The 111,799-nt window shown below is 55.6% G+C and carries 113 protein-coding genes, 3 tRNA genes and 1 pseudogene (2 of these 117 only partly in view); 75 read left to right on the forward strand and 42 right to left on the reverse strand.

Going from position 1 to position 111,799, the window contains the following annotated elements:
* Positions 1-320 carry the final stretch of a GntR family transcriptional regulator gene (locus tag ACR0AH_RS00570; RefSeq protein WP_170396177.1) on the forward strand. 331 nt of this gene lie to the left of the window's left edge, so 320 of the gene's 651 nt are visible here — the last part of the coding sequence; its start codon lies off the left edge, out of view; its stop codon occupies positions 318-320.
* Here ACR0AH_RS00570 and denD read toward each other — a convergent pair.
* Positions 317-1,285, reverse strand: coding sequence for a D-erythronate dehydrogenase (denD, locus tag ACR0AH_RS00575; protein ID WP_480589850.1), 969 nt, complete (start codon positions 1,283-1,285; stop codon positions 317-319). The two genes, ACR0AH_RS00570 and denD, sit on opposite strands and share 4 nt — an antisense overlap.
* A complete protein-coding gene (locus tag ACR0AH_RS00580) occupies positions 1,282-2,166 on the reverse strand; it encodes an NAD(P)-dependent oxidoreductase (RefSeq protein ID WP_480589852.1) in 885 nt (294 codons plus the stop codon). Before ACR0AH_RS00580 ends, denD begins: the two co-directional genes overlap by 4 nt.
* A 190-nt stretch (positions 2,167-2,356) precedes the next feature.
* Here ACR0AH_RS00580 and ACR0AH_RS00585 point away from each other — a divergent pair, with 190 nt between their 5' ends.
* The 5 genes from ACR0AH_RS00585 to ACR0AH_RS00605 are packed head-to-tail and all read left to right on the forward strand — an operon-like array spanning position 2,357 to position 7,291.
* A complete protein-coding gene (locus tag ACR0AH_RS00585) occupies positions 2,357-3,115 on the forward strand; it encodes an SDR family oxidoreductase (protein WP_480589855.1) in 759 nt (252 codons plus the stop codon).
* Positions 3,112-4,908 carry an IlvD/Edd family dehydratase gene (locus tag ACR0AH_RS00590; protein ID WP_480589857.1) on the forward strand — a complete coding sequence of 599 codons (1,797 nt, stop codon included), beginning with the start codon at positions 3,112-3,114 and terminating at the stop codon, positions 4,906-4,908. The genes ACR0AH_RS00585 and ACR0AH_RS00590 overlap by 4 nt, the downstream gene beginning before the upstream one ends.
* Positions 4,909-4,919: 11 nt before the next feature.
* Positions 4,920-5,768 (forward strand): fumarylacetoacetate hydrolase family protein, encoded by an 849-nt coding sequence (locus ACR0AH_RS00595; protein WP_480589859.1) that lies wholly within the window; start codon positions 4,920-4,922, stop codon positions 5,766-5,768.
* Complete coding sequence (locus tag ACR0AH_RS00600) at positions 5,761-6,684, forward strand: 2-hydroxyacid dehydrogenase (RefSeq protein ID WP_170733450.1); 924 nt, start codon at positions 5,761-5,763, stop codon at positions 6,682-6,684. The genes ACR0AH_RS00595 and ACR0AH_RS00600 overlap by 8 nt, the downstream gene beginning before the upstream one ends.
* 16 nt (positions 6,685-6,700) lie before the next feature.
* Positions 6,701-7,291, forward strand: coding sequence for a LysE family transporter (locus tag ACR0AH_RS00605; RefSeq protein ID WP_170403474.1), 591 nt, complete (start codon positions 6,701-6,703; stop codon positions 7,289-7,291).
* A 47-nt stretch (positions 7,292-7,338) separates the two neighbouring features.
* On the opposite strand, the gene ACR0AH_RS00610 is transcribed toward ACR0AH_RS00605, so the two are convergent.
* Positions 7,339-8,106 (reverse strand): SDR family oxidoreductase, encoded by a 768-nt coding sequence (locus ACR0AH_RS00610; RefSeq protein WP_480570454.1) that lies wholly within the window; start codon positions 8,104-8,106, stop codon positions 7,339-7,341.
* Between the two features lie 69 nt (positions 8,107-8,175).
* On the opposite strand from ACR0AH_RS00610, the gene ACR0AH_RS00615 reads away from it, so the two are divergent.
* The 3 genes from ACR0AH_RS00615 to ACR0AH_RS00625 all read left to right on the forward strand — a co-directional run bounded on the left by ACR0AH_RS00615 (position 8,176) and on the right by ACR0AH_RS00625 (position 10,980).
* Entirely contained in the window at positions 8,176-9,234 is a 1,059-nt protein-coding gene (locus tag ACR0AH_RS00615) for an L-idonate 5-dehydrogenase (RefSeq protein ID WP_480589861.1), read from the forward strand.
* The gene (locus ACR0AH_RS00620; protein ID WP_480589864.1) at positions 9,227-10,045 is read left to right on the forward strand and encodes a phytanoyl-CoA dioxygenase family protein; all 819 of its coding nucleotides are present in this window, start codon (positions 9,227-9,229) and stop codon (positions 10,043-10,045) included. Before ACR0AH_RS00615 ends, ACR0AH_RS00620 begins: the two co-directional genes overlap by 8 nt.
* Positions 10,046-10,293: 248 nt before the next feature.
* On the forward strand, positions 10,294-10,980 hold the full coding sequence (locus ACR0AH_RS00625) for an IS6 family transposase (RefSeq protein WP_170733448.1): 687 nt from the start codon (positions 10,294-10,296) through the stop codon (positions 10,978-10,980).
* Positions 10,981-11,106: 126 nt separating this feature from the next.
* Here ACR0AH_RS00625 and ACR0AH_RS00630 read toward each other — a convergent pair whose 3' ends face one another.
* Positions 11,107-11,886 carry an MOSC domain-containing protein gene (locus ACR0AH_RS00630; protein ID WP_170635300.1) on the reverse strand — a complete coding sequence of 260 codons (780 nt, stop codon included), beginning with the start codon at positions 11,884-11,886 and terminating at the stop codon, positions 11,107-11,109.
* 401 nt (positions 11,887-12,287) lie between these two features.
* Here ACR0AH_RS00630 and ACR0AH_RS00635 point away from each other — a divergent pair, with 401 nt between their 5' ends.
* The 13 genes from ACR0AH_RS00635 to ACR0AH_RS00695 all read left to right on the forward strand — a co-directional run bounded on the left by ACR0AH_RS00635 (position 12,288) and on the right by ACR0AH_RS00695 (position 26,555).
* A complete protein-coding gene (locus ACR0AH_RS00635; protein ID WP_170424759.1) occupies positions 12,288-13,607 on the forward strand; it encodes an extracellular solute-binding protein in 1,320 nt (439 codons plus the stop codon).
* A gap of 79 nt (positions 13,608-13,686) precedes the next feature.
* Positions 13,687-14,634, forward strand: coding sequence for a carbohydrate ABC transporter permease (locus tag ACR0AH_RS00640; RefSeq protein WP_170567725.1), 948 nt, complete (start codon positions 13,687-13,689; stop codon positions 14,632-14,634).
* Positions 14,631-15,569, forward strand: a complete 939-nt coding sequence (locus tag ACR0AH_RS00645) for a carbohydrate ABC transporter permease (RefSeq protein ID WP_010442361.1) — start codon at positions 14,631-14,633, stop codon at positions 15,567-15,569. Before ACR0AH_RS00640 ends, ACR0AH_RS00645 begins: the two co-directional genes overlap by 4 nt.
* Positions 15,566-15,754, forward strand: a complete 189-nt coding sequence (locus ACR0AH_RS00650) for a hypothetical protein (RefSeq protein ID WP_170399676.1) — start codon at positions 15,566-15,568, stop codon at positions 15,752-15,754. The genes ACR0AH_RS00645 and ACR0AH_RS00650 overlap by 4 nt, the downstream gene beginning before the upstream one ends.
* Positions 15,755-15,756: 2 nt before the next feature.
* Complete coding sequence (locus ACR0AH_RS00655) at positions 15,757-16,854, forward strand: ABC transporter ATP-binding protein (protein ID WP_480589867.1); 1,098 nt, start codon at positions 15,757-15,759, stop codon at positions 16,852-16,854.
* The gene (locus ACR0AH_RS00660) at positions 16,847-17,839 is read left to right on the forward strand and encodes an ABC transporter ATP-binding protein (RefSeq protein ID WP_170403462.1); all 993 of its coding nucleotides are present in this window, start codon (positions 16,847-16,849) and stop codon (positions 17,837-17,839) included. Before ACR0AH_RS00655 ends, ACR0AH_RS00660 begins: the two co-directional genes overlap by 8 nt.
* Positions 17,840-17,850: 11 nt before the next feature.
* Entirely contained in the window at positions 17,851-19,473 is a 1,623-nt protein-coding gene (locus ACR0AH_RS00665; RefSeq protein WP_480589869.1) for a dihydroxyacetone kinase subunit DhaK, read from the forward strand.
* A gap of 7 nt (positions 19,474-19,480) precedes the next feature.
* Complete coding sequence (locus ACR0AH_RS00670) at positions 19,481-20,539, forward strand: LacI family DNA-binding transcriptional regulator (RefSeq protein WP_480589872.1); 1,059 nt, start codon at positions 19,481-19,483, stop codon at positions 20,537-20,539.
* 28 nt (positions 20,540-20,567) lie between these two features.
* Positions 20,568-21,623: a sugar phosphate isomerase/epimerase family protein gene (locus tag ACR0AH_RS00675; protein WP_170512759.1), complete on the forward strand. Its 1,056-nt coding sequence runs from the start codon at positions 20,568-20,570 to the stop codon at positions 21,621-21,623.
* The gene (locus ACR0AH_RS00680; RefSeq protein ID WP_170612520.1) at positions 21,623-22,777 is read left to right on the forward strand and encodes a Gfo/Idh/MocA family protein; all 1,155 of its coding nucleotides are present in this window, start codon (positions 21,623-21,625) and stop codon (positions 22,775-22,777) included. The genes ACR0AH_RS00675 and ACR0AH_RS00680 overlap by 1 nt, the downstream gene beginning before the upstream one ends.
* 76 nt (positions 22,778-22,853) lie before the next feature.
* Positions 22,854-24,311: a xylulokinase gene (xylB, locus tag ACR0AH_RS00685; RefSeq protein WP_480589874.1), complete on the forward strand. Its 1,458-nt coding sequence runs from the start codon at positions 22,854-22,856 to the stop codon at positions 24,309-24,311.
* Positions 24,312-24,319: 8 nt separating this feature from the next.
* Positions 24,320-25,267: an aldose epimerase family protein gene (locus tag ACR0AH_RS00690; RefSeq protein ID WP_170733445.1), complete on the forward strand. Its 948-nt coding sequence runs from the start codon at positions 24,320-24,322 to the stop codon at positions 25,265-25,267.
* On the forward strand, positions 25,257-26,555 hold the full coding sequence (locus ACR0AH_RS00695; RefSeq protein WP_170733444.1) for a cytochrome c peroxidase: 1,299 nt from the start codon (positions 25,257-25,259) through the stop codon (positions 26,553-26,555). Before ACR0AH_RS00690 ends, ACR0AH_RS00695 begins: the two co-directional genes overlap by 11 nt.
* Here the strand turns inward: ACR0AH_RS00695 and ACR0AH_RS00700 are convergent, their stop codons facing one another.
* Positions 26,556-28,064 (reverse strand): CRTAC1 family protein, encoded by a 1,509-nt coding sequence (locus ACR0AH_RS00700; RefSeq protein WP_480589876.1) that lies wholly within the window; start codon positions 28,062-28,064, stop codon positions 26,556-26,558.
* On the reverse strand, positions 28,054-29,271 hold the full coding sequence (locus tag ACR0AH_RS00705; RefSeq protein WP_170733442.1) for an ROK family transcriptional regulator: 1,218 nt from the start codon (positions 29,269-29,271) through the stop codon (positions 28,054-28,056). The genes ACR0AH_RS00700 and ACR0AH_RS00705 overlap by 11 nt, the downstream gene beginning before the upstream one ends.
* Before the next feature lie 151 nt (positions 29,272-29,422).
* Between ACR0AH_RS00705 and xylF the strand changes: the two genes are divergently transcribed.
* The 5 genes and pseudogenes from xylF to ACR0AH_RS00730 all read left to right on the forward strand — a co-directional run.
* The gene (gene xylF, locus ACR0AH_RS00710; RefSeq protein WP_170512769.1) at positions 29,423-30,442 is read left to right on the forward strand and encodes a D-xylose ABC transporter substrate-binding protein; all 1,020 of its coding nucleotides are present in this window, start codon (positions 29,423-29,425) and stop codon (positions 30,440-30,442) included.
* Between the two features lie 63 nt (positions 30,443-30,505).
* A complete protein-coding gene (locus ACR0AH_RS00715; RefSeq protein WP_170396208.1) occupies positions 30,506-31,804 on the forward strand; it encodes a sugar ABC transporter permease in 1,299 nt (432 codons plus the stop codon).
* The gene (locus ACR0AH_RS00720) at positions 31,804-32,607 is read left to right on the forward strand and encodes an ATP-binding cassette domain-containing protein (RefSeq protein WP_480589879.1); all 804 of its coding nucleotides are present in this window, start codon (positions 31,804-31,806) and stop codon (positions 32,605-32,607) included. Before ACR0AH_RS00715 ends, ACR0AH_RS00720 begins: the two co-directional genes overlap by 1 nt.
* A 9-nt stretch (positions 32,608-32,616) precedes the next feature.
* The gene (xylA, locus tag ACR0AH_RS00725) at positions 32,617-33,924 is read left to right on the forward strand and encodes a xylose isomerase (protein ID WP_480589881.1); all 1,308 of its coding nucleotides are present in this window, start codon (positions 32,617-32,619) and stop codon (positions 33,922-33,924) included.
* Between the two features lie 91 nt (positions 33,925-34,015).
* Positions 34,016-34,366: pseudogene (locus tag ACR0AH_RS00730) on the forward strand (DDE-type integrase/transposase/recombinase); the annotation flags it as partial.
* A 123-nt stretch (positions 34,367-34,489) separates the two neighbouring features.
* Here ACR0AH_RS00730 and ACR0AH_RS00735 read toward each other — a convergent pair.
* From ACR0AH_RS00735 to ACR0AH_RS00750, 4 genes are all read right to left on the reverse strand, one after another.
* On the reverse strand, positions 34,490-35,512 hold the full coding sequence (locus ACR0AH_RS00735) for an adenylate/guanylate cyclase domain-containing protein (RefSeq protein WP_480589884.1): 1,023 nt from the start codon (positions 35,510-35,512) through the stop codon (positions 34,490-34,492).
* Positions 35,513-35,515: 3 nt separating this feature from the next.
* Complete coding sequence (locus ACR0AH_RS00740) at positions 35,516-35,875, reverse strand: group I truncated hemoglobin (protein ID WP_170403431.1); 360 nt, start codon at positions 35,873-35,875, stop codon at positions 35,516-35,518.
* 117 nt (positions 35,876-35,992) lie between these two features.
* The gene (locus ACR0AH_RS00745; RefSeq protein ID WP_480561308.1) at positions 35,993-36,823 is read right to left on the reverse strand and encodes a class I SAM-dependent methyltransferase; all 831 of its coding nucleotides are present in this window, start codon (positions 36,821-36,823) and stop codon (positions 35,993-35,995) included.
* Positions 36,824-36,886: 63 nt separating this feature from the next.
* The gene (locus tag ACR0AH_RS00750) at positions 36,887-37,699 is read right to left on the reverse strand and encodes an alpha/beta fold hydrolase (RefSeq protein WP_480589888.1); all 813 of its coding nucleotides are present in this window, start codon (positions 37,697-37,699) and stop codon (positions 36,887-36,889) included.
* 287 nt (positions 37,700-37,986) lie between these two features.
* On the opposite strand from ACR0AH_RS00750, the gene ACR0AH_RS00755 reads away from it, so the two are divergent.
* The 4 genes from ACR0AH_RS00755 to ACR0AH_RS00770 all read left to right on the forward strand — a co-directional run bounded on the left by ACR0AH_RS00755 (position 37,987) and on the right by ACR0AH_RS00770 (position 42,230).
* Positions 37,987-40,218, forward strand: a complete 2,232-nt coding sequence (locus ACR0AH_RS00755; RefSeq protein ID WP_480589890.1) for an ATP-binding protein — start codon at positions 37,987-37,989, stop codon at positions 40,216-40,218.
* Positions 40,211-40,924 carry a response regulator gene (locus tag ACR0AH_RS00760; protein WP_480589892.1) on the forward strand — a complete coding sequence of 238 codons (714 nt, stop codon included), beginning with the start codon at positions 40,211-40,213 and terminating at the stop codon, positions 40,922-40,924. The genes ACR0AH_RS00755 and ACR0AH_RS00760 overlap by 8 nt, the downstream gene beginning before the upstream one ends.
* Positions 40,925-40,962: 38 nt before the next feature.
* A complete protein-coding gene (locus ACR0AH_RS00765) occupies positions 40,963-41,853 on the forward strand; it encodes an adenylate/guanylate cyclase domain-containing protein (RefSeq protein WP_170800219.1) in 891 nt (296 codons plus the stop codon).
* A gap of 113 nt (positions 41,854-41,966) precedes the next feature.
* Positions 41,967-42,230 carry a hypothetical protein gene (locus ACR0AH_RS00770; protein WP_480589895.1) on the forward strand — a complete coding sequence of 88 codons (264 nt, stop codon included), beginning with the start codon at positions 41,967-41,969 and terminating at the stop codon, positions 42,228-42,230.
* Positions 42,231-42,596: 366 nt separating this feature from the next.
* Here the strand turns inward: ACR0AH_RS00770 and ACR0AH_RS00775 are convergent, their stop codons facing one another.
* From ACR0AH_RS00775 to ACR0AH_RS00800, 6 genes are read right to left on the reverse strand one after another with little or no spacing between them, the layout of a single operon-like run.
* Positions 42,597-43,535, reverse strand: coding sequence for an HAD-IIA family hydrolase (locus ACR0AH_RS00775; protein WP_170733436.1), 939 nt, complete (start codon positions 43,533-43,535; stop codon positions 42,597-42,599).
* Positions 43,499-44,314: a phosphonate ABC transporter, permease protein PhnE gene (gene phnE / locus ACR0AH_RS00780; RefSeq protein ID WP_170733435.1), complete on the reverse strand. Its 816-nt coding sequence runs from the start codon at positions 44,312-44,314 to the stop codon at positions 43,499-43,501. The genes ACR0AH_RS00775 and phnE (ACR0AH_RS00780) overlap by 37 nt, the downstream gene beginning before the upstream one ends.
* Positions 44,314-45,129, reverse strand: coding sequence for a phosphonate ABC transporter, permease protein PhnE (gene phnE, locus ACR0AH_RS00785; RefSeq protein WP_480589897.1), 816 nt, complete (start codon positions 45,127-45,129; stop codon positions 44,314-44,316). Before phnE (ACR0AH_RS00785) ends, phnE (ACR0AH_RS00780) begins: the two co-directional genes overlap by 1 nt.
* Complete coding sequence (gene phnC / locus ACR0AH_RS00790) at positions 45,126-45,920, reverse strand: phosphonate ABC transporter ATP-binding protein (protein ID WP_480589899.1); 795 nt, start codon at positions 45,918-45,920, stop codon at positions 45,126-45,128. Before phnC ends, phnE (ACR0AH_RS00785) begins: the two co-directional genes overlap by 4 nt.
* Positions 45,921-45,978: 58 nt before the next feature.
* On the reverse strand, positions 45,979-46,953 hold the full coding sequence (gene phnD / locus ACR0AH_RS00795; protein WP_170396240.1) for a phosphate/phosphite/phosphonate ABC transporter substrate-binding protein: 975 nt from the start codon (positions 46,951-46,953) through the stop codon (positions 45,979-45,981).
* A gap of 13 nt (positions 46,954-46,966) precedes the next feature.
* Positions 46,967-47,821, reverse strand: coding sequence for a DeoR/GlpR family DNA-binding transcription regulator (locus ACR0AH_RS00800; RefSeq protein ID WP_170466310.1), 855 nt, complete (start codon positions 47,819-47,821; stop codon positions 46,967-46,969).
* A gap of 224 nt (positions 47,822-48,045) precedes the next feature.
* Between ACR0AH_RS00800 and ACR0AH_RS00805 the strand changes: the two genes are divergently transcribed.
* The 5 genes from ACR0AH_RS00805 to ACR0AH_RS00825 are packed head-to-tail and all read left to right on the forward strand — an operon-like array spanning position 48,046 to position 53,449.
* Entirely contained in the window at positions 48,046-48,510 is a 465-nt protein-coding gene (locus ACR0AH_RS00805; protein WP_480589901.1) for an NUDIX hydrolase, read from the forward strand.
* Between the two features lie 59 nt (positions 48,511-48,569).
* Positions 48,570-49,595: an ABC transporter substrate-binding protein gene (locus tag ACR0AH_RS00810; RefSeq protein WP_170565762.1), complete on the forward strand. Its 1,026-nt coding sequence runs from the start codon at positions 48,570-48,572 to the stop codon at positions 49,593-49,595.
* Entirely contained in the window at positions 49,596-51,809 is a 2,214-nt protein-coding gene (locus ACR0AH_RS00815; protein ID WP_480589904.1) for an ABC transporter permease, read from the forward strand.
* 11 nt (positions 51,810-51,820) lie between these two features.
* Positions 51,821-52,882: an ABC transporter ATP-binding protein gene (locus tag ACR0AH_RS00820; protein WP_480589907.1), complete on the forward strand. Its 1,062-nt coding sequence runs from the start codon at positions 51,821-51,823 to the stop codon at positions 52,880-52,882.
* A complete protein-coding gene (locus ACR0AH_RS00825) occupies positions 52,883-53,449 on the forward strand; it encodes a histidine phosphatase family protein (protein ID WP_480589909.1) in 567 nt (188 codons plus the stop codon). It abuts the gene before it with no gap.
* Positions 53,450-53,453: 4 nt separating this feature from the next.
* On the opposite strand, the gene ACR0AH_RS00830 is transcribed toward ACR0AH_RS00825, so the two are convergent.
* The 7 genes from ACR0AH_RS00830 to ACR0AH_RS00860 form a co-directional block, all read right to left on the reverse strand.
* A complete protein-coding gene (locus ACR0AH_RS00830; RefSeq protein ID WP_480589912.1) occupies positions 53,454-54,245 on the reverse strand; it encodes an inositol monophosphatase family protein in 792 nt (263 codons plus the stop codon).
* Between the two features lie 211 nt (positions 54,246-54,456).
* Positions 54,457-54,531: transfer RNA gene (locus ACR0AH_RS00835), tRNA-Glu, on the reverse strand.
* A 21-nt stretch (positions 54,532-54,552) separates the two neighbouring features.
* Positions 54,553-54,627, reverse strand: a tRNA-Glu gene (locus ACR0AH_RS00840).
* 109 nt (positions 54,628-54,736) lie between these two features.
* Positions 54,737-56,479 carry a single-stranded-DNA-specific exonuclease RecJ gene (gene recJ / locus ACR0AH_RS00845; RefSeq protein ID WP_480589915.1) on the reverse strand — a complete coding sequence of 581 codons (1,743 nt, stop codon included), beginning with the start codon at positions 56,477-56,479 and terminating at the stop codon, positions 54,737-54,739.
* A gap of 90 nt (positions 56,480-56,569) precedes the next feature.
* Entirely contained in the window at positions 56,570-57,553 is a 984-nt protein-coding gene (gene glpX / locus ACR0AH_RS00850) for a class II fructose-bisphosphatase (RefSeq protein ID WP_170422349.1), read from the reverse strand.
* 71 nt (positions 57,554-57,624) lie between these two features.
* Entirely contained in the window at positions 57,625-58,911 is a 1,287-nt protein-coding gene (locus ACR0AH_RS00855) for a homoserine dehydrogenase (RefSeq protein ID WP_480589918.1), read from the reverse strand.
* 128 nt (positions 58,912-59,039) lie between these two features.
* Positions 59,040-59,288: a hypothetical protein gene (locus tag ACR0AH_RS00860; RefSeq protein WP_170396262.1), complete on the reverse strand. Its 249-nt coding sequence runs from the start codon at positions 59,286-59,288 to the stop codon at positions 59,040-59,042.
* A gap of 100 nt (positions 59,289-59,388) precedes the next feature.
* On the opposite strand from ACR0AH_RS00860, the gene ACR0AH_RS00865 reads away from it, so the two are divergent.
* Positions 59,389-59,976, forward strand: a complete 588-nt coding sequence (locus ACR0AH_RS00865) for a TetR/AcrR family transcriptional regulator (RefSeq protein ID WP_170422345.1) — start codon at positions 59,389-59,391, stop codon at positions 59,974-59,976.
* 7 nt (positions 59,977-59,983) lie between these two features.
* On the opposite strand, the gene ACR0AH_RS00870 is transcribed toward ACR0AH_RS00865, so the two are convergent.
* A complete protein-coding gene (locus ACR0AH_RS00870; protein ID WP_170733427.1) occupies positions 59,984-60,895 on the reverse strand; it encodes a pirin family protein in 912 nt (303 codons plus the stop codon).
* A gap of 159 nt (positions 60,896-61,054) precedes the next feature.
* Between ACR0AH_RS00870 and ACR0AH_RS00875 the strand changes: the two genes are divergently transcribed.
* Positions 61,055-61,525, forward strand: coding sequence for a hypothetical protein (locus ACR0AH_RS00875; protein ID WP_480589921.1), 471 nt, complete (start codon positions 61,055-61,057; stop codon positions 61,523-61,525).
* Here ACR0AH_RS00875 and ACR0AH_RS00880 read toward each other — a convergent pair.
* The 3 genes from ACR0AH_RS00880 to ACR0AH_RS00890 are packed head-to-tail and all read right to left on the reverse strand — an operon-like array spanning position 61,522 to position 64,434.
* Positions 61,522-62,118 (reverse strand): hypothetical protein, encoded by a 597-nt coding sequence (locus tag ACR0AH_RS00880; protein ID WP_170396270.1) that lies wholly within the window; start codon positions 62,116-62,118, stop codon positions 61,522-61,524. The two genes, ACR0AH_RS00875 and ACR0AH_RS00880, sit on opposite strands and share 4 nt — an antisense overlap.
* Complete coding sequence (locus ACR0AH_RS00885; RefSeq protein WP_170396272.1) at positions 62,105-62,722, reverse strand: TadE/TadG family type IV pilus assembly protein; 618 nt, start codon at positions 62,720-62,722, stop codon at positions 62,105-62,107. Before ACR0AH_RS00885 ends, ACR0AH_RS00880 begins: the two co-directional genes overlap by 14 nt.
* On the reverse strand, positions 62,719-64,434 hold the full coding sequence (locus ACR0AH_RS00890; protein WP_480589925.1) for a Tad domain-containing protein: 1,716 nt from the start codon (positions 64,432-64,434) through the stop codon (positions 62,719-62,721). The genes ACR0AH_RS00885 and ACR0AH_RS00890 overlap by 4 nt, the downstream gene beginning before the upstream one ends.
* A 129-nt stretch (positions 64,435-64,563) precedes the next feature.
* Between ACR0AH_RS00890 and ACR0AH_RS00895 the strand changes: the two genes are divergently transcribed.
* The 9 genes from ACR0AH_RS00895 to rpoD all read left to right on the forward strand — a co-directional run bounded on the left by ACR0AH_RS00895 (position 64,564) and on the right by rpoD (position 75,994).
* Complete coding sequence (locus ACR0AH_RS00895) at positions 64,564-64,872, forward strand: hypothetical protein (protein WP_480589928.1); 309 nt, start codon at positions 64,564-64,566, stop codon at positions 64,870-64,872.
* Positions 64,859-66,289 (forward strand): Glu/Leu/Phe/Val family dehydrogenase, encoded by a 1,431-nt coding sequence (locus ACR0AH_RS00900; protein ID WP_170396277.1) that lies wholly within the window; start codon positions 64,859-64,861, stop codon positions 66,287-66,289. Before ACR0AH_RS00895 ends, ACR0AH_RS00900 begins: the two co-directional genes overlap by 14 nt.
* 196 nt (positions 66,290-66,485) lie before the next feature.
* On the forward strand, positions 66,486-67,739 hold the full coding sequence (locus ACR0AH_RS00905) for a sarcosine oxidase subunit beta family protein (protein WP_170626613.1): 1,254 nt from the start codon (positions 66,486-66,488) through the stop codon (positions 67,737-67,739).
* Positions 67,740-67,794: 55 nt separating this feature from the next.
* Complete coding sequence (locus ACR0AH_RS00910; protein WP_170396281.1) at positions 67,795-68,058, forward strand: sarcosine oxidase subunit delta; 264 nt, start codon at positions 67,795-67,797, stop codon at positions 68,056-68,058.
* Complete coding sequence (locus ACR0AH_RS00915) at positions 68,055-70,988, forward strand: sarcosine oxidase subunit alpha family protein (protein ID WP_480589931.1); 2,934 nt, start codon at positions 68,055-68,057, stop codon at positions 70,986-70,988. The genes ACR0AH_RS00910 and ACR0AH_RS00915 overlap by 4 nt, the downstream gene beginning before the upstream one ends.
* Positions 70,981-71,526 carry a sarcosine oxidase subunit gamma family protein gene (locus ACR0AH_RS00920; protein ID WP_170511881.1) on the forward strand — a complete coding sequence of 182 codons (546 nt, stop codon included), beginning with the start codon at positions 70,981-70,983 and terminating at the stop codon, positions 71,524-71,526. Before ACR0AH_RS00915 ends, ACR0AH_RS00920 begins: the two co-directional genes overlap by 8 nt.
* A 35-nt stretch (positions 71,527-71,561) precedes the next feature.
* Positions 71,562-71,858 carry a hypothetical protein gene (locus tag ACR0AH_RS00925; protein ID WP_170396287.1) on the forward strand — a complete coding sequence of 99 codons (297 nt, stop codon included), beginning with the start codon at positions 71,562-71,564 and terminating at the stop codon, positions 71,856-71,858.
* Positions 71,859-71,938: 80 nt separating this feature from the next.
* Entirely contained in the window at positions 71,939-73,891 is a 1,953-nt protein-coding gene (gene dnaG, locus ACR0AH_RS00930; RefSeq protein ID WP_480589934.1) for a DNA primase, read from the forward strand.
* 114 nt (positions 73,892-74,005) lie between these two features.
* A complete protein-coding gene (rpoD, locus tag ACR0AH_RS00935; RefSeq protein ID WP_170396291.1) occupies positions 74,006-75,994 on the forward strand; it encodes an RNA polymerase sigma factor RpoD in 1,989 nt (662 codons plus the stop codon).
* 183 nt (positions 75,995-76,177) lie between these two features.
* Here the strand turns inward: rpoD and ACR0AH_RS00940 are convergent, their stop codons facing one another.
* Together ACR0AH_RS00940 and ACR0AH_RS00945 are read right to left on the reverse strand one after the other, a co-directional pair.
* Positions 76,178-77,191 carry an AraC family transcriptional regulator gene (locus tag ACR0AH_RS00940; RefSeq protein WP_170565787.1) on the reverse strand — a complete coding sequence of 338 codons (1,014 nt, stop codon included), beginning with the start codon at positions 77,189-77,191 and terminating at the stop codon, positions 76,178-76,180.
* A gap of 148 nt (positions 77,192-77,339) precedes the next feature.
* Positions 77,340-77,462, reverse strand: coding sequence for a hypothetical protein (locus ACR0AH_RS00945; protein ID WP_255612047.1), 123 nt, complete (start codon positions 77,460-77,462; stop codon positions 77,340-77,342).
* A 68-nt stretch (positions 77,463-77,530) separates the two neighbouring features.
* On the opposite strand from ACR0AH_RS00945, the gene ACR0AH_RS00950 reads away from it, so the two are divergent.
* The 6 genes from ACR0AH_RS00950 (at position 77,531) to ribD (ending at position 81,083) form a co-directional block, all read left to right on the forward strand.
* A complete protein-coding gene (locus tag ACR0AH_RS00950) occupies positions 77,531-77,956 on the forward strand; it encodes a DCC1-like thiol-disulfide oxidoreductase family protein (RefSeq protein WP_170733418.1) in 426 nt (141 codons plus the stop codon).
* A complete protein-coding gene (locus ACR0AH_RS00955) occupies positions 77,946-78,500 on the forward strand; it encodes a DUF4166 domain-containing protein (RefSeq protein WP_480589938.1) in 555 nt (184 codons plus the stop codon). The genes ACR0AH_RS00950 and ACR0AH_RS00955 overlap by 11 nt, the downstream gene beginning before the upstream one ends.
* A 77-nt stretch (positions 78,501-78,577) precedes the next feature.
* Positions 78,578-78,979, forward strand: coding sequence for a hypothetical protein (locus tag ACR0AH_RS00960; RefSeq protein ID WP_255612048.1), 402 nt, complete (start codon positions 78,578-78,580; stop codon positions 78,977-78,979).
* A 6-nt stretch (positions 78,980-78,985) separates the two neighbouring features.
* The gene (locus tag ACR0AH_RS00965) at positions 78,986-79,396 is read left to right on the forward strand and encodes a secondary thiamine-phosphate synthase enzyme YjbQ (protein ID WP_170733417.1); all 411 of its coding nucleotides are present in this window, start codon (positions 78,986-78,988) and stop codon (positions 79,394-79,396) included.
* A 119-nt stretch (positions 79,397-79,515) separates the two neighbouring features.
* Positions 79,516-79,986 (forward strand): transcriptional regulator NrdR, encoded by a 471-nt coding sequence (gene nrdR, locus ACR0AH_RS00970; RefSeq protein WP_039534475.1) that lies wholly within the window; start codon positions 79,516-79,518, stop codon positions 79,984-79,986.
* Positions 79,983-81,083: a bifunctional diaminohydroxyphosphoribosylaminopyrimidine deaminase/5-amino-6-(5-phosphoribosylamino)uracil reductase RibD gene (ribD, locus tag ACR0AH_RS00975; protein WP_480589941.1), complete on the forward strand. Its 1,101-nt coding sequence runs from the start codon at positions 79,983-79,985 to the stop codon at positions 81,081-81,083. Before nrdR ends, ribD begins: the two co-directional genes overlap by 4 nt.
* A gap of 3 nt (positions 81,084-81,086) precedes the next feature.
* Here ribD and ACR0AH_RS00980 read toward each other — a convergent pair whose 3' ends face one another.
* The 3 genes from ACR0AH_RS00980 to ACR0AH_RS00990 form a co-directional block, all read right to left on the reverse strand.
* Positions 81,087-83,084, reverse strand: a complete 1,998-nt coding sequence (locus ACR0AH_RS00980) for a capsular polysaccharide export protein, LipB/KpsS family (RefSeq protein WP_170733416.1) — start codon at positions 83,082-83,084, stop codon at positions 81,087-81,089.
* A 3-nt stretch (positions 83,085-83,087) separates the two neighbouring features.
* Complete coding sequence (locus ACR0AH_RS00985; protein WP_170565801.1) at positions 83,088-84,221, reverse strand: polysaccharide biosynthesis/export family protein; 1,134 nt, start codon at positions 84,219-84,221, stop codon at positions 83,088-83,090.
* Between the two features lie 80 nt (positions 84,222-84,301).
* Positions 84,302-85,600: a capsular biosynthesis protein gene (locus tag ACR0AH_RS00990; protein WP_170733415.1), complete on the reverse strand. Its 1,299-nt coding sequence runs from the start codon at positions 85,598-85,600 to the stop codon at positions 84,302-84,304.
* Between the two features lie 140 nt (positions 85,601-85,740).
* On the opposite strand from ACR0AH_RS00990, the gene ACR0AH_RS00995 reads away from it, so the two are divergent.
* Entirely contained in the window at positions 85,741-86,328 is a 588-nt protein-coding gene (locus tag ACR0AH_RS00995; protein ID WP_170612455.1) for a riboflavin synthase, read from the forward strand.
* 3 nt (positions 86,329-86,331) lie between these two features.
* On the opposite strand, the gene ACR0AH_RS01000 is transcribed toward ACR0AH_RS00995, so the two are convergent.
* Entirely contained in the window at positions 86,332-87,387 is a 1,056-nt protein-coding gene (locus tag ACR0AH_RS01000; protein WP_480589945.1) for a phosphatase PAP2 family protein, read from the reverse strand.
* A gap of 319 nt (positions 87,388-87,706) precedes the next feature.
* Between ACR0AH_RS01000 and ribB the strand changes: the two genes are divergently transcribed.
* Genes ribB through ACR0AH_RS01020 form a run of 4 tightly spaced genes read left to right on the forward strand, consistent with a single transcriptional unit; the run spans position 87,707 to position 90,226 of the window.
* Positions 87,707-88,828 carry a 3,4-dihydroxy-2-butanone-4-phosphate synthase gene (gene ribB, locus ACR0AH_RS01005; protein WP_170403318.1) on the forward strand — a complete coding sequence of 374 codons (1,122 nt, stop codon included), beginning with the start codon at positions 87,707-87,709 and terminating at the stop codon, positions 88,826-88,828.
* A gap of 2 nt (positions 88,829-88,830) precedes the next feature.
* Positions 88,831-89,382: a 6,7-dimethyl-8-ribityllumazine synthase gene (locus ACR0AH_RS01010; protein WP_170403315.1), complete on the forward strand. Its 552-nt coding sequence runs from the start codon at positions 88,831-88,833 to the stop codon at positions 89,380-89,382.
* Positions 89,379-89,861: a transcription antitermination factor NusB gene (gene nusB, locus ACR0AH_RS01015; protein WP_480589947.1), complete on the forward strand. Its 483-nt coding sequence runs from the start codon at positions 89,379-89,381 to the stop codon at positions 89,859-89,861. The genes ACR0AH_RS01010 and nusB overlap by 4 nt, the downstream gene beginning before the upstream one ends.
* A 59-nt stretch (positions 89,862-89,920) precedes the next feature.
* Positions 89,921-90,226 (forward strand): hypothetical protein, encoded by a 306-nt coding sequence (locus ACR0AH_RS01020; protein WP_170512831.1) that lies wholly within the window; start codon positions 89,921-89,923, stop codon positions 90,224-90,226.
* Positions 90,227-90,441: 215 nt separating this feature from the next.
* Here ACR0AH_RS01020 and ACR0AH_RS01025 read toward each other — a convergent pair whose 3' ends face one another.
* Both ACR0AH_RS01025 and ACR0AH_RS01030 read right to left on the reverse strand, forming a co-directional pair.
* Positions 90,442-90,867 carry an SRPBCC family protein gene (locus tag ACR0AH_RS01025; protein ID WP_170396319.1) on the reverse strand — a complete coding sequence of 142 codons (426 nt, stop codon included), beginning with the start codon at positions 90,865-90,867 and terminating at the stop codon, positions 90,442-90,444.
* The gene (locus tag ACR0AH_RS01030; RefSeq protein WP_480589949.1) at positions 90,864-91,184 is read right to left on the reverse strand and encodes an ArsR/SmtB family transcription factor; all 321 of its coding nucleotides are present in this window, start codon (positions 91,182-91,184) and stop codon (positions 90,864-90,866) included. The genes ACR0AH_RS01025 and ACR0AH_RS01030 overlap by 4 nt, the downstream gene beginning before the upstream one ends.
* A 105-nt stretch (positions 91,185-91,289) precedes the next feature.
* On the opposite strand from ACR0AH_RS01030, the gene ACR0AH_RS01035 reads away from it, so the two are divergent.
* Complete coding sequence (locus ACR0AH_RS01035) at positions 91,290-91,721, forward strand: MmcB family DNA repair protein (protein ID WP_480589951.1); 432 nt, start codon at positions 91,290-91,292, stop codon at positions 91,719-91,721.
* Here ACR0AH_RS01035 and ACR0AH_RS01040 read toward each other — a convergent pair.
* Complete coding sequence (locus ACR0AH_RS01040) at positions 91,718-91,906, reverse strand: DUF6324 family protein (RefSeq protein WP_170396325.1); 189 nt, start codon at positions 91,904-91,906, stop codon at positions 91,718-91,720. The two genes, ACR0AH_RS01035 and ACR0AH_RS01040, sit on opposite strands and share 4 nt — an antisense overlap.
* A gap of 78 nt (positions 91,907-91,984) precedes the next feature.
* Here ACR0AH_RS01040 and ACR0AH_RS01045 point away from each other — a divergent pair, with 78 nt between their 5' ends.
* The 7 genes from ACR0AH_RS01045 (at position 91,985) to ACR0AH_RS01075 (ending at position 96,581) form a co-directional block, all read left to right on the forward strand.
* Entirely contained in the window at positions 91,985-92,467 is a 483-nt protein-coding gene (locus tag ACR0AH_RS01045; RefSeq protein ID WP_170597945.1) for a GNAT family N-acetyltransferase, read from the forward strand.
* Between the two features lie 47 nt (positions 92,468-92,514).
* Positions 92,515-92,591 (forward strand) — tRNA-His (locus ACR0AH_RS01050).
* Positions 92,592-92,683: 92 nt separating this feature from the next.
* Positions 92,684-93,703: a tRNA dihydrouridine(20/20a) synthase DusA gene (gene dusA / locus ACR0AH_RS01055; RefSeq protein ID WP_480589953.1), complete on the forward strand. Its 1,020-nt coding sequence runs from the start codon at positions 92,684-92,686 to the stop codon at positions 93,701-93,703.
* Positions 93,704-93,731: 28 nt separating this feature from the next.
* Positions 93,732-94,556: a sulfite exporter TauE/SafE family protein gene (locus ACR0AH_RS01060; protein WP_480589955.1), complete on the forward strand. Its 825-nt coding sequence runs from the start codon at positions 93,732-93,734 to the stop codon at positions 94,554-94,556.
* Positions 94,550-95,335, forward strand: a complete 786-nt coding sequence (locus ACR0AH_RS01065; RefSeq protein WP_480589957.1) for a hypothetical protein — start codon at positions 94,550-94,552, stop codon at positions 95,333-95,335. The genes ACR0AH_RS01060 and ACR0AH_RS01065 overlap by 7 nt, the downstream gene beginning before the upstream one ends.
* Before the next feature lie 36 nt (positions 95,336-95,371).
* On the forward strand, positions 95,372-96,100 hold the full coding sequence (locus tag ACR0AH_RS01070) for a SpoIIAA family protein (protein ID WP_170403297.1): 729 nt from the start codon (positions 95,372-95,374) through the stop codon (positions 96,098-96,100).
* A 280-nt stretch (positions 96,101-96,380) separates the two neighbouring features.
* Complete coding sequence (locus ACR0AH_RS01075; protein ID WP_170466344.1) at positions 96,381-96,581, forward strand: hypothetical protein; 201 nt, start codon at positions 96,381-96,383, stop codon at positions 96,579-96,581.
* Between the two features lie 9 nt (positions 96,582-96,590).
* On the opposite strand, the gene ACR0AH_RS01080 is transcribed toward ACR0AH_RS01075, so the two are convergent.
* Genes ACR0AH_RS01080 through ccmI form a run of 3 tightly spaced genes read right to left on the reverse strand, consistent with a single transcriptional unit; the run spans position 96,591 to position 98,523 of the window.
* A complete protein-coding gene (locus tag ACR0AH_RS01080) occupies positions 96,591-96,824 on the reverse strand; it encodes a DUF1289 domain-containing protein (RefSeq protein ID WP_170663723.1) in 234 nt (77 codons plus the stop codon).
* A 17-nt stretch (positions 96,825-96,841) separates the two neighbouring features.
* Entirely contained in the window at positions 96,842-97,306 is a 465-nt protein-coding gene (gene ruvX, locus ACR0AH_RS01085; RefSeq protein ID WP_170403288.1) for a Holliday junction resolvase RuvX, read from the reverse strand.
* Positions 97,303-98,523, reverse strand: a complete 1,221-nt coding sequence (gene ccmI, locus ACR0AH_RS01090) for a c-type cytochrome biogenesis protein CcmI (RefSeq protein ID WP_480589959.1) — start codon at positions 98,521-98,523, stop codon at positions 97,303-97,305. The genes ruvX and ccmI overlap by 4 nt, the downstream gene beginning before the upstream one ends.
* Positions 98,524-98,701: 178 nt before the next feature.
* Here ccmI and ACR0AH_RS01095 point away from each other — a divergent pair, with 178 nt between their 5' ends.
* The 4 genes from ACR0AH_RS01095 to ACR0AH_RS01110 all read left to right on the forward strand — a co-directional run bounded on the left by ACR0AH_RS01095 (position 98,702) and on the right by ACR0AH_RS01110 (position 103,981).
* Complete coding sequence (locus tag ACR0AH_RS01095) at positions 98,702-99,946, forward strand: sarcosine oxidase subunit beta family protein (protein WP_170422297.1); 1,245 nt, start codon at positions 98,702-98,704, stop codon at positions 99,944-99,946.
* Positions 99,947-100,034: 88 nt separating this feature from the next.
* A complete protein-coding gene (locus ACR0AH_RS01100) occupies positions 100,035-100,364 on the forward strand; it encodes a sarcosine oxidase subunit delta (RefSeq protein WP_170396347.1) in 330 nt (109 codons plus the stop codon).
* A 43-nt stretch (positions 100,365-100,407) separates the two neighbouring features.
* Entirely contained in the window at positions 100,408-103,422 is a 3,015-nt protein-coding gene (locus tag ACR0AH_RS01105) for a sarcosine oxidase subunit alpha family protein (protein WP_480589961.1), read from the forward strand.
* Positions 103,415-103,981 carry a sarcosine oxidase subunit gamma gene (locus ACR0AH_RS01110; protein WP_480589963.1) on the forward strand — a complete coding sequence of 189 codons (567 nt, stop codon included), beginning with the start codon at positions 103,415-103,417 and terminating at the stop codon, positions 103,979-103,981. Before ACR0AH_RS01105 ends, ACR0AH_RS01110 begins: the two co-directional genes overlap by 8 nt.
* 109 nt (positions 103,982-104,090) lie before the next feature.
* Here ACR0AH_RS01110 and ACR0AH_RS01115 read toward each other — a convergent pair whose 3' ends face one another.
* Entirely contained in the window at positions 104,091-104,858 is a 768-nt protein-coding gene (locus ACR0AH_RS01115; RefSeq protein WP_480589965.1) for an FkbM family methyltransferase, read from the reverse strand.
* 101 nt (positions 104,859-104,959) lie between these two features.
* On the opposite strand from ACR0AH_RS01115, the gene ACR0AH_RS01120 reads away from it, so the two are divergent.
* Positions 104,960-105,559: a superoxide dismutase gene (locus tag ACR0AH_RS01120; protein WP_480589967.1), complete on the forward strand. Its 600-nt coding sequence runs from the start codon at positions 104,960-104,962 to the stop codon at positions 105,557-105,559.
* 284 nt (positions 105,560-105,843) lie between these two features.
* Positions 105,844-106,296 (forward strand): baeRF12 domain-containing protein, encoded by a 453-nt coding sequence (locus ACR0AH_RS01125; protein ID WP_170396355.1) that lies wholly within the window; start codon positions 105,844-105,846, stop codon positions 106,294-106,296.
* Between the two features lie 47 nt (positions 106,297-106,343).
* Here ACR0AH_RS01125 and ACR0AH_RS01130 read toward each other — a convergent pair whose 3' ends face one another.
* On the reverse strand, positions 106,344-106,895 hold the full coding sequence (locus ACR0AH_RS01130; protein ID WP_480589969.1) for an LOG family protein: 552 nt from the start codon (positions 106,893-106,895) through the stop codon (positions 106,344-106,346).
* 126 nt (positions 106,896-107,021) lie between these two features.
* On the opposite strand from ACR0AH_RS01130, the gene ACR0AH_RS01135 reads away from it, so the two are divergent.
* The 3 genes from ACR0AH_RS01135 to ACR0AH_RS01145 all read left to right on the forward strand — a co-directional run bounded on the left by ACR0AH_RS01135 (position 107,022) and on the right by ACR0AH_RS01145 (position 110,693).
* Positions 107,022-108,362 (forward strand): LysM peptidoglycan-binding domain-containing protein, encoded by a 1,341-nt coding sequence (locus ACR0AH_RS01135; protein ID WP_480589971.1) that lies wholly within the window; start codon positions 107,022-107,024, stop codon positions 108,360-108,362.
* A gap of 59 nt (positions 108,363-108,421) precedes the next feature.
* Complete coding sequence (locus tag ACR0AH_RS01140) at positions 108,422-110,233, forward strand: ABCB family ABC transporter ATP-binding protein/permease (protein ID WP_170512862.1); 1,812 nt, start codon at positions 108,422-108,424, stop codon at positions 110,231-110,233.
* 136 nt (positions 110,234-110,369) lie between these two features.
* The gene (locus tag ACR0AH_RS01145) at positions 110,370-110,693 is read left to right on the forward strand and encodes a hypothetical protein (RefSeq protein WP_480589973.1); all 324 of its coding nucleotides are present in this window, start codon (positions 110,370-110,372) and stop codon (positions 110,691-110,693) included.
* A gap of 46 nt (positions 110,694-110,739) precedes the next feature.
* Here the strand turns inward: ACR0AH_RS01145 and ACR0AH_RS01150 are convergent, their stop codons facing one another.
* On the reverse strand, positions 110,740-111,799 hold the 3' end of the coding sequence (locus ACR0AH_RS01150; RefSeq protein ID WP_480589975.1) for an efflux RND transporter permease subunit. It continues 2,756 nt past the right edge of the window; 1,060 of the gene's 3,816 nt are visible here — the last part of the coding sequence; its start codon lies off the right edge, out of view; its stop codon occupies positions 110,740-110,742.

Raw genomic sequence — 111,799 nt, forward strand, 5'->3', positions numbered from 1 at the left:
GCCATATCGAAAAACGCATTCACGCCACAGACGACCCGAGCGGCCTTATCGAGATATGGTTTGCCTCGGAAAAGGAATTTCACCAAACACTTATTTCTGCCTGTGGCTCGGAAACTTTAAAACAAATGCATAGCCGAGTTTATGCGCAATTCAGACAGCAGTTGATGGTGGCAGACCGGAACTTTGAATTCATTTCTCAGAACATAAGACACCATGCCGATATACTTGAAGCAGCATTGTCAGGGGATGAGCAGTTAACACGAGAGAAAATACACGATCATCTGGAACGCCATCTAACTGGAAAGACGATGGGCGACTAAAGCCGAAAATCGTCTTCCAAATACACCTGAATGATTTCGTCGAAGCTTGATTCCGCCTTGAACCCCAACTCCAGAGCGCGATCTGTTTGAAAGTCTCGCGGCCAATTCTTGACTATTCGTTCGATTGTCTCGTCGGGTTCTTGCCTGATTAGGCCAACCGCTTCTTGGCCGGCCACTTTGCGCAGAGCTTCGATTTGTTCGGCGACGGTGCAACTTACGCCAGGCATGTTCAATGCGCGTCTATCATTCAAAAGCTGCGTGTCCATTGTTGCTGCGTGGGTCAAAAAAGTCGCAGCGGCGCGGGGGCTGGCGTGCCAGTGGCGAACGGTTTCGGCAACTGGCAAGACAGCCTCATCCCCATTCAATGGCTCTCGGATTATACCTGAAAAGAAGGACGAAGCGGCAGCGTTGGCTTTGCCCGGGCGCACACACAAAGTGGGCAAGCGCAAGGAAATACCGTCGACATATCCTTTCCTGCTGAAATCCGTGATCATCAATTCAGCCGCCGCTTTCTGCGCTCCGTAACTTGTCAAAGGTGCCGAGAGGAACTCATCGCTTATCTTTTCAGGGAATGGTGACCCGAAAACTGCTATGGACGAGGCAAAAACCAGACGAGGTGTGTACTCGTTTCCTGATGCCTCGTGTTCATCCTTAAGTGCGTTCAGCAGTGCCCACGTTGCCATAAGGTTTACATCCCAACCCAACGCAAAGTCTGTTTCAGCTTGGCCTGAAACGATAGCTGCAAGATGAAAAATGACGTCTGGCCGCTGCGTAGCAAAAGACTTAGCTATGCCTGACGCAGTAAAGTTCCCCACAATTTGATTACCTGCCGCACTGTCGGGCGGGAACGAGAGATCGAACAGTGAGACTTGGGCATCGGCTCCGAAGGTTTCTTGGGTCGACACGCGATGGGCCAGTTTCTGACCCAGCATTCCTCCGCCGCCTATAATCAGGATCCGCGTCACAGCATTCCGTTCCGTTTTTTGAGTTCTAGATACAAAGCTGAATGATCCAGTTCGGCCCCATCCATTTCGTCTATCAGATATTCGAAACGGTCGCGCACAGATCGGGTGCTAGGTAGCTCAACGCTAAGGCTTCGTGCTTCCTCCAGCGTGTTGTCCAAATCCTTTAGTTGAAACTTAGACAAACCACCGGGTGCGAAATTTCCATCAGACATGCGTTCGCCATGTTGTTGCAAGATAATACTATCCGCAAAGCCCCCCTTCAGTGCGGCCCTCAACGCGGTGGGGTCCGCACCACCTTGCTGAGCCAGTAGAGTCGCCTCGGCGACTGCCGATATTGTTACAGCGACAATTGTTTGATTGGCCAATTTGCACAATTGACCAGAACCACTTGGGCCAACATGTACAGGCCGGCCCATTGCTGTCAGAACCGGTCGCACGCGCTCCATAACGTCCTGATCGCCACCGACCATGATCGCAAGGGTGCCAGCTTCGGCACCTTTGGTGCCACCGGAAACCGGGGCGTCCAGATGCAGCACCCCCATCGAGGAAAGCTGCGCGGATTGCTCTCTTGCGTGTTCGGGTTTGGCGCTCGACATATCAATCCAGATCATCCCCGGTTTGAGTTGCTCGCGGAAAGCCTCGTCAGCAAGTAGCGCGCCGGTCGCGTATCCATCCGAGAGCATGGTTATTATTACGTCTGCACCCGAAACCGCCAGCGGGGCAGTTTCCACCAATGTCGCGCCTTCTGCTGTCAACGGTTTGGCCTTTTTCAAGCTGCGGTTCCATACAGTGAGCGGAAACTCGGCGCACAAAATATTCCGCGCCATAGGAGCTCCCATCAGGCCGGTTCCCAACAGAGCCACTTTGAACTGCTTGCTCATCATCTACTGTCCTTCCGAAGGTGCGCCACGCATGGTTATGGCCAAACCAAAATCTCTGTCATACGCTAACGGCTCTGTGCCCACATGCCAGAAGTCGTTGCAAATCCGCCAAGGTTTCTTTGCTTCTCGGTTGATCTGTGGGACGACGTAACACTTGTCCAGTCGCCACTTTTGAGGTCGGAATATTTATATGTCAGAAAGACTTAAGGGAAAAAGCGTCCTGGTCACAGCCGCCGCACAGGGGATCGGACTTGCAAGCGCAATTGCAATGGCAAGAGAGGGTGCAAAAGTCTATGCGACGGATATTAGCCCCAAAAAACTAAATTTGATTCGCGGTCAGAATCTCGAAAATCTCGAAATTTTCGAGATGGATGTGACGAATAATGACAGCATTCATAATGGGGTCGCGCGAGCGAAGCCGGACGTTTTGTTCAACTGCGCAGGGTTCGTGCATCACGGAACTATTCTGGATGCAACCGATGAAGAGTGGGATTTCGCCATGGACCTTAATGTGCGCTCAATGGTGCGCACGACAAAGGCTGTATTGCCGGGAATGCTAGAGCGCGGAGGAGGCTCGATAATCAATATGTCTTCCGCACTGGGTTCCATAATCGGTGCGCCAAATCGTTTTGTATATGGAACGACAAAAGCCGCTGTTGTCGGGCTGACGAAATCGGTAGCCGTGGACTTCATAACAAAAGGAATCCGGTGCAATTGCATTTGTCCGGGAACAGTCGACAGTCCCAGTTGGCGTGACCGCGTAGATGCGTTGGGCGAGCAACTGGGCAGCAGAGAAGAGGCCCTTGCACAATTTGTGGCGCGACAGCCTATGGGGCGTGTAGCGAAAGCAGAAGAGATTGCTGCATTGGTCGTCTATCTGGCGAGCGATGAAAGTGCATTCACCACAGGACACACGCACATAATTGACGGGGGTTGGTCAGGCCAATGACAAAAGTATCAAAAAACGATTTGCGATCTCGCAAGTGGTTCATGAATTCTGAGAACCTTGAGATGACTGCATTGTATCTGGAAAGATACCTGAATTACGGATTGACCCGTGAGGAACTGCAATCAGGCAAACCGATCATTGGCATTGCTCAGACCGGCAGTGATTTGAGCCCCTGTAATCGGCATCATATCGAATTGTCCAAACGTGTTCGCGATGGAATCATCGCCGCCGGGGGAACGTGCATCGAAATACCGGTCCACCCGATACAAGAGACAGGTAAACGGCCAACGGCGTCACTCGACCGCAACCTGGCTTATCTGTCCTTGGTTGAGAGTCTATTCGGGTATCCGATTGACGGCGTTGTTCTGAACATTGGTTGCGACAAGACCACGCCCGCGCTTCTTATGGCCGCTGCGACCGTCAACATCCCAGCGATCGCCCTGTCGGTCGGTCCCATGCTCAACGGCTGGTGGAAAGGTGAGCGCGCCGGATCGGGAACGGTTATTTGGAAAGCGCGCGAAGACCTTGCGGCTGACGAAATCGACACCGATGAGTTCATGGAAATCGCAGCCGCCGCAGCACCTTCGGTGGGTTATTGCAATACGATGGGAACAGCAACGACCATGAATTCGCTTGCTGAGGCCTTGGGTATGCAATTGCCCGGATCAGCAGCCATTCCAGCCCCGTATAGAGAGCGCGGTCAAATCAGTTATGAAACGGGTAAACGCATTGTGGACATGGTCTGGGAGGATCTACGCCCCAGCGATGTGATGACACGTCAGGCTTTTGAGAATGCGATTGTTATCAACTCTGCGATTGGTGGATCGACGAATGCGCCGATCCACCTGAATGCAATCGCTCGGCATCTTGGTGTTCCGTTGACCAACGATGACTGGCAGAAACTTGGCCACGACGTTCCACTGTTGGTTAACATGCAGCCTGCGGGTGAGTATCTGGGCGAAGATTACCAACAGGCCGGAGGTGTACCCGCCGTTGTCGGAGAGCTTCTTCATGCTGGATTGCTCCCGCATCCCGATGCGATAACGGTGAACGGCAAGACAATGGGCGACAATTGCTCGGCACGCCGGTCTCAGAATAGCGACGTAATCAAGCCCGTCAGTAACCCGGTTAAGCAACAGGCGGGGTTCATCAATCTCTCAGGCAACCTGTTCGAGAGTGCGATTATGAAAACATCTGTGATCTCACAGGCATTTCGAGAGACCTACCTGTCGAACCCGGATGATCCGGATGCATTTGAGGGCAGGGCGGTTGTGTTTGATGGGCCTGAGGACTTTCACCATCGGATTGATGATCCTGCAGAAAACATCGACGCAAACTGTATTCTGATTATGCGCGGAGCGGGACCAAAAGGATACCCTGGTGCTGCTGAGGTCGTGAACATGCGGCCGCCCTCATATTTGTTGAAACAGGGCATCGAAGCCCTTCCTTGCATCGGTGATGGACGGCAATCCGGTACATCAGGAAGTCCGTCTATCCTGAATGCCTCACCCGAAGCTGCAGAGGGTGGTGGATTGGCTTTGGTGCGAAATGGTGACCGACTGCGCATCGATCTTGGCAAAGGCACAGCAGATATGCTGGTTTCGCTCGAAGAACTGCATCAACGCGCCCGCGATCTGGAGGCAAAGGGTGGTTATTCAACCCCGCCCAACCAATCCCCGTGGCAGGAATTATTCCGCGAAAAAGTAGATCGGTTGGATCGCGGTATGACGCTCAAGGGTGCAGAAAACTACCGCGATATCGCGCGAGGCTTCATGCCACGCGATAACCACTAAAAGGAACAGAAATGAAACTTGTTCGTTACGGAGCCAAGGGCTCGGAAAAGCCAGCCCTGGTCGACTCTGAGGGTCAATTGCGGGATCTGTCCGCTCATATCAATGATATCACGGGGGATATGTTGGATGACGGAACGCTTGATAACCTGCGGTCATTGGATCCGAACAACCTGCCAATTGTAAAGGGTGACCCTCGTATCGCTCCGTGTGTCGGTGACATCGGCAAATTTCTTTGCATCGGTTTGAACTACTCGGACCATGCTGCAGAAACCGGCGCAGATATTCCCGAGCATCCGATACTTTTTTTCAAGGCGAACTCGGCTGTCATTGGTGCTTATGACGATGTTGTTATGCCGCGGGGGTCTACACATACCGACTGGGAATGCGAACTGGGGGTCGTCATTGGTAAGACAGCCAAATATGTTTCCAAGGCCGACGCACTCGAATATGCTGCGGGCTATTGCATTGTAAACGACGTGTCGGAAAGGCATTTTCAAACGCAACTGACAGGTCAATGGACCAAAGGAAAATCCTGCGACACTTTTGGCCCTACCGGCCCGTGGCTAGTGACCCGGGATGAGGTGCCGGATCCTCAGTGTCTTGGTATGTCTCTGGATGTAAACGGTCAGCGCATGCAAACCGGGAATACCGCCACGATGATCTTTTCCGTTGCCGAGATCATTGAGCATCTAAGCCAACTTTTTACACTGCACCCCGGTGACGTCATTTCAACTGGAACACCGCCTGGTGTTGGAATGGGAATCAAACCGGAACCAGTTTATCTGAAAAATGGCGACGTCATGGAGCTTCGTATCGATGGGCTTGGTGTTCAGCGGCAAAAGGTCGGCCAAGATGACTGACTTGTTGCAAATCGGAGGGATCACTGAACGGATGCGAGGACGCCTGTCTTCAGTGTTCAATATTCATCAATTGGACGATTTCAACGCGGAAAGTATTACGCATATCGTAACGAACGGGCATGATGGCGTTCCGCATGACCTAATGATTTCACTCAGTAATCTGAAGATGATCAGCGTCTATGGAGTCGGCTACGACGCCGTCGACGCTAATGCTGCGGCTGAGCGTGGGATTGTTGTGACGCACACGCCCAATGTGTTGAACAAAGAAGTCGCAACCACCGCCGTTCTGCTGTTGCTGTCATGTTATCGAGAGCTCATACGTGACGATGATTACGTCCGGTCCGGGCGATGGGAAGTTGAAGGTAATGCCCCTTTGACGCGATCAGCGGACAATCAAAAAATAGGCATTCTTGGTCTTGGTCGCATTGGTCAGGCGATTGTTGATAAGTTGGAGCCGTGGGCACCCGAAATCTCATATCACACCCGCAATCAAAAGGATGTCCCGTACCGATATTTCGACAATTTGGTTGAAATGGCAGAGCATGTGAACGTTCTCATATGCATCACGCCTGGCGGCCCGTCGACCAATAGGCTGGTCAACGCTGAGGTGTTGCGCGCGTTGGGGGCAGGCGGCACTCTGATAAACGTTAGTCGAGGTTCGGTTGTCGACGAAACTGCCTTAATTACTGCATTGCAAAATGGTGAGCTCGGGTGGGCAGGGCTTGATGTCTTCGAGGACGAACCGCGCGTTCCAAAAGCATTGCGCGAGTTGTCCAATGTCGTTCTGCTCCCTCACGCTGGTAGCGCGACTTTTGAGACGCGTGCAGCAATGGGTGACCTGACTGTCGACAATCTGCTGCAACACCATAAGGACGGATCGGTGATCACAGCTGTGCCGGAATGCAGAGATCTGTAATAGGCCAATCTGAAAAGTGTTTGAGTTTGCTGTCGCGGTTTTCTTTCTGCTGATTACGCCGGGCCCGGGTGTTCTAACAACTGCGGGTATCGGATCAGCATTTGGTTTTCGAGCTGGACTCGCCTTTGTGGCTGGTCTGATGCTGGGCGGGTTCATCAACATGATGTTAGTTGTCTCTGGAGTCGCTGCGGTTGCTTTGGCTGTACCGGTGCTTAGAACTTTGTTGCTATTCGCCTCTGTCGGGTATCTGGTATTTCTCGCCTGGCGTATTGCCAGCGCCGGCTCAAAGGTCGGATTTTCTCCTGCGGTTTCGCCGCTTGGTTTTGCGAACGGTCTGACACTTCAGTTCATCAATCCCAAGGCTTACGTGGTCGGCACAGCATTGTTTTCAGGGTTTGCCTTTTTGCCCGATGCGCCCGTTTGGGAGGTCGTCATAAAAATCGTAGTATTCAATATGATTTGGGTTCCAGTGCACATGATCTGGCTGGGTGCTGGCGCAAAGCTGGGTAGCCTTGATTTAAGCGAGAGATCGCATCAAAGGATCAATATTGCGATGGCCGCTTCATTAATGGTGGTTGTGGTGATTGCCTTGGGGTCGGCGCTATGAACGATATCTAAGTCGGTCTTACTTAGCAGGCGATTGGAAGCTGCAGATCAAAGTGACGCCGTTATTCCACCATCGACATAGAGAGTATGACCATTGACGAAACTGGATGCAGGGGAAGCAAGGAAAATGGCGGCGCCGACAAGTTCTTCTACATTGCCCCAGCGACCGGCCGGGGTACGTTTCTCAAGCCATGAGCTAAACTCTGGGTCGGCAACCAAGGCGGCGTTCAAAGGTGTATCGAAATATCCAGGCGCAATGGCATTGCAGTTTAGACCATACTTAGCCCAATCAGTTGCCATTCCTTTTGTAAGATTGGTCACGGCGCCTTTTGTCGCCGTGTAAGGCGCAATACCCGGTCTTGCTAATGCGGATTGAACCGACGCAATGTTAATGATCTTACCAGACTTTCTTTCAATCATGTGCCGTGCCACAGCCTGACCGACGTGAAAGACGGACGCTACATTTGTCTGTAGCAGGCGCTCGAAGGCATCAGCGGGGAAATCCTGTAACTCCGTCCTGTGTTGCATTCCGGCGTTGTTTATCAGGATGTCTATTGGGCCGACTTTTTCTTCAAAGTCGTCCACAGCAGATCGGACACCTTCATGATCGGTTGCATCGAACGAAAGTTCGCGTACCGAGGCGCCTGTTTCGCTCAGCTCGGATGCTGCTGCCGCTAGTTTAGTGGCATCGCGACCGTTCAAAACGACCTCCGCACCGGCAGCAGCCAAACCACGAGCCAACGCAAATCCAATGCCTTGGCTAGAGCCTGTTACGAGCGCGCGTGTTCCCTCTAGGCTAAACATTTCAAGCGTCATGCAAAAATCCCTTGGTTGTCAGCACCGACTATCCGTATCTTTTGGCAATCTGTATAGGGAGTCCGTGCAATGTCTTCGGCCAGTGTTGCTGTTGTTATCCATGCCGCAAAAGATCTGAGGTTGGAAAACCGGGATGTGCACGACGTGGGGCCAGACGAAGTCTTGATTGCCATGCGCGCGGGAGGGATTTGCGGCTCTGACCTGCATTATTATAACCACGGTGGTTTCGGCGCGATCAAGTTGCGTCAACCGATGGTGCTTGGACACGAAATCGCCGGGGAAATAGTGAGAGTTGGGTCAAGTGTGCAGGGGTTGCATTTAGGTCAACTGGTTGCAGTATCTCCATCCCGACCTTGCCAATCCTGCCTTTATTGTCTGAACGGGCAGCAAAACCACTGTCTTGATATGAAGTTCTATGGCAGTGCGATGCCGTTCCCGCATATCCAAGGCGCTTTTCAAAGCAAACTCGTCGCGAAAGCCAGTCAATGCGTTCCGGCAGATGGGTTAAGTCCTGCGCAGGCCGCTATGGCCGAACCTTTGGCGGTCTGTTTGCACGCGATTAAACAAGCCGGGAGCCTCTTAGGTAAAACGGTACTTATCACGGGATGCGGTCCAATCGGCTGCCTCACGATCTTGGCGGCGCGTCGTTCTGGGGCGGCCAGAATAGTGGCGACGGATATCTCGGACCAGACCCTCGCTCTGGCGCGTGAATGCGGGGCAGACGATGTCATCAACACCTACACCGATCCGCAAAAACTGGAGCAGTTTGAAAACGACAAGGGTCAGGTTGATGTACAACTTGAGTGTTCCGGGGCTCAATCGGCTCTGGCTTCTGGCGTCGCATGCTTGCGACCGGGTGGAAAATTGGTTCAGCTTGGTCTGGGCGGAGATATGACTGTGCCGATGCAGGCGTTGACTGCAAAAGAGATAGTGCTTCGCGGGTCTTTCCGTTTCCATTCCGAGTTCTCAGTCGCGGTCGAGATGATGCGAAGCGGACTAATAAACGTCGACCAGTTGGTGACGCATTCCTTCGAGGTTGGCGAGGCCATCACTGCTTTCGAGGTCGCGTCCGATCGAACCCAATCAATGAAGGTGCAGTTAACTTTTCCGGATAATGACAATGGATAAACGAACGCGTGATATTGCAAAGACTTATGAAAGAGACGGTTTCGTAGCTCCGCTGGATATCCTGACAGCTTCTGAGGTCCAAACGCTGCGCGATGATTTTGAGAAAGCTGAGCGCATTCTTAGAGACGACCCAGATAAACTCAAGCTTCTATATTCTTATCCGGACAGGCTGATACCATCATTCGATGCACTACTTCGCCATCCGAAGCTGATTGAGGCTGCTTCAACGGTGTTAGGGCCGGACCTCATGGTTTGGAGCGGTGCACTTTTCGTAAAAGAAGCGCGATCATCGAAGATAGTCTCGTGGCACCAAGACTTGACCTATTGGGGATTGGATGATGCTGAAGAGGTTACCTGTTGGGTTGCGATTTCAGAAGCGTCTGAGCAAAGCGGGTGTATGAAGTTTGTTCCTGGCAGCCACAAAAGCCGTATCGTGCCTCACGTGGACACCTTCAGCGAAAACAATCTTTTGTCACGCGGGCAGGAAATCGCAGTCGATGTGAACGAAAAAGATGCAGTTGCTGCCGAATTGCGTGCAGGGCAGGCATCCATGCATCACGGGCATCTCTTTCACGCATCAGGGCCCAATAACACAGACGATAGACGCATTGGTGCGGCGTTGCGTTTCATAAAGCCTTCAATGAAACAGCAGAATGGCGTGAAAACTTTGGTTGCGCTTGTCGCAGGGCGAGATGATTTTGGGCATTTTTTACTTGCGTCCTCCCCTCAGGGCTTTTTGCATGAGAACGATTTCGTTTTGTGTCAAAGGGATGCAGACCGCAAGAAACAAATACTCTTCGCCGGAGTGTAATGGTTCCCTTCGCAAGTTCAGAACCATTGTTATTTCGCCCCGATAGCCGACCTGAAGCGCGAAAACTGGTGGACTTACAAGTGTTATCATCGTCGCTCAGCTTTTCTTCCATCGGGCAAAAAACTGAAGAGGTCGTCTACGGCAAGCTCGAAATTAGACTATTCATCGCTAGCTCATAAGGCATTCTGTTTGGTCTTGTCAGAAGAACTTTGCTTAAGCGGGGTAGGGGTGTTGCATAGCTTTTGCCCATGACCAGACCTGCCTCTTTCAAATATTTCAAAACCAGCCCCGAGATCATCCTCCTGACCGTGATGCTGTACATCCGTTTCCCGCTCTTGCTTCGGAATGTCGAAGATTTGTTGCACGAGCGAGGCATCGACGTGAGTCACGAAACTGTCCGATATGGATGGAACAGGTTCGGTCCGATCTTCGCCTCTGAGATCAGACAAAAGCGGGTGCAACAACTGCGTGCATTCTCGAAATGGAAGTGGCAGGTGGACGAGGTTTTCGTGAAGGTGAATGGCAAGAAACATTACCTCTGGCGGGCCGTAGATCATGAGGGCGAAGTGCTGGAAGCAGTTGTCATCAAACGTCGAAACAAAGCTGCAGCATTGAAATTCCTCAAGAAATTGATGAAGCGATGCGGTAAAGCGGAAACCGTCGTCACGGATCGCTTCGCCGGATACAGAGTCGCGGTCAGAGAGCTGGGCACGCTCGAAAAACAACCGACGGGTAGGTGGCTCAACAACCGCGTCGAGAATTCGCACCTGCCGTATCAACGACGCGAGCGCGCGATGCAGGGTTTAAGGCGCATTCGAAGTTTAAAGAAATTCGCTTCTGAGCATTCCTCCGTATACAACCACTTTAATCAGGAAAGATCCCTCACCAGCCGAGCCTCCTTCAAGCTGACGCGAACCGCCGCTCTTGACGAGTAGCGTCAACTTTGTTCCGGATAGGTTCGCGGTTTCCGCGGCAAATTGAGACTGGTTAAAATTCGTCTGACAGCACTTGCATCCAAATCAATGGGTCCAGAGCCTAGCTGAGATTGGTTCATATTTGTTCTACTGCGTTATCTTTCCATGTTGGCCCACGTTTAGGGTTCCCTTCTCCTGCACCTCTGCGTACACGCCCATATCCATGTGGCCCAAGTGTTTCCGAATAAGGAACGGGATTTTCAGGTCTCGTTCGGCTGTTTGAGGGTTAACTTCGGTAGCGGCACATCTTTTTGTTCGCGAAATTATCTTTAGTTTCACATCGCCAAAGGCCAAGGTTGAGCCGACAGAGTCCAACTCGGAAAATGGAGGTGGTCCGTCCAATTCAATATTCGCACGAAACCTTGCCGGGTGTATTTCCACATTCAGCTCTCTACTAAGTGCATCAACAGACGCTAGGTTGAGAACGGAAATTGCGTTCATCATTTTTGGCGACACGACCGAAACGTCTGTGAATCGATGCGGATGGGAAGAGACAAACACTGGCGGTTCGGGGTCTCTTAAGTCGAGTGTGTTATTGAGGAAACTCGCCGCGTCCAATTGCCCGTTTGGCTCACTCATATCGAAGTGGAGAGTTTTCCTTCCGTGCTTAATTTCCAGCAATTGAGTTTGAGCGTCGAATTTAGTTTGCAGTCCAGCCAGTCTTGCTTCGTTCAAAAGTACAACAAAGCGGTCTTTTCTCAATGGTTTTGGATCTCGAGGGTCGAAACCGGAGTTGTAGCGGGCAAAGCCGAAAAGGCGGTCACCAGGAATGCCGTCACCCGCTCGCAGGTTTATGGTGCTTAGTGGTTCCGGGCTCAAACCTTTGATTGGGTAGCGGTTCATCCGGACAATGGTGAGTTTACTCATAATTGGGGTCCTGGCTTGTCGAGATATCCGTGTGGTGAGGCTAGCTAGCGCTCTCCTAGCGATCCTACATTGGATTCTTGGTTGAACGGCAAGAATTGGGCTTCGGCATAATCATGGATAAGCTCGGGTTGGAAATGCAATACCGTCGGTGCCTTGATTTGAAGAATCAGCGCGTTTGATTTCGAATTCCTTCTTCCTTTGCGCTTGATGAACCTGAGTGATCGAGAAGAAGAAATATATAGTAAAAGCATATTATTACTGGGATACGTTGATGTGTTGGCGGTGATTTTGAGGTACGAACCTCAAAATTTTCTGGACTTGAGGTGCGTACCTCAAATAGCCTTATAGACATGCCGCGATTCGCACATCCTCGAATGACGGCGCAAAAAAGGGAGGAATGGATGACTTACTCAAAACTGGCCTCGGCCAGCGCAATAGTCCTTGCCGCTACTACTCTTTCTACAAGGGCATATGCCGAAGATCTGACACTGTGTTGGGCAGCATGGGACCCGGCCAACGCTCTAGTTGAGCTTTCAAAAGAATTCGAAGCTGAGTCCGGCCATACTATGAACTTCGAGTTTGTGCCGTGGCCAAATTTTGCGGACCGGATGCTGAATGAGCTGAACTCTGGGGGTAAGCTCTGTGACCTGTTGATCGGAGATAGTCAGTGGATCGGCGGGGGCGCTGAAAATGGTCATTATGTAAAACTGAATGATTTCTTCGATGCCGAGAGCATCAGCATGGACGATTTCGCGCCGGCAACGGTTTACGCCTATTCGACATGGCCTAAAGGTACTCCGAACTACTACGCATTGCCCGCAATGGGGGATGCAAACGGCTGGTTCTATCGCAAGGACTGGTTCGAGAATCCGGACATCCAAGCTGCGTACAAGGAAGCAACAGGGCAAGATTTGCGTGAACCTCAGTCTCAGAAAGAATTGCTGCAAATCGCGCAGTTTTTCCAGGGTCGTGAGATCGATGGAAAGACGGTCTACGGTGCGGCGATCTTTACAGAGCGTGGGTCCGAAGGGATCACCATGGGTGTGACCGGAGCGCTCTATCCGTGGGGCTTCAAATATGAAAACACACCAGGATCCTACGATATGGAGGGTGCCGTAAACTCGCCCGAAGCAGTCGAAGCGCTAGAGTTTTACAAAGAATTCTACAAAACAGCGACACCCCCAGGATACACAAACTCCTACATGGGAGAGAGCTTGGACGCCTTTAAGTCCGGTCAGGTCGCCATGGCTATGAACTGGTTCGCGTTCTTCCCGGGTCTCTATGCCGATCCCAATACCGGTGGTGACAAGATCGACTTCTTCGTGAACCCACCACAAAATCAGGCAGGCTCGACACTGGGCGGACAAGGTATCTCTGTTGTCAGCTACTCTGACAAACAGGACGCCGCGCTCGAGTACATTAAGTGGTTCGCGCAGCCAGAAGTTCAGGCCAAATGGTGGGAACTAGGCGGCTACTCAGCACATAATTCGGTGCTTGAAGATCCTGGTTTCGTAGACAGCCAACCGTTCGCCGGTGACTTCCTCGAAGCAATGGCCGGGGTGCAGGATTTCTGGCAAGAGCCTGCCTACGCGGAACTGCTGCTGGCAATGCAGAAGCGCATCCACGACTACGTGGTTGCCGACCAAGGCACAGCTCAAGAAGCGCTTGATCTTCTGATCGAAGATTGGACGGAAGTCTTCGAAGACGAAGGCAAGCTTTAGTCCGGACACAGGCAGGAGCGGGTGCAAACCCGCTCTACCTTCACCCGTGAGTCCTAAACCAACAAGAACTGGCAAAGAGATGTCTGACAGGACCGTAGATCGCGTTGCGCAGGCAACGCCCGAGCGAGTTGCGCGAAAAATTCGGGGGTTATCCGACCGCGCGATCGCCTGGGTATTCATCTCCCCAACGATATTTCTACTGCTGGCGATCAATATCTTCCCTTTGATCTGGACCATCCAACTGAGCTTTACCAACTACAAGGCCAACCGGATCGGCCGTGAAGTCAAAGATGTCGGGCTCAGGAATTACGAGCGTATCCTGACGGACTCGGACACCTGGCTGAACATGCAGGCGACGGCGCATTTCCTGTTCTGGACGATTTTTTTTCAAGTCCTGATCGGATTTACTCTGGCGTGGTTGATCAACAAGAAATTCAAGGGCAATGATCTTTGGACCACGATCATCGTGCTGCCGATGATGTTGTCGCCTGCCGTCGTCGGGAACTTCTGGAAGTTTCTCTATCAGCCCCAGATCGGTCTGTTTAACTACATCGTATCGTGGTTTACCGGCAAAGACCCGTCGAGCTTTGAGATGCTCGGGTCCGTAACGCTGGCGCCCTGGTCCATCGTGATTGTCGACACCTGGATGTGGACCCCCTTCGTGATGCTCATCTGTCTGGCCGGGCTGCGCAGTATTCCCGATTACATCTACGAGGCAGCTGAGATCGACAGGGCCAGCAAGCTGCGCCAGTTCTTTACGATTACCATCCCGATGGTCCTGCCATTCCTCATGTTGGCGGTGCTGTTTAGAGGGATCGAGAACTTCAAGATGTTCGATCTGGTGGTGCAACTGACGGGCGGCGGGCCAGGGTCTGTTACGGAGCTGACCTCCATCAATTTGAAGCGCGAAGCCTTTGAGAAATGGCGCACGGGTTATGCCTCGGCCTATGCGATCATCCTTTTCGTCACCGTGTTCGGCCTTGCGTCGATCTACGTCAAAGCCCTGAACAAGGTGAAACAGAGATGAGCAGTTTTTCCGTCACCGAACCTTCGAACCGTTCAAAGTGGATCGCCGGGTTTCTGGTTATCACCTATGCGCTGATCACGATGATCCCGCTGGTTTGGATTTTGCTAACTGGCTTCAAGTCTCCAGCCGACGCGATCAGCTATCCGCCCAAGGTTGTCTTTGACCCAACACTTGAAGGCTATGTCAATCTCTTCACCACTCGCACACGGCAGACGCAGGAGTTCCTGGAAGCCAACCCGCCACAGAACTGGGCCGATGAGATCGTCCGCCAATACGACATGGTGATTGTCGGGCCATCCAAGTTTGGCGAGCGTTTTATGAATTCGGTGATCATCGGGTTTGGATCGACGTTCCTAAGCATCTTCCTTGGCACCTTGGCTGCTTATGCATTCAGCCGTTTCAAGGTGCCGCTCAAGGATGACCTTCTGTTCTTCATCCTCAGTACGAGAATGATGCCCCCGGTTGCCGTTGCGATCCCAATCTTCCTGATGTTCAGAAACCTCGGTCTAAGCGACACGCATTTGGGGATGATCCTTCTGTATACGGGTGTGAACATCTCGTTGGCTGTTTGGCTGCTGAAAGGGTTCATCGACGAAATCCCGCGAGAGTACGAGGAAGCGGCACTAATAGATGGCTACACCCGGTTTCAGGCCTTCTACAAAGTTGTACTGCCACAAGCCGCCACAGGCATCGCGTCAACTGCGATCTTCTGCCTGATCTTCGCTTGGAATGAGTACGCGTTTGCCGTGCTGCTGACATCTGCGAACGCGCAGACCGCACCGCCGTTCATCCCGACTATCATCGGCATCGGCGGTCTAGATTGGCCTGCAGTTGCGGCTGGTGCCACGATCTTCCTGATTCCGGTCATGATTTTCACCATCCTGATGCGCAAACACCTGCTGCGCGGGATCACATTCGGAGCGGTGCGCAAATGAGCGAGTTTCTATCAGGATTAATGCGTTTTCGCCGAGGCCCATGGGAGATGGTCGCGACCATCCTCATCGCGGTCGGCGTATTTATGCTGATGCAACCGTTCGTCCTTTGGGCGTTCACTTATTCCTTCATCGTTACGCTGATCGGAACTGTCATGTTCATCATCGTCAGCCATTTTCCGGAGTAGAAATGGCCCAGATCGTTGTCAAAAACGTAAAGAAGATGTTCGGCGATTTCACCGCTGTGCGGGAAAGCTCGTTCACGATTGAAGATGGTGAATTCTTCATGCTGCTTGGTCCATCGGGCTGCGGCAAAACAACGACGCTGAGGATGATCGCAGGCTTGGAGCTTCCAACATCGGGTGAGATCTATCTCGACGGCGAAGAAATCAGCCAGCGACCCCCATCAGAGCGAGACATTGCATTCGTGTTCCAGATGTTTGCGCTGTATCCCCACATGAACGTGCGCAAAAATATCAGCTACCCCCTGAAATCGCAGGGCATGCCGCGTGCTGCTGTAAAAGCCAAAGTAGAAGAAGTCGCGGGAATTCTGGGGATCAACGACATCCTCGATAGCCCGGTAGGTGGACTGTCAGGTGGCGACCGGCAGCGTGTGGCGCTGGGCCGCGCGATCGTTCGCGAACCCAAGGCATTCATGATGGACGAACCGTTGGGTGCCTTAGATGCCGAGTTTCGAGAACACATGGCCGAAGAGTTACGCGCGCTTCATGACCGTATGGGCGCAACCACTGTTTACGTGACACACGACCAGTTGGAAGCCATGCAAATGGGCGACAAGATCGTAGTGATGAACAACGCTGTGATTGAGCAATTCGGCACACCTCAGGAAATCTACGACAAACCAGCCACAATGTTCGTTGCAGATTTTATCGGGTCCCCTTCCATGAACTTCCTGCCGTTTCAAGGAAAGGTCGCGCCTGACTCGGAAATGGTTCGACTAAATGGCCATGACGAAGCCGTGCCCAAACTGATGGAGGGGGCGGAAGGTGACTTAGTTTTTGGGGTTCGCCCTGAGCATGTTTTTCTATCGGATGCGAGCGCCTACAGAGCCAAGGTTCTGGCGACAGAATATTTGGGAACCACCCAGATCGTGACGCTGCAAAGCCCGAACGGAGAGCTGAAAGCCCGGATTGATGCTCGCGAAGTCGTAAATCCCGGCGAGACGGTGGGGTTAGAGTTCCGCTCACCCTCAGTAACACTGTTTGAAAAGGCCACCGGACGCGCGTTGAGGTCCGCTCTGAACGACGAGGTACTAAGTAATGGCTGAAGTCGTTTTAGAGAATATCTCGAAGTCATTCGGCAATCTAAAGGCGGTGGATGATATCTCAATGACGATCCCCAACGGCGCCTTTGTGGTGCTATTGGGTCCAACGGGCGCGGGAAAGACAACGACGCTGAGATTGATATCCGGACTTGAGAAACTGGATTCTGGAACCGTTCGCATTGCTGGACGGGATGTTGGAATAGAAACGCCAGCCCAGCGCGATGTGGCTATGGTTTTCCAGCAATACTCACTGTACCCGCATATGACAGTGCGGGAGAACCTGTCTTTTCCTCTGAGGTCGCCGATCCTGAAGACGCCAGAGGATGAGATCAAGCGGAAGGTTAACGAAGTTGCGGACATCCTCCAGATTCCGCACAAGTTGAACAACAAAGCGACTGAACTGTCTGGCGGTGAAATGCAGCGCGTTTCAATTGGACGAGCGCTGGTGCGAGACCCCCAGATATTTCTGATGGATGAACCCCTCAGCTCTTTAGACGCCAAGCTTCGGGCGGATTTGCGGGTCGAATTAAAAAGAATTCAGGCGGATCTGGGATCGACCTTGCTATACGTGACCCATGATCAAGTCGAAGCCATGACAATGGCGACGCATATCGGCGTTTTGGAAAACGGCAGGCTGGTTCAGTACGGAACACCCCGGGACATCTATGAAAACCCCGGTAGCGTTTATGTCGCCAGCCGGTTGGGACTGCCGCGGATCAACATTCTGCCTTCCGAGCTGTTCGGAGGCAATCACAAAGGTCCGCAAATAGGTCTTCGCCCGGAAAACATCATCGAAGGAGAAGGCAGCGAAGCGCGGGTAATACGCGCAGAGCATCTGGGGGATCAAACGCGGCTACACCTGGACCTGAACGGTCACCCGGTTGTGACCTTGATTGATGTACATCAGGATTATCCATCTGGAAAACTTATAAAAATCCGCCCACACAACCCGTTGTATTTTGACGCGTCCGGCGCGCGCGTGAATTAAGGAGCAAAAGCATGGCCCAGTTCCTCAACACCAAAGAAACCCTTGTTACAGACGCGATTGACGGTCTTTTGGCCGCTTCTGGCGGCGCATTGACCCGATTGGACGGCTACCCGCATATCAAGGTGGTTTACCGCTCGGATTGGGACAAATCCAAGGTGGCATTGGTGTCTGGTGGCGGGTCTGGTCACGAACCTGCTCATGCTGGGTTTGTCGGGGCTGGCATGCTGACTGCGGCTGTGTGTGGAGAGGTGTTTGCATCGCCTTCAGTTGAGGCGGTTCTTGCGGGCATTCTGGCCGTGACCGGTGAGGCGGGGTGTTTGCTAATTGTGAAAAATTACACTGGTGATCGGTTGAACTTTGGGCTTGCGGCGGAACGCGCCCGCGCCTTGGGGCGCAAGGTTGAGATGGTGGTAGTCGATGATGACATCGCCTTGCCGGATCTGCCGCAGCCGCGTGGTGTGGCCGGGACCTTGTTCGTACACAAAATTGCAGGCGCGCTTGCGGAAGATGGCGCTGACCTGGACACAGTGACCAAGGCTGCAAAAAGCGTCATCGGTAAAGTGGTCAGTATCGGGATGAGCCTCGATACCTGCACCGTTCCGGGATCTCCGAAAGAGGACAGGATTGCACCGGGCAAAGCCGAGTTGGGCTTGGGAATCCATGGCGAACCGGGTGTTGAGCAGGTGGATTTTGCCAACGCGGTCACGGCTATGTCCACCGTCGTAGGAAAGTTAAAACAACGGATTAGCTCGGGGGAATGTGTTGCGTTGGTTAACAACCTCGGGTCTACAACCCCACTGGAAATGTCCGTGTTGACGCACGCGTTATCCGAAACAGGGATGGCGCGTCACATTATCGGTCCTTCGCCAATGATGACATCTCTGGACATGCACGGATTCTCTGTTTCTGTCTTGCCCGTGAGCGAAGGCGAACTGTCGGCGCTTGAAGCTCCGGTCGCTCTCGTGGCATGGCCAGGCGTCAATTCTATTGATCCAATTCAAGTCGCGCCTTTGCCTGATGGCTTGACACCGATTGATCCTATTCCATCCAACAATCCCGCGACGAAGGAAACGATCACGCGATTGTCCGAATTGATGATAAATGCTGAGAAGGACCTGAATGAGTTAGATGCCAAGTCCGGCGATGGAGATACCGGCAGCACATTGGCAACTGCGGCCAGGGCTCTGCAGGGTAGTCTGGACCGAATGCCACTTGCGGATCTGACGCAACTTTTTCCGGCTTTGGGCAACGAACTCAGCCAAACAATGGGTGGTTCTTCAGGGGTCATTCTTGCCATCTTTTTCAATGCAGCAGGAGACGCCTGCGCCAGTGGCGCATCGATCCCGAAGTCTTTGGCGGAAGGTTTGAACCGCGTCAGCCAGGTTGGGGGCGCGAAGGTCGGCGACAGGACAATGATCGATGCGTTGGCACCCGCTTTGGACGCTCTGCCTTTGGGATTGGTCCAAGCTGCACATGCAGCGCGCGAAGGCGCGGACAGCACTGCAAATATTCACCGTGCCAAGGCCGGTCGGGCCGCTTATGTTCCCGAGGAAAACCTGATGGGAAACAACGACCCTGGCGCTGAAGCCGTCGCCTTGCTGTTCGAGGGGTTGGCGCAGGAGATTAAAGGCTGAACGACACGTGAAAGAGCAAAAACACAAACTAGAATTGGTGAACAAACCAACTGTGAATGACATTGCGCGTGTTGCGGGTGTCAGTCTGGCAACCGTTGATCGTGTCCTGAACAGACGGCCGGGCGTTCGTGCAGTGACTGTACAAAAGGTTCAACAGGCAATTAATGAGCTTGGCTATGTCCGCGACACCGCTGCAGCCAACCTTGCGAGAAAGCGTGTCTATAACTTCTTGTTTGTGCTGCCCGATAGCGACAACGAGTTTGTCGAAGCGCTTAGCAAGCAAATCGTAGAACAGTCGCGCGATCAGTTCATCGAGCGGACGCGTATGAAAATCCAACGTGTCGCTCCATTTGATCCCCAGGAAATTGTCGAAATCCTAGACGCCTTGGACATTCGGGAAGCCGATGGCGTCGCTGTCTTCGGTCCGGAAACACCGTCGGTACGTGATGCAGTGAAACGGGTCCGGGACAAAGGCGTTCCAGTCGTCGCGTTGGTGTCTGACCTGCCCAGCTCGGAGCGCGACCACTTCGTCGGAGTTGACAACGTATCGGCTGGTCGGACTGCGGCACAGTTGATGGGGCGCTTTGTGCATCGCAAGGGAAAGTTGTTGGTCTTGACAGGCTCGCGCTTGGCACGGGATCATTTGGAACGACGGCAGGGTTTCGATCTGGTGATTGCCGAAGATTTTCCGCATCTCGAAGTTGTGGCGTCGGTCGAAGGTCGCGATGACCCTGAGCTGATTTACAAGATGATGCCCGAGATTTTTGAGACCTATCCAGATCTTGTCGGTATCTATTCTTCCGCTGCTGGCAACGCCGGTTTGATCCAGTTTCTGTCCGACAGCAAAATCAGCAAAGATCTGGTGATCATAGCCCATGAACTCACGCCGCTCAGCCGTGACGCACTGAGCCGTGGAACATTTGATGCGTTAATCTCGCAGGATTCAGGTCACTTGGTCCGATCCACGGTCCGTCTGTTGCGCGCAACATCAGACAAGGTTCCGTTCAACAAGGCACAAGAACGTATTCGCATCGATATCTATCTGAAGGAAAATTTACCGCCATAGAGGCATCGGTTTTTGGGGAGGAGACATTATGGAAACGATTAAAGGCCCGGCGTTGTTTCTGGCACAGTTCGCCGGAGATGAAGCGCCTTTCAACTCGTGGGACACCATTACCAAATGGGCGGCGGATTGTGGGTACAGAGGCGTTCAGGTGCCCAGTTGGGACGGCCGGTTGTTTGATCTTGAAACCGCTGCCTCAAGCACGGATTACTGCGATGAATTCAAGGGCAAGGCCAAAGAGAACGGCGTGGAAGTGACGGAGTTGTCCACGCATCTTCAGGGCCAACTTGTTGCCGTGCATCCCGCATACGACGCAGCATTCGACGGCTTCGCCGCCGAAAGCGTCAGGGGAAACCCAAAAGCCCGGCAGGAGTGGGCCGTTGATCAGGTTAAGAAGGCGCTGTCAGCTTCCAAAAATTTAGGGATATCAGCGCACGCGACATTCTCTGGCGCGCTCGCATGGCCTTATGTTTACCCTTGGCCGCAACGTCCTGCTGGCCTTATCGAAACAGCATTTGATGAGCTTGCCAGCCGTTGGGTCCCGATCCTGGATCACGCAGAAGATTGTGGAGTCGATGTTTGTTATGAAATCCATCCAGGCGAGGATCTGCATGATGGCGTGACCTATGAGATGTTCCTCGAACGGGCGGGCAATCATGCTCGGGCTTGTATGCTATACGACCCGTCGCATTACGTTCTGCAGTGTCTCGACTACCTGGATAATATCGACATCTACAAAGACCGAATCCGGATGTTCCATGTCAAAGACGCCGAGTTCAACCCGACCGGTCGGCAGGGCGTCTATTCTGGTTATCAAAGCTGGGTTAACCGGGCAGGGCGTTTCCGCTCGCTTGGTGATGGTCAGGTCGACTTTGGGGCCGTTTTTTCGAAAATGGCTGCAAACGATTTTGACGGCTGGGCCGTGGTCGAGTGGGAGTGCTGCTTGAAACACCCAGAAGACGGAGCGCGCGAAGGCGCGCAATTCGTTTCTGACCACATTATCCGTGTCACAGAGAAAGCATTCGACGACTTTGCGGATGGCGGCACCGATATGGCGGCCAATCGAAAAATGCTGGGGATAGACTAATGGTAACTGGACGCAGTGAAGTAAAATCAGGCCGCATTCGCCTTGGCATGGTTGGTGGCGGCACTGATGCTTTCATAGGAGGTGTGCATCGAATTGCGGCGCGCTTGGATGACAAGTTCGAGTTGGTCGCAGGTGCCTTGTCTTCAACGCCAGAAAAATCTCGAGAAAGCGGAGAAGCGTTGGGGCTCGAACGGGTCTATGACGACTTTAAGCAGATGGCGATCAGAGAAGCGCGTTTGAAATCGGGGATCGAAGCAGTCTCGATCGTCACGCCTAATCACGTTCATTACGCCGCAGCGCGAGAGTTCTTGAAACGCGGTATTCACGTGATTTGCGACAAGCCCCTCACTTCGACCCTTGCGGATGCCAAGAAGCTCGTGAAGGCGGCGGAGAGTTCAGGCGCGCTGTTCATTCTAACCCATAACTACACCGGTTATCCAATGGTCAGGCAGGCGCGTGAGATGGTCGCCAACGGCGAGATTGGCAATATCCGCGTGGTTCAGGTTGAATATCCGCAGGACTGGTTGACCGAGCAGCAAGACTTTAAGCAAGCCGAATGGCGAACCGATCCTGAGCGTTCCGGAGCAGGGGGATCGACGGGTGACATCGGAACCCACGCCTACAATATCGCCTGCTTTGTGACAGGCTTGAAGGCGGAAAGCCTTGCGGCTGACTTGCAGGCCTTTGTGCCGGGGCGTAGGGTCGACGATAACGCACATGTCCTGCTGCGGTTCGACGGTGGCGCGCGCGGGATGCTGTGGTCGTCCCAAGTTGCCCCCGGCAATGAAAACGCACTGCGATTGCGTGTCTATGGTGAAAAAGGTGGGATCGAGTGGGCGCAGGAAGATCCAAACTATCTTTGGTTTACGCCCTATGGTGAGCCGAAACGACTGATCACCCGAAATGGGGCCGGAGCCGGGGACGCCGCCAACCGTCTGAGCAGGGTGCCTCCGGGCCATCCGGAAGGGTATCTGGAAGGTTTTGCAAATGTCTATAGTGAAGCTGCGGACGCCATAACAGCGTTTCGAAGTGGCAATTCAGCTGATCCATCGGTGATCTATCCCACTGTTCAGGATGGATTGAATGGTGTCAGGTTCGTTGCAGCTTGCGTGCAAAGCTCTGAAAGAAATGCGGCTTGGGTAAAGTTGGAGTAGCGCGACAGTCGTCTTGACACTGCGTCTTCCATAATTAATTTTACTAACTAAAATAAAACTCAAAGGATGGCGCCGAATGTATCTTGGATTGGATTTGGGAACGTCGGGTCTCAGAGGCATTCTGATCGATGAATCCGGTCTCGTCGTCAGCGACGCAGAAGCTGGCATTTCTACATCGACGCCAAAACCCGGCTGGTCCGAGCAGAATCCGTCAGATTGGATTAGCGCGTGCTTAGAAGTTGTCGCGAATCTCCGTGCGGACAACGAACCGGCATTCGCAAAACTTCGCGGCATTGGTCTGAGCGGACACATGCATGGTGCCACTTTATTGGATGCCAGTGGAAGGGTTCTTAGGCCCTGCATTCTATGGAATGATACACGCTCGGCGGACGAGGCAAGTACACTCGACCAGATTCCACAGATGCGCACCATATCAGGAAACATCGTTTTTCCTGGCTTCACGGCCCCGAAACTGGAATGGGTGCGATCGCACGAGCCCGAGGTGTTCTCAAAAACAGCCAAGGTTCTATTGCCTAAAGACTATCTGCGGTTTTGGCTGACGGGTGATTACATATCGGACATGTCAGACAGTGCCGGCACATCATGGTTGGACGTAGACAATCGGCAGTGGTCGGAAACGGCTTTGGGTTTGGGGCACATGCATGCCTCACAGATGCCGCGTCTTGTCGAGGGGAACGAACCGGCTGGTGAGTTGAAAACTGAGCTGCGGCGGGCGTGGGGGCTTTCCAATCCTGTCGTTGTGGCAGGTGGCGCAGGCGACAATGCGGCCGCCGCCTGTGGCATCGGGAGCATTCGGGACGGCGCGGGTTTTGTATCTTTGGGAACGTCCGGAGTTCTTCTTGTTGCTCGGGATGCATATGCTCCGGCACCTGAAACTGCTGTACACTGCTTTTGCCACGCTGTTCCCGAAATGTGGATACAAATGGGGGTCATACTCTCGGCAACAAACAGTATGAATTGGTTGTCTCGCAATCTAAGTCAATCTGTGGAAAAACTGGCGTCGATGGTACCCGGCAGTATAACCGGACCCTCTTCGATTGCGTTCCTACCGTACCTTTCAGGCGAGCGAACGCCGCATAACAACAGCCGGATCCGAGCAGCTTTCTTAGGCATAGATGTCGCGTCGGGCCCCGCTGAACTGACACAATCTGTGATGGAAGGCGTCGCCTTTGCGATGCGGGACTGTCTTGAAGCCTTAAAAAGCACAGGAACCGTACCGACCAACTTGATGGCTGTTGGAGGAGGCGCACGATCCAGGTTCTGGTTGGAAACAATGGCGACCGTATTGCAAGTGCCGTTGGGCTTGCCAAAAGGCAGTGATTTCGGAGCGGCGATGGGCGCAGCGCGCCTCGCTATCTGCGCGGCCAACAACGCAAACCTCGGGGACATCATGACACCGCCCAAAATTCAGGAAGTTATCGATCCACGTAACGATCTGGCCGAACACTATGAAAGGGAATATGGGCGATATCGACAATATTACATGGCACTGGCGCCCTTGGCGGCAGGATGACGCCTACAATGGAATATTCTTCTCGGGTCGAGACGGTTATGCTGACCGATGGCGATATGCGGGCATCGGTACTGAACTACGGGGCAATCACTCAAAGTTGGTGGTTCAAGGATATACCGCTTATTTTGGGGTTTGATGATCCAATCAAGTACTTACTCGATACAAGTTATGTGGGCGCAGTTGTAGGTCGTGTTGCGAACCGGATCGGCGGCGCGCGGTTCGAGTTGGCAGGCACACGTTTTGGGCTTAGCGCCAATGAGGGTAAGAATACTCTGCATGGCGGGGCTGAGGGGCTTTCCAAACAATTCTGGAACCTTAGACAGACCGCACCGAACGAAGTGGTATTGCACTACCTTTCACACGACGGGGAAAGCGGTTTTCCTGCGAATGTCCGGTTCGAGGTCAGCGTCACGCTGCGGTACCCACGGTTGACCTATATATTAAAAGGTTATCCTGACCGTCCTACGCCGATCAGCCTAACGCAGCATAACTATTATTCGTTGGGCAGCTCAAAAGGTGTCGACGCACACAAGCTGGAACTGGCCTCTGTCCGCTACTTGGAACTAGACGAACAAGGAGTTCCGTCCGGTGCGGTGTGTTCGACCAAGAACGGCGAACTTGATTTCTCTGCGCCCAGATCGATCGGGCATGTTCCAAAGGCCATCGACCACTATTTCTGCTTTGACCTGAATCGCGATCCAACTGGTCCGATCGCGAAGTTCACCGCACCGTCTGGTCTTTCTCTGACTGCTTATTCTGACCAACCCGGAGTACAGGTCTATTCGGGTGCCCAATTGGCGAAGCCGCTAAGCGGTTCGGCTGGTTTGTGCATCGAACCCTCCGGATATCCGAATGCGCCCAACATACCCTCGTTTCCTTCGATCATATGCACCTACGAGAAACCGTACAGGCAGGTGCTCACGCTCGAGATTTCGGAAGATGGCAATGAGAGCTAGGTTAGTCATTTCCACCATTGGCTTTTTGATTGCCGGCAATGGCGCCAACGCTCAGGAGCTTGGGCCACCTCCAACTTTCCTAGAACCTGATTTCGACCGCGTTGAACTAGGACAGTTGCTATTCTACGACCCGATTTTGTCCGGCAACAAGAACATCAGTTGCGCGACCTGCCATCACCCGAGGTTTGGCACTTCGGACGGCCTTTCGTTAGGAATCGGGGAAGGCGGGATTGGCCTGGCTGCTGAACGCAGGCTGGATCCCCAGAATACGCCGGAGCAACGCATTCCCCGTAATTCACCGGCGCTTTGGAATCTTGGTGCGACAGAGTTTACGACGTTTTTTCATGATGGGCGCCTTGAGGCCGATCCAACACAACCCAACGGGATTAGAACACCTTTGGGGACACATATGCGGTCCGGTTTCCAATCGGCATTAGCGGCGCAGGCGATGTTCCCGGTTCTTTCACCAGACGAAATGGCCGGTCATTACTCGGAAAATGACGTCAGCAAGGCAGTTCGACTCGGGCTTTTGACACAGCAAGGCGGCGCGTGGGATCTGATTGCAGCACGTGTTGCCGCTATCCCAGAATACAAGCAGCGGTTTGAAGCCATTACGCCGGGTGGTGAGATATCTTTCACGGCCATAGCAAATGTGATCGCAGATTTCATCGCGTTCGAATGGCGCGCAGATAACAGTCCTTTTGATCGCGCGATGCGAGGCGAGGCCACACTATCCGAAGACGCCGAACTTGGCATGAACCTGTTTTATGGAGAGGCGGGGTGTAGCGCATGCCACGTGGGATGGTTCCAAACAGATCACAAGTTTCATTCGATCGCCCTTCCGCAAATCGGGCCCGGAAAGGCCGCTCGATTTGAGAACCATGTCAGAGATGATGGTCGTCTTCGCGTCACGGGTAACTCCGAGGACGCGTTTGCCTTTCGTACGCCATCGCTCCGCAATGTGACGCTAACCGCTCCTTACGGGCACAATGGAGCATTTGCACGGCTGGAGGATATCGTACGCCACCATCTGGACTCGGTTTCTTCTTTGCGAAGCTACACTACTGAAATGGCTTATTTGCCAGATTTTCCGGGTTCTGAAGACGAAACTCCGCTGCTGGATCAGCAACATCTAGATGCCATAGCCAAAAGCAACGGTTTACCGAAGGTTGTTCTAACGGATAATGAGATCGACGCGTTATTGAGCTTTCTGGCAAGCCTTGAAGACCCTGCACAGAGGTTGGGCGTTCCCGCCTATGTTCCAAGCGGTCTGCCGGTAGATCAATAGTCACCTATGCATTTCAACGATCTGGTTCGGTACGACCTCCTGCCACGCACCGACTTCTCCGTCCGGCCATATTACCCGTAACTGTACTTGAGTTTCAGCCCCCAAGCCGAAATGATGATAGCCAGCCGTGCCTCCTACATGTCCGCCGCCAATAGTTATTTCGCGGGTCTGTAAGCCCCATCTGGTTTGAACCTCGACAAATCCGCCTACCGCTGCCCAATTGAATTTGTCCTGAGTAACTTCTACCAACAGCCAATTGCCACCTGCTGAAATATTCTGGTTGACCTCAAGTTTTGATCCACGGTTTACGACCACCAGATCGAGCCGCCCATCGTTGTTCAGATCCGCAAGCGCTGCGCCGCGAGACTTCGCTATCGACGCAACACCAGCCTCTGCCGAAGCTTCGATAAACTGACCTTCCGAATCCTGAACCAAAAGGTTGTTCGGGTCGTTCAGTGCTGCATCGGGCATTTGCTCGACATTGCCTTTGGCGACGAAGATGTCGTCTCTGCCGTCATTGTTGACGTCTCCAAACTGCGCGTGCCAACCGGTCGACGGCCTTCCGTCATTGCCGACATGCGGCCTGTGGGCAGTCGTGCCTTTTTCATAAGTTGCATCGCGCCACGTCGGGCCGCCGGTATCGGGGTCAAAAATTTGGAGTTTTTGGTCACCCATCGAAGTCAAGTAAACCTCAGGAAAGCCGTCTCCGGTCAGATCGCGAGAGGCAATTCCCATGCCCCAGATCGAATAGGGCAGCCATCCGTCTTCGGGCGAATACAATCGGGGCTCTGGCTCCATGGCCCATAGTTGCTCTTGCCCACCACGAACATAATAGTGGCGGTCGTTGCTGATACGGAGGTCAGCACGTCCGGTTCGCGCCCAGTCTGAAAACAAAATGGAAAGCGAGCAATATCCCGGTTTCAGATGCTGGGGTTGGCCATAACTGTTCCCGTTCGGGCGATAGAGCAGGGTTGGCCCGCAGGATTCAAACGGACCTTCTGGATCGAAGCGATCCACGTAAGTTCCAAACGCCAGAGTCGGCATAGACTGGCCTTCTTCCCAAGTGGCTGAAAACCCTGTGGTCCAGTGATCTTCGGATTGGAACTCGATGTTATCGAAGGGACGGAACTGACAATCCGACTGCCCTTGAAGCAGCACATCTTCACCAACGCGCAAAATGGCCAGGTCAGTCAAGCCGTCGCCGTTAATGTCTAATGGGTAAGCACCGGTTACTCCCGTCAAGAACAGTGGATCCGGCGTTTCAATCCGAAAAGAAATCTCGCCCCGAGAGGTGTTTTTGAACAGCTGAGATCGATTGGATCCGCCCGCGACGAACAATTCGGGAAACGTGTCGCCGTCACAGTCGAAAACTGCTACGCCACCACCCACAAAATGCTCCCAACCGCCGTCGTAGATATGTGCAGGTACATCTATTACTTTGAATTGCGGTTGAGTGCCCGCTTCGGCAGCCGTGGCAAGAAAGAGTAATGCCGCAAGTTCAGGACGCATTCGCCGCAAGCTCCTTCACCTTCAGGATCGAGACTTGTTCGATCCCATAGGCGGCCGCACCTTTGGCCCACATCAGATCACCCCAGTGATGCACTTTGATTTCAGGCAAGGGTGCGTCGACATTCACAACACCATTTCGAATGCGCGTCATAACTTCGGCTGAGCAAAGGTGTTCAAAACTCATTTGCGCGCCCGATACAATAATGCACTGGGGATCGAACAGATTAATCAGATTGGATACTCCAAGCCCGAACATCTGTCCTGCACGCGCTAGAACCGAGGCGGCTCTATCATCACCGGAATTGGCGCGAGCGTGGATATCCGAGACCGTTTGCATATTATCGGCGTGACCTGTGACAGTCATTTCCCGGATCAGGGCGTAGTCCCCCACATAGGCTTCCAGACACCCTCGTTGTCCACATTGGCATAATGCGCCATCGAGTTGCACCTTAGTATGCCCAAATTCGGCCCCGCACCCTCTTTCCCCGCGATAAAGTCGGCCGTCCAGAACGATGCCAAGCCCAACACCATGTTCGATCGTGACGACAAGGAAATTCTTCAACCCGTTGCCTAGCCCAGAAAGCTGTTCAGCCTTTGCGACAAGGTTCGCGTCGTTTTCCACGAATGCAGGGCAGGGGAGTTCTTTCGCAAGTAAAGGGCTGAAGTCAATGTTTCTTTCAGTTACCGAGGATGACCAGTGGACAAAGTTCCTTGCCGCATCAATCTGCCCGGCCAATCCGATTGAAACGCCAGCCAAGTGTCCGATTGAAAGACCGACCCGTTGGCACGTATCTTCAAGGGCTTCGCGAATAGTTGATATAAGGTTCGTCGGCGACATTCGGGCGTCTTCAAGCGGGACGTTGTGCGACGTCACCTCGTTGCCTTCAAAATCCACCAAAATGACCGAGATCACCTGACGAGCAATCTTCAGGCCCGCAACAAGGATGGATTGGCCATCCAATTGCAGCAAAACTCTGGGCCGACCTCTTTTTCCAGACTTTGACTGAGCTTCGCCTTCGGTTTCCTTGATCAGCCCTGCCGAGATCAGATCAGCCGTCGCTGAAGTGATCGTGGCAGGACTGGTCTCCAAGGCGGATGCGATATCAATCCGCGATACGGATCCATTGCTTCTGATCTGTTCCAACACCCGCAGGCGGGTCGCGTTTCGTTGGTCCAAAGAAACTACAGACGCTTTGCTTTTCAGCATCTTGCCCTCGCGAATCTTATCTTTGGTTCAATCTATTTGAATTTTGATGTGTCTTATAGACTAAATATTTTACCGACTGAAATAAATGTGTTATTTGAAATTGTGAGAGCCGCGAATCGAGTTGAGATGGCTCTGCATATGGGAGGAAATCATGAAAAAAATTCTCAGCTTCTCAGCTGTAGCCACGCTGCTGGCCTCGACTGCGTTCGCAGAGCCGGTAGTCGGCGTAAGCTGGTCCAACTTTCAGGAAGAGCGCTGGAAGACAGACGAAGCCGCGATCAAATCGGCGTTAGAAGCCGGCGGTGCCGAGTATATCTCGGCCGATGCGCAATCATCCTCGGCCAAACAGCTTTCGGATATCGAAAGCCTAATTGCGCAAGGCGTGGACGCGCTTATCATCCTAGCGCAGGACGCGCAGGCCATTGGACCGGCGGTTCAGGCCGCGGCGGACGAAGGTATTCCTGTGATTGCCTATGACCGTCTGATCGAGGACGACCGAGCATTTTATCTGACCTTCGACAACGTGGAAGTCGGCAGAATGCAGGCTCGGGCTGTCTTTGAGGCCATGCCCAAAGGCAACTACGTGATGATCAAAGGCTCTCCTACTGATCCAAACGCAGATTTCCTGCGCGGTGGTCAGCAAGAGATCATCGGAGCAGCCGTCGACAGCGGTGACATTGTAATTGTTGGTGAAGCCTACACAGATGGTTGGTTGCCCGCGAACGCGCAGCGGAACATGGAACAAATCCTGACCGCGAACGAAAACAACGTGGATGCAGTCGTTGCGTCGAATGACGGTACTGCAGGCGGTGTTGTTGCTGCGCTGACCGCACAGGGCATGGAAGGCATTCCGGTTTCCGGTCAGGACGGCGACCACGCGGCATTGAATCGTGTCGCACTGGGAACGCAGACGGTTTCGGTTTGGAAGGATGCTCGCGAACTTGGAAAGGCGGCTGGTGAAATTGCTGTCGCATTGAGCGGTGGGACAAGCCCTGCTGATGTCGAAGGCGCAGTTAGCTGGACATCACCGGGTGGGACCGAGATGAACTCGGTTTTCCTAGCGCCTGTTCCAATCACTAAGGACAACTTGTCCGTGGTTGTTGATGCCGGATGGATCCCGCTGGAAGATCTTTGCCAAGGCGTTGAAAACGGACCTGCCCCTTGTAACTAAACCACTCAGCCCTGGGCCCTTTTGTCCGGGCCTGGGGCAAATGCTGAATATGAAAGATCGGAAATGACCGAAACTTCGTCTCAGCCGGTACCTGAAAAAGCGAAACCCAGCCTGTTCCAGCAACTGGAACTGGATATGCGGCTTTTGGGAATGATCGGCGCGTTTGTCATCCTGTGCATCGGGTTCAACATCTTCACAGATGGAAGGTTCCTGACGCCGCGCAATCTATTCAACCTGTCCATCCAGACAGTTTCGGTCGCCATTATGGCATGTGGGATGGTGTTCATTATCGTCACGCGGCACATCGACTTGTCGGTAGGAGCGCTGCTGGCAACTACCTCGGCTGTGATGGCAATGACGCAAACTGAGCTTTTGCCGCAAGTCCTTGGGATGGGTTTGAACAATCCAGCAACCTGGGCGATCACCATTGTTGTCGGGCTGTTTGTCGGCACGCTGATTGGTGCGTTTCATGGCTGGATGGTCGGATACCTGACGATACCAGCCTTCATCGTCACGCTTGGTGGATTTCTGGTTTGGAGAAACGTGGCGTGGTATTTGACTAGCGGTCAGACGATCGGTCCTCTGGATAGTACATTCCTGATGTTTGGCGGGACCAACGGGACATTGGGAACGACGACAAGCTGGCTGTTCGGCTTGTTTGCTACCGCAATCGCGATCTGGGCTTTGTGGAGCAGTCGTCGCGCAAAGGCGGCACATGGATTCCCTGTCAAACCTGTCTGGGCCGAAGCCACTCTGGCCGGGATAATCGCAATCGCCATCCTTGGGTACGTTTACATCGTAAACAGTTACGCCATACCAACGCGGCGGCTGCAACGTATGTTCGAAGCGCGCGGAGAGACAATGCCAGAGGGGCTGGTCGTCGGATACGGCATACCGATTTCTGTACTCATCCTAATCATCGTGGCTGTCACGCTGACAATTGTGGCGCGAAAAACCCGGTTTGGTCGGTACATCTTTGCCACTGGCGGCAACCCGGATGCGGCAGAGCTTTCGGGTATCAACACTCGACTGCTAACCGTGAAAATCTTTGCTTTGATGGGTTTCTTGTGCGCCGTGTCCGCGGTGGTCGCCTCGGCCCGCTTGGCGAACCATTCGAACGACATTGGTACGCTCGACGAACTTCGGGTCATAGCAGCTGCAGTGATCGGAGGAACCGCATTGTCGGGCGGCATCGGCACTATCTATGGCGCGATCCTGGGTGCATTGATCATGCAGGCGCTGCAATCGGGCATGGCAATGGTTGGCGTTGACGCGCCGTTTCAGAACATCGTCGTCGGCAGCGTCCTCGTGTTGGCCGTCTATATCGACATCGTTTACCGCAAGCGACTGGGGGCAAAGTGATGCAAGCTCAGGATACGCAGAAAAAACCTTCTGGCACTGGGCGCGGTTCAGGCGCGCCGCCATTGGTCGAGATGCGCGACATCTCGATTTCCTTCGGTGGGATCAAGGCCGTCGACCATGTGTCGGTCGATCTCTATCCGGGTGAAGTCGTTGGCCTGCTTGGCCACAACGGGGCCGGAAAGTCCACGTTGATCAAGGTATTGTCCGGCGCCTATCAGATGGACCACGGCGAGATTCTGATCGATGGCAAGCCGGTCGAGATTGGCAATCCTCGTGACGCCCGGGCGAACAATATTGAGACCATCTATCAAACGCTTGCCTTGGCCGACAATCTGGACGCGACCTCGAACCTTTTTCTTGGGCGCGAGATGACGACACCGTTTGGGTTGGTCAACGACGCAGCCATGGAGGCCGAATGCCGCAAGATCATGGCGCAGCTCAACCCGAACTTTCAGAAGTTCAGCGACCCTGTTTCCGCATTATCCGGCGGCCAAAGGCAATCGGTGGCCATCGCGCGCGCGGTCTATTTCAACGCCCGTATCCTGATCATGGATGAACCCACAGCAGCGCTTGGGCCACATGAAACTCAGATGGTGGCGGATCTGATCCACCAGCTAAAGGCGCAAGGCATCGGGATATTTCTGATCGATCACGACGTGCATGCCGTCATGGAACTGTGCGACCGCGCATCGGTCATGAAGAACGGAAAACTGGTTGGGACGGTCGATATCGCAGACGTAACTGATGACGATCTTTTGTCGATGATCATTCTCGGCAAGCAGCCAGCACAAAAAGCAGAATAGGGGGCAGAAATGCCAAGTGGATTTTTTGAAGGGATCGAGAAGATCCAGTTTGAAGGCGTGGATAGCAAGAACCCGTTGGCCTTTCGTCACTACGACCCGGATGAAATCATCATGGGCAAGCGTATGGGGGACCATCTGCGGTTTGCTGTGGCCTGGTGGCATTCATTCGCGTGGGAGGGCGGAGACCCCTTTGGTGGACCTACGTTCGAACGTCCATGGTATCCTCAGGACGATATGGGCCGGGCCCGCCAGAAGGCAGATATTGCATTCGAATTGTTTGAGCTTTTGGGGCAGCCATTTTTTTGCTGGCACGATGCTGATATCCGGCCCGAACAGGGAAATTTTGCCGATAACCTGCGCACATTGGAAGAAATCACCGATTACATCGGTGAAAAGATGCAAGTTTCTGGCAGCAAACTGCTTTGGGGTACGGCCAATATGTTCAGTCATCGTCGCTGGATGTCTGGCGCCAGTACCAATCCTGATCCCGACGTTTTTGCATTCGCTGCAGCGACCGTGAAATCCTGCATGGATGCAACTCACAAACTAGGCGGCGAAAACTATGTTCTGTGGGGTGGTCGTGAGGGCTACGAAACCCTCCTGAACACGGACCTGACAACTGAGCTGGACCACATGGGCCGTTTTCTGAATATGGTCGTAGAATACAAACACAAGATCGGGTTCAAAGGCACTATTCTTGTAGAGCCGAAACCTCAGGAGCCTTCCAAGCACCAATACGACTATGATGCAGCTACTTGCATCGGATTTCTTAGGAAGTACGGTTTGGAGAAAGAAGTGAAGCTGAATCTCGAGCAGGGCCACGCGATCCTTGCCGGGCATAGCTTTGAGCATGAAATAGCGGTCGCGGCAGCTGAAGGGATGCTGGGTTCGATTGATATGAACCGCAACGACTACCAATCTGGATGGGATACAGACCAGTTCCCGAACAACACACCAGAAGTTGCCCTGGCTTATTATTACATCCTGAAAGCTGGTGGTTTTACCACCGGCGGCACAAATTTCGACGCCAAAATTCGCCGGCAATCGATTGACGCTGTCGATCTGGTGGCGGCTCATATCGGTGGAATGGACATATGCGCACGTGGTTTGAAAGCAGCGGCTGCTATGATTGAAGATGGAGGTTTGGAAAACGCGCTTTCGCAACGGTATTCCGGTTGGAACACGCCGGAAGCAGTTTCTATGTTGGGTAGCAGTCTGGAAGAGATTTCTGCCCGGGTTCTGCAGGAAAATACCAACCCGAAACCACAATCTGGGCGTCAGGAGATTCTGGAGAATTATGTGAACAGGTTTGTGTGACCAAGGAAAACTGCAATCGGGGAACTGTCAAAAGAGTCTTGCCAGAAGAACTTTGCTAGGGCGGGGTAGGGGTGCTGCGTAGCTTTTGCCCATGACCAGACCTGCATCTTTCAAATACTATAATAACCGGTTCTGAGATCATCCGCTTGACCGTGATGCTGTACATTCGATTCCCGCTCTCGCTTCGGAATGCCGTAGATCTGTTGCACGAGCGAGGCATCGACCTGAGTCACGAAACCGACTGCTACTGTTGGAACCGGTTCGGTCCAGTGTTTGCCTCTGAGATCCGAAGATAGCGGATGCAACAACTGCGCGCACTCTCGATATGGAAGTGGCACGCCGACGAGATTTTGTGAAGGTGAATGGTAAGAGACATTGCCTCTGGCGGGTTGTTGATCACGAAGGCGAGGTGCTGGAAACCGTTGTCACCAAACGCCGAAACGAGTAGCCGCTTATTTCGGGATCAAGATCAGTGGTTTTGGGACTGGGTAAACAGCCTACTGTAGTCACTGCAGTGATCAGTCACCATTTAGTGCGAACAAAGGATTACAGCGGGCATTGACGCTTAGCTATCGTCGGACAAGCGCCAGATGTCTTGCTCTCCAAACCCACGGATTGTTCGCGCACCGACATTCTCAAGGTCAAACTGATCTTTGAGGACCTGCGCGACTTCGTCCTGGACTGAAATCTGCATCGGGTCAGAGAATTCCTGAAGTCTGGAGGCCAGATTCACAGCCGGACCAAAGATATCGTACACATACTTCTGGATGCCAACGACCGACCCGACTACCGATCCCGTGGCCAGTCCAATTCTGCACCGCCACTGATGCGGATGGCTCAGGTTTCGGCGGGTCAAATAGCGTACGAAACGAATGGCTGTGTTTGCGATTGCCTTGGCGTGATCCGGTGTCGGATCGGGCAGGCCTGCGACGGTGATATATGCGTCTCCAATCGTCTTGATCCGTTCGCAACCGAATTGCTCACCTATGCGATCGAACGCGCTGTAGATATCATTCAGTTCGGTGACCGTGACGCTCGGGTCCTGCGAGGCGACCATATCCGTGAACCCCACGAAATCGAGCATCAGGACGGAGACGGGATCATAGAGTTGTGGCGTGACCACGCCGAAAGTCTTGTACTCTTCGTAGACCGACCGGGGCATCAGATTTAGCAGCAGTTTTTCAACCTGCTCCTTTTCCCGCTTCAACTCGCGGGTGTTCCGTTCCACCATCATCGAATAGGAGTCGATCATGGACTCCAGCTCTTTGATGCGGGTGATGTTCTGACATACCAGAACCAGCACATCGTCATGCGCGACCGTGAAATCGAGTGCGATCACCAGTGTGCGGCGTTTCTTTTTGAACGTGATTTCTGATGTATGTCGCCCGGTGCCGGACAGGCTTGTTTGCACTGTGTCGATATCCAGATCAGGAAAGAGCTGCTGCAATTGGTCTGAAGGGCCATCGGCACTGAACCACTCTTCAAACGTATCATTGCGGAACCCAAACTTCAGCGATTGACGGTCCAGTAGGGCAACGCCCACACCAATCGCGCGAAGGAGCTGTTCATTGATGGCTTCGATGGTCATGATTTATCCAACAATCAAGGGGCGACGTTTACTGAATTCCGCGACAACGATATCGATATCCTCGGCATCCACGCCGTGTCTTTGCAAAGCATCACGGAGCACGACCTCCAACTCGTCGAAATGGTCATCCGTAATTGCGAGATGAGAGTGTAACTGGCGCAGTTGATTGTCGGTGTAGGAGGCCGGACCACCAAGGAGCGATGCTATGAACTTGGTCTGATGGTCGACCATGCGGCTCATATCCACGTTGTCGAAGAAGGGTCCAACCTCGTCATTGTCCAGCAGGATGTCATAGAACGAGAACACGATCTTGCTGATCTGTGAAAACCCACCGTACTTTTCATAAAGTGTGCGCTCGGCCATAACAAAATCCCCCTTAAACAAACTAATACCAAGAAAATGGTGGATCGACTACACCGGGTGATCTTCATCGTTCTTTGACGGTTGGGTCAAAGAACGATGAGCCAGTGATTCACGATCTCAGCCGCGCTGCATGACAATTTCAGCGTACTCGGATGAGATGCAAAGTGTGTCATTGCCTGAGATATCGAACTTCTCGATCAGGGCCATGATATCGCGCTGCAGCGCCTCTTGTCCCGATGCGTCCAGTGCATCGAAGGCCTTTTGCATCGGGCCATAGAAAGTCCGAAAATACTCTAGGAAGTGTTCGGCTGAACGGTAGCGGAACATGAAGTTCTTGCGTCGGAACGAAACGATGGTGCTGCGCGATCCGAAGGCTTCTTCAATCCAGTCCCGGCTGCCCCACAAAGCCGGAGAGCTTACGCCAGCAGGTGGAGGCACATGTTTACCGATCGTTTTGAACAGAAGGCCGATGAAGCTGTCCGGCGTCCAGTTGGCCAGACCAATCTTGCCGCCGCGTTTGACGACCCGTTGCAGCTCTGCTGCTGATTGTTGTTGGTTCGGTGTGAACATCACGCCGAACGTCGAAACCACCGCGTCGCAGGATTGATCATCGAAAGGCAGGTTTTCGGCGTCGGCAACCTTGTAGGTCACGAACAGACCTTCCGCTTTGGCGCGCTGGCTGCTGGCGTCCAGTAGGGCTTCTACATAGTCGGTCGATGTAACATCACAAAAGCGCCGGGCGAAGGCCAGGGTGGCATTACCATTCCCGGCGGCGACATCCAGTACCTTGGAACCAGGCATCAGATCCATGCTTTCGGCCAGTTCCTCGCCCGTGATTTGCAGCGTGACACCCACTTTGCTGTAGTCGCCGGAGCCCCAGGCGACGTTTTGCTTTGCTTTGATTGCCGCAAAGTCTGTGGTGGCGTTGATCGATGTTTGAATACCCATGATATTGCTCCTTTTGATGTAGCAGTGGTTTGATGAAGGCCGCATTGCTAAATGCGGCCCCGGTCAGGCAGCTTGACGTTCTGGCCAGCTGACAGTTTCAACGGGCCGCTCCACATTGGCCACGTGTTCGAAAATCCTTGAGTTGATCCATTCGGGCTGGAAGACCGGCGCCATATGGCCCAGCTCGGGCAGCAACGCGATCCGCGCATTGGGCAAAGCCTTCGCGATCTCAACCGAGACGTGCTGCGCAATCTCAGGTGACTCCAAACCAGTCATTACCAACGTCGGTATATCAAGCTTGGACAGGTCCTTCAGTTGCCAGGTTTCAGCAAAACCTTTTGCAAAATCAGACATGACTGATGGGATCATCCCAATGAACCGGTCTCGGGCCTGCGCGGGCAGCGAGTTCCAAAACCCCTTCTCGTTCCAGAAATCCAAAAAGTGATGCATACCAGCAGCGGCATCGCCATCCGCTGCTGCGGCGCTCACCACACCCGCGAGAAGCTGGATTTGCCCGAACAGTTTCTTGCTGACATCATTGCCAGCCTGCAGCAAATGAAAGGCTGCAGGCTCATATACCGTCAGGCTTTTGACAAGATCAGGACGCATCAACGCGACCTTGATGGCGACGCCTCCGCCGTTGGAATGCCCAACCAGATGCACGGGGCCTCCCAGCGCTTCGATTTCGCGGATTACCGGTATGGCAGAAAACGCCGCACCGTTTTGAGAGTTATCTCCAGTCAACGGGCTACGACCGTACCCGGGAAGATCAACAGCGTGAACACTAAAGCGACCTTCCAGATCCGCCGCCAGTTGGTTCCATTGCCCACTATTGGACGCCGAAGAATGCAACGCAAAAATAGGTGCGTTAATCATTTCAGTAGTTCTAAAAGAAATAGTCATCGTTCTTACCCAATCGCACTTAAGATGGGCAATAACTGACCTTTCTATGTTTCATTGTGATGTCTGGAAGCGGTGCCAAGTGTTTCAGTTGTTGCTCTGTGAAGCAGGTCACACAACTTGCTATCTGGCTCAAAAACAAACAGGTTTATCGGCCTGTACTTGGCTGAGTTGGCACCTATTGAAACAATTGAAACACGCGATGCTGATTTTGAAATGGCATTGAAACAATGGTATCCTAAAAATTCAGGATGACGATGGGCATGGCGAACGAATTTGAAGAAATCGAGAAGGCGCGGGACCTTCTTCGTGATGCGATCGAATCTCTCAAAGAAGGGTTCGCCCTCTATGATGATGATCGCCGCCTTGTCCTGTTCAATCAACGATATGCCGAGATGAACAAGGGGGTTGCCGACCTGCTGCAACCCGGACTGGATTGGGAAATCCTGATGCGTGAGACGGCGCGCCGGGGAATTTACGCCGAGGCCATCGGCAATGAACAGCAGTGGGTTTCGGACCGGTTGGCTAATGGGGTCGAGTTCATCCAAGACTTTGAGCTGATGGAAACGGATGGGCGTACCTATCTGGTTTCTGTTCATCCCACCAAGTTCGGCGGATTTGTCGTCACGCGTGAGGATATCACCGAACGCAAACAAGCCGAGGTCGAAGAGCGCGACGGCGATCTATTGATCCGAAAGGTGCTGGATGCCAGTTCGGCAATCGTAACTATGGCGCGGATTGGTGATGGTCAGATACTGTATCGCACGCCTGCTGCGCTGCAGATGTTCGGACCTTCCAAATCTGCAAAACAGCATTATCAAAAGCCGGAAGAGCGCGCGGATTTTGTAACCCAGCTTCTGGCCGATGGTCGTGTCGATGACTACAAGCTCGACTTGATTAATGCGGCTGGCAAAACCTTCCCTGCGTCGATTTCGTCTCAATTGATCGATTACAAAGGCGAAGAAGTCATCGTGACCAGCGTGATCGATCTAACCGTCCAGAAAGAGGCTGATGCCTTGATCCGTCAGGTCATGGAGGCTTATCCAGCAGCCATCAACATGACGCATGCCGACACCGGCGAGGTGCTGTTTGCTACGCCCGAGATAAAGGCGCTGTTTGGTGAAGCAGAAAGTTCGAAATCCTACTATGCGGACCCGAATGAGCGCGAACGGTACCTGAAAGACCTCCGGCAAGCGGGGGCGCTTAAGGATCGGCGTATGGAGTTCGTCGATGCAAGCGGGCGAAAGTTCTGGGGGGCGGATTCTTCACGGCTGATCGAGTTCAATGGTGAAGAAGTAATCGTTTCCAATACCCGCGATCTGACCGATGAATTGGCCATTGAGGCTGAGCTTGAAAAGCAACGAGAGCTGCTGTTCCAGAACGAAAAGATGTCTGCGCTTGGCGAACTACTCGCCGGTGTGGCGCATGAGCTTAACAATCCATTGTCGGTTGTTGTGGGTCATTCGTTGATGTTGAAGGAAGAAATTTCCGACCCCGATCTCGGTGTCAGGATTGAAAAAATCGGCAATGCTGCAGAACGCTGCGCGAAGATTGTAAAGACCTTTCTGGCGATGGCGCGTCAGCAGCCCAGCAAGATCGAGCAGGTTGATGTTCCCAGCCTGATCGAAACAGCTGCGGATGTCGCCGGGTACGGTAGCTCATCAGGCGAAATTCGCATTGAGCAAAGTGTGCCAGCAGACCTGCCTGCAGTTGCCGGGGATGCGGACCAGCTTACGCAAGTCGTCTTGAATCTTATCATCAATGCCGAGCAGGCCATGACCGCATCCGGCATCGGCGACCACATCATGCTGTCTGCCGAGGTCAAGCCTGACACCGGAATGGTTGAGATCACGGTTCAGGACAATGGCCCCGGTATCCCTAAAGCCATACGCGCACGTATCTTCGAGCCGTTCTTCACCACAAAGGAGGTGGGTGACGGCACCGGGATTGGGCTTGCTTTCTGTCACCGGATCATTCTGTCCCATGGCGGTCAGATCAGGCTTGATCAGGCCGCTATCTCCGGCACCTGCTTCCGGATAACTCTGCCCGTCGCAAAGATGCAAAATGATGTGGCTGAAGAAAAACCCGAACCCGCCGCGAATTTTGCCAAGCATCGTGCATTGGTCGTGGATGATGAGGTCGAAGTGGGTGAGATCAATGCCGAGATACTGCGGAAGGACGGCTTTCACGTTGATTTCGTTACCTCAGGAGAAGAGGCGCTCAGGCAACTGCAGTCCGCCAGCTACGATGTATTCCTAAGTGATATGAACATGCCCGGTGTTGACGGACGCAAGATTTATGAGGCGCTGGTGGCGCGTTTTCCGAAAATGCTGACCCGGACAGCATACATCACCGGGGACACCATGGGTGAAAGCTCATTGGGACTGCTGAAGGAATCAGGTCTGCCCTATCTGGAAAAACCCGTCTCGCCTTCGGAACTGAGAATACTTGTCGGAAAGCTGCTCGCCGATCAGAAGGATCAAACGGATGAATGACCAGAAAACCCATATCCTGGTTTGCGATGACGAGATCGACGTGCGCGAGATGCTTCAGGAATATCTGAGCAAACGCGGGTACGAGGTTTCTGCAGCCGCTGGCGGAGAAGAGCTCCGGTCTGTCATCTCCTCACGTGCTGTTGATGTCATGGTCATGGATATCAATATGCCAAAGGAAGACGGTCTTTCGATCCTCAGATCGCTTCGCCCTGAAAACACGACGCCCGTAATCATGTTGACTGCAGCAGGCGATGTAGTGGACCGGATCATCGGGCTTGAGATGGGGGCAGATGACTATCTTGGAAAGCCGGTTGATCTTCGGGAACTGGAAGCGCGGATCAAGGCCCTATTACGCCGAGGGGCCATAAACGAAAGTCTGCCCGCAGATGCCTCCGAAGGCAAGTTGGCCCTTTTTGGTGACTACACGCTGGATAAAGAGGCAGCCAAACTTCTTGCGCCGGATGGATCCGAGGTCCCGCTAACGGCGATGGAGTATAGTCTGCTCAAGGTGTTTGCTGAAAACAAAGGGCGTGTTTTGAACCGTGATCAGTTGCTAGAACAAGCGCATGACCGGTCCTGGGATCCGTTCGATCGCAGCATTGATATCAGAATATCCAGACTGCGCCGGAAGCTTGAAACCAACCCGGAAAAGCCGGAAATCATCAGAACCGTGCGGGGTATAGGTTATGTCTATGATCCCAAATAGGGTTTGCCGTTCCAGACAAACACATTGCGAGTAGCACCGTGGAAACCAAGCTCGTCACGACCATAATTGCTGACATTTCTGACAGCACTCCGTTCTACGAAGAAATGGGGGACGATCAGGCGCAGCAGTTGATTCAGTTTGAAATCGATCGATTGCGTGAGGTTCTACTTGGGTTTGGCGGAGTTCCTGTGGGGCAGAAAGGCGATGACGTCTTGTCCTATTTCAAGGAACCCGAGGCCGCCGTAAACGCGGTTGTAGAGATGATTCAGAAACCGCCCGGAACATTACTGTCGGTCCACGCGGGTGTTCATCAAGGTCCTGTTGTTATTGGCGATAACGGGATATTTGGCGAAACAGTAAATCTGACCGCACGTCTGGCGGCCGCGGCCAATCCGGGTGAAGCTTGTGTCAGCGAAAGCGTCGCCAAGGATCTAAGCCCCGAAAGTCTCCAGATGCTCACCCCAATCGGATCGCTTCGCCTGAAAGGTGTGAGTGACCCGGTCAAAGCCTATTCAATCGTGGCCTCAACGGACGGGTTAAGCACCGTGATGCATCTGCCGACGCAGACGGCCAGCAGATCTGAGGGCATGCAACAGAATGAAAGCTTTGCGCTCATTCTTTATCACGACGATCATACCTGGCGGTGTCGGGAAGGCGGGGAGCTAACGATCGGCAGATCCAGTCAATGCGATGTCATCCTGCCTGAGCCGTGGGTTTCGCGACTGCATGCGGTACTCAGCATGAAAGGCGGGAAGCTGATGCTGGCGGATCGCAGTTCGTCGGGAACTTACGTACAATTCGAGAATGCGCGTGAAATCCAGCTTAAGCGCGAGAACATAATGCTGGCCGATAGCGGGCTGATATCGCCTGCACTATCAATTTTGCACTCTGATGCGCGCCCATTAGAGTTTGAGGTCGTCCGCCGATAAACGACGTGGCACGCCTGAATTCTGGCTTCTGTGGTGAAAGTCTCAGAAAGAAACTCGCGATTGTGCTAAAATCGGCACCAATTGCGTATTTCAACCAAGATTGGGAGGGAATGATGTCATTGAATACTTCAGGAAACCAGCTTCGTCAGCGCGCTCTGATCCTGGGTGCAATTACACTCTTGTATGGTGCTGATGCAACTGCCCAGTCAGCGATGCCCAATGCCTGCCCTGTGGATGGGTGTGAGGTGCAGATTGTATCGGTCGCCAAAGAGGGCGACGAACTGCTTGTAAACAATGACGCAAATTTCACTCCGGACGTATCGAAGAACCATTTCCATACATGGTGGGGCGACGGATGTTGTCTTTTTGGCGGATGAGGCAACCTTGGTGGCAATCGACCGATCTGGGGAACTACATTGGTGGGATATCGCGACGCACCGTCGGCTCATGCCTGTCGAAAAGATCCATGCAGGCCCGACCTGGCGTATTGCGCTGGCACCAGACGGAAATTCTTTTGCGACAACCAGCGAAGCCGGTGTTGTTCGGGTTTGGGACAGGTTGAGCTTAGAGGTCGCATGTGCGTTGGGCAGTCCAACCTTCGATGAAGGGCGCAGGGTTCAGTATTTGGGAAGCGATGAGCCAACAACGACCTGTGATGCCTTCGCGAATTGATCACATGGCGAGTATTGAAAAGCACGGGCGGGCGCTTGGATTTGAAGCGGAACTAAGCAGGCGTGATCAGATTATGGTCGGTTCACAACGAAATCCGGCATGATCTGCGCCTGTGTGATTGCGTCATCGACGTCATGCCCTGCGAAAAAACCGTACCCCGAAATCAGGGCCGAGGCGATTCCGGCAGCATGGGCCCCCAATATGTCGGTATGCAAGCTGTCACCAACCATAAGCACGCGAGTTTTGTCGACCCGGCCAAGTCGCTTAAAAGCCAAGTCAAAAATATTCTCAAATGGTTTGCCGAAGAATTCGGGTACAACGCCGGTTCGATCGGCAAGACGATGCGCGAACAGACCGGGTTCGTTTGAAAATCCGTGCTCGCGTGGTGCGACTATGTCCGGATTTCCAACCAATACAGGACGCGGGCGTTTTAGCAGGGCTGCTTCCAGATGGACTTGACGTGCCTCGGTCCAGACGGCTGAGCCGATCATCAGAAACCCCTCAACCGAGTCATAGGGCTCGGGATCGTCATCGAGATAAGTCAGGTTCAAATCTTCCAGATCGCGAAGGCCGGTGCTGGGTGTTGCCATCAAACCCCAATGCAGCGCGCGTTGACCGCCTAGCTCAGCCAGCAGTGTTGCGCGGCTTGTGATGATATCCTCTGGCGCAAAATCATATCCCAGCCGGGCGTATTTCTCGACGAGCGCCGCATGAGGGTGACCAGCTGCATTCGAGACGACCAGAACACGTTTACCCATGGCTTTGAGCTGATCAATCCGTGCGGCTGTACCGGGAATCGCAGTCTCGCCGATATTGAGGACACCGAACGCATCCAGAAGGAATACATCGAAGCCTTCAGCAATATCCATCAAAGTGTTCGCATGCTGATAGGATTGAACAGCTGGTTCAGCAGCCGGAAGTCGATGCCGAACGGCCTCGTAGGCTTCGAAAGCCTCTTGGGTCGTGAAGCGGCTCAAATAATTGCCCCTCGTACTTTGGCAGACACCCATTCGCTGATCATGACGGCAATCAGAATGACGATCAGGATAAGGCTGACCTGCGGCCATGCCAGAACGTTCAGCGACGCCGACAATTGCAGCCCGATGCCGCCTGCGCCCACAAGGCCAAGAACCGTAGACTCGCGAATATTGATGTCCCAGCGGAATACGGCGATCCCGGCAAAGGCGGGCAATATTTGCGGGACGATTCCATATGCCATGACCTGCCAGCGGGATGCGCCGGTGGCGGTGATGGCTTCGACTTGGGTGTGATCAATTTCCTCGATGGCTTCATAGAGAAGCTTGGCGCAGAAGCCGATCGAACGAATGGCTATGGCGATAACACCTGCGAATACTCCGGGTCCAATGATTGCGATTAACAAAAGCGCCCAGATTAGCGAGTTGATCGAGCGGGTTGAGACGATGATCAGTAACGCGATGGGGCGGATGAACACGGCCGACGGCGTGGTGTTGCGGGCGGCCAGAAAGGCGACCGGTACGGCAAGGAACAGCGCAATGATCGTACCAAGTGTGGCGATGTTCAGCGTGTCCCAGATCGGGCGGCCTAACTGCGTGATGTAATCCCACTTTGGTGGTGTCGCGCGGGTCCAGATATCGTTCGCGATCCGGGGTGCGTCCCACACAAAGAACCATGTCGTCGAGGCCGAGATGATCTGCCAGCAGTAGACAAAGACCGCCACACCCAACAGCCAGCAAAACCAACGCACAAGGCTTTGACCGGTCGTGCGTCTGCGCCAGATTTGCGTACTTTCATGTTCAAGCACTGGCATTACTGGACACTCGCGCGGATGATACCCGAGAGGTATTCGAGCGCCATGACGATCCCGATGATCAGGATCAGAATGGCTGCCGCAGTGTCATACTCATAACGGTCAAACGCCGTATTCAGCGTGGCGCCAATGCCGCCGGCCCCCACAAGCCCAAGAATTGCACTTTCGCGAAAGTTGATATCGATCCTGTACATCGACAGCCCGACCAGTCGCGGCATGACCTGTGGCTGCACGCCGTAGTTGATCCATTGCATCCATCGCGCGCCCGAGGCTTTGATCGCCTCGGCCTGCACTTTGTCCATGGCCTCGATGTCTTCGGCCAAGAGCTTGGACAGGAAACCGATAGTGGCGAAGGACAGTGTCAGGAAGCCGGCCAAAGGTCCGAACCCAAAGATGGCAACCAGAAGAATGGCGACGATGATCTCTTGCAGGGCGCGGCTGATCGCAACAATGCCTCGGCAGATCACATAGACCGGGAGAGGCGCAATATTGCGTGCAGCGCCCAGTCCGATCGGGATCGATATCAGGATGCCCACCACCGACGCTGCAACCGTCATCACGATGCTCTCGAGAAGACCGCTCCAGATATCGCTCCAGCGCGAGATGAAATCCGGGCTTGTGAAAGCAAGGACAAAAGCCCAACCGCGATCCAAGCCTTCATAAACCCGGCCCCAATCCACCTCGATGGTCATAAATGCCGCAATCAGATAGGCGACGAATCCAACGATCAAGGTCCAGCGCAGTAAGGCGTTTTTGACGAAGGCCGGTTTCCGCCAGCCTTTGCCCAGCAGGTCATCAAGTTCGGGATGGCTCATTCCGCGGCCTCGATCTCTTCGTCGTCTTCAACTTTCTCTATGGTCGCTTCCCAGTCTTCTTCGCCATAGATTTCGGTCAACTTGTCAGGCGTAAGCCCAGAGGGGAGGCCGTCAAATACGATTTCACCAAAGCGTAGGCCAACGACGCGCGGTACGAACATTTGCGCAAGGGCCACGTCATGAATGTTGATTATCGCGGCTAATCCGCGTTCCTGACACAGCTCGGTAATCAAGCGCATGATCTGACGGCTGGTTTTTGGGTCCAGTGAGGCGGTCGGTTCATCGACCAGCAGAAGCTTGGGATTTTGGATTAGCGCCCGGCATATTCCAACCCGCTGACGCTGACCACCTGACAGTTCGTCCGCTCGTTTGTCGGCCATATGCAACAGACCCACGCGATCCAGCAGGCGGAATGCTTCATCCACGTCAGACTGGGGGTAACGTCGCAGGAAGCTCCGCCAAAACCCAACATATCCCAGCCGTCCCGACAGTACATTTTCCATGACGGTCAGGCGTTCAACCAGTGCGTATTCCTGAAAGATCATCCCCATTTCACGACGTGCTTTCCGCAGCGCTCCCGAGCCGAGTTTGACCAGGTCCACGTCGTCCAGCAGAACCTCGCCATTCGTGGGTTCAACCAAACGGTTAATGCAGCGGATCATGGTGGATTTGCCAGCACCAGAAGGCCCGATCAGCGCCAGAACCTGGCCCTTTGGCACATCTAGATCGATCGCCTTCAGGGCCTGATCGCCGGTTTTATAAGTTTTTGTAAGCTTTTGAAGCCGCAGCATTTACGCCCCCGGTTCGGGTGGTAACGGGCCCCGCAGGGCCCGTTGGATGTAGTATCGATTACTGGCAGGCGTAGGAAACGCCGTTGGCCGCGTCGATCTTGCGGATGACGTCCCAGAACTCCTGATAGGTCATCTCAAGGAACTGACCTTCATTCGATTTCGAGAACTCAGCCTCAAGCGTCGTTCCCTCCCAGTCGAAGCTGAAGAAGGCATTGCGGATTTTCTCCTGCAGTTCCGGCGTCAGGTTGTACACGGTTCCAAAGCCTGTCGTCGGGAAGGTCTGCGACTTGTAGATCGTGATGACGTCGTCTTCGTTGATCACATCGCGCGAGATCATCCGCGATTTGACCGAATTAGCGATCGAGGCAGCCAGATAGTCCTTATTGGCGACACCCAAGATCGAGTTGTCGTGTTTGCCCGAATAAACCGGCTCAAAATCGCGTTCGGGCAGCAGATCAAAGTCGCTTTTCAGGATCGCCGAGGGCGCTTTGAAGCCCGAGTTCGAAGTAGGGGAAGTAAAGGCCAATTGCTTGCCCTTGATATCCTCAACCTTTTCGATGCCTGAACCGGGATAGGTGATGATCTCCATCTCGTATCCGAAGTTTCCGTCTTTCGACGCCATAATCGTGAAGGGTCGGAAACCAGCACAGTTCACGGCTAACGGGTTTGAACCGGTATTGAAGCCCGCAATATGCAGACGCCCCGAACGCATGGCCTCAATCTGGGCCGCGTTGTTCTGAACTGGAAAGAAAACAACGTCTTTGCCAGTTTCCGCTTTCAGATGATCAAGAAAGTCCGACCAAGCAGTTTTGTATACGGCAGGGTCTTCAACCGGGGTGTAGGCAAAGATCAGAGTATCAGGATCAATCTGATCGGCAGGATCAGCGGGGATATCCGCGATCAGATCGCCATCGGCATCGCAGAACCGCGCATCCAGATCACCGCGCGGGCAGTCTTGCGCCGAAGCCGTGCCCGACAGTGACAAGAGCGCGATTGCGGAAGCTCCGATCAGTAGTTTGATATCAAATTTCATTTCTTCCTCCCAGTCATGCGTGGCTTTTCTGTCCACGGTTTGTCGTTCTTTGTAAGGACTGCTCAGCGACAAGAATCTTCACCCCGGCGTCGTTGATCGCGCCAAGCAAATCCCCTGTTGGTTTGGTATCAGTCACGATTGAATTCAGCCCGTCAAGGTCGCCCACACGGGTCAAACCTTTGCGGTCGAATTTATCGGACCCGATCAGAAGATGTCGCGTCGCGGCGCGTGCCAGCATCATCCGTTTGACGGTTGCGAAACCGCGCACGGTCTCTGACGGCCCTTCTTCTGACAGGCCGGACGCGCCAATCATGCAGCGATCGACGTTGAAACGAGACAGGAAATCCAGTGTATCTGTCCCGATCGTGGCGGACTCGGCGGTCAGATATTCGCCTGGGCATAGAATGACTTCAACGGGTGCGTGACCAAGGGTCATGGCCACCGGTATCGAATTCGTAATTGCCGTGCAGTGAATGCCCCGATACGCCAACATACGGGCCATCTCGATGGTGGTTGAGCCGGAATCGATCATCACCGTCTCGCCTTCCTGAATCAGGTCAGCTGCGCATTTGCCGATCTTTTCACGCTCATCAAGGCGGGCGTGGGTGCGCTCATCCAGACTTGGATAACGTCCTTGTATCGGGGCAGAGGCACCGCCATGCGCCCGCGAGATCAGCCCATCATCAGCTAGGGCATCAAAATCCCTGCGCACCGTTTCCGCCGAAACATTGAAACGCTGCGCCAATTCGCTGATCCGGACGTGTGGGCGAAGCTTCAACTCCAACAATATCTCACGGCGGCGGTCGGATTTCTTGAACCGACTCTGGCCCTTGTTGGTTTTCTTATCGCGCGTTTCCGCTTTGGGCATCTGGCAATCCGACTCGGTTTCAATCTCACTTTTGTGGCGTTTCAGTCGTTTTGCAACAATTTCTGTTGCAAAGCCCACGATTCATTGTGAGACTTCAAAGAACTGTTTCTATTTCGAGGCGTAGCAATCGAAGTGCACCGGCGTTCTGGATGTAGCCACCTTGTTCAACAGCACGTATGTGTTGCCATTGCCTTTTGCGTAGTGCCAGAGCCAAGAGCGTGCGCATGAGCAAGACCGAATTCACAGATCAGATCGGTGCGCTTCCAGTGCGATGGGACAAGTCCGACAAGCTGCGGGTTCTCATGGTCACTTCGCGTGACCGGGGGCGGTGGGTCATCCCCAAAGGTTGGATGATGGATGGTAAGAAGCCTTGGCATGCCGCTGAAATCGAAGCTTTGGAAGAGGCCGGAGCTGTTGGCTTTATCTCCAAGAAATCGATCGGGTGCTTTTACTATGACAAGCGATACGAGGGTAAAAGCAGCGTGCCTTGCCGCGTAACGCTTTATCCGTTGATTGTGGAACGGCTCAAACGCCGTTGGAAGGAACGCGACGAACGCAAGCGCCACTGGTTCTCACCTGCCAAGGCCGCAAAGCTTGTCGAAGAGAAAGAACTGGCGCGTTTGTTAAAGAGCCTGTCAGATAATCAAGAGACGTTGGCTGTTATCGAAAAATTGCGAAAGGCCGCATGAGGAAGGGCATATAAGAGCCGGGAAATCCGGACGCAGTGAACTTAAAGGGAGAGAAATCAATGAAGAAATTTACATCCACAACGTTGGGATCGCTTATTGCCCTTGCCGCATCGATGTCAGCGGCACAGGCTGACAAGTTGACACTTTATTGTTCTGCGCAAGAGGATTGGTGCCAGCTTATGGCGCGCAGTTTCGAAGATGCGACTGGCATTGACGTCAATATGACCCGTAAATCCTCAGGTGAGACATTTGCTCAGATCCGTGCAGAAAGCTCCAACCCCAAGGGTGATGTCTGGTGGGGCGGAACGGGTGATCCGCATCTGCAGGCCGCAGAAGAGGGCTTGACGATGGAATACATGTCGCCGATGCGTGACCAGCTTCATGATTGGGCGATTTCTCAGGCGGAAAGCGCTGGTAACAAGACCATCGGCATCTATTCAGGTGCGCTTGGTTACGGCTACAATGCCGATCTTGTCGCCGCGAACAACCTTCCCGAACCTGCTTGCTGGAAGGACCTTCTGAAGCCCGAGTACAAGGGGCACGTTCAGATGGCGAACCCGAACTCATCAGGTACGGCCTACACGACTCTGGCCTCGATGGTGCAAATCTTCGGCGAGGACGAAGGATTTGAGTTCATGAAGGGGCTACATTCGAACATCAACCAATACACCAAATCGGGCTCGGCACCGATCAAGGCTGCTGGTCGAGGCGAGAATACAATTGGTATCGTTTTCATGCATGACGCAGTAAAGCAGGCGGTATCGGGTTTCCCGATCAAAGTCGTCGCGCCATGTGAAGGTACTGGTTACGAAATCGGTTCGATGTCGATCATCGAAGGCGCGCGCAACGAAGAAGAGGCCAAGAAGTTCTATGACTGGGCATTGTCGCCCGAGGCGCAGAACCTCGCCCTTCAGGTAAATGCCTTCCAAGTGCCGTCAAACAAAGGTGCTGAAACTTCGGAAAGCGCGCCTGACATGAGCCAGATCAAGCTGATCGACTATGACTTCAAGAAATACGGCTCGTCGGATGAGCGCAAGCGCTTGCTGCAGAAATGGGACGAAGAGGTTTCGGTACTGCCGCAGTAAATGACTGACGACACGACAAAAACGACCCATCCGGTTCTGATCTTCTGGGTCATCGCCGGGTGGGTCGGATTCTGCCTGCTGCCGTGGTACATGGTTGACGGTGGCCTGTGGTCGTTCGAGTGGCTTTTGGACGGCTACCCGTTTGACGAAGATTATGCGCCTGCTGCCTTTCTGATCGGTCAGGGCGAAAAACTGTGGCTTGCGCCGCTTCTTATCGCTCTACTATTGCCGCTTTCGGTACTAAGGCGCGCCAAATCAGATCCGCTGTATGCGCGCATTCTGATCCTGTCAGGGGCACTGGGCTTCGGCTGGCTGATCGCACAAGGGTTCAGCATCGGAATCCGAGGCTACAATTTCGATTGGCTGGAAGCCTTGTTCGGAGAGCTCGGTGATCGGCAATTCGGCATGGGCTATGGCGCGATGATCTGCGCGTCGAGTTTTCTGTTCCTTCTGACCCAGGGTGTCGCCGCACGTGGGGCGATTAACGGAGACGTCTTCGTGGTCAGCGCCATCGGCGGTGTGATCACCATCGTCACCGCGTTTGTGTTCTTTCCCATCGCCAAGATGCTGTTCGCTGCCTTTGTGACGGAAGAGGGCGCGTACTCCATCGCAGTGTTCTTCTCGAAGTTCTTTGACGACCGGCTTTGGGGGCTGGGATGTTTCTGGGGCGCACGATGCGGGGCGGCATGGAACTCACTGTTTCTGGCCATCCTCGTCGGCTTCATCACCACTGCGCTCGGCTTGTGCTTTGCGCTTGTCGTGACCCGCTCGGGCTTTCGGTACAAGCGCGCGTTGCGCGCACTGACGGTTCTGCCGATTATCACGCCACCGTTCGTGATCGGCCTAGCGCTGATCCTGCTGTTTGGATTGTCGGGTTCAGTAACGCAGTTCTTTGCCGAATTATTCGGCACCCAACCCACTCGCTGGCTGTATGGCATGCCGGGTGTTCTGATTGCGCAGACGTTGGCATTTACACCCATCGCCTTCCTTGTGCTGATTGGCGTCGTTGAAGGGGTGTCTCCCTCGATGGAAGAAGCAGCCCAGACATTGCGCGCGAATAGATGGCAGACGTTCAAAACCGTGTCCCTACCGTTAATGCGCCCTGGCCTTGCTAATGCTTTCCTTCTGGGCTTCATCGAAAGCATGGCCGATTTCGGCAACCCACTTGTGCTAGGTGGCAATTTCGATGTGCTGTCGACCGAGATTTTCTTTGCAATTGTTGGTGCGCAATATGATCAAGGCCGCGCTGCGGTTCTGGCCATGGTGCTTCTGTTCTTCACGCTTTCAGCCTTCTACGCGCAGCGAGCCTGGCTGGGTAAGAAAAGCTACACCACAGTCACGGGCAAAGGTGACGCTGGCGTACATCCATTGATGCCAACCAGCCTTTCCATCCCGGTGCTAACCGTCGCCCTTGGCTGGGCGGTGTTTACCATCGTCGTCTACGCCATGATCGTCTACGGCAGCGTGGTTGAACTGTGGGGAGTCAATAATTCCCTGACGTTCAAGCACTACGTCACTGCCTTCTCGGTTCGGTTCGAGTCGGAAGGAATTCGCTGGACAGGGGCCGCATGGGACAGTTTCTGGACCACCATAACAATCGCCGCAATCGCCGCGCCGCTTACGGCTGCAGTTGGGCTCGTGACGGCCTATCTACTAACCCGGCAGAGTTTCGCAGGCAAAGACGCTTTTGAGTTCGGCACCATGCTGTCCTTTGCCATCCCCGGTACCGTGATCGGTGTCAGCTACATTCTCGCCTTCAACGTGCCACCGATCGAGATCACGGGCACGGGTGTCATCCTTGTTGTCAGCTTCATCTTCCGCAACATGCCGGTCGGTGTCCGGGCCGGCATCGCCAGCATGTCGCAACTGGATCGCAGCCTTGACGAGTCCTCGCTGACGCTGGGCGCAAATTCCTGGCAGACTTTCCGCCGGATCATCCTGCCTCTGCTACGCCCGGCAATTCTTGCCGCCCTTGTCTACAGTTTCGTGCGGGCCATGACGGCGATTTCGGCGGTGATTTTTCTGGTCAGCGCGGAATATGACATGGCGACCAGCTATATCATCGGGCGGGTCGAGAATAACGACTATGGTCTCGCCATCGCCTATTCCACCACACTGATCTTTGTGATGCTGTCAGTGGTTGCCCTGATGCAGTTGATCGTGGGCCGGACCAAGATCGGGCGACGAATGACGCAGTCGCGGACCAATGTTTAGGAGAGTTTGACATGAGCCTGCAGTCCAAAGCCGCGCCGGTTCGGTTCGAGTCCGTGACAAAGATGTTTGGCAAGGATGTCGTTGCCGTCGACGACATCAACCTGCATGTCGAAGCCGGAAAGCTGGTCACGCTGTTGGGCCCGTCGGGCTGCGGCAAGACGACGACGCTGAGGATGATCGCAGGGCTCGAAATGGCCACCTCGGGAAAGATCACCATCGGGGATCGCGATGTGACCAAACTGCCCGCGACGGACCGCGACGTATCCATGGTGTTCCAGTCCTACGCGCTGTTTCCTCATATGAGCGTGCTTGAGAACGTGATGTATGGCCTCACGTTCTCGGGTCTTGCTAAAGACGAGGCCCGCCGCCGCGCTTTGGACGGTTTAGAGCTGGTTGGCCTGAAAGGTTTTGACGGCCGCCTCCCGTCAGAACTGTCTGGTGGCCAACAGCAGCGTGTCGCCGTTGCCCGCGCTTTGGTTCTGGAACCGCAGGTGTTGCTGTTCGATGAACCGCTATCCAACCTTGATGCGAAGCTGCGCCGTCAGGTCCGAGAAGATATCCGGGCTATCCAACAGGACCTTGGTCTGACCGTCGTCTATGTGACGCATGATCAGGAAGAGGCTCTGGCGGTGTCGGACGAAATCGTCGTGATGCGGAACGCCGCGATTGCCCAGATTGGCACCCCCCGCCAGCTTTACGATGCCCCGAATGATCGCTTCGTTGCGGATTTTATTGGCGAGGCCAACCTGTTGGCCTGCCAGATCATCTCCGTTGAAGGCGATGAGGCGACGATCGAAATTGAGGGATACCGCCACACATTGCCATCCCGCGGCGTGCCCGAAGGATCTGCAACCGTTGCCATCCGTCCCTCTCGTCTCGTGATCGGATCCGAACAGGGAATTCCGGCCACCGTGGCCAAGGCAACTTATGTCGGTGTCCGCATGGAATACACACTGACCGGAGCGTTCGGTCAGGTCTTTGCAGTCCATGACGATGTGGATGCCCCGCTTGAACCCGGCACTGAGATCCGGATGGGCTTTGCCGACAAGGGGCCGGTCCTTTTGCCCGAATAGATGCCAAAGCTTCTGATCATCACGCACCCCGAAGTCGCCATCGACCCGAACGTCTCTGTGACGGGCTGGGGGCTTAGCGATACGGGTCGTCGCCGTGCTGCCGCTTTTGCCGCTGATGAAATCTTTGCTGAGGTCACCCAAATCTGGACTAGCACAGAACAAAAAGCGCGCGATACAGGCGAGATACTGTCGGCGCCTAGAAATCTGTCAGTAAAACAAAACGCTGCGCTTGGTGAAAATGACCGCAGCGCCACCGGTTTTCTTCCGCGGGAAGAGTTCGAAGCGGCCGCTGATGCCTTCTTTGCCCACCCCAACACCAGTTTTCGCGGCTGGGAAACTGCCGCTGCCGCCCAGCGGCGCATACACAAGGCAGTGACTTCGATTATCGAAACGCTTGATGGCAGTGACCTCGCCATCGTTACCCATGGGGCCGTCGGGACCCTTCTGTGGTGCTCCTTGTCGGGCCGTCCTATCGATCGGGGGTATGACCAGCCCGGGCAAGGCCATTATTGGCAAGCCGATCTAACGGACCTTAAACCGCTGAGTGGATGGCGCTCAATCGACTAGATTGTCAGGCCTGCCATGCGTTCTCAGAGATTTCACGCAAAGTATTAAACACATCCGGAGTACCAGCGATCACCCGACCGCCGTTGCGGATCATTACACCTGCGTCCTGATCTTCAACCACGCCGCCTGCTTCCGCGATCATCAATTGACCAGCCAGACAATCCCAGGCGTTCATATGTTCTTCGACATAGCCAAGCAGCCGGCCCGCTGCGACATAGGCCAGTGACAGCGCGCCACTGGCGTTTCTGTGAAACATGGCCCCACGCTCGATCAGGTTCGCGACGATTGGAACAATGTTACGGTTATCCACCCGGTTCGAATAACCCACTGCCACCGTTCCTTGATGCAGCGCAACACCCGAAGCGACCCTCATTGGCGCATCATTCAGTGTTGCCCCGCCTCCGCGCGAGGCTACGAAGGTCTCATTGATATTTGGGTCATGGATTACACCGATCTCGGTATTTTCCTCAGCGACGCCCGCCAGAACGATGGTCCAGGCCGGAATGCCATTGACGAAATTCGTGGTGCCATCAATTGGATCGATCACCCAGTCAAATCCGCTTGAGCCTTGTGTTTCACCATGCTCTTCGCCAAATATGCCATCGTTGGGCAAAGCCTCGGCGATCCTCTGGCGGATGAAGGTTTCGACATTCCGGTCTGCCTCGCTGACCCAATCCTGTGCGCCTTTTTGATCGACGATCAAACCGCCCCGGTCGGAGAAATATCTGGAGGCGATTGTGCCAGCTTCCTTGCAGATCGCGATCGCGAAGTCTTTGCGTTCTTTGAGGTAATCCATTGGGAATCCAAATCATATCTGTTGTTGGCCAAAACTGTGCAGGCTTGGTGATGGAATGGCAAATACCAAATGCTGGTGAACTCGGTCCGGGGCCGCCATTGACAGGCGTGCCTTCAACCGCATCTCATGTCTTCGAACAGGGTGCGGGCCTCAAACCAGATACCTTGCTGTACGAATACGTCGCCGCGAACAGATGTAGCAGTAAAGGAAATGGTAGCCCGTAGGGGAATCGAACCCCTCTTTCCAGGTTGAAAACCTGGCGTCCTAACCGATAGACGAACGGGCCATCCAGACCAGACAAGCAAAATGGTAGCCCGTAGGGGAATCGAACCCCTCTTTCCAGGTTGAAAACCTGGCGTCCTAACCGATAGACGAACGGGCCACGCTGGCTTGTGGAGGGCCTTTTACGGTTTACCTTGCCCCCCCGCAAGACGAAAAACGCAAGGCTGCGAAACTTTTTTGGCCGCTTCCAAGCGGTGTTTAATCGGCTATCAGACAGCCTCTGCGGCGTCTTCCAACCGCAACTGCACGCTCTGTCGCCCACCCCAGGTATTCACCTCAAGCCGGCCCGCGAAATGGAACCGCGCTCCACCGTGATTGGACAGGCGTTCACCCAGTGGGCCATCGAAGGCTCCGAAGGCGATGGCATCCAGCCCGCCGGACATTCCGTCCGACAGTGACAGCTTCAGATGCGTCTCGCCCACGCGTTTGGCAAAGCGCACTTGCAGATCGGGCAGGGCATAGCGTGGGGCAGGGGCTCCGGCCCCAAAAGGGCCTGCTTTTTCAACTTGTTCGATCAGATCAACCGTCGCGGCCCCGAGCATAAGTGCCCCGTCTAGTTTCAAGTCGGTGGGGCCGCCTTGGCCTGCGCCCTGTTTGGCCAGAAGTTCGGACAGCCGCGCCATCGCGGGCTCCAGCTGATCACGCATCACCGTCAGGCCAGCCGCCATCTTGTGGCCCCCACCTTTGACCAGCAGACCCTCGGCAGCCAGACGCTGGATCGATGCGCCCAGATCAACGCCCGCGACGGAACGGCCCGAGCCTTTGCCCTCATCCCCGTCGAACCCGATCACGATAGCGGGCCGGTTTGCCGACTCTTTCAGCCGCGAAGCAACGATACCTACCACGCCGGGATGCCAACCGTCGCCTGCGGCCCAGACCAGCGGCGCATCCAGCCCACGGTCCTCGGCTTGCGCCAAAGCCGCCGCGCGGACCGCGTTTTCGATTTCGCGCCGTTCCGAATTCAGGGCATCCAGCCGCTCGGATAAGGCTTCGGCCTCAGTGATCGAGTCCGTGCTCAGCAGCCGCGCGCCAAGATCAGCCTGACCAATGCGACCGCCTGCATTTACGCGCGGCCCCAATAGAAACCCCAGATGATAGCTATTGGGCGCGGTATCCATGCGCGCGACATTCGACAGGGCAACCAGACCGGGCCTTTGCCTTTGGGCCATCACTTTCAACCCTTGCCGCACCAGCGCCCGGTTGGCGTCGATCAACGGCGCAACGTCCGCCACTGTGGCCAGCGCCACCAGATCGAGCATTGCCATCAGATCCGGCCCCTTGGCCCCGGCCTCACGCAACTGACGACCCGCCTCGACCAGCATCAGGAACACCACCGCAGCAGCGCAGAGATAGCCTAGATCGCCGCTTTCGTCCTGTCGGTTCGGGTTCACCACGGCGACGCAATCCGGCAGGGTTTCTGCACCCAAATGGTGATCCAAAACGATCACATCCGCACCCTTCGCCGCCGCGATAGGTTCGTGGCTCAGCGTTCCGCAATCCACGCAGATGATCAGGTCATGGCTAGCCGCCAGTTCCTGCATTGCAGGTACATTTGGCCCATAGCCTTCATCAATCCGGTCGGGCACATAAAGCGTCGCGGCAAGCCCCATCTGGCGCAGCCACACCAACAACAACGCAGCCGAACTGCCCCCGTCCACATCATAGTCAGCAAACACTGCGATCTTTTGGCGCTTGCGCACAGCCTGTAGAAACCGGGCCGCAGCGACGTCCATATCTTTCATCGATCGCGGGTCGGGCAGCAGTTCCTTCAACTTGGGTTCCAGGAAACCGGCGGCCTCCATCACCGGTACACCGCGCCGTGCCAAAACCTGACAGACGGCGCGAGGCAGATCTGTCTGCTGCGCCATCATTTCTGCTGACCGCTCGACCTCAATCCCCGGTCCGATCCAGCGTCGCCCCGTCAGAGATTGCTCTACGCCCAGAAATGCCACATCTCACCTCATGCACTAAGGCCGGACCCCTGGGGATCCGGCCTCTTGGTCTTTTATGAATACTCTTGCTGAAGGCGCTGGCGCAAGCCGCTATGCTTCGTTGTGTGGCCACATCGGCGTGCGGTAGGACATCCGCCGCACCGAGCCCGTTTTTGATCGCATGAGCAGCGTCGTTGTTTCAACCCAACCCGGTTCCCGCTTGATGCGCGGCAGCAGTGAACCTCCGGTGACCCCAGTAGCGGCAAAGATGACATCCGCCGTTACCATCTCGTCGCGCGCATAAACACGGTCCAGATCGGTGATGCCCGCCTTGGCCGCCCGGCCACGTTCGTCGTCATTACGGAACAACAGGCGGCCAAAGATCTGACCGCCCATGCATTTCAGCGCGGCTGCGGCAAGCACACCCTCGGGCGCACCACCTTGACCCATATACATGTCGATGCCGGTCACTTCGCTTTCGGCGCAATGCATCACACCTGCGACGTCGCCATCTGTGATCAGGCGGATCGACGCACCGGTATCGCGGACTTCAGCAATCATCGCTTCGTGGCGAGGACGCTCCAATATGCATACGGTAATATCCGCAGGCTCACAGCCTTTGGCCTTGGCCAGCGCTTCAACTCGCTCGCGCGGGCTCATGTCCAAGCTTACGACACCTTCGGGAAAGCCCGGACCAATGGCCAGTTTGTCCATGTATACGTCCGGAGCGTGTAGCATTGAGCCGCGCGGGCCCATGGCAATGACGGTCAGCGCGTTGGGCATATCCTTGGCGGTCAGGGTTGTGCCTTCAAGCGGGTCCAGCGCAATGTCTACGCCCGGGCCGTTACCAGTGCCAACCTCTTCGCCGATATAGAGCATTGGCGCTTCATCACGCTCGCCCTCACCAATGACAACGACACCCTCAATGTCCAGAAGGTTCAGTTGTTCACGCATAGCGTTGACGGCAGCCTGATCGGCAGCTTTCTCATCACCCCGGCCAACCAGAGAGGCGGACGCCAGCGCGGCCTGTTCTGCCACCCGTGCAAGGCCCAGAGACAGCAGGCGGTCGTTGAAATCGATCTTGGCAGCGTTCATCTTCGCATATCCTTTGGTCAGCTAAGGCGTTTTATCCGGCATAGCCTGCGCGCAGCATAGGCCGCAAGGGGTCAGACTTGTTCGATACGCAGGGCGACGGGTTCTCCGGCCACCACATCGGTGGCGCGCAGGCCATCCAGTGCATGGTCCAGCGTCGCCCGCGTGGTTTTGTGGGTCACGATCAGCACAGGCGCTGTGCTTTCTGTGTGCCCATACTGCCGCATCCGGTCGATCGAGACTCCAGCATCGCCCAGAATCGCCGCGACCTTTGCCAGAGCACCGGGTTTGTCCAGAAGACCGAGCCGCAGATAGTAGGGTGCAGGTAAGCCAGTAACGGCGGAGGCTGCGTCTTGTAGGGTCGTCGCCGGGCGGCCAAATGTCGGTATATGCAAGCCTCGCGCCAGATCGCAAACGTCGCCCACCACCGCGCTGGCAGTGGGACCTTCACCGGCACCGGGGCCGCGCAGAACGATTTGTTCAACTGCGTCCCCATCCAGCACAACCATGTTTGTTCCGCCTTCCAACTGACCTAGCGGAGAATTGCTCGGCACTAGACAGGGTTGCATCCGCTGTTCCAGTCCGCGCGCCGTTCGCTGTGCTACACCCAACAGCTTGATGCGATACCCCATGTCGTGGGCCTGATGGATGTCATCGAGGCTAATATGCTGAATGCCCTCGATCTCGATCCCGTCGAAATTCGGCTTGGTGCCAAAGGCAATCGAAGACAGCAGCGCCAGTTTGTGCGCCGCGTCGATGCCGCCAACATCCAGATTAGGATCAGCTTCAAGATAGCCAAGCTGCGCGCATTCCTCGAACAGGGCGTTATAGCCCAACTCCTGCGATTGCATCCGGGTCAGAATATAGTTGCAGGTACCGTTCATGACGCCCATGACACGCGTGATCTCGTTACCCGCCAGTCCTTCGGTCAGAGATTTGATTACCGGGATACCACCCGCGACAGCCGCTTCGAAGCGAATTACACGCCCTGCGGCTTCGGCCAATTCCGCCAATTCCTGCCCGTGAATCGCCAGCAGCGCCTTGTTTGCGGTGACGACATCCTTGCCACTGGTCAGCGCCGCCTCGACCGAAGCTTTCGCGGGGCCGTTCTCCCCGCCCATCAGTTCGACAAAAACATCGATGTCTTCGCGTTTGGCTAATGCAACGGGATCGGTTTCCCATGCATAATCCGAGAGGTTTACGCCACGGTCCTTGCTGGCATCACGGGCCGAAACTGCGGTGATCTCGATGCGACGCCCGGTGCGGGCGTGCAACAAATCGGCATGACGACGCACAATTTTGACCACACCCACGCCAACGGTTCCCAATCCGGCAATTCCAAGCCTCAGCGCCTGTGTCATTCCCTTGGGTCCTTTCTGCTCGCAATACCGCCCGCGATGGCGAAGTGTCCTTTGCGGGCTGCCTTAGCGGGTTCGAGGCAGGGGTGCAATCCGTCTAATCTTTTGGAGCTAGTGGCGTGACCGAAATCCTAGTTAATCTCGGCATTCTGCAGCGCTTCGGCCTTTTCCGCCAACGCTTCGCTGCGTGCTGTCAGGTCTTCTTCTACCTCTTCCGCTTCGCTGATTGGATCGGTCGGAGGGCCGAGGGCGGGATCTAAAGCAATAAGCTTGGGGTAGGGTGCCTTGCGCAATGCGGCGGTTTCGCTGCCTTCCAACTCAGGGATATTTGCGCAGCCGGCGGTGGCCAGCACAAAGAGAATGGGCAGCAAAAGCTTCATCGCAGTCCTTCGGGTCGCAGCGTGTATCCCGTGATGCACGTTTTGTCGGAATGGTTCAAGCGGGGTTCTATCTGAACGTCTGTTCAGATACGATCGAAGCATGGCGCGTACACAAGGTTCTCATTCCGATATCACCGGCCCCCGCATTCGCGAGGCCGCACTGGGGCTGTTTGCCCGTCATGGCTATGCCGCGGTTTCAATGCGGCAGATCGCAGGGGAGGTGGGGGTGCAGGCTGGGGCACTCTATAATTACACGCCCGACAAGCAGAGCCTGCTGTTTCGGCTGATGCGCGATCACATGCAGGATCTGATGGCCGCCTATGACGATCTCGACCGGTTTGATAATCCACAAGATGCGTTGCGTCAGTTTGTCGGGTTCCACATCCGTTTTCACCTGCAGCGTCCCGACGAGGTGTTCATCGCTTACATGGAGCTGCGCAATCTGAACCCCGAAAATTTTGCCGAAATCGAGGCCCTGCGCCGCCGTTACGAGGACTCGTTAGAGCATATTCTGCGTAACGGGCAGCAATCGGGTCAATTTTCGGTCACCGATACCAAGATCGCCACATTAGCGGTGATTGCCATGCTGAATGGTGTGATCACTTGGTATCGCAGCGGTGGCCGCCTGTCGCTGGATGAGGTCGAGCAGGTGTATTGGGACATGGTCCGCAAAGCAGTCACCGCCTGACCCGCCCTTAGTGGGCAGGTCGGATGAAAGTGCCGTTCCGCAACTCCCGAAACGCTTGCTGCAATTCCGCCTGAGTGTTCATCACGATCGGGCCATGCCACGCCACGGGTTCATCGATCGGAGCGCCCGAGATCAAAAGAAACCGCACACCCTCGGGCCCGGCCTGAACCGTGATTTCATCTCCGGTTCCGAACCGAACCAACGTCCTGTCGCCTGACATGTCGCGGATGTTGACCTCTTGCCCGGCAACTTCTTTTTCCAAAAGAACACCGGTTGGCTGAGACGCATCAGCAAAGGCAGCACTGCCTTCAAAGATATAGGCGAAGGCCCGGCGGTATGTGTCGATCGGAATGGTTTTTTTCACCCCTGCCGGTATGCTGATATCCAGGTATTGCGGATCGGCAGCGATACCGTCCACTGGGCCCGTACGTCCCCAGAATGTACCGACAATCACACGGACCTTTGTCCCATCATCATCGATGATTTCCGGAATATCAGTGCTTTGAACGTCCTGATAGCGCGGGGTGGCCATTTTCTGATCTGATGGCAGATTGCCCCACAGCTGGAACCCATGCATCTGACCGCTGGCCGACCCCTTGGGCATTTCCTGATGTAGGATACCCGACCCGGCGGTCATCCACTGGACATCTCCGGCACCCAGCGTGCCGCTATTGCCCAGCGAGTCGCTGTGTTCGACTGTGCCGGACAGGACATAAGTGATCGTTTCGATGCCCCGATGCGGATGCCACGGAAAACCGGCCATATAGTCCAATGGGTTGTCATTCCGGAAATCATCGAACAGCAGAAACGGGTCCAGTTCCGACGGGTCCTGAAACCCGAACGCCCGGTGCAATTTGACGCCCGCGCCTTCCATTGTCGGGACCGCCTTGCGGAATTCCAAAGTTGGTCTGAGTGACATAAAAGCCTCCTGATCCTTAGACCGGAACTTATGCGTCGGCCTGAGGCAGTCAATTTGCGCAGGAACACTGAAGCTGTGCGAAGATGCTCAGACAGGTGACGCGGTGCTGTCCTTTGCGTATCAAAGCGGTTAAAGCGGGCGGACAATCAGGAGAACAATATGCAAGAAGAAGTGCTGGCTACGGTCGCGGCCTCGGCACCGCGGCGCTGGACTGGGGTAGGGATGCTGGTCACGGTCGGGGCGTTGGTCATTTACGTCGCGTTGGCATCGCCGCCTGAGTTTGGCTGGCAGGTCTTCTTACTGGTTTCCGGGGCAGCCGCGTTCTGGTTGGCCCGTCGCATGTGGTACGCGACCGAAGACAGGATCGAGCTGACCCAATCCCAATTGCGCACAGGCTCGGGGCAGGTGATCTGCAATATCGAGGATGTCGAAGGCGTAGACCGGGGCGTGTTCGCATTTAAGCCATCAAATGGCTTCTTGGTAACCACTCATGCACGAAGCTCAAACCAGTGGGCGCCCGGTCTTTGGTGGCGTGTCGGACGAAGGATTGGCATAGGCGGCATGACAGCCGCCGCCGAGACCAAATACATGTCGGAAATGCTGTCGGCGATGCTTGCTGAAAAGAGTTAGACACCCAAGCAAGCAGGGTCGGTATTGACGATCTGGTCGAAAACACGCGGGTGTGTGAAGACCAGATTATCCATTTCAAAGTCAGCAAATTTGAATGCCATCTGGAATGGCGCTTTGTATGTATTGTTGGTTTCGACCAGTATCATTGAGCCGTTATCAGGCATTACCGGAAGCCGTTGTTTGATTTTCACGATCTCTGCGTCGGTCCATTTCTGATATCCAGTGCCCCGCACGCAGGACCATAGAACATCGTGGAGATCGTTATCACCATCATAGGTCAGATAGGTCACACGCATCGAGACCGGTGCTCTGGTATCAACCATGTTTTCCAGAAGGTCGTACATGGTGTTGATATACGCGGCGTTAACATCTTCAGCTTCGCGTGAGAGCACATCCGCAACTGCGTAGGCTCCTTTGATGTTGATCGCGCTTTGGCGATAGCTGTCATAATAGGTGTAAGACGCAAACATTGACCAGAACAGCAGCGGCAATATCAGCATTGCCTCGACCGATAAGGCGCCGTCTTCTCGTTTGAGAAAGCGGTTCAGCAGTGCCTTGGGAAGGTTGCGATTCTCTTTGTTAATTCGAGGCATCGGCCACATCCACTGTTGTGTCAGATGAATCGTCAGGATCAGCTGATGAACCACCAAATGGTTCATGAACAAATACGGTCGTCGCCTGCAATTCCCATTGGCCGTCGTTGTCCTGCTTCGCAATGCCGCTCAGCATCGAAAGCCCAAAAACAGGTGAAACCTCAAGACAGGCGCGGATAATCATAAGCTCATTTGAAGTCCCTTGTTCAAAAACAACTTCGTCCGGCTTACGAATTGTCTCCGGAGTGTCGACGCAATAGGGGGTTGGATCCAACTGATTGCCGACCCGCGGATCAATGGACTTCATCTCGAGCGCGAGGTTTTCCGAGCAATTGGTTATCAGCGCTTCGTCACAGATCATTTTCTTCAGCAGCGCGTGATCCCATTCATCTTCCCCTTCAGGAAGGCGATTAAGCCGGACTTCCCGAATTGTCATATCCAGAGATCGTTCAAGATCGGCATGGTGGAAGGACTGCAATCCCAGATCCATGCCTGAATAAGCGACATACAGGAAGAATGGAAACCAGAAGATAAACTCGATAGACGAGTTTCCATCCTCATTCTTTCGAAATCTCCGAAGCCGATTCCGCAGTGTCTTTGTCATTGGGTCAGCCTCAGGTTTTGAATGGAGGTGCTGATTGAATCGAAGACGCGTTCAATCTGATTGCCGGTCGCTTCATAGTAACGGGCAGGTTTGATCGCGCAGTCTTTCAGCATCTGCTTAACACCGTAGGGTGCCTCAAAAGCGATCGAGAAGATGATGACATTTTCTTCTTCTGCTTCAACGCAGAGATCTACAACGTTTGGATTTTTTGTCGAAGGGCCAATTTCGGTTGTCGATTTGTTGGCAAACTCATTGCCGCGATCCCAGCCCCACGCATGGCGCAACATATCCCGAATTTTGTTTTTTTCAGTGTGCGCCCAGACATCAGGCCAATCCAACCGAACGGGAACCTCTCCATTTTCGTCGTAGTCGCGATAGTCATTCTCATTCCAGCTATGGCAAGTACCATCAGAATAATTGGTGCAGCGATATCTTCTGTAGGATCCCGTGCCATGCGCATGATCCTGATACCTATCGCGTTTCCAGCGTTTGTCGTCTTCCCTGATCGTCTCTGCGACGTTCGGCCAGGCCCAATCGTTGTAAACTTCATCGTAGATGGAATAGGTTTGGGCGCTTTCATTCCAATAGATGTCCGAAGGGCCGTCATGATATGGCGGATTCACTTTGTGCTGATAAGTGTTTTCACCATCCGTCATCAACACCAGAACTTTGAGGGTGTCAGTGGTCTTGTTCGGGGCTGGTCGAATGTCGAACGAGTCCGGAATTTCTGAACTGTCCGCAATCTGTGCGATCAGCGGTTGAATGCTATCGTCAAGCAAGGTCAGGCCCCACTTGAGGCCCACGTCGATTGAAGTCCAGCCGCTTGCCACGAGGTTCTGGATCTGGCCTTTCAGAATGTCGGGGTCGTTCTGGATTACAGTCATCTCTCGCCGATCGGTGGTGGTTTCAAGGCGGCAGGTATTGCTGGTTACCAGCGTGTCGCTGAACCTTTTGTCGCTGGAACCATTGTCCTTGAAGTGAAGAGTCTGAGGGACGTAGTCCCCTTTGGTGATGATGTTACCGCCGGCGTCCACGATGTCGTAATAGTTGAAATCGGTTGTTGTGAAGTCCGAAGCTTGGAAGTCGATGCAGTTGGCCCGTTCATTTGCTCCAGTCGTGTTCAAAGCATTCATCAGATAGTCAGGCACCGACACCTGTTCCGAGTAGGGCACGATCGAGATCGACAATCTACCATCCTCAGATTTCAGGATCATTTCATCGATAAAGTCCTCAGCTGCACTTTTGAGGTTGGTCAGTTTTGTCCCGCGCATTGAACCCGACACGTCCAGAACCAAGGAAATTTCGACGTTACCAATCGATTCTTCGGCGATACTGGTGGCGGTTGTATCAATGTAGTCGACGCCACTCCATTTCATGAAATGTGTCTCAATGCTCATATCGGCGCTGGCTTCGACTTTCCGTTTGCCTTCAAGTTCGTCAACCTGAGTCACGGTTCCGTCGTCGTTTGTCGTGCATGTCTCGGGTTCGACCTTGATATTTTTGATGATATCCGTATCGAAACCTTCTTTGCGAATGTAATCATTCACCACGACCCGTGGGCAAAGCTCTTGGTCCAGGTCAGCTGCGGCAAGGACCGCGCGGTCAAGTGCGTATTGTAGCCTTACCCTTTCGCGATCATACCGCATGACGTCGACCGCGAACCCGGCCACGGTGAAGACTATCATGATCAGGAAAAGGGCAAGGATCGTCATCGTGCCTTCTGTCGAAGAAACAAAGTGCCGCAAGTGCCGCGAACAACTGTTTTCGCGGCAGAGACGGTTGAATTGGGCCTTCAAATCAAACTTGCGCATAATTGGTTCCTCGGTCGATCAGACACACTGATGCCAGCACTTCGCAACTTTAATAATTTACCCACGGATCGTGGCGAGATTTGGGCGCAGTGGACACTATGCTGCTCGTTTTTAACGAGATTCAGCGTTATTCCCGGTGTTATTGGTGGTTTTGTTTCGCGCCTTTGGACAATCGCGCGGCTTTCGTTAACGCCCGACTCACCAATGGAGCTGAAAAGTAAAGTTCACAAACTGATGAAAATACGTGCAGTTACTGATTGCGGTATTTGGCAAGCAGTGCGACAAAAAGTCATGACGTATCTCGTCTACCGGCACGGAGGATTTTATGACCGGCATTAAAGAACCCAGCTTTCGTGAGAGTGTTGATTTGATGTTCAACAGAGCGGCGTCTCTGATGGATTTGCCGCCCGGGCTAGAAGAGAAGATACGGGTTTGTAATGCCACCTACACCGTTCGGTTCGGGGTGCGTCTGCGGGGGCAGATCCACACCTTTACCGGATATCGTTCGGTTCATTCGGAACATATGGAGCCGGTAAAGGGTGGCATTCGCTATGCCTTGGCGGTGAACCAGGATGAGGTCGAAGCGCTCGCTGCGCTCATGACTTACAAGTGTGCACTGGTCGAAGCGCCCTTTGGTGGCTCGAAAGGGGGCCTTTGCATTGATCCTCGCCAGTATGAAGAACATGAGATGGAACAGATCACGCGTCGTTTTGCCTATGAGCTGGCAAAGCGCGATCTGATCAACCCATCTCAGAACGTCCCTGCGCCCGATATGGGAACCGGCGAGCGCGAAATGGCGTGGATGGCTGACCAATATGCGCGGATGAATACGACCGATATCAACGCGCGAGCCTGTGTGACAGGTAAACCGCTGAACGCGGGGGGCATCGCGGGCAGGGTCGAAGCAACCGGGCGCGGCATCCAATACGCGTTGCGCGAATTCTTCCGAAACCCGGAAGACGTCAAGAAGGCGAACTTGTCAGGCACGCTGGACGGAAAGCGCGTCGTCGTGCAGGGATTGGGTAACGTGGGCTATCACGCAGCCAAGTTCCTCAGCGAGGAAGACGGGTCGCGTGTGGTCGGCATCATCGAATGGGATGGCGCACTGTACAATCCCGATGGCATCGACGTAGAAGCCGTGCGGCAGTGGATCGTCAAGCATGGCGGCGTGAAGGACTATCCCGACGCCACACATTCCGCCGAGGGTGGCGCGGTACTTGAAGCCGAGTGTGACATCCTGATTCCGGCGGCGCTGGAGGGGGTAATAAACCTATCCAACGCCGAACGTATTAAGGCACCACTGATCATCGAGGCCGCCAACGGGCCTGTCACGGCGGGTGCGGATGAGATCATGCGCAAGAAAGGCACGGTGATCATTCCTGACATGTATGCAAACGCCGGTGGTGTGACCGTGTCCTATTTTGAATGGGTCAAAAACCTCAGCCACATCCGTTTTGGCCGGATGCAGCGGCGTCAGGAAGAAGCTCGGCATGAGTTGATCGTCAGCGAACTGGAACGGTTGGATCGGTATCTGGGTGATGCCTGGTCGATGTCACCGGATTTCAAGGCGAAGTACCTCAAGGGTGCGGGCGAGTTGGAGCTGGTGCGTTCGGGTCTCGATGACACGATGCGCATTGCCTATCAGTCGATGAGCGAAGTCTGGCATGATCGCGCTGATGTCGACGATCTGCGCACGGCGGCCTATATCGTTGCGATCGACCGCGTCTCAAAAAGCTATCGCGCCAAGGGCCTCTGAGCGCCCAGACAACAGAAGATTCTTGAGTGGCCAACCATCGGGTTGGCCACTTTTCATTTCGGCCGAAGTCGTCTGAGTGGATGGATTAGTCGCCCAGCGACAAGTTTTCGTCGAAAACAGGAGTGGAACCGGATTCTGGCGTTGTTACTGCTGGGTGAAGTTGGTTTGATGCCGACACACCTGTAGGGAGTTCTGAATGCGTTTCTCCGGCTTGCGCGTCCTGAAAGAGGGCCTGACCGGCAATAGAGGCTGGACGCCGCACTGGCGCGAGCCCGAGCCCAAATCCGAATATGACATCGTCATTATCGGTGGTGGGGGTCATGGGTTGAGCACGGCCTATTATCTGGCCAAGGAGCATGGTCTGACCAATATCGCTGTTCTGGAAAAGGGCTATATCGGTGGGGGCAATGTCGGGCGCAACACCACCATTGTGCGCGCGAACTACTTTTTGCAGGGCAATTCCGAGTTCTACTCGCACTCATTGAAGCTGTGGGAAGGTCTTGAGCAAGATCTGAACTACAATGTCATGCATTCGCAACGCGGGATCATCAACCTGTTCCATTCGGACGGGCAGCGTGATGCCGCTGCGCGCCGGGGCAACATGATGATCAGTCAGGGAGACGATGCTATCCTGCTCAATCGCGATGAATTGAGGCGGATGGTGCCCTATCTGAATTTCGATGACCTGAGGTTCCCTCTGTATGGCGGTCTCTACCACCCGCGCGGAGGTACAGCGCGACACGATGCAGTGGCCTGGGGCTATGCGCGCGGAGCGGACCAGCGCGGCGTGGATCTGATCCAGAACTGCGAAGTGACTGGTATTGATATCGAGAATGGCGTGGTGCGCGGTGTTCAGACCTCGCGTGGGCCGATCCGGGCCAAGAAGGTGGCGATGGTTGCTGCCGGGCGTTCAGGTCAGGTGGCGGCGATGGCTGGAATGAGGCTGCCGATTGAAAGCCATGTCTTGCAGGCCTTCGTGACCGAGGGTCTGAAGCCCTGCATCGATCATGTGGTGACGTTTGGCATGGGGCATTTCTATATCAGCCAGTCAGATAAGGGCGGTCTGGTCTTTGGTGGTGATCTGGATTTTTACGCCTCCTATGCGGCGCGAGGTAATTTACCTACCGTCGAAAGCGTGATGGAGGCCGGGATGGCGCTGATGCCGATGATCGGCAAGGCGCGGGTGCTGCGATCCTGGGGCGGGATCATGGATATGTCGCCCGATGGCTCTCCGATCATAGACCGAACGGATATTGATGGGCTCTATCTCAATTGCGGCTGGAACTATGGTGGCTTCAAGGCGGTTCCGGGTTCGGGGAATGTGTTTGCGCATCTGATTGCGACGGATCGGTATCACGAGAATGCCACCGGCTTCCGACTGGATCGTTTCCGCACCGGGCGCGGGATTATCGATGAAGAGGGCAAGGGCTCTCAGCACAATCTGCATTGAGGGGCGCGATGTTGGATTTGGGTATTATTGAAAAGATCAAGAAGGGCGCGCGGCTATGAGGATCACCTGTCCATATTGCGGCGAGCGGGATCGGCGCGAATTCTATTATCGCGGGGCGGCAGTGGATCTGGACCGACCGGCCCCGGATGCCGGTGAGGCGGCTTGGGATGATTTTGTCTACCAACGGGAAAACCCGGCAGGGCCGACACGAGAGCTTTGGTATCACGAAGGCGGGTGCGGTGCATGGATCGTGGTCACACGAAACACGGTCACGCATGAGATGATCGACGCGCAGCCGGCATCGGAGGAGCGGGCATGAGGATCGATGGAAAGGGTCTTATCGATCGTACGCAGTCGATTCCGTTTGTTTTCGATGGTGCCAGCTATAGCGGCTATGCGGGCGACACCCTGACCTCAGCGCTTTTGGCGAATGGCGTACGACTGATGGGGCGTTCGTTCAAGTACCACCGGCCTAGGGGTGTGCTGAGCGCAGGCAGCGAAGAGCCGAATGCGCTGATGACCGTGGGGGCAGGCGCAGGTCAAGAACCAAATATTCGCGCCACGATGCAAGAGATCTATCCGGGACTTGAAGCGCGCAGCCAGAATCGCTGGCCCAGCCTGAGTGTCGATTTGATGGGGATCAACGATCTGGCTTCCCCGTTTTTGGGCGCGGGTTTTTACTACAAAACCTTCATGTGGCCGAAAAGCTTCTGGGAAAAGCTATACGAGCCGATTATTCGACGTGCCGCCGGATTGGGAGCACTGTCGGGCGAAGACAATGCCGACAAGTACGAAAGCGCTTATGCCTTTTGCGATCTGCTGATTATCGGGGCAGGGCCTGCGGGGCTGATGGCCGCACTGGTCGCTGGTCGTGCCGGCGCGGACGTCATTCTGGCCGACGAAAACAGTCGCGTGGGTGGGCGTCTGCTGGCCGAGACCTATGAGGTCGACGGAAAACCGGGTCCCGTTTGGGTTGACGAAGTGCTGGCCGAGTTAGCCGCGATGGACAATGTCCGCATCATGACCCGGACCACTATCGCAGGTGCCTATGACCAAGGTACCTTTGCGGCGTTGGAACGCGTTTTTCACCATACGGATCACCGCCCCAACGGGGCGCCGTTGGAAACCTATTGGCGGATCGTGGCCAAGCGGTCAGTTCTGGCGGCAGGCGCGCTGGAGCGCCCGGTCGCATTCCGCAACAATGATCGCCCGGGGATCATGACCGCTGGCGCGGTGCGGGCGTATCTAAACCGATGGGGTGTCAGCCCGGGCCGCAATGTGACGATCTTCGGAAATACTGACGATATCCATCGCACTGCTCGTGATTTGTTGGATGCTGGTGTCCATGTGGCGGCTGTGATCGATAGCCGCCATGACGCGCCCTTGTCTGACGATTACGAGGTTCTACGCGGGGCGCAAGTTTGTAACAGTTCGGGCCGTAAGGGGCTGGAGGCGATTACAGTGCGCCGCGCCAGTGGAGAAGAACGGATACACACGGATTGCCTTGCCATGACAGGGGGCTGGAATCCTTCGGTTCATCTAACGTGTCACATGAATAGCCGCCCGATCTGGAAGCGTGAGATCGAGGCCTTTGTGCCAACGCCGGGGGCCGTGCCGGGCATGGTGACAGCGGGTGCGTGCAATGGATCTTTCTCAACTACAGCCTGCCTTCGTGAAGGGATTGAGGCAGCCAAAGGCGTGCTCGGCGATCTTGGCTACAAGGCCTCGAAGACTGTGCCACCGCAGGCTGAGGATACGCCATACGAGATCACGCAGCTTTGGGCCGTTCCCGGCAAAGGGCGCGCGTGGCTGGATTTCCAGAACGATGTTACAGTGAAAGACGTCAAACAGGCCGCGACTGAGAACTTCCGGTCAGTCGAGCACATGAAGCGCTATACGACGCAAGGTATGGCGACGGATCAGGGCAAGAATTCGAACGTGGCGGCGTTGGCCATTCTAGCGGACGTCACCGGGCGCGCGATACCCGAAACCGGAACCACGACGTTCCGCCCTCCGTATTCTCCTATCGCCATTGCCGCGCTGGGTGCTGGGGCTGAAGGCAAGGGTTTCAAGCCGCAACGCTTTATCACTTCGCACAAAGCGACCGTAGCGCGGAAAGCTCCGTTGGTTGAGGCCGGGTTGTGGTATCGCCCCAGCTATTTCCCAAAGGGTGGAGAAACCACGTGGCGGCAATCCTGTGACCGTGAGGTCAACATGGTGCGTCAGGCCGTCGGGGTGTGCGATGTCTCGACGCTTGGCAAGATTGACATACAGGGGCCGGATGCGGGGGCGTTTCTGGACTTCGTTTATACGAACATGTTCTCGACCCTCAAAGTTGGCCGAACGCGATATGGCCTGATGTTGCGTGAGGATGGATTCGTCATGGATGATGGCACCACCGCGCGGCTGGGAGAGACGCATTACCTGATGACCACCACCACGGCAGGTGCTGGCGATGTAATGAAGCATCTGGAATTCGTTCATCAGGGTCTGCGCCCTGATCTGGATGTCTCGTGCATCTCGGTCACTGAACAGTGGGCACAGTTTGCCGTGGCCGGACCAAAATCGCGTGAATTGTTGAACGATCTGCTGGACACACCTCTTGATGAAGAAAGCTGGCCCTTCATGGCTTGCGGATCGATCTCGGTGCTGGGTGTGCAGGGGCGTTTGTTCCGGATCTCGTTCTCGGGCGAGCATGCATATGAAATCGCCGTGCCTGCGCGCTATGGCGCGAGCCTGTTCGATGTTTTGACCGAGCGGGCTGAGACACTGGGCGGTGGTCTTTATGGGATGGAAGCGCTGAACGTTCTTCGCATCGAAAAGGGCTTTATTACGCATTCCGAGATCCACGGACGGACAACTGCCTATGATATAGGCATGGGTCGGATGGTGTCGCAGAAGAAGGATTGCATCGGCAAAACCATGTCGCAACGTCCAGGGCTTGAAGAGCCGGGGCGCGAGCGGTTGGTCGGGCTCAAACCCATTGGCGAAAGCAAGGAATTGCTGGCGGGTGCGCATCTTTACCGGGAAGAGGCCGAGCCGGTGCGCATCAATGATCAGGGCTATCTGACCTCCGTGTGTTATTCCCCGACGCTGGAAACGATGTTGGGCTTGGGCTTCCTGGCGGACGGGCCTGAGAGGTATGGAGAAATCGTGAAAATGGTCGATCATCTGCGCGGCGTGACAACCCTGTGTGAAGTGGTGAACCCGGTTTTCTTTGACCCAGAAGGAGGGCGCGTCCGTGGATAATCTGACCGCCAAAACACCCTGCGACGGGTTGCTGCCTTTGACAATCGGCTCAGTAACGCTCAGCGAAGAGGATGTAGGGGCGATCCATTCGATCTCACCTTTCAAGGGTAAGCAAAAGGCGCTATCCGAAGCTTTGAAAGCAGCGCACGGGATGGCCTATCCATCGGCCAATCGCGCAACGGGTAAGGCTGGCGCGCGGGCGATCTGGTTCGGCCCGGCGCATGCGATGCTGATCGGGCCGTCTCCTGATGCGACCCTGACCGAGAATGCGGCCATTGTGGACCAATCAGATGCCTGGGCTGTGGTCCGGTTAGAGGGTGCTGATGTCGAAGACGTACTGGCGCGCGTAGTGCCTATTGATCTGCGTAAGGCGAACTTCAAACGCGGCCACTCCGCCCGGACCCTGCTGTTCCACATGACCGCTTCGATCACGCGCGTTGGGGAGAACACGTTTCAGATCATGGTCTTCCGATCCATGGCTGAGACACTGGTTCACGATTTGAAAAGGGCGATGGAAGGCATCGCCGCGCGCGGGTAAGCTGCGCTGAAAGAAACGAATCTTCGGAGATCCCCATGTTGCGTATCGCTATCGTTGCGGCCGTGCTGGCCACGCCAGTGGTTGCACAGGAAACCAAGGAACAGAGCTGCAAGTATCAGGCCGACGTTGTTGCAGCGATACAGAAAGCACGACTTGACCGGGTCAAGGAACGCGATGTGGCGCAGGCGGTGGCCGACAGTGGTCCTACCTGGCCCGAGAACTACAATGCCGCTGTTCCGCTGATCACGCCTTGGGTATATGAGCAGAAGATGCGCGACGTGCGTAAGAAGGATCTCGGAGCTGCGTGGCTGGAGTTGTGTTTACAACAATAATCCACAGTCAGATCATTTCTCTGTGGACAACCGCGCGCCATCCCCTTGGCGCGCGTTTTCATTTCTGGCAGGTTTGACCCATGTCTTTGCCCCCCGGATTTCTGGATGAACTGCGCACGCGCCTCAGCCTGTCTCAGGTTGTTGGGCGTAAGGTCATGTGGGACCAGCGCAAATCCAATCAGGGCAAGGGGGATATGTGGGCGCCTTGCCCATTTCATCACGAAAAGACCGCCTCGTTCCACGTCGATGACCAAAAGGGATTCTATTACTGCTTTGGCTGCCACGCCAAAGGGGACGCGATCAGTTTTGTGAAAGAGACCGAGAATGTCTCTTTCATAGAAGCCGTGGAAATTCTGGCGCGCGAGGCCGGGATGCCGATGCCCGCACGCGATCCCAGGGCGCAGGAAAAGCAGGACCGCCGTTCACAGCTGGCCGAGGTGATGGAACAGGCTGTGCAGTTTTTCCGCCTGCAACTCAAGACCGGCGCAGGGGCGGGGGCGCGCGACTATCTGGGGCGCCGAGGACTGGATGCGCAGGCGGTGGATCGGTGGGAGATCGGGTTCGCGCCGGACGGCTGGCAGGCGTTGTGGGATCATCTGACCGGTAAGAGTGTCTCCGAGGACCTGATCCTTGGGGCCGGGCTGGCGAAACCTTCGAATAAGGGCAAAAAGCCCTATGACACATTCCGCAACCGCATCATGTACCCGATCCGCGACCCGCGCGGGCGGTGCATTGCGTTTGGTGGCCGGGCGATGGATCCCAATGACAACGCCAAATACCTGAACTCGCCCGAGACCGATCTGTTCGACAAAGGCCGCAGCCTCTACAACCATGGCCCCGCACGACAGGCGGCAGGCAAGGGGCAGCCTTTGGTTGTGGCCGAGGGCTATATGGACGTGATCGCTTTGGCAGAGGCCGGGTTTGGCGCGTCGGTTGCGCCATTGGGGACGGCGATCACCGAGCATCAGTTGCAACTACTTTGGCGCATCTCTGACGAGCCGATCATCGCTTTGGATGGCGATACGGCAGGGCTGCGCGCGGCGATGCGGGCGGTCGACTTGGCATTGCCGTTGCTGGAGGCGGGTAAGTCACTGCGCTTTGCGCTAATGCCTGAAGGCAAGGACCCTGACGATTTGCTGCGCGCCGAAGGCGCAGGGGCAGTTCGATCAGTTCTGGACGGTGCCATTCCGATGGTGAAGCTGCTGTGGCAGCGCGAGACTGAGGGCAAGGTTTTTGATAGCCCAGAACGCAGATCTGCATTGGACAAAGCGCTTTGGGAGAAGATCAAGTTAATCCGAGATAAGTCGATACGAAATCACTATCGGCAGGAGATCCGGGATCTACTTTTTCATTTTTACCGCTCTCAGAAAAAGTTCCCTGCAAAAAATTGGAAATCCAATCGGGATAGGGATCGCAAAACTGCCGGACCTACACAGGGTGCACGCACTTCTTTCTTGGCTGCTAACGACAACAGCGCTGCTATTCGGCTCCGTGAAAGTGTCATTCTTGCAGTTGCTATATTGACGCCTGCTTTGGTGGTGCAGTTCGAAATTCAGATCGACGAAATGACATGCTTGGATCCCGAACTAAATGCCATGAGAGATGTCTTGTTGCGACATGCGGTTGATGATCCGGACAACATTAAAGATCATATTGTCGCAGCTTTGGGACCGGAACCCCTTGAAAACCTGCTGGCCCTTCGCCATGTCGCAGTGATCCCCTGTGTGTACAAACCGGGCGACGTTGAAAAGGCCGAGATGACGCTGGCCGAGGAACTCGCAAAGATCAAAGCGCTCCGGGGGTTGGATGCTGAGATTGCCGAAGCGGCAGAGGAATTGTCTGATCTGGCCGATGAGGCGCTGACATATCGGCTGGCGCAAGCCGCCGAAGAGCGCAACCGTACAAGCCGCAGCCAGAACGAAGACAGGGCCGTTTTCGACATCGCCGACAATGGTGCGCGAATCAACCGCGATGAGAAAGACGCGTTTGAGGCCATCACGTCTGGCATCAAATTCGAACGGAAACATCGATGAAGTGGTGTTTTCGTAAGGCACTGGAAAAGAAAAACGGGTAAACGGGTGGCCGAATCACTTCTACGCGCTAATGATTCGGTTCAAACGAATCACCCATCCCTGCAGGAGCATTGAATGGCCGCCAAGGATACGAACGAAGACCGCAAATCCGACGAGCAGGAACAGGAAATCTCGCTGGACATGAGCCAGGCCCAGGTCAAGAAGATGATCGCCGAGGCTCGCGAGAAAGGTTACATCACCTACGACCAGCTCAATCAGGTTCTGCCGCCTGATCAGGTCAGCTCGGAACAGATCGAAGATGTTATGTCGATGCTGTCCGAGATGGGCATCAACATCATCGAAGATGAAGAAGCCGAAGAAGAAGAAAACAAAGGTTCGACCGAACTGGTCACCACCGAAGGCCCGCGCGAGGTTGCGCTGGCTGGTGCCGCAACCGAAAAGCTGGATCGCACCGATGACCCCGTACGCATGTATCTGCGCGAGATGGGTTCAGTCGAACTGCTGAGCCGCGAGGGCGAGATTGCTATCGCCAAGCGGATCGAAGCCGGTCGGAACACCATGATCGCTGGTCTGTGCGAAAGCCCGCTGACCTTCCAAGCGATCACCATCTGGCATGACGAACTTTTGTCCGAAGACATTCTGCTGCGGGACGTCATCGATCTGGAAACCACTTTCGGCAACCAGATGGATGAAGACGGCGAGGTTGAAGAGCCGGTTGTCGATACCTCATCGGTGCAGGCGGCCAAGCCTGCCAAGGATGAGGGGCCGGAGCTTGACGCTGACGGCAACCCGATTGCCAATGATGATGACGATGATGACGACGATCAGGCCAACATGTCCCTGGCCGCGATGGAAGCAGCGCTGAAGGATCAGGTGCTGACCACGCTGGAACGCATCTCGACCGACTTCGCGATGCTGTCCGAAATGCAGGACAGCCGGATTTCTGCGACGCTGAACGAGGATGGCACTTTCAGCGCGAAGGACGAAGAAACCTATCAGAAGCTGCGCGCTGAGATTGTTGAACTGGTGAACGGTCTTCACCTGCACAACAACCGGATCGAAGCTCTGATTGACCAGCTCTATGGCATCAACCGGCGCATTATGTCACTGGACAGCTCGATGGTGAAACTGGCTGACCAGGCTCGCATCAACCGTCGCGAGTTCATCGATGCGTATCGTGGGCGCGAGCTGGATCCGAACTGGTTGGCTGAAATGGCTGAGAAGCCGGGCCGGGGCTGGCAGATGTTCATCGAACGCTCGACCGAAAAGGTTGAGGAACTGCGCAACGACATGGCTCAGGTTGGCCAATATGTTGGTCTCGATATCCCTGAATTCCGCCGCATCGTGCAGCAGGTTCAGAAGGGTGAGAAAGAGGCGCGGCAAGCCAAGAAGGAAATGGTCGAGGCCAACCTGCGTCTGGTGATCTCGATTGCCAAAAAGTACACGAACCGCGGCCTGCAATTCCTTGATCTTATTCAGGAAGGTAACATCGGCCTGATGAAGGCGGTGGACAAGTTCGAATACCGCCGGGGCTATAAGTTCTCGACCTATGCGACCTGGTGGATCCGTCAGGCGATCACGCGTTCGATCGCGGATCAGGCGCGCACGATCCGTATCCCGGTGCATATGATCGAAACGATCAACAAGCTGGTCCGGACAGGTCGTCAGATGCTGCACGAAATCGGCCGCGAGCCAACACCGGAAGAATTGGCCGAAAAGCTGCAAATGCCGCTTGAGAAGGTGCGCAAGGTGATGAAAATCGCCAAAGAGCCGATCAGCCTCGAGACGCCCATCGGCGACGAGGAAGACAGCCAGCTTGGTGATTTCATCGAGGATAAGAATGCCGTGCTGCCGCTGGACAGCGCCATTCAGGAAAACCTCAAGGAAACCACCACACGGGTTCTGGCCTCTCTCACCCCGCGTGAAGAGCGGGTTCTGCGGATGCGCTTTGGCATCGGCATGAACACCGACCACACGCTGGAAGAGGTCGGTCAGCAGTTCAGCGTGACGCGCGAACGTATCCGCCAGATCGAGGCGAAGGCGCTGCGTAAGCTGAAACACCCGAGTAGGTCGCGTAAATTGCGGTCCTTCCTGGATCAGTAAATCGAAAGGCGCCTCATCCCGAGGCGCTTTTTTCTTTCGCCCGCTCACAATGACTGAACTTCAAATCAAATTGGCGGGAACTCGCAAGGAGTCCGGCGATGCCATCTTTATATCGCCGCTGTCCACTCATGGACAGGCCGGGGCGAGGTGATTGGGCTGATGACCCCCGGCCACGTTGTAGCTTCATGAAAGTGGATGAGAGACACGTTTGCGAAAAGCGGTCGGGGCCTGACCCGTCCAACGTTTGAAGGCGGTGGAAAACGCAGCCTGATCGGAATAACCGAGCGAATACGAGATTTCGGACAGATGCATACCGTTCTTGATAAAGGTCTGCGCTAGGTCACATCGTAAATCTTCAACGATCTCACGATATGAGGTGCCTTCATCAGCTAGGCGGCGAGCCAATGTTCGAGGGCTTAGGCCGAGCTGGGTGGCGGCGTCGTCCACCTGTACGATTCCCCCCGGCATCGCATCTGTGATCAACCCTTCGATCTGTGCTCGGGTTTTCTGTCTTGGCGACTGTCTTTCGGCCAGCAGGCGTTCGCCAAATTCAACCAAATGCGCGCGCAGGCTAGGGTCGTAAGTTGGGATCGGTGTTTCCAGCGAGGGCAGCGACAGGATGATTTCCAAGCGTTCGGCCCCGAAGGTAACTGGGAAACCTCCGATTTTCTGGTAGGTGGCTTGGTGTTGCCCAACTGTGTGCTGAAACCGTATCTCAATCGGATTCAGATTCAACTGAGTCAACGCCCGCATCCGGGCGATCGCGCCAAACAGCAGGAACTCGGTCCGCCGATGATAGCGGGAAAAGCTCGGGTCTTTCCAATCGGCCTCAAGCGAGGCAGCGTTACCTGAAAGGCGCAGATTGAAGGCCAGGGCCGGGTCGATAATGCCATGAAACCGCGCCGTATTCTCGATCACCTGCTTCAGATCACGAGAGTACTTGCTGATATAGGCCGTAATGCTGGAAGAAGAACTGAATTCCAGACCCGCCCGTGCCCCAAAGGTGATATCGCCAAGTGCATCGCAGGCGTGTCGGACAAACAGCGCTTCTTTGTGGGCGCTGTACCTTTTGGCAGGCGGTTCAATATCGCTGCGGGTCAATGCGCAGTCACTCAGGACCTGTTCCACCACGGTCGCGCTTGCGTGATCCTCAAGGGTCCGTGTCAGCAATTGAATGCGTGAAATGTCGACGTCCATCACCCAGCCCAAAAAACGCGTTACTGTAATACCGTTACCCTAGCGGCAAACCGTGGCAATGCGCCAGCCTCGGTGCTGATACCCAGGAATTGACCGCAACTCACAAAGATATGGCAGAAATGGCCATGTCCGTAGCCTTGGCCAATAGCTACATGACCGGTGTTGTCGGGTCAGCGCCTTTTGGGGAAAAGGTCAGAGCCTGAGCGAGCGGTCCACCAAGCCGTTTCAACGGGTTCCCCGGCACGCCCCTCTCATTCTTCTGGTCAGTCATGTCGCATTGCTGCGGCGCGTTCGACGTGACAGCATCACGGGGAACCTTTTGTTATTTCTTGATCTCTCGTGGCTGATGATCTTTCCATCGATACAGATTTGATCGTCTTCGATGGTGAATGCGTGCTGTGTTCAGGGTTTTTTCACATCATGTTGCGCCATGATCGAGATCAGAAATTTCTATTTGCAACTGCGCAGTCACCGCTTGGGCAGCAGCTTTATACTCTCCTGAACCTGCCGACAGACGAATTTGAAACCAATTTGGTGATCGTCAAAGGAAAGGTGCACCAAAATCTCGACGCATTTGCCGCTGCGATGCATGCATTATATGTTCCGTGGCGGGTATTGTCCTTGTGTCGATACCTGCCGAGGTTTCTGAAGAACCCGCTGTACCGGATGATTGCCCGTAACAGATATGCGCTATTTGGGCGGCGGGATGAGTGCCTAGTTCCTGATCCTTCTCTCCGATCGCGGTTTGCCCAAGATGGATTCTGATCGTGATCCATTCCTGCAGGCGCTGGGTATAGATGAAGCTGTGCCTGGATTGGTCAGGGATTTGCACAGCGGGGAAGGTCGCTACTCTGGTCGATGCAGCATTCAGCGTGGCCGAGGCGTTTTGGTCGCTCTGGCACTTCGCATCGGGCGATTTCCACCTGCGGGCGAAGATTTGCCGGTCACCCTTACGATCCGAAAGCCCGGCGCATATTGGCAATGGGAACGGGATTTCGCAGGCCACAAAACGCGTTCACGGATCACTTTTGATCCGCTGTGTGGCATGGTGCGGGAACAGATCGGCGGGCTGACAATATGGTTGCAGCCGGTGAGAACTGATAAGGGGCTGACCATTGAGATCCGCCGCCTCGCTTTGTTTGGCATTCCGTGTCCGGGGTTTCTTTTGCCACGTTCCGGATCGACCGAGGCTGAGGACGTACAATTGAGGTTTCGCTTTGACATTTCGGCGATAGCACCGGGATTGGGACACCTGATCCGCTATCAGGGATGGTTAGAGCCTGTTCACGAACCACGTGGGTCAAGCTGACATGATCGTTAGTTCGCTTTGCTGACGATGGCGACGCACTAGTCTATATTTCACATGGAAACAGGAAGATGGTCACGATGAAACAGACAATACTTTGCGCATTTGCAGCACTGCTTATGACCAGCTCTGCGGGCGTTGTCGATGCAGCGCCGAACGGTTATCGAACAGAACCGATGAGCGGCACAGACTTCGAGGTCATTCCAAGGACACGTCAGGATACTGATGGATATTGGTGCGCCGCTGCTGATTTTGCCCGCCGGAAATTGGGTGCTGGGTGGCAGCAACAAATCTACGTTCTGCGCGGCTATGGCCCCAGCGTGACAACGGGACGCCGGACGGCGGTACAGTTCACACTGAAACAACCCGCCAATGTCCCGCAGAAAGGCAGCTTTTCGGTCACAGCCGGGTTCCAGCCGGGTGACAGCATGTCGGTACAGGGCGCAAATGCACGGTGCGGCGTCCGTCCGTTTATCAATTGACCTGCGATGCAGACAGAATTCTCGATTCAGACACAGGGCGTGGGGCTCTATGAGATTACCGCCCCTGTGCGCAGTTGGCTGAGGCCGGTTTCGGACGGTTTGCTGACGCTCTTTGTGCGCCACACTTCTTGTTCGCTGCTTATTCAGGAAAACGCCGACCCCGAGGTGCAGACTGATCTGCGCGCATTCTTTGAACGGCTGGTGCCGCAATCGGATCATCCGTCAATGGCTTATCTGCGCCACACCTATGAGGGGCCGGACGACATGCCAGCCCATATCAAGGCCGCGATGATGCCTGTATCGCTGTCGATACCGGTGTCAGATGGGGTACCTGCGCTGGGCAAATGGCAGGGGATATATCTGTTTGAACACCGCAACGCGCCGCATGAAAGAAAGGTCGCTGCGCATTTTGGGTGACGCTTTATATTGGGGTGGAAAATTCCGACTACCCAAACTCTAGAGGCTGTCCTATAGTTGTGGATAAGTAAGCCGCAGCGCTTACAAAAAGTGGCCAGCTAGGGACGAGGAGACGGCGGATGCGCTGCCCGTTTTGCGGAAATATCGATACTCAGGTCAAAGATTCACGCCCGGCAGAGGATCACGTCGCGATCCGCAGACGGCGGTTCTGCCCGGCCTGCGGCGGACGGTTCACCACCTATGAACGCGTGCAACTGCGTGATCTGGTCGTCATCAAAACCAACGGTAAGCGCGAAGACTTCGACCGCGACAAGCTGGAACGCTCGATCCGTATTTCGATGCAGAAGCGGCCCATTGATCCCGATCGGATTGATCAGATGATCTCCGGTATCGTGCGCCGTCTTGAAAGCATGGGGGAAACCGATATCCCTTCGAATAAAATCGGTGAAATTGTAATGGAAGCGCTGGCCCGGATTGATACGGTCGCATATGTTCGCTTTGCGAGTGTGTACAAGAATTTCCAGGCGGCCGATGATTTCGAGGAGTTTGTCCACGAGTTGCGCCCGCCGCAACCTTCGACGGATGAGTGAGCGATACAGATAAGCGATATATGGCGCTGGCCCTATCATTGGGGCGGCGCGGCCAAGGCACCTGCTGGCCGAATCCGTCCGTCGGGTGTGTCGTCGTGCGCGATGAACGCATCGTTGGTCGCGGCTGGACGCAGTCCGGGGGTCGTCCGCATGCAGAACCTATGGCTCTGACGCAGGCGGGTAAGGCCGCGCGAGGTGCCACCGCCTATGTCTCGCTTGAACCCTGTTCACACTACGGAAAGACGCCGCCCTGTGCCGAAGCGCTGATTGCGGCCGGTGTTGCCCGTGTGGTCTCGGCGATCGAAGACAGCGATCCTCGGGTCGCTGGGCAAGGGTTTGCCATGTTGCGCGAGGCAGGGATTGAGGTCACCACCGGTGTTCTGGCGGAACAGGCGGCACGCGACCACGCAGGGTTCTTTCTGAAGACCGAGCAAGGCCGCCCGTTTGTGACATTGAAACTGGCCAGCAGCTTTGATGGTAGGATTGCTACGGAAACCGGGCACAGTCAGTGGATCACAGGTCCAAATGCTCGCCGCGTGGTGCACGCGATGCGCGCGCGCCACGATGCGGTGATGGTCGGGGCAGGGACAGCGCGCGCCGATGACCCGTCGCTGACGGTTCGTGATCTGGGCGTGCAGCATCAGCCGGTGCGCGTGGTGGTCTCGCGCCATCTGGATTTGCCCTTGATGGGGCAACTTGCGCGAACCGCGTCCGATATCCCTGTCTGGCTCTGTCACGGCCCCCATCCAGACCCCGAGCGCGCACGCGCATGGGAGGGGTTGGGGGCCCGTCTGATCCCTTGTGCGCTGGATGGGCATCACGTGGATGCGGCTGATCTGTTGCAGCAGCTTGGGCAGGCCGGTTTGACGCGCGTCTTTTGCGAAGGCGGATCAGCATTGGCCGCATCTTTGCTAAAGGGCGATCTGGTCGATGAATTGGTCGGCTTTACAGCGGGACTGACCATCGGGGCCGAAGGTCTGTCCGCGATCGGGGCACTGAGGCTTGATACTCTGGATACTGCCCCCCGATTTGATCTGATCGAAACACAGGTCGTTGGCGGCGATATCCTGCATCGCTGGGCGCGCGTGACGCACTAGCCTTCAGCGCCACCAATGCGCATGCGTCGCCAGTGCGCCCTGAAATTTGGACAAGATGCGATTTACGGGTCCGGTAGGGGATGGCGTACCCTGCGCAAGCCGTTCGACCGCGATTTCGACGGGGCAGGTCTGTCCTGTCACCGGATCGAGATAGCGCGGGTAGTCGATCAGCGTTGCGTGCACCAATCCCATCAACGAAGGCCGCGCGCCACGTCGCGCAGGCACCGCCCCCAGATCACTCGTCAGCCCCCAACCGGCATAGAACGGCGCACCGAGAGTGGTGACCCGGACGCCACGCAGCAAAGCCTCGAATCCCAGCAGAGAGGTCATAGTCCAGACCTCATCCACCTGTCCAAGCAGGGTGGCAGGATCGGTGCCTTCTACGATGACATCGGCCAGATCGGTTTCGATCTTGCCGTCGCGTAGACCAGCTTCTACATCCGGGTGCGGTTTATAGATCAACACAGCGTCGGGATTGGCCTCGCGCGCCGCGCGCAGCAGATCGAGATTGGTGCGGATATTGCTTGTTCCCAGCCGGATCGAGGCGTCATCTTCTACCTGACCTGGCACCAGAATACGATGCCCCGTCGGTAGGTCCGGGGCGGGGTGGCCGATGTTGTACTTGCTTAGGCCCTCGGTCAGCAGCCGGGCTGTCAGCCGCTCGGCGCGGAGCCTCTGATCAGGGCGCAAGGTTTCGCGCGTGGTGATCCATTCTTCCAGGCGGCTGGGATGCGTTGGATCGTAGTAGATGCCGATATCATCGGTCACCAGCGACAGCGGTGGAACCAGCTCCGCGCCCAACCCGCGGGATCGTAAAAAGCCATCCTCAATCCGGGTTGCATTCAGCGTCTCACCGGCTCGGCTGGCCCAGACCATATGGGGTTGTTTGGTGTTCTCTGGCTGCTCGGCCACGAAACGCACCTTATGGTGCTGGCCGAAAATGCGTTGCAGGTGGCGGCGTTTCCATACCCGCATCCCGGAGGCGGTCCAGCCTTTGTGGTCCTGCCGCCAGGCCCGGGTTTGCGCCTCAAGCGTATCGAGCACGCATTCCAATTCGCACAGGCGATCATGGTAGGGATCGTACCAACGCGGATACAAGATCATCGCAGCTGCAAAAAGCTGCGCCCGCGTAAGATTCCGTTGGCGACGGAGCAGGGGTGCATCATCTTGCGTCAGCCCCCACCCAGCGTAGAATGGTTGCCCGAACACGCGAGGTTTGTGCCCGGCCAATATCGCCTCAAATCCCATCTGCGAGGACAGCGTGTAAACCCCGATGGCCCCTTCAAGCAGCGACCATGGACTTATCGGGCTGTCGAGGATCGATATTCTGTCACTCAGATCCTGATCGGAAAAGTATCCCTTGCGGTGACCTGCCGTGGTTTCGGGGTGGCTTTTGATGAGGATGCGCGCGCCGGGGTTTTCCTCTTGCGCGATGACCAGCATCTCGCGGAACCGTGCATAGTCGCCGTTGCTTGCGGTGACGGCAGCATCTCCCTGCGTCTGGTCGATCACTAGAACGTAGCCAGGATCGGGAGGCGTCAGATCAAGGTCAAAGGCCGAGTATTTGCTCAGATGCAGCTCTCGGATGCGCGCGATTGCGCCTCGCGCGCGATCCAGCAGGGCGGTGTCATCCAGCGGATGCGTGACCAACAGAGTTTCCAGATCCGAAGGCACACTCGGATCAAAATGCAGACCCGATCGATCCAACAACAGACCCATGGGTGCCTCACCGCTTCGTCCAGGGTGCAGAGACCGCAGGAACGCGTCTTCGACCCTCAGGACGGGCACATCGCGTTTCTGCGCGATACCCATGCCCCGATGGGCTGTCGGGCTGTTGCCCCAAACCCCGACCAGATCGTCTGGCTGTGGCAGTCCAAGCCGGATGTCATACCCGGCCAGAGACACTATACGACGCAGCCGCGACTGTGTCAGGAACCCACCGTTGTAAACAAAAAGCCGGGAGCGTTCGCCCCCGGCCGTGTTCTCCGGTTCAGAGAGCATTCATCAGTTACCCGTAAGCGTCGCCACATTTGCAAATGGCGTCAGACCTCCGGCAATCAGCGAGACAGATTTGCTCCACTGTGCATATGGGGCCTCGGTGACGTATATCGTGTCATCGTCTCGGATCACGAAATCGCGGGCGATGAACAGGCCATTGGGCGCGGTCAGGTTCAGCAAATAGATCATGCGCTGATCACCCTGTAGCTCGGGACGTCCCATGACATTGCGCGCCACATCCTGCCGTTCCTCACGCAGAACAAAAATACCGGTCGGGTCTGAAGATAGCGGCTGTAAGCCTCCGACCTGTGCCAGCGCCTCAAGGGCGGATAGGTCCTGACTTTCAAAGGCCACGCGGGATTGTCCGCCGGTCGAACCCAGCGCGATGTATGAGCGACTGTCCTGTTCGACCAGAATGCGATCGCCGCCGCGCAGGGCGATATCGGTTTCCGGGTTGCGGAACAGATCGTCGTACCAGATGGTTCCACTTTGCTTGCCCCTGATCACAGTGACCAATGCGATATCGGATGCAACTGCCACCCCGCCTGCTTGCGCGAGCATGGTCGATAACGAGCCAGTTGGTCGCTCAATCGGATAGATTCCCGGCGCGCCGATAGTTCCGGTCAGAGAAACGGTCGACCCATCGCCCGGAGTGCGCGACACTTGGACCTGCGGATCCGGAGTCTGTTCCTCCAGCTTCGAGGAAATCAACGTGCGGAGCTGTTCGGGCGTATTGCCCGCTGCACGCAGCCGCCCTGCATAAGGAACAAATATGTAACCTTCGCTGTCGACCTGCACCTGATCCAGAACGGTTGCGCCACCGGCTGCGGAACTTAGCAACCCATCCTCGACATTTTCCCAGATGCTGAGGCTCAGAATATCGCCGGGGCGTACGGTATCGGATGCGACGCTTTGCGCGCTGCGGAAGGATTTCGAAAACCCGTATTGCGGAATCACCGATGTGGCCCGCGCAACACGGTCGTCGACCTCAACCACAAAGGCGTTACCCCCGTTTTCGACCGACCCGGCTAGAATTTCGTTTTTGTTCGGCCCGGATTTGGGAAGCTGGCATGCTGCCAGCAGGCCAAGGGTCGCCACAAGGGAAACCCCCCGGATCCATCGGGTAGGAAAGCGCTGCACTGCCGATTTACCTCAATCGTCTTTGTTTTGGGAAGGTTACCCGCATCGCTTCGAAACATCCAGCAGCAGGTTGCCCGCGATCATTCAACAACGCGCAACTGTGGCGTTGTGGCCTCTTTATCGGAGAGCAACCCTTGATAGGGGTCCTGAGCCGATAGCATCATATCAGCCGCTCGCCGCAGCAATTGACGACGCCCTCGGCGAGAATAGAACCCCCCGGGGACTTGGCAGGTTTCCAGAAGAAATTGGCGATAAGCCCGATAGGCCTTGCCGCCCGGGGCATCTGGCTGGGCAAAGAATGCCTCAATCGATTGCCGAGATACGAATTCGGGCTTGTCATAAACCGACTGCCCAAAAATCCGCAAAGGTATGCCACGCCACAGAACCTGCTGGCCTGCCGTGGAATTCACCGTCACGGCGGATTTTGCATCGTCTAGCAACCTGGCCAGCTTACCACCGGGCACATAGTGAATTCGGTTTGTGATGCCGTGCTGTGCTGCAAGCTGGCGCGCCCGCAGCCGCAGCGGTTCACGGTGGTTCTCAAGCGGGTGTTCCTTGATGACAAGGTGGTGATGCGCAGGGGCGCCTTTGTCGAATCCGGCGATCACTTGTTCGAGAAAATCGGACATACCGGAAAAATCCGAGTGATATTGGACCGAGCTGTCATGCCCCAATTGCAACAGCACAAGGTGATAGGGAAAACCGCTCCACCTGACCTGTGCTGTGGCCCAGCCCCGCTGTAGCCTGTGAATGGGCATCAGTGTCAGGCGTTTGAAGTATAGACGAAACTCTTTCGAGACCGGCAGCTCTCGATGGGGTCGGAAATTCCGGTATCTGCGATTCAGAAACAGCACGAACCAGTGATAGAGGGCACCGTAAAAGATGTGCTGGCGCATATCGCCCCAATGGGAAGGCGGTGGGGGGGCGTGCCCTTCGGACTGTTCCAGCGCCGTCTGCATCTGCGCCACATCCAGTTCCATCAGGCGTGAGTTTCCGTTCGACCCGTTTCGTTCATAGGTCACCCACCAAGGGCGCAGGTAGCCTTCTTCAAACACATGAACAGTGGTCCCGCGTGCTTTGGCAATCTCAACTGCGCGTGCATGCACGGGCCGGGTGTCGCCATAGAGCACGATATCGGTCACATCATAGTGGGTGAGCAATTCGCTTAAGGTCTCCGGCCAATCATCTGGCGCGCCGCGATATGGAATGTAACTGGATTTGTCGCCCCAGAAAGCCTGATCGCCCGCGTTGAAGCCGACTCGCCAGACCTGAGCACCCGCAGCCCGCAGCATCCGACCAAGCGCGTTAAAGAACGGACCATGCGGTCCTTGTAGAAACAGGAACACACGCCGGTTAGGGCTGTTGGCCAAAGGGATCATGCGGTCTGCTCGTGTGGTGACTTTTGGTGCGTTTGTATAAAATTATGCCTCTTTGTCGTTTTCACGGCAAGGCAGGGCTTGCCGGTAGAGCTGCGTGCCTTTACCTCGGCTATTGAAGCTAGGTTCAGAGGGTTAATGACATGTTCACAGGGATCGTCACTGATATTGGCACCGTTACCGAACTGGACCAGCAGGGAGACCTGCGGGCACGGATCAAGACAAGCTATGAAACGGCGGGCATTGATATTGGCGCTTCCATCGCAAGCGATGGCGTCTGTCTGACCGTCATTACACTGGGCGATGACTGGTATGATGTCCAGATCAGCGCTGAGACGGTTTCGAAAACCAATTTGGACAGTTGGCAGGTGGGCAAGCGCGTCAATCTGGAACGTGCCTTGAAGGTCGGGGATGAATTGGGAGGGCACATCGTCTCGGGCCACGTGGATGGCGTGGCAGAGGTGGTCTCTGTGATAGACGAGGGTGACAGCACGCGGGTGACATTGCGGGCGCCTGCCAATCTGGCCCGGTTTATCGCTCCGAAAGGGTCCGTTGCACTGAACGGCACATCGCTGACGGTTAATGATGTGGACGGGTGTGACTTTGGTATCAACTTCATCCCTCACACCAAAGAGGTCACCACATGGGGTGACGTCTCGGTTGGTGATCGCGTGAACCTTGAGATCGATACCCTGGCCCGATACGTCGCGCGACTGGCCGAGATGTCCTGACCTTCAGGTGGAAGGTCCAAATTTGGCCGTCAGCCTCTTGGACAGCCACCAGAAGCATGAAGCCAGCAGGATTGAGACATACCCGTCGATGGCGTAGTGCCAGGCGAGGTGAACCGAGCCTAGTAGGATGATGAAGGCAAACACCGACAGCGCCCAGCCGAGCCAACGCGAATAGGTGAAGCCGTAGAACGCCAGCAGCACGGTAGAGGCAACATGCATGCTGGGCATCGCCGAGATTCCGCCTGCTAGCCCATTATTCCGATAACCATCCAACAGCATTTCATGCACATTCAGCGCCCAGACCGGGCTGATTTCGTGTGATTTGCGTAACAACTCCATCTGCGGAACGAAGTCAGAGCCAAGATTGAAGGGTTCGTGGTAAACGGGACCAACCGAGGCAAAGATGGTTGCAATCACATTGCCGCCTACAAACCAGCACAGTGCAAACGCTACCAGAAAAACGGTGCTGCGGTTCGGGTCACTGCGGTCCAGACAGGCGACGCAAACCGCAATGTAAATCATGGGAAACCAGATGTGATAGGCGCCATTCACCGCAGTGGTTACGATCGGGGATCCCAAAATGGGCCATAGCCAGGTCCACGGATCGACGCCGCCGTGCAGAAACCGGTCCCATTGCACGAATTGCTCATCCCAGAGCGTCGGGTTCACAGCATGTATTTCGTTCTTCAGGAAGGTATAGGTCAGGATAAGTGCGACGATGCTGAGAAAGCAGATAACCGCATCGGTCGCTTTTTCAACATCTGCCATCTTGGATCGCAGATCTTGCAACATCCATTGAATTGGCTTTTTGGGTCGCACGACGAACATGGCAACGCCAAGTCGCCAAAGAACGAAATTTGCGAACATGAAACCAAGCAGACGAACTGAGATGACAATCAGGGAAGAGGTCGAAAAATCCCAATATGACCGTCCTACATAGATGCTAACCGCAATGGCATAGACCATCTGCAGTGCAATGAGTGATAGCAGCAGCCTGTTTCGCCGAAGGGCGTTTACACGCACGAAATTTGCAGCGGGCAGATCAGCGGTCTTAGACACTGGGCTCAAATTCTCGTCTAGCTAGGACATTATACAATGACTGGTGCCCAGGATATCAGGCGATCCAAGGGCCCAATTGGGGCAATTTGTGGACAAAGTTCACGCAACCGGCCTAAAGGTTCAGCTATTGGCAACAATGCGCAGAAAAGGCCTAAGTCAAAACTGGCGCATAGGATTGGTAAACTGAGTTGGCACCAGATTTCATCGCTGGCCCTATAGCGCTGGGCATATCAATCTATCTCGCAGTGCTTACAGGCTGGTCTTTGTGTTCACTCTGGTCTATCCCGCCATTCAAACCCGTTGTGCGAAAGGCTGCCCTATGAGTTTTGAAACCCCCGGACCGGTAGAGGCCCAATTGCGCGAGGCGATCAGTCCGATCGAGGAAATCATCGAAGAGGCCCGTAAGGGCCGGATGTACATTCTTGTGGATCACGAGGACCGCGAGAACGAGGGTGATCTGGTGATCGCGGCCGAGTTCGCTGACGCGGAGGCGATCAATTTCATGGCGACCCATGGGCGCGGGTTGGTCTGCCTGCCGATGACGGCGGAACGGATCGATAGTCTGGGCCTGCCGATGATGGCGGTGAACAACTCTTCGCGTCATGAGACAGCCTTCACCGTGTCGATAGAAGCCCGCGAGGGAGTTTCGACGGGAATATCGGCCGCTGATCGCGCACTAACGGTGGCGACCGCGATCAACGAGCAAAACACTATGGCTCACATAGCGACCCCAGGCCATGTCTTCCCCTTGCGCGCCAAAAGGGGCGGGGTACTGGTGCGGGCGGGGCATACCGAGGCCGCCGTTGATATCTCGCGTCTTGCCGGGCTGAACCCCTCGGGCGTGATCTGCGAGATCATGAAGCCCGATGGCACAATGGCGCGCCTGCCTGATCTGGTCGCCTTCGCCAAAGAGCATGACATGAAGATCGGCACGATCAGTGATCTGATCGCCTATCGCTCGCGTAACGACAATCTGGTGGTTGAAACTTCGCGCGAGACGGTGAATTCCGAATACGGTGGCGAATGGGAGATGCGGATTTTCACCGACCAGACCCACGGTATCGAACACGTTGTCATGATCAAGGGCGACATCACAACGCCCGAGCCGGTCCTGACCCGGACCCACGCCCTGCATGAAGCGCCCGATATTCTGGGTCTTGGCCCGAAATCTTCACGAGAGCTGCCCCGCGCGATGGAAAAGATCGCCGAAGAGGGGCGCGGCGTCGTTTGCCTTTTCCGTCAGCCGCGAAATTCGCTGTATGCCGCAGACGACGAAGGCCCGCGCACGATCAAGCAAACCGGTCTGGGTGCGCAGATCCTGTCCAAGATGGGTATTCAGGAACTGGTGTTGCTGACAGACTCGCCTGAAACCGTGTATCTGGGGCTCGACGCGTTTGGACTGTCAATCGTCGGCACCCGCTCGATCCTCAAGGAAGACTGATAATGGCTGAAAAAGACAAACATGGCATTCTGCCGACTCCCAGCTTCGACAAGCCGGTGAAACTGCTGCTGGTGGTGGCTCCGTTCTACCGTGCCATCGCCGACAACATGGTCGCTGGTGCCAAGGCCGAGATCGAGGCCGCAGGCGGCACCTGCGACGTGGTCGAAGTGCCCGGTGCGCTGGAAATCCCGACCACAATCGCCATGGCCGACCGTCAGTGCAACTACGACGGCTATGTCGCGTTGGGCTGTGTCATTCGGGGCGAGACGACGCATTATGAAACCGTCTGCAACGACTCTAGCCGTGCAATCCAGTTGATGGGCCTGCAGGGCCTGCTGATCGGCAATGGCATCCTGACTGTCGAAAACGACGAACAGGCCGAGATACGTGCAAACCCCGAAAAGATGAATAAAGGCGGTGGAGCGGCGGCTGCGGCCTTGCATCTGATCGCGCTCAGCCGTAAGTGGGGCTCTTCCAAAAAGGGCGTGGGCTTCAAGCCACCGTCCGAGTCCATCCTTGTGGCGGGCGACAGCAACGGACCCACGACAGCATGACCCAGACAGACGCGCCGAAACCGGCCAACCAGAAACGCCTGATGAAATCCGCCGCCCGGCTTTATGCCGTGCAGGCGCTGTTCCAGATGGAGCAGTCGGGCCAGACGACTGAACAGGTTGTGAATGAGTTTCTGGATCATCGGTTTGGCGCGGTCTACGAGGGGGATGAGATGCTGGATGGCGATATCAGTGTCTTCCGTAAGTTGGTGGATGACGCTGTGAACTATCAGGCCACCATCGACCAGATGACCGATCGTGCATTGGTCGCCAAATGGCCCATTGCGCGCATCGATCCGACCCTGCGCGCTGTGTTTCGCGCGGCCGGGGCTGAGTTGACCCAGAGCGACACGCCGCCAAAAGTCGTGATCACCGAATTCGTCGATGTCGCACGTGCGTTCTTCCCGGAAGGCAAAGAGCCCAAATTCGTGAACGCTGTGTTGGATCACATAGCGCGCGAAGCCCAGCCCGAGGCGTTCTGACGCCTTTACCGCGACCCTGCACGCGCTAGACTCACCATCATAGCGCAAGGAGGTTCGCCATGCCCAAACTGGTCCGTCTCTACATTACGCAAGTCATCTGGGGCTTTGTGATCTCGGCCGTCTTTGTCGGGGTGCTGCTGGCGCTCAACGTGGCCAATCTACGGCATCTGATCACCAGTTCGGAAATCGGTCTGATCGCGTTGGCCATGATCTGGTTCATGAACGGGATCGTCTTTGCGGGAGTGCAGTTCGCCTATGCGATCATGAGCATGGCTGAGAAGCCGAACAAACCACGTGGTGGAACACCGATTGCTCATGGTTTGAGGCCTGCGCCGATCAAACAGGAAGTGCGCGCAGGGCGCTGATTTATTAGGTAAATATGTGGCGGGACCACCAGTCAACCGTGCGGTTTGATTCCCGAGGACCTGTATGTACAGGTGGGCGCCAGGTAATCAGGCCAGGACCTGAACAGAGCCAGCCCCCTCGGAATTGCTTAAGGCCACCAGAATGCTACCTGTCACAAGAAGGGCAGAACCCGCCACGGGCCTAAGTAGGGCCTGAAGCAGGTTCGCACAAGGGGTTAAGCATCAACAGTTTCGTGCAATGCGGTGCGCATCTTGCCGAAATGTTCATCCCATCCGTCATCCAGCGAAAGGATCAGGCCAAAGGCGTCAGCCCCTTGAGGTAAGCCCTCGTGCAGCAGTCCAAGGCGTGTGCCGCCGGCGACGGGTTCCAGCGTCCACTTGACCACACTTTCGGCGCCGCCCATCGGTTTAATGGTGAATGTATATTCAAGATACTCTGGACGTCTCGCTTCACGCACTTCACCCCAAATCAGAAGGTCGCCACTGGTCGTCCCGAACATCTCAAGCTTTTGTCCAGCGGCCAGGGGACGTTCGGGTTTGTGAAACCACTCGGCCAACCGGTCGGGATCAGTCAAATAGTCCCAAACGATTTCTGGCGTAGCGCGGAGAAAGATTGTTTTCTGCAAAACTGCGTCTGTCATTTCTTATTCCCTTCGATAGCTTTCTTCAGATTTGCGAGGCGATCATCCCAGAACCGGTCGAAGTAGCTGAGCCAGTCCAGAACCGGAGCCATTCCTTTGGGTTCAAGGCGATTGATGCGTTCGCGTCCACGAGCTTCGACCGTGATCAATCCTCCGTCGGACAAAACGGTCAGATGCTTTTTGACGGCCGCGCGGGTCATGTCGAAACGTTCGGTTAGTTGAGTGATCGTCATATCCTGTGCTGCCAGCATCTGAACGATGTCGCGGCGGGTCGGGTCCGCCAGGGCGCGAAATGCGTTTTGGGTCTGTGTATTCATCGGGCACCTCTTATTGGATACCATTTGGTTTCATATTATTGCGATACCAAATGGTACTATGTCAAGCTGCTTGATTTTTGTTCATGAATTGTTCACATTCTCGGAATGACACTAATTATGCAGCCTGGACAGAAGCTGGCCCGTGGTGTTTCGCGTCACTTGTTGACCCACGGCTATGTTTCGATTGAAGAATTTGCCCCCACCCGAGGGTTGCGTGTCGATGTGGTGGGGCTGGGCCCTAAGGGTGAGATATGGGTGGTCGAGTGTAAATCCAGCCGCGCCGATTATCAGTCGGATTCCAAATGGCAGGGCTATCTTGACTGGTGTGACCGATTCTTTTGGGCGGTTGATACGGATTTCCCGACCGAGCTTCTGCCTGCGGAAACAGGCTTGATCATCGCTGATGCCTATGATGCTGAAATCATCCGAATGGGGCCAGAAACCAAGTTGGCTCCGGCGCGGCGCAAAAAGATGGTTCAGAAATTCGCGATGGATTCTGCACGTCGGTTGCAGGCCTTGCGCGACCCCAGGGTTTAGCTTTTGATAGCGCGCGCGGCTTGGGCTGCGGCGCGGATTTCCTCGGCGATTTCTTCGGCCTCTTCGGGGTCGAAATCCATTGGAATCTCAATACCGGCACCTTCAATGAACAGCCGCACCATACCATGATCGGTGGGGCCGATCTGCAGGTTCGCTTCGATATCGCGTTCGGTATTGATGCTCATGTTCGCCTCCGGGAAATGCGCTTTGGTGCTAACGCGCGATGGGTTGAGAATCAAGCCGACTATGGGTTCAGATAGGGCATGGAGACGGCAACGCTCAGACCTTTCCGCGCCGAGGATGCGCCGTGGCTGGTAGAGCAGCATGACGTGCTCTATTCCCGTGACGAAGGGTTTGATGACAGTTTCGGCCCACTGGTTGCCCGCATTCTGACGGAATTCATCGCGGATCATGATCCAACTTGCGAACAAGGCTGGATCGCCGAGTGCGACGGGGATCGTTTGGGTAGTATTTTCTGTGTCAGGCTGGATGATCAAACCGCCAAGCTGCGGTTGTTTCTGCTGCTGCCCGAGGCTCGTGGACAGGGGCTGGGCAAGCGGCTACTGACCGCCTGCATGGGTTTCGCCCGCGACGCAGGATATCGCCAGATGGTGCTGTGGACCCATGAGAGTCACGCCGCCGCTTGCGGGCTGTATCGTGCGTTTGGGTGGGAGCTTGTCGACAGCAAGCCGGTGCATTCCTTCGGTGTCGATCTGGTCGAACAAAGCTGGCGAATTCAGCTTTAATCCCCTTGCAATCCCCGTACGCCTTCGCTAAATCGCCCCTCACAAGTGCCGCCTTAGCTCAGTTGGTTAGAGCGCTGGATTGTGGATCCAGAGGTCCCCTGTTCAAGCCAGGGAGGCGGTACCATCTCCCAAAACCCAAGAACGGTTTGCCGGTTGCAGGTCTTTCTGTATACCCGGTACTTGGCGAAAGCTGCGTTCCGATGACATGAGCAAGATATGCCGGATAAGAAACCTGTAGACATCCGTAGAAATGCGAGACTGTCTGTTGCACCCATGATGGATTGGACCGACAAGAATTGCCGGTTTCTGCATCGTTTGCTGAGTTCTGAGACCTTGCTTTATACTGAAATGGTCACAGCGCCTGCTTTGGTGCGCGGCGGCGCGCTGCATCTGCTGGACTTTAATCCTCAGGAACACCCGGTTGCGTTGCAGCTAGGGGGTTCGGACCCGCAGGAATTGGCGCAGGCGGCCAAGCTGGGGGCTGAAGCCGGATATGACGAGATCAACTTGAACTGTGGGTGTCCGTCTGACCGTGTGCAATCAGGGACATTCGGTGCGGTACTGATGCGCGCACCCGAAAAAGTCGCGGAGTGCGTTGCGGCGATGCGCGAGGCGGTGAAGGTCGAAGTCACGGTGAAATGCCGTATCGGTGTTGACGAACAGGAACCTTCAGAAGTGCTACCTGCATTCCTCGACCAGATTCGCAAGGCCGGTTGTCGGCGGGTGACGATCCATGCGCGCAAAGCTTGGTTGCAGGGGTTAAGTCCCAAGGAAAACAGAGATATTCCGCCACTGGATTATGATCTGGTGCATCGGATGAAGGCTGATTTTTCGGACATGCATATCTCGATCAATGGTGGCATTACGTCGCTTGCTCAGGCGCAACAGCATCTGGAGGCTGGGCTTGATGGTGTCATGATCGGTCGTGCCGCCTATCACCAACCGACAGATATTCTGGCGGCTGCGGACCCGTTGATCTTTGGAACGGGCAGCGTCGCGGATCCCATTGAAGTGGTGCAAAATATGCTGCCCTATGTCGAGGCGCATCTTGTCGACGGTGGTCGATTGCACCAGATCACGCGGCATATGCTGGGCCTGTTCGCGGGGCGTCCCGGTGCGCGGGGATGGCGGCGGATGCTCTCCGAAGGTGCTGTGCGCGAGAATGCCGGCCCAGAAGTGATCCTGCAGGCTCTGGACTCTGTTGCTGCGCTATCGCAGGTGGAACAGGTAGGCTAAGACGGCTTCGAGCCGCTATGGGGGAATGATGCCCGAGACGATGTTGCTGGCCCAGATGCTGGGCCTTTTGCTTGTGATCGGCGCTTTGGCCGGGGTGTTGGCTGGACTTTTGGGCGTTGGCGGTGGAATCGTTCTGGTGCCCGCGTTTTTCTATGCGTTTCAGACACTTGGATATGGCGGGTCTCAGCTGATGCAGCTATGCCTCGCAACTTCGCTGGCGACGATCATTGTAACGTCGATCCGATCGGTTCTTAGCCATAACAAGAAAGGCGCGGTGGATTGGGGCATCCTGCGCGGCTGGGGGCCAGGCATAGCGGTGGGTGCGGTGATCGGTGTTCTGGTGGCTTCAGCTCTGAGGACAGAGTTTTTGCAGGCACTGTTCGGCATGCTTGGCATGGTTATCGGCATCTATCTTGGATTGGGTAAATCCGAGTGGCGGTTGGGGGATGTAATGCCCAAGGGATTGCGCCGCGCTGTGCTTTCGCCTTCGGTCGGGTTTCTGTCGGTACTGATGGGAATTGGCGGGGGCAGTTTCGGTGTTCCGCTCATGAGCCTTTATAACACTCCGATCCACCGGGCGGTTGCGACCGCAGCGGGCTTTGGCGTGATCATCGCTGTACCGTCGGTGCTGGGTTTTTTATTTCTCAACATCGCTCCGGAGCATCGCCCGCCGCTGACCATTGGCGCGGTCAATCTGGTGGCTTTCGGTATCGTCGTTGCGATGACTATGATCACCGCCCCGTGGGGCGTTAAGCTGGCGCATGCGATGGATCCGAAGCCGCTCAGGCGGGTCTTCGCGGTATTCCTTACCCTGGTTGCTCTGAATATGCTGAGAAAGGCGTTGGGGTGGTAGCGTCGTTTTACGAGCTAGGTTGGATAAAGTTTCCTTATGAAGGAGTGTTGGCGGATTGGGTGGCGCACGCTCTTCCCACTGCGCGTGCGTCCGTCAGCGATCCGGCTCATTCAGCTTGGCACGATTGCGATGGCACGTGGTTCATTGGCGTTGATGCACTGGACAATGATGCGCAGGGCAGGGTCGCGGGTTCGCCTGCACTGGCGGGCGCGGCCATCGAACTGGCACACCAGCAGTTTGGATCGATTGATCTGCACAAAGGGCAGGTGTCGGTAATATATCCGGGCTACCCTCAACCCCGGCGTGGCGAAAGCGAGGCTGCGGCGCGGTATCGTGCGCGGCGAGATGCGGCGCATGTGGACGGGCTCAAGCCAGCTGGCCCTGATCGACGACGGCGGGTGGATGAACCTCATGCCTGGATATTGGGTATCACACTTACCGAGGCCAGTGTGGACGCAGCACCAATGGTGCTGTGGGAGGGAAGCCACAAAATCCTCGGCGATGCTTTTCGGGCCGCGATGAAGAAGGTGCCGCGGCATGAATTGAGCGAGGCCGATATCACAGATGTCTATCAGGCTGCGCGTCGCGAAGTGTTCGAGACCTGTCCGCGCCTCGAGCTACCGGCGCGCCCGGGCGAAGCCTATCTGTTGCACCGCCACTGTCTGCATGGTGTTGCACCATGGGGTCCGAATGCCAGCGCTGGACCGGATGGACGGATGATCGCCTATTTCCGCCCTCAGTTGCCTGGTGGTGTGGCGCAATGGCTCGAATCCCCGTAACCTCCTGCCATTGTTTGGCTTTGGAGAGTTGGTTCGATGATTACGGTTCACACGAATGCAGATGGTGCCCTTATTGAGGTCGAGCTTTCGGGCGAGGTCACTAGCGCAGATTACGCGAGCACGCTTGTTCCCGCTATTGAGGCCGCATTGGAAGAGCACGACGCCATACGTCTGCTGGCGATCGTTGGGTCCGAGTTCAAGGGATATGATCTGGGCGCCGCATGGTCTGATACCAAGTTGGGGCTCAGCCATTGGCGCGGATTCGACCGGATTGGCGTTGTGGCGGACCAGGGATGGGTGCAAACAAGCGTCCGCCTGGCTGCCCCGATCCTGCCTTGCCCGGTGCACGTTTTTGGAATGGATGAGGTGGAGGAAGCGCGTCGATGGATGCGCGAATCTCTCGGGGCGATCCACGTGACGGATCTGGGCGGACCTTGCGTGCAGATCAGCCTGATGGGCAAACTGGATTCGCAGGAATACGGTCAGGCTCAAACCGATCTTGATGCGCTGTTGCGCGAACGTGACGGGTTTCGCCTGTTGATCGATCTGCGCGAGTTCGATGGTTGGCAGGGTCTGACTGCAATGGCAGCTCATTTCAGACTGGCGGCTGGTCATATTGGGATGCTGGATCGTGCAGCGATTGTCGGTGACAAGACATGGCAAAAAATGGCGCAACGCATGGCCAGTCATGTTCTGGGAACGCGGACCCAGTATTTCCCGGCGGAGGAATACGAGAATGCAATAACCTGGCTTGCGACTGGCTAAATGCTCTAAAAATGTTTCAGAAACAATGCCTTGTAATCATAGGTATTGTTCTTTTTTGCGTTGACGTTACGGAATGCAACTTTAAGTTAGCGCTATTATTGACTGGTTGGTCAAATAACTTAAAAAGTCCTTACCTGTCCCGGATTTAGAGGGAGAGGCAACAAGCTGTTTCGCGTCGCTGTGGGTCACCACTCACTCAAACACAGCTTCCGGACTCTTCCCCCTCGGTGTTCGGAACGGTCCCGCAGTGGCGCGTCGTTTATTACATATTGGAAGAGCAATGATTTTTCGCTCAGTACTAAAGCGCATTCTTTCGAAGGACATTCCCGAACAGGCTGAAAGCCACGAGTTGGAAGCTGAGTTGCGCCCGCGACCTGCCAAGACGACAACCCAGAACGAGCTGGTTAAACTGTTCGGTTCTGAATTGCGGGATCACGAATCTCTGAGTGATCTTAAGCCTACGCGGAGACCAAAATACTAGGCTTGCGGATCAGGACCCATGCAGCCGGGCGGCACGGCCACCACGGCGCTTTGCCAGACGGGGTTTGCGTTCCGGCAGATCCTGCATGATTTCGGCCCGTTCGGTGCTGTCCATCTTTGACCAGCGCGTGATCTCGTCAATGGTGCGGTAGCAGCCGGTGCAGATACGTTCGGTCGGATGAACTACGCAGATTTGGATGCAAGGGCTTTCGACCTCGTCCCGTTTCCAAACCATATTCGTCATGGGCGTTTTCCGATCCGTCAAAGAAAGCGCAGTCTATCCAGTGCGCCTTGCAGAATATAACCTGCTGCGACGTGATCAATAACCTGTCCGCGACGTTTTCGTGTCGTATCCGCCTCAAGCAGTGCCTTTTCTGCCGCAACGGTGCTTAGTCGTTCGTCCCAGAAACCGATGGGCAGATCGGTCAAACGGGTCATGTTTCGTGCGAAGGCGCGGGTTGACTGGCAGCGCGGCCCTTCGCTGCCATCCATGTTGCGCGGCAGTCCGAGGATGATTCCGCCGATCTCACGTTCGGTCACAATCTCAATCAAACGCGCGGAATCCAGTGTGAATTTCTTGCGTCGCACCGTCTCAAGCGGGGTGGCCACGCCGCGCATCCGGTCCGAGACGGAAACGCCGATGGTCTTTTCTCCCAGATCCAGCCCCATCAGGGCTGACATTGGGGGCAGGGATGCTGCGAAGTCTTCGAACGCGTCGTGGATCATTGAGCGATTCCGGCCTGCAGCGCGGCAGCGTCGATCATCTCCAACGCTTCAGCGTTACCCGCAAATACTTCCTTGGCTTCGTTCCTGATTTTGATGGCGCGTTGGCCTTCGCCCAGCACGCCCAAGGCGGCAATCAGGCGTGCCCACTCCTCGGGTGTCCCGCCCTCGGTCGCCAGGCGGTCCGAAAGGCCATCGACCATACCGCGGATCATTTCTTGTCGTTCTTCTGGCGACATCTCGGCAGCGGCATTTACATCGTCTTGGCTGGGGCCGGATGCAGCAGAAAAGTCGGGTGTGTTGAACACGCCTGCGCGGAATGCCAATTCATCGATCTGTGACCGGATGGCATTCGCCCATGGCGCGCCGGCCGGGGCGTCATTCAGGGTTTCGACCCAAACGCGATAAGCCATATCAGGCCGCCCGGTCTGTGCCAGCATCTGCCCCCAATAATACCGGGCAGGACCCATGCGCTGATTGCGCTCAAGCGCCTGTCGCAAGGCGGCTTCCGCTTCCGGTGAGACGTAGCCGCCAGCGGCCAAAATCATCATCTCTGCCTGATCCGAATAGGCCTGAGCCGAGGCATTGTCACCCGACAGTTCGATCACACGGGTTTGTGCCTCATACCCTGCTTTGAAGTTCCCCGCATTGGTTTCATGCTGTGCCAGCAGGGTATGGCCTTGCAGATCATCGGGGCGTTCGGCCACTGTTTCGCGCAGCCGGTTCAGCAAAGTTGCATAGCTTTCGTCCAGCGGAGGCGTCTGGAGCGGTGTGGCAATGCCCTCGGCCTCAGCCTGGCTGGGTCGATTTTCGCGCAGGTCTTCTGCCATTTCCAGACGAACTGAAAGGGGCATGTCAGGGAAACCAGCAGCACCCAACTGGCGATACATCGCCAACCCGCCACCAACCAGAACGGCGGCCATGGCGAGGAACGCTATTATGGTAACCAAGCGTGATGGCCCGGTGCCTTTGTCTTCATTGCGCATCTGCGCGTCTGCGGCCAGGATACGGCGCGAGATTTCCGTGCGTACACGCTCGGAATCAGCTTTCGCGATCACGCCGCGCGCCAAGTCTTTGTCAACGCCTGCTAGCTGTTCACGATAGACTCGCAGATCATAAGCAGCTGTCGGGCCGGTGCCGCGACGACCGCGCAGCATCGTGTAACCCAGGAAAATCGCGATCAGCAGCGCGATCAAGAAGATGAGAACCCAGAACGGCATGGTCCCTCCAAAATGGTTGCCCTGACTTAGACCTGTCGGCGCATGGAAAAAAGGGACAAATAGCCGCGAAGGGCGCTCATGTCGCAATAGTGCATTATTGCGGCGTTGCGCGGCAGGGTTAAAATGTACGGGCACGGCATACCTGCGCCCAATCATCGAAGACCGGACGGATTCGCACATGAAACACTACTCAGCCTTTGCTGTAGCGCGCGAAGCGCTGCGCTATCACACCGGATGGGAGCGCGCATGGCGTTCGCCGGAACCTAAGAAGCGCTATGACGTCATTATCGTCGGGGCCGGCGGTCACGGTTTGGCAACAGCCTACTATCTTGGCAAGAACTACGGCATCCAGAACGTCGCCGTAATAGAAAAAGGCTGGTTGGGCGGTGGCAACACCGGTCGGAACACGACCATCATCCGATCGAACTATCTGCAGGATCCGTCAGCGGCGATTTACGAAAAGGCGCGCGGTCTCTACGAAGATCTGAGCCAGGAGCTGAACTATAACATCATGTTCAGCCCGCGTGGCGTAATCATGCTGGCGCAGACCCAGCACGAGATTCGCGGCTATCAGCGTACTGCGCATGCGAATGCGCTGCAGGGTGTTCAGACCGAATGGATTGGGCCCGAGCGTGTGAAAGAACTGGTGCCGATCATTAATCTGGAAGGTCCGCGCTATCCGGTTCTGGGCGGGCTTTGGCAGGAACGTGGTGGGACCGCGCGCCATGATGCGGTGGCATGGGGCTATGCCCGCGCGTGCTCGGCCATGGGTATGGACATCATCCAGAAATGCGAAGTCACCGGCGTCCGGTCCGAAAACGGTCGTGTTGTCGGGGTCGATACCACAAAAGGGGCCATCGATTGTGACAAGCTGGGGATCGTGGTTGCGGGGCATTCCGGCCAGTTGGCTGAGATGGCGGGTTTCCGACTGCCACTGGAAGCCGTCGCGCTGCAGGCGCTGGTATCCGAGCCGATCAAACCCTGCATGGATGTCGTTGTGATGGCGAACACCGTACACGGCTACATGTCTCAGTCCGACAAGGGCGAGATGGTGATTGGTGGTGGCACGGACGGGTTCAACAACTATACCCAGCGCGGCAGCTTCCATCATATCGAGGAAACGGTACGCGCATTGGTCGAAACTTTCCCGATGATCTCGCGCCTGAAAATGCTGCGCCAGTGGGGCGGTATTGTGGATATGACCGGCGACCGTTCACCCATCCTGTCGAAAACACCGCTTAATGGCTGCTTTATCAACGCAGGCTGGGGCACCGGCGGCTTCAAGGCCATTCCGGGATCGGGCTGGGGCATGGCACAGCTGATGGCCACGGGGCATTCACCACTGACCGAAGCCTTCTCGCTGGATCGTTTCAAAGAAGGCCGCTTCATCGACGAAAGCGTCGCGGCCGGGGTGGCGCACTGATGAAGATTTTTCGTCGAAAAATCTCGCACGCCCGTCACGCAGAATTTGCAGGCAGATACGTCTCGCCTGCTGCCAAGAGGATGATCACATGCTGATCTTGAAATGCCCCTATTGCGGCGTCGAAGCCGAAGAAACTGAACTGGCTGCGGGTGGCGAGGCGCATTTGAAGCGTTATGGCCCGGGCTCGTCAGATGATGAGTTCCACGACTACCTGTTCATGCGCGAAAACCCCAAGGGCGTTCATTTCGAACGCTGGCGCCATGCCAATGGGTGCGGCAAGTGGTTCCACGCCGCGCGCTGTACGAACACGCTTGAGGTCTTTGGCACCTATCCGGCGCAGACAACCGAGCCGCCGCAAGAGATCAAGGATGCCATCACCGCCAAGCGTCCCGGCTGGACGTGGAGAGAGTACAAATGATCCGTACAGCCATCCGAAATACCGCCTGCGAAAGGTCCGCATCATGAGCACCCGTCTCGCAAAACATGGCCGTTTGATTGATCGGTCGAAAAAGGTCAACTTCACCTTCAACGGCACCTCGATGCAGGGCTACGAGGGCGATACGCTCGCGTCTGCCTTGCTGGCCAATGATCAGATGATGATGGGCCGGTCGTTCAAGTATCACCGCCCGCGCGGCGTGGTCGCTAGTGGCGCGGAAGAGCCAAACGCTCTGGTCGGTCTGGGTGAGGGCAACCGGTTTGAGCCGAACCAGCGCGCCACCACGACAGAGCTGTTCAATGGTCTGACATCCGCATCACAGAACCACTGGCCGAACCTCGAGTTCGACATCGGCGCGATCAATACGCATCTGTCGCGGTTTCTGCCCGCCGGTTTCTATTACAAGATGTTCATCCATCCGAAACCGTTCTGGAAACATGTTTACGAGCCGTTTATTCGCCAGTCGGCGGGTTTGGGCAAAGCGCCCGACAAGGACAACCGTGACGCGGACACATACGAGCACTTTTACGCCTTCACCGATGTCTTGGTGATTGGCGGTGGCGTTGCAGGTCTGCAGGCCGCCAAAACGGCAGCCCAGTCCGGTGCCAGGGTAATGTTGATTGAACAAACCGCACATTGGGGCGGTCGCGCTCCGGTTGATGGCGGTACCATCAATGGTGAGCCTGTGGATAAGTTCGTGGAACAATTGGTTTCCGAACTCGAAACAATGGACAACGTCACCATGCGCAATCGCTGCATGGGCGCTGGTGTCTATGACCACGGTTATGTGCTGGGTTATGAGCGCCTGACAGACCACAAGCCGGGTGTTCAGGGCCCGCGTCACCGCCTGTGGCGCATTCGTGCGAAGCAGGTCGTGACCGCGACTGGTGCGATTGAGCGTCCGCTGTCATTCGCAGGCAATGATGTGCCTGGCGTCATGCTGGCCTCTGCCATGCGCGACTATGTGGTCAACTGGGGCGTGACGCCGGGTGACCGTGTCATCATCGCCACCAACAATGATGACGCCTACCGGACTGCAATTACCTTGAAGCAGGCCGGTGTCGATGTCCTGCGCGTGGTTGATGCGCGCGACACCGCCGGACCTCTTGCCGAAGAGGCGCGTCAGCTGGGTATCCGCGTCGATCCGGGCAAGGCAATCGCAAAGGTCAAAGGCGGCAAGCGGGTCAAGAAAGTTGCGATCTGCAATCAAGAGGGGATCGGAGGCGCCCGGGAAGAAGTCGAATGCGATGCGATTGCCATGTCAGGTGGCTGGTCTCCGGTCGTGCATATGTGGTCGCATTGCGGCGGCAAGCTGATCTGGGACGAGACGAACGCGCATTTCCGCCCCGATCCTTCGCGTCCTCCGCTGGGGGCAGACGGTGAAGGTTTTGTTCTAGCGGCAGGGGCTTCGAACGGCCCGCTGGCCCTAGGGGATGTCCTGAAGGATGCAGATACTGCCGGCAAAGCGGCAGCAAAGGCGGCCGGGTTCGCCGCGAAGCGCACCAAAGCGCCAGTTGGTGAGACTACGGCCGAGGCCCCTATGGCCGCTGTCTGGCTGATGCCTTCTAATGCCGAGATTGATCTGCGCATGAAATCGTGGCTGGACTTCCAGAACGACGTGAAAGTCTCGGACGTGCAACTGGCTGCGCGCGAGGGCTATGAAAGTGTCGAGCATACCAAGCGTTACACCACGCTGGGCATGGCAACGGATCAGGGTAAGTTGAGTAATATCAACGGTCTGGCAATCCTTGCTGATGCGCTGGATTCAGAGATCCCGAAGGTCGGTACCACCACCTTCCGCCCGCCATATACTCCGATCTCGATGGCTTCGATTGGTGGTGAAGCGCGTGGTGAGGTGTTCCAGCCGATCCGTCAAACGCCGATGCATAACTGGCACGATAAGAACGGGGCCGATTGGGAGCCGGTCGGCCATTGGCGTCGAACCTATGCCTATGTCCGTCCCGGTGAATCCGTGCATGACGCGGTGAACCGAGAGGTGAAAAACACCCGCGAAAACCTCGGGCTGTTGGACGCTTCGACACTCGGCAAACTGATCGTCAAAGGCCCCGACGCAGGCAAGTTCCTGGACATGATGTACACCAACATGATGTCCACGCTGAAGGTCGGCAAATGCCGCTATGGCCTGATGTGTTCCGAGAATGGCTTCCTGATCGACGACGGCGTTGTTGCCCGCATCGATGAGGACACGTGGCTGTGCCATACCACCACCGGCGGGGCCGAGCGTATCCATGGCCACATGGAAGAATGGCTGCAGACCGAGTGGTGGGACTGGAAAGTCTACGTCGCGAACGTCACCGAGCAATATGCGCAGGTCGCCGTGGTAGGTCCGAACGCCCGCAAGGTACTTGAGAAGCTTGGCGGCATGGACCTGTCGAAAGAGGCGCTGCCCTTCATGGAATGGCGCGATGGCAAGATCGGCGCGTTCGACGCGCGGGCCTACCGTATCTCGTTCTCGGGTGAGCTGTCCTATGAGATCGCGGTCCCTGCAAGCCAAGGTCAGGCGTTCTGGGACGCTCTGATCGAGGCAGGGCAGGAGTTCGGAGTGATGCCATACGGCACCGAATGTCTGCATATTCTGCGTGCCGAGAAAGGCTTTATCATGATCGGCGATGAGACCGACGGCACCGTGATCCCGCAGGATCTGGGGCTGCACTGGGCGCTGTCCAAAAAGAAAGAGGATTACCTCGGAAAACGCGCCCATTCGCGGACCCATATGGCCGATCCTGAGCGCTGGAAACTGGTTGGTCTTGAGACTGTGGATGGATCGGTTCTGCCGGACGGTGCCTATGCGGTGGGCGAGGGCGTGAATGCGAACGGTCAGCGCAACATGATCGGTCGCGTAACTTCGACCTACTACTCGGCCAATCTGGGCAAAGGCATCGCCATGGGCCTGATCAAACACGGCCCCGACCGGATGGGCGAAGTGGTCGAGTTCCCGGGCACTGACGGCAAAACCTACAAGGCCAAGATCGTGGACCCGATCTTCTATGACAAGGACGGGGAGAAGCAGAATGTCTGAACCCATCAGCGCACTGAACCACGCCTCATATGATGGCATCGCCAAGATCGAGGAATGCGGCCTACAGGGCATGATCACACTGCGCGGTGATCTGTCGGATAAGGTACTGGCTAAGGCTGTCAAAGAAGCCACCGGGCAGAAAGTGCCCGGTCAGCGTGAAGCGTTTGTGAATGGCGACACCGGTGTTTGCTGGATGTCCACCGACGAATTGCTGGTGCTTGTGCCTTATGCCGAGGTCGAGGCCAAACTGGCCGCGATGACCAACGCGCTAAGTGGTACGCACGCGCTGGCGGTCAACGTCTCCGACGCGCGGGCCGTATTCCGCGTTTCGGGCGCGAACGCACGCGAGGTATTGGGCAAGCTGGCTCCGGTTGAGCTGTCGGCCGAGGCATTCCAACCCGGCCAGATCCGCCGTACGCGTTTGGCGCAGGTGGCAGGTGCCTTCTGGATGGACGACGCTGAGACTTTCCGCATCGTCTGCTTCCGCTCTGCGGCGGACTATGCGTTCAAATTGCTGAAGGTTGCGGCGCAGCCCGGCAGCGAGGTCGGGGTTTATTAAGCCCTGATCGCCTGATGATATGTGGGTGAGGGGGCTTTGCCCCCTCGGCCTGCGGCCTCACTCCCAGGATATTTCTGTTTAGATGAAGGTCGGATCTCTGGTTCGGGTCTCAGGGGGTCGTGCTGAACAGGAATGTCGGGAACTGAGTGAGTGCACGCTGGCCCGTGAGGGCAGACTCACCGGTTTCGCCTGTGTGTGGGTCGTGGCATTGGCGATAGAAAGCCAGGTCTTCTGATAGTTTTTTCATGGCAGCGCTGCGGTTGTCTGCGCTCAGATAAGGAGCGTGCGTTGAGAGAAACAGCGCAGGGTTATCTTTTTCTAACCAAGACAGCATAGAAGGCAGGACCGAAAATTCAGCGCCTTCGATATCCATTTTGACCAAAGAGACATCAGTCAGGTCGACGGATTCAGAAAATTGATCCCAACCGATGGTAAGTGCGTCGGTGCCATGGCTTCCTTCGTGGAGCAATGATGACGTTGAATCGCCTGCCTCTCCGTGCGCTGAAGCCATTCGTGTCACTCCAAACCCATCTGACAAGGCGATGCTGAAGGCAGATACGTTTCGGATGTCGTTCAGCTCTAGGTTCCAGACCAAATGGCGGTAAGCCACTGGGTCAGGTTCAAAACACCACACATGGCGAGCGCGGCGCGCGGCATAGAGGACCGTGGGGCCGATCCATGCACCGATATCAAGATAGTCCTTTTCGGGCGACAGATATTGGTCCAGCACCGAAAATGTCTCGGGTTCCCACTCCCCGGCTGATGCCTTGCGCCAGAATTTCGTGTGGTAGGGGTCCAGGCGAAAAGGTTCACCGTTCAAGTTGCCCGCATAGTATCCGCGGGCGCGATAGAACATTTTGCGCGCCTGTGTCAGCATCGCGGACCTCCGGGTTTTTGTGTTGCGGCCCTTGACCTGCGGCGGCTGTCAAAGCATTTAACCTTTGGAACCGCAACATTCATTTTCAACAGGGGGCCGAGATGGCTTTTGAACTTCCTGATCTTCCTTATGCACATGACGCGCTGGCAGCCAAGGGTATGTCCGCGGAAACGCTGGAATATCACCATGACCTGCACCACAAGGCCTATGTCGACAACGGCAACAAGCTGATCGCCGGCACCGAGTGGGACGGCAAGTCACTGGAAGAGATCATCGTTGGCACGTACGACGCAAATGCCGTCGCGCAGAACGGTATCTTCAACAACATCAGCCAGCTGTGGAACCACAACCAGTTCTGGGAGATGATGGGCCCCGGTGGCAACGCGATGCCCGGTGAGCTGGATAAGGCTCTGACCGAGAGCTTTGGTTCGGTTGACGAATTCAAGTCGCAGTTCAGCGCTGCCGGTGCCGGTCAGTTCGGTTCCGGCTGGGCGTGGCTGGTCAAGAATGCCGACGGTTCGTTGGCAGTGACGAAAACTGAAAACGGCGTGAACCCGCTGTGCTTCGGTCAGACCGCACTGCTGGGCTGTGATGTGTGGGAGCATTCCTATTACATCGATTTCCGCAACAAGCGTCCGGCCTACCTGTCGAACTTCCTCGACAATCTTGTAAATTGGGAAAACGTCGCCTCGCGGATGTGATTTCCACTTGGTAGAACTTAATGAATGGCCCGCTGGCAGTGATGCTGGCGGGCTTTTTGTTATGAACTGATGGGTGGCCGGTAAAAACCTGCCGGTACGTCAACTTTCATTATTCCACCTATTGTGCACGGCCTTTCAGCACCTACGTAAAGTAGGCGGAGGGAGAGAACCGCCAATCAACCAAAAACCTATCAAAATGCGAGCGAAACACCAACGCCGCATCGTTAAACAGGTGTGTCTAAGGGACAGGCGAAGGCCAACCTAAGCGATACAGGAGATCACGAATGGCTGCACTTGAACAGGGAACATGGGTTATCATCGCCGATGGGGAAAAAGCGCTGGTGATGGAGAATATCACGGACGCACAGGACCCCAACTTGGTCGTCGTGTCGGTCGAAGAACAGGACGCAGCACCGACAAAGCCAAGTGACAGGGCAGGGCGGCGACCCGATACGGGACCGAACCAGAAATCTGCAGTTGAAGAGGAGACATGGAAGTCCCACGCAAAATCTCTGTTCGTTCAGGATGTGGCGAACCTTCTGAATCGCAAGGGGCTGAAAGGGGCCTATAAACGATTGGTATTGGTTGCCAGTCCGCATGTTCTGGGCCTGTTGCGCCGTCGGCTGCACAGTGAAGTGTTGGCAAAGGTGGTGGCCGAGGTTGACAAAACACTCACAAACCACCCTTTGCACAAGGTCGAACGGATACTGAAGACCCGATTGGCAAAACCTGCCTAAACGAATACTGAGACTCGGGCGGCTTGCGCCGCCCGATTGCCAGTTTTTTAGTTCAGTAATTTGCGAAGCGCGGACATGGTCGCATCAGGTGTGTAGACCCAGGTGATGAATTCTGCCAGAGAACCATCTGCAAACCCCTGACCGATCAGTTGATTCAGCAGCGTGTGCAGCGTGTCCCAGTACCCGTCAACATTCATCACCAGAATGGGTTTGTCATGAAGCCCCAGTTGCCGCCATGTCAGTGCTTCGAAAAGTTCGTCCAATGATCCGGGGCCGCCGGGCAGGACAACTACGGCATCCGCGTTCATGATCATCACTTTTTTACGCTCGTGCATCGTCTCGGTCACGATGAACCGGGTAAGGTCGGTCTTGCCGACCTCGCGCTGAAGCAAGTGCACCGGGATCACCCCAAATGTATCGCCGCCGGACGATTGTGCCGCCCGCGCGACCTCGCCCATAAGACCCACATCTCCGGCCCCGTAGACCAGCCGCCAGCCTTCGTTGGCCAACAAGGTTCCAAAGCTGTGGGCAGCGGCGGAGTAGGCAGGATTCACACCATTGCGTGACCCGCAATACACACAGACGGATTTCTGGGACATAGGTAGGGCTCTCTGCTCTTGTGTTAGGGGTTTTGACCCCTGATAGCGGGATTGATAGGTTGGCTCAACCGCTCCATGAAATGCGCGCCAAACTGGGCATTTCCCGGGCGGAGTGAAAGGAAAAGAATGAACGCCAAATCGGGAAGCGGAGGTTCTGGTACCTTCATATGGGGGCTGGTTGCCGGGATCGTTGTGGTGCTCGTTGCGGGCGGGTTGTACCTGTCCGGTCTGTTCGGCGGGCCGGAACAGCAGGCTGAGCAGGAAGCGACTGAAACATCCGAGCCGATTGCGGAGGTCGCCGAGCCGGAAACCCAGCCAGCGGAGGCGCAGCCCGAAAGCCAGGCGGCGGAAGCCGGCGGATCTGTTGCTGAAGACACACCGCCCGAGATTTCCGATCAAACTCCGGATAGCGAAGAAGCGGATGTTCCGGTTTTGGCCGCGCCGGTTCTGGATCAGATATTCGTTGAGTCCGATGGAAACGCGGTACTGTCCGGCAATGCCGAACCGGGGTCCGAGGTCAGTGTTCTGCTGGACGGTGAGACCGTTCACAGCTTCACCGTCGATGACAGCGGCCAGTTCGCCGAGTTTGTATCGATCCCGTTTGCAGACGACGCTCGCGGGCTTTTTCTTGAGACCCGGAGAGGCGAAGACACCAGCCGTTCAGATGATTATCTGATCGCGGCGCTGCCCGAACCGGCCCCACCGGCCGTGTCGGAGCCCGCTGCCGATGAGCCGGTCGAAGAGGTTGCCGAGGCACAGACGACGGATACGGAAACAACCGATCAGCAAGCAGCCAACCAAGTTGAAACCGAAGAGAATGAACCAGAAGTTGCAGGTGCCGCAACGCCACCTGTGAATGAGACCGCGCCCGCGACTGAAACTCAGCCGGAATCAGGCGACGCGCCTGACCAGCAGGTTGCGATCCTGCGCTCGGGCGAAGAAGGGGTTGAACTTTTGCAAGCACCCACTGTTCAGGATACGCCGCCAGAGCAGATTGCCCTGGACACGATTGGCTATTCGGACGCGGGTGATGTGGAATTGACCGGGCGGGCACAGGATGGATCGGCCGTACGCTTGTATCTGGACAACCAGCTTGTGGCCGACATTGCGCCAGCGACTGACGGGCAATGGCGCGGCGAGGTCGAGGGCATTGACCCCGGAGTGTACACTCTGAGGGTGGATGAGGTTGCCCCTGATGGCACTGTGGTCAGCAGGCTTGAAACGCCATTCAAACGCGAACCCGTCGAGGTCCTGCGCGCGACCGAAACCACCAATCCGGGTGAGGCCTCAACCGACGCTCCGGCGATCCGCTCGGTCACGGTTCAAAAGGGTGATACGCTTTGGGCGATCTCGCGCGACCGGTTTGGTGACGGTGTGCTGTATGTCAAACTTTTCGAGGCTAACAAAGATTCGATCCGTGATCCTGACCTGATCTATCCAGGGCAGATTTTCACCATTCCTGAATAAACATGACCACTGGCCCAACCCGGGCCAGGGCTTTTCTCTGACCGCAGTTAAGGTACGTGATGAGACAACCATCCGCGATCAAAACCGACACGGACGAGCATCGTTCGGGCTGGCGAACCATCCGCAAGGTTTCGCCCTATCTTTGGCCCGAGGACGAGCCATGGGTGAAACGGCGTGTCATTTTGGCGATGGCGATGCTGGTGCTGGCCAAGTTGATCGCTGTGTATACTCCCATCCTGTACAAAGGTGCCGTGGATGGTTTGGCGGGCGAAGGTGTACCGCCGCTTGCGTTGGGTGCAATCGGATTGACCGTTGCCTATGGTGTGGCCCGCATGATGACTGTTGGCTTCCAGCAATTGCGGGATGCGTTCTTTGCGCCGGTTGGGCAACGCGCGCTGCGCGCGCTGGCGCTTGAGACGTTCCAGCACATTCACCAGCTCTCGATGCGCTATCACGTGACCCGGCGCACGGGTGGTCTCAGCCGGATAATCGAGCGGGGCGTGAAAGGCGTAGAGTTTCTGTTGCGGTTTCTGCTGTTTTCAATCGGGCCGCTGATCCTGGAATTGCTTCTGGTGTCGATCATCCTGCTATGGTTATTCGACGTCTGGTATCTGGTCGTCGTTGCGGTGACGATTGCGCTTTACATATGGTTCACCTTTGCGGTGACCGAGTGGCGCGTGAAGCTGCGGCGCGAGATGAACGATCAGGATACCGAGGCCAACCAGCGCGCCATCGACAGCCTGCTGAACTTCGAAACAGTCAAGTATTTCAATGCCGAAACCCGTGAAGCCGAACGGTATGATGTTTCGATGAAGGGTTACGCGAAGGCCGCGCTGAAGACGGCCTATTCGCTGGCATTCCTGAATTTTGGCCAGTCGTTCCTGATCACATGCGGCCTGATTGGCGTGATGGTTCTGGCTGCAATGGGCGTGCAGAAGGGGGCGCTGACCGTCGGCGATTTCGTTATGGTTAATGCTTACATGATCCAGATAACCGTTCCGCTGAATTTTCTTGGCACGGTGTACCGCGAAATTCGTCAATCTCTGGTGGATATGGGGCAGATGTTTGATCTGTTGGAACAGCCAGCAGAAGTGATGGACAAACCCTGCGCCCCGAACCTGAAGGTAAATGGTGGGGAGGTCACGCTTGAAGATGTCCGCTTTGGATACGAGCCTGATCGCGAAATCCTCAAGGGCGTTTCCTTGACCGTACCAGCCGGTCAGACCGTTGCGATTGTCGGCGCCACCGGGTCTGGGAAATCCACAATCGGACGGCTGCTGTTTCGGTTTTACGATGTCACCGGCGGGTCGCTGAAAATCGACGGGCAGGATGTGCGCGATGTTAGCCAGTCAAGCCTGCATGCCTCGATCGGTGTCGTTCCGCAGGATACGGTCCTGTTCAATGACACGATTCGATACAATATCGCTTATGGACGCGAAGGCGCGACCCAGCAGGATGTAGAGACCGCCGCTAAATCCGCGCAGATTCATGATTTCATCGTCAGCCTTCCAGAAGGATACGATACCAAGGTCGGTGAACGGGGCTTGAAGCTGTCGGGTGGTGAGAAACAACGTGTCGGTATCGCGCGAACCTTGCTGAAGAACCCGCCGATCCTGTTGCTGGACGAGGCGACCTCGGCTTTGGACACGGATACCGAGCAAGACATCAAAGATGCTTTGGCCCGGGCGGGTGAGGGGCGGACGGTGATCACCATTGCACACCGCCTTAGCACCATTGCAGAGGCCGATCGGATCGTCGTTCTGGAACGTGGTGAGATCATCGAGCAGGGCACGCATGATGAGCTGCTCAGCCGCGAAGGGCGATATGCCCAGCTATGGAACCGTCAACAGGCCGACAGCGAAGCGGCCTAGGCCCGACAGCCTTGACTGCCTATGATTGTGCGGATCGGTTCGAAAAGAAAATCGGCTGCTGTGGTACGGTTTCCGTTTGACGCGGACCCGCCGCCGCGACACTTTGCAGACCGAAACACAGACAAGGAAAAACTTCATGAAAATGCGAGCAGCAGCAGCGTTGACTGCAACACTGTTGATGGTCACTTCGGCGGCAGCCGAGGAACTGGAATTCTTGATTATCAACGAAACCAGCTATGACCTGGTTGAGTTCAACGTGTCTCCGGCCTCGTCCGGCAGCTGGGAAGGCAACCTGCTTGAGGGTGGTTATCTGGGCGCGGATTACGAAGTAGACGTCCTTATTACGGACGGGCTGACCACCTGTGTCTATGACATCCGTGGTATTTTCAGCGACGGGGAATCAATTGAAGACTATGGTCTGAACCTGTGTGATCTGGGCGAATACGCGTTCGTCGAGTAACGCTTGTGTCAAAATTGAAAAGGCGAGCCCGAAGGCTCGCCTTTTTTTATTCCGCCGCTTTCAACGGTGTTGTCGGAGGATGATCAGGGCGGTCGTCCTGAGCGCTCTGATCAGGGGCAGCTTTGTCCTGTTCATCGGTCCAGATCATTTCGGCTGCTTGCACATCTCGCGCGCTTTGGCCGATTGCCATGTCCTGCGCGATTTGGCTGGATCGACCCGCCGTGGCGCGTGCCAGCGCCTTACCCAACCATACCGCGTAGGTTGTGACCCACACTCGCAGCGCCAGGAATGAAGGCGTGACGATCAGTGTCAACACCGTGGCGGTACCCAAGCCAAAGACCACCGCCGTGGCCAACTGTTTCCACCACAGTGCCGTGGGGCTGTCGATCGAATACCCTCCGCCGATGAAATCCAGCGACAGGCCGAACATCATCGGGGTCAGACCCGCCATTGTTGTCAGCGTAGTCAGCAGAACCGGACGGATGCGCGCCTCAGCCGTGCGGACAATTGCATCAATGCGAGACATGTAGCCGCTATATTCCTGATAGGTGTCGATCAGAACAATGTTGTTGTTCACCACGATCCCGGCCAACGCCACGATCCCGGTCCCGGTCATGATGATCGAGAACGGTTGTTGCATTACCATCATGCCCAGCAACACGCCGGTCGTAGACAGAACCACGGCCAGCAGCACCAGCACCGAGTTGTAGAACGAGTTGAACTGCGCCAGCAGGATCACGAACATTAGACCCAGTGCTGCCAGGAATGCGCTGGACAGGAACGCCTGGCTTTCAGCCTGATCCTCCTGATCGCCGGTCCATTCCCAAGTGATGGTGCGACCAAAAGGGTCGGTTTCCAGCCACTCGGTCAGCACGGCAATCCGTTCGTTCGGATTGATCAGGGCAAACCGAGCGTCACCGCTTTCGATGGCGGACCGCACTTCACCCACGTTCTCGGCACCCGTTAGTTGAACGAGTTCGAACTCTGCTCCGTCCGCGCTGGAAATCGTGGTGCCAGTTGGTGTGGCACCTTCGCCAATCGCGCGCACGGTTGCCAAACGCAGCTCTGCACCGTCAGGACCGGTGGACACGATCTTGCTCAGCCCA

Source organism: Ruegeria sp. AM5 (assembly GCF_056540645.1).

Excerpts from the sequence above, each read along its gene's own strand:
- ACR0AH_RS01135 (WP_480589971.1), top strand. The coding sequence starts at position 107,022 with ATGAACGCCAAATCGGGAAGCGGAGGTTCTGGTACCTTCATATGGGGG.
- ACR0AH_RS00745 (WP_480561308.1), bottom strand. The coding sequence starts at position 36,823 with ATGGGTATTCAAACATCGATCAACGCCACCACAGACTTTGCGGCAATC.
- ACR0AH_RS01035 (WP_480589951.1), top strand. The coding sequence starts at position 91,290 with ATGACACTAATTATGCAGCCTGGACAGAAGCTGGCCCGTGGTGTTTCG.
- ACR0AH_RS01095 (WP_170422297.1), top strand. The coding sequence starts at position 98,702 with ATGAAACACTACTCAGCCTTTGCTGTAGCGCGCGAAGCGCTGCGCTAT.
- ACR0AH_RS01075 (WP_170466344.1), top strand. The coding sequence starts at position 96,381 with ATGATTTTTCGCTCAGTACTAAAGCGCATTCTTTCGAAGGACATTCCC.
- ACR0AH_RS00925 (WP_170396287.1), top strand. The coding sequence starts at position 71,562 with ATGTTGCGTATCGCTATCGTTGCGGCCGTGCTGGCCACGCCAGTGGTT.
- ACR0AH_RS00980 (WP_170733416.1), bottom strand. The coding sequence starts at position 83,084 with ATGCTCTCTGAACCGGAGAACACGGCCGGGGGCGAACGCTCCCGGCTT.
- ACR0AH_RS00865 (WP_170422345.1), top strand. The coding sequence starts at position 59,389 with ATGGCGCGTACACAAGGTTCTCATTCCGATATCACCGGCCCCCGCATT.
- ACR0AH_RS01030 (WP_480589949.1), bottom strand. The coding sequence starts at position 91,184 with ATGAATACACAGACCCAAAACGCATTTCGCGCCCTGGCGGACCCGACC.
- dnaG (WP_480589934.1), top strand. The coding sequence starts at position 71,939 with ATGTCTTTGCCCCCCGGATTTCTGGATGAACTGCGCACGCGCCTCAGC.
- ACR0AH_RS00890 (WP_480589925.1), bottom strand. The coding sequence starts at position 64,434 with ATGACGATCCTTGCCCTTTTCCTGATCATGATAGTCTTCACCGTGGCC.
- ACR0AH_RS00740 (WP_170403431.1), bottom strand. The coding sequence starts at position 35,875 with ATGGCCGAGCGCACACTTTATGAAAAGTACGGTGGGTTTTCACAGATC.
- xylA (WP_480589881.1), top strand. The coding sequence starts at position 32,617 with ATGCCAAGTGGATTTTTTGAAGGGATCGAGAAGATCCAGTTTGAAGGC.
- ACR0AH_RS00580 (WP_480589852.1), bottom strand. The coding sequence starts at position 2,166 with ATGAGCAAGCAGTTCAAAGTGGCTCTGTTGGGAACCGGCCTGATGGGA.
- ACR0AH_RS01070 (WP_170403297.1), top strand. The coding sequence starts at position 95,372 with ATGATTACGGTTCACACGAATGCAGATGGTGCCCTTATTGAGGTCGAG.
- ACR0AH_RS00720 (WP_480589879.1), top strand. The coding sequence starts at position 31,804 with ATGCAAGCTCAGGATACGCAGAAAAAACCTTCTGGCACTGGGCGCGGT.
- ACR0AH_RS00650 (WP_170399676.1), top strand. The coding sequence starts at position 15,566 with ATGAGCGAGTTTCTATCAGGATTAATGCGTTTTCGCCGAGGCCCATGG.
- ACR0AH_RS00755 (WP_480589890.1), top strand. The coding sequence starts at position 37,987 with ATGGCGAACGAATTTGAAGAAATCGAGAAGGCGCGGGACCTTCTTCGT.
- dusA (WP_480589953.1), top strand. The coding sequence starts at position 92,684 with ATGCCGGATAAGAAACCTGTAGACATCCGTAGAAATGCGAGACTGTCT.
- ACR0AH_RS00625 (WP_170733448.1), top strand. The coding sequence starts at position 10,294 with ATGACCAGACCTGCCTCTTTCAAATATTTCAAAACCAGCCCCGAGATC.
- ACR0AH_RS00680 (WP_170612520.1), top strand. The coding sequence starts at position 21,623 with ATGGTAACTGGACGCAGTGAAGTAAAATCAGGCCGCATTCGCCTTGGC.
- ACR0AH_RS01010 (WP_170403315.1), top strand. The coding sequence starts at position 88,831 with ATGGCTGAAAAAGACAAACATGGCATTCTGCCGACTCCCAGCTTCGAC.
- ACR0AH_RS01025 (WP_170396319.1), bottom strand. The coding sequence starts at position 90,867 with ATGACAGACGCAGTTTTGCAGAAAACAATCTTTCTCCGCGCTACGCCA.
- ACR0AH_RS00585 (WP_480589855.1), top strand. The coding sequence starts at position 2,357 with ATGTCAGAAAGACTTAAGGGAAAAAGCGTCCTGGTCACAGCCGCCGCA.
- ACR0AH_RS01100 (WP_170396347.1), top strand. The coding sequence starts at position 100,035 with ATGCTGATCTTGAAATGCCCCTATTGCGGCGTCGAAGCCGAAGAAACT.
- ACR0AH_RS00700 (WP_480589876.1), bottom strand. The coding sequence starts at position 28,064 with ATGCGTCCTGAACTTGCGGCATTACTCTTTCTTGCCACGGCTGCCGAA.
- phnE (WP_480589897.1), bottom strand. The coding sequence starts at position 45,129 with ATGAGCCATCCCGAACTTGATGACCTGCTGGGCAAAGGCTGGCGGAAA.
- ACR0AH_RS01115 (WP_480589965.1), bottom strand. The coding sequence starts at position 104,858 with ATGCTGACACAGGCGCGCAAAATGTTCTATCGCGCCCGCGGATACTAT.
- ACR0AH_RS00910 (WP_170396281.1), top strand. The coding sequence starts at position 67,795 with ATGAGGATCACCTGTCCATATTGCGGCGAGCGGGATCGGCGCGAATTC.
- nusB (WP_480589947.1), top strand. The coding sequence starts at position 89,379 with ATGACCCAGACAGACGCGCCGAAACCGGCCAACCAGAAACGCCTGATG.
- ACR0AH_RS00855 (WP_480589918.1), bottom strand. The coding sequence starts at position 58,911 with ATGACACAGGCGCTGAGGCTTGGAATTGCCGGATTGGGAACCGTTGGC.
- ACR0AH_RS01060 (WP_480589955.1), top strand. The coding sequence starts at position 93,732 with ATGCCCGAGACGATGTTGCTGGCCCAGATGCTGGGCCTTTTGCTTGTG.
- phnC (WP_480589899.1), bottom strand. The coding sequence starts at position 45,920 with ATGCTGCGGCTTCAAAAGCTTACAAAAACTTATAAAACCGGCGATCAG.
- ACR0AH_RS01130 (WP_480589969.1), bottom strand. The coding sequence starts at position 106,895 with ATGTCCCAGAAATCCGTCTGTGTGTATTGCGGGTCACGCAATGGTGTG.
- ACR0AH_RS00860 (WP_170396262.1), bottom strand. The coding sequence starts at position 59,288 with ATGAAGCTTTTGCTGCCCATTCTCTTTGTGCTGGCCACCGCCGGCTGC.
- ACR0AH_RS00880 (WP_170396270.1), bottom strand. The coding sequence starts at position 62,118 with ATGCCTCGAATTAACAAAGAGAATCGCAACCTTCCCAAGGCACTGCTG.
- nrdR (WP_039534475.1), top strand. The coding sequence starts at position 79,516 with ATGCGCTGCCCGTTTTGCGGAAATATCGATACTCAGGTCAAAGATTCA.
- phnE (WP_170733435.1), bottom strand. The coding sequence starts at position 44,314 with ATGCCAGTGCTTGAACATGAAAGTACGCAAATCTGGCGCAGACGCACG.
- ACR0AH_RS00895 (WP_480589928.1), top strand. The coding sequence starts at position 64,564 with ATGCCAGCACTTCGCAACTTTAATAATTTACCCACGGATCGTGGCGAG.
- ACR0AH_RS00885 (WP_170396272.1), bottom strand. The coding sequence starts at position 62,722 with ATGACAAAGACACTGCGGAATCGGCTTCGGAGATTTCGAAAGAATGAG.
- ACR0AH_RS01105 (WP_480589961.1), top strand. The coding sequence starts at position 100,408 with ATGAGCACCCGTCTCGCAAAACATGGCCGTTTGATTGATCGGTCGAAA.
- ACR0AH_RS00590 (WP_480589857.1), top strand. The coding sequence starts at position 3,112 with ATGACAAAAGTATCAAAAAACGATTTGCGATCTCGCAAGTGGTTCATG.
- ACR0AH_RS00815 (WP_480589904.1), top strand. The coding sequence starts at position 49,596 with ATGACTGACGACACGACAAAAACGACCCATCCGGTTCTGATCTTCTGG.
- glpX (WP_170422349.1), bottom strand. The coding sequence starts at position 57,553 with ATGAACGCTGCCAAGATCGATTTCAACGACCGCCTGCTGTCTCTGGGC.
- ACR0AH_RS00830 (WP_480589912.1), bottom strand. The coding sequence starts at position 54,245 with ATGGATTACCTCAAAGAACGCAAAGACTTCGCGATCGCGATCTGCAAG.
- ACR0AH_RS01020 (WP_170512831.1), top strand. The coding sequence starts at position 89,921 with ATGCCCAAACTGGTCCGTCTCTACATTACGCAAGTCATCTGGGGCTTT.
- ACR0AH_RS00595 (WP_480589859.1), top strand. The coding sequence starts at position 4,920 with ATGAAACTTGTTCGTTACGGAGCCAAGGGCTCGGAAAAGCCAGCCCTG.
- ACR0AH_RS00810 (WP_170565762.1), top strand. The coding sequence starts at position 48,570 with ATGAAGAAATTTACATCCACAACGTTGGGATCGCTTATTGCCCTTGCC.
- ACR0AH_RS00940 (WP_170565787.1), bottom strand. The coding sequence starts at position 77,191 with ATGGACGTCGACATTTCACGCATTCAATTGCTGACACGGACCCTTGAG.
- phnD (WP_170396240.1), bottom strand. The coding sequence starts at position 46,953 with ATGAAATTTGATATCAAACTACTGATCGGAGCTTCCGCAATCGCGCTC.
- ACR0AH_RS00945 (WP_255612047.1), bottom strand. The coding sequence starts at position 77,462 with ATGACTGACCAGAAGAATGAGAGGGGCGTGCCGGGGAACCCGTTGAAA.
- ACR0AH_RS00665 (WP_480589869.1), top strand. The coding sequence starts at position 17,851 with ATGGCCCAGTTCCTCAACACCAAAGAAACCCTTGTTACAGACGCGATT.
- ACR0AH_RS00960 (WP_255612048.1), top strand. The coding sequence starts at position 78,578 with ATGAAACAGACAATACTTTGCGCATTTGCAGCACTGCTTATGACCAGC.
- ACR0AH_RS00750 (WP_480589888.1), bottom strand. The coding sequence starts at position 37,699 with ATGATTAACGCACCTATTTTTGCGTTGCATTCTTCGGCGTCCAATAGT.
- ACR0AH_RS00820 (WP_480589907.1), top strand. The coding sequence starts at position 51,821 with ATGAGCCTGCAGTCCAAAGCCGCGCCGGTTCGGTTCGAGTCCGTGACA.
- ACR0AH_RS00915 (WP_480589931.1), top strand. The coding sequence starts at position 68,055 with ATGAGGATCGATGGAAAGGGTCTTATCGATCGTACGCAGTCGATTCCG.
- ACR0AH_RS01045 (WP_170597945.1), top strand. The coding sequence starts at position 91,985 with ATGGAGACGGCAACGCTCAGACCTTTCCGCGCCGAGGATGCGCCGTGG.
- ccmI (WP_480589959.1), bottom strand. The coding sequence starts at position 98,523 with ATGCCGTTCTGGGTTCTCATCTTCTTGATCGCGCTGCTGATCGCGATT.
- ACR0AH_RS01145 (WP_480589973.1), top strand. The coding sequence starts at position 110,370 with ATGAAAATGCGAGCAGCAGCAGCGTTGACTGCAACACTGTTGATGGTC.
- ACR0AH_RS00995 (WP_170612455.1), top strand. The coding sequence starts at position 85,741 with ATGTTCACAGGGATCGTCACTGATATTGGCACCGTTACCGAACTGGAC.
- ACR0AH_RS00800 (WP_170466310.1), bottom strand. The coding sequence starts at position 47,821 with ATGCCCAAAGCGGAAACGCGCGATAAGAAAACCAACAAGGGCCAGAGT.
- xylB (WP_480589874.1), top strand. The coding sequence starts at position 22,854 with ATGTATCTTGGATTGGATTTGGGAACGTCGGGTCTCAGAGGCATTCTG.
- ACR0AH_RS01140 (WP_170512862.1), top strand. The coding sequence starts at position 108,422 with ATGAGACAACCATCCGCGATCAAAACCGACACGGACGAGCATCGTTCG.
- ribB (WP_170403318.1), top strand. The coding sequence starts at position 87,707 with ATGAGTTTTGAAACCCCCGGACCGGTAGAGGCCCAATTGCGCGAGGCG.
- ACR0AH_RS00600 (WP_170733450.1), top strand. The coding sequence starts at position 5,761 with ATGACTGACTTGTTGCAAATCGGAGGGATCACTGAACGGATGCGAGGA.
- ACR0AH_RS01080 (WP_170663723.1), bottom strand. The coding sequence starts at position 96,824 with ATGACGAATATGGTTTGGAAACGGGACGAGGTCGAAAGCCCTTGCATC.
- ACR0AH_RS00615 (WP_480589861.1), top strand. The coding sequence starts at position 8,176 with ATGTCTTCGGCCAGTGTTGCTGTTGTTATCCATGCCGCAAAAGATCTG.
- ACR0AH_RS00905 (WP_170626613.1), top strand. The coding sequence starts at position 66,486 with ATGCGTTTCTCCGGCTTGCGCGTCCTGAAAGAGGGCCTGACCGGCAAT.
- ACR0AH_RS00825 (WP_480589909.1), top strand. The coding sequence starts at position 52,883 with ATGCCAAAGCTTCTGATCATCACGCACCCCGAAGTCGCCATCGACCCG.
- ACR0AH_RS00620 (WP_480589864.1), top strand. The coding sequence starts at position 9,227 with ATGGATAAACGAACGCGTGATATTGCAAAGACTTATGAAAGAGACGGT.
- rpoD (WP_170396291.1), top strand. The coding sequence starts at position 74,006 with ATGGCCGCCAAGGATACGAACGAAGACCGCAAATCCGACGAGCAGGAA.
- ACR0AH_RS01110 (WP_480589963.1), top strand. The coding sequence starts at position 103,415 with ATGTCTGAACCCATCAGCGCACTGAACCACGCCTCATATGATGGCATC.
- ACR0AH_RS00690 (WP_170733445.1), top strand. The coding sequence starts at position 24,320 with ATGGAATATTCTTCTCGGGTCGAGACGGTTATGCTGACCGATGGCGAT.
- ACR0AH_RS00775 (WP_170733436.1), bottom strand. The coding sequence starts at position 43,535 with ATGGGTGTCTGCCAAAGTACGAGGGGCAATTATTTGAGCCGCTTCACG.
- ACR0AH_RS00760 (WP_480589892.1), top strand. The coding sequence starts at position 40,211 with ATGAATGACCAGAAAACCCATATCCTGGTTTGCGATGACGAGATCGAC.
- ACR0AH_RS00715 (WP_170396208.1), top strand. The coding sequence starts at position 30,506 with ATGACCGAAACTTCGTCTCAGCCGGTACCTGAAAAAGCGAAACCCAGC.
- ACR0AH_RS00735 (WP_480589884.1), bottom strand. The coding sequence starts at position 35,512 with ATGACCATCGAAGCCATCAATGAACAGCTCCTTCGCGCGATTGGTGTG.
- ACR0AH_RS00655 (WP_480589867.1), top strand. The coding sequence starts at position 15,757 with ATGGCCCAGATCGTTGTCAAAAACGTAAAGAAGATGTTCGGCGATTTC.
- ACR0AH_RS00635 (WP_170424759.1), top strand. The coding sequence starts at position 12,288 with ATGACTTACTCAAAACTGGCCTCGGCCAGCGCAATAGTCCTTGCCGCT.
- ACR0AH_RS00870 (WP_170733427.1), bottom strand. The coding sequence starts at position 60,895 with ATGTCACTCAGACCAACTTTGGAATTCCGCAAGGCGGTCCCGACAATG.
- ACR0AH_RS00695 (WP_170733444.1), top strand. The coding sequence starts at position 25,257 with ATGAGAGCTAGGTTAGTCATTTCCACCATTGGCTTTTTGATTGCCGGC.
- ACR0AH_RS00770 (WP_480589895.1), top strand. The coding sequence starts at position 41,967 with ATGTCATTGAATACTTCAGGAAACCAGCTTCGTCAGCGCGCTCTGATC.
- ACR0AH_RS00990 (WP_170733415.1), bottom strand. The coding sequence starts at position 85,600 with ATGATCCCTTTGGCCAACAGCCCTAACCGGCGTGTGTTCCTGTTTCTA.
- xylF (WP_170512769.1), top strand. The coding sequence starts at position 29,423 with ATGAAAAAAATTCTCAGCTTCTCAGCTGTAGCCACGCTGCTGGCCTCG.
- ACR0AH_RS00640 (WP_170567725.1), top strand. The coding sequence starts at position 13,687 with ATGTCTGACAGGACCGTAGATCGCGTTGCGCAGGCAACGCCCGAGCGA.
- ACR0AH_RS00610 (WP_480570454.1), bottom strand. The coding sequence starts at position 8,106 with ATGACGCTTGAAATGTTTAGCCTAGAGGGAACACGCGCGCTCGTAACA.
- ruvX (WP_170403288.1), bottom strand. The coding sequence starts at position 97,306 with ATGATCCACGACGCGTTCGAAGACTTCGCAGCATCCCTGCCCCCAATG.
- ACR0AH_RS00675 (WP_170512759.1), top strand. The coding sequence starts at position 20,568 with ATGGAAACGATTAAAGGCCCGGCGTTGTTTCTGGCACAGTTCGCCGGA.
- ACR0AH_RS01040 (WP_170396325.1), bottom strand. The coding sequence starts at position 91,906 with ATGAGCATCAATACCGAACGCGATATCGAAGCGAACCTGCAGATCGGC.
- ACR0AH_RS01125 (WP_170396355.1), top strand. The coding sequence starts at position 105,844 with ATGGCTGCACTTGAACAGGGAACATGGGTTATCATCGCCGATGGGGAA.
- ACR0AH_RS00805 (WP_480589901.1), top strand. The coding sequence starts at position 48,046 with ATGAGCAAGACCGAATTCACAGATCAGATCGGTGCGCTTCCAGTGCGA.
- ACR0AH_RS01120 (WP_480589967.1), top strand. The coding sequence starts at position 104,960 with ATGGCTTTTGAACTTCCTGATCTTCCTTATGCACATGACGCGCTGGCA.
- ACR0AH_RS00630 (WP_170635300.1), bottom strand. The coding sequence starts at position 11,886 with ATGAGTAAACTCACCATTGTCCGGATGAACCGCTACCCAATCAAAGGT.
- ACR0AH_RS00955 (WP_480589938.1), top strand. The coding sequence starts at position 77,946 with ATGGATTCTGATCGTGATCCATTCCTGCAGGCGCTGGGTATAGATGAA.
- ACR0AH_RS00875 (WP_480589921.1), top strand. The coding sequence starts at position 61,055 with ATGCAAGAAGAAGTGCTGGCTACGGTCGCGGCCTCGGCACCGCGGCGC.
- ACR0AH_RS00705 (WP_170733442.1), bottom strand. The coding sequence starts at position 29,271 with ATGCTGAAAAGCAAAGCGTCTGTAGTTTCTTTGGACCAACGAAACGCG.
- ACR0AH_RS00645 (WP_010442361.1), top strand. The coding sequence starts at position 14,631 with ATGAGCAGTTTTTCCGTCACCGAACCTTCGAACCGTTCAAAGTGGATC.
- ACR0AH_RS00965 (WP_170733417.1), top strand. The coding sequence starts at position 78,986 with ATGCAGACAGAATTCTCGATTCAGACACAGGGCGTGGGGCTCTATGAG.
- ACR0AH_RS00660 (WP_170403462.1), top strand. The coding sequence starts at position 16,847 with ATGGCTGAAGTCGTTTTAGAGAATATCTCGAAGTCATTCGGCAATCTA.
- ACR0AH_RS00900 (WP_170396277.1), top strand. The coding sequence starts at position 64,859 with ATGACCGGCATTAAAGAACCCAGCTTTCGTGAGAGTGTTGATTTGATG.